This window comes from Streptomyces sp. NPDC046915, assembly GCF_040644935.1.
In the GTDB taxonomy this organism is placed as follows: Bacteria; Actinomycetota; Actinomycetes; order Streptomycetales; family Streptomycetaceae; genus Streptomyces.
Genome location: NZ_JBEYXB010000019.1, coordinates 57,366 through 172,708, shown reverse-complemented (window position 1 = coordinate 172,708; position 115,343 = coordinate 57,366). Strand labels below are relative to the sequence as shown.

Annotated in this window: 94 protein-coding genes, 3 pseudogenes and 1 riboswitch (2 of these 98 cut by a window edge); of the genes and pseudogenes, 64 read left to right on the top strand and 33 right to left on the bottom strand. The window is 71.2% G+C overall.

All coding sequences use genetic code 11. The annotated features are described in order from the left end of the window. From ABZ915_RS37555 to ABZ915_RS37540, 4 genes are all read left to right on the top strand, one after another. A protein-coding gene (locus ABZ915_RS37555) for a glycosyltransferase family 1 protein (RefSeq protein WP_361812790.1) crosses the window boundary here: on the top strand, window positions 1-1,252 show its 3' portion. Its footprint begins 1,367 nt before the window's first position; the window shows 1,252 of its 2,619 coding nt (coding positions 1,368-2,619); the start codon falls outside the window, past its left edge; it ends in the stop codon at window positions 1,250-1,252. 286 nt (window positions 1,253-1,538) lie between these two features. Further along, the gene (locus ABZ915_RS37550; protein ID WP_361812788.1) at window positions 1,539-2,747 is read left to right on the top strand and encodes an argininosuccinate synthase-related protein; all 1,209 of its coding nucleotides are present in this window, start codon (window positions 1,539-1,541) and stop codon (window positions 2,745-2,747) included. Between the two features lie 53 nt (window positions 2,748-2,800). Then, on the top strand, window positions 2,801-3,532 hold the full coding sequence (locus ABZ915_RS37545; protein WP_361812786.1) for a 2OG-Fe dioxygenase family protein: 732 nt from the start codon (window positions 2,801-2,803) through the stop codon (window positions 3,530-3,532). Between the two features lie 44 nt (window positions 3,533-3,576). Further along, window positions 3,577-4,545: a DMT family transporter gene (locus ABZ915_RS37540; protein WP_361812784.1), complete on the top strand. Its 969-nt coding sequence runs from the start codon at window positions 3,577-3,579 to the stop codon at window positions 4,543-4,545. On the opposite strand, the gene ABZ915_RS37535 is transcribed toward ABZ915_RS37540, so the two are convergent. Continuing rightward, on the bottom strand, window positions 4,480-5,472 hold the full coding sequence (locus ABZ915_RS37535) for a LuxR C-terminal-related transcriptional regulator (protein WP_361812782.1): 993 nt from the start codon (window positions 5,470-5,472) through the stop codon (window positions 4,480-4,482). The two genes, ABZ915_RS37540 and ABZ915_RS37535, sit on opposite strands and share 66 nt — an antisense overlap. Window positions 5,473-5,755: 283 nt before the next feature. Here ABZ915_RS37535 and ABZ915_RS37530 point away from each other — a divergent pair, with 283 nt between their 5' ends. Both ABZ915_RS37530 and ABZ915_RS37525 read left to right on the top strand, forming a co-directional pair. Further along, on the top strand, window positions 5,756-5,896 hold the full coding sequence (locus ABZ915_RS37530) for a hypothetical protein (RefSeq protein ID WP_361812780.1): 141 nt from the start codon (window positions 5,756-5,758) through the stop codon (window positions 5,894-5,896). Window positions 5,897-5,901: 5 nt separating this feature from the next. After that, a complete protein-coding gene (locus ABZ915_RS37525) occupies window positions 5,902-6,714 on the top strand; it encodes a hypothetical protein (protein ID WP_361812778.1) in 813 nt (270 codons plus the stop codon). A 363-nt stretch (window positions 6,715-7,077) separates the two neighbouring features. Here the strand turns inward: ABZ915_RS37525 and ABZ915_RS37520 are convergent, their stop codons facing one another. The 6 genes from ABZ915_RS37520 to ABZ915_RS37495 form a co-directional block, all read right to left on the bottom strand. Beyond that, window positions 7,078-8,046: a glycosyltransferase family A protein gene (locus ABZ915_RS37520; protein ID WP_361812776.1), complete on the bottom strand. Its 969-nt coding sequence runs from the start codon at window positions 8,044-8,046 to the stop codon at window positions 7,078-7,080. Window positions 8,047-8,209: 163 nt separating this feature from the next. Beyond that, the gene (locus ABZ915_RS37515) at window positions 8,210-8,560 is read right to left on the bottom strand and encodes a hypothetical protein (RefSeq protein WP_361812774.1); all 351 of its coding nucleotides are present in this window, start codon (window positions 8,558-8,560) and stop codon (window positions 8,210-8,212) included. A 131-nt stretch (window positions 8,561-8,691) separates the two neighbouring features. Beyond that, entirely contained in the window at window positions 8,692-11,094 is a 2,403-nt protein-coding gene (locus ABZ915_RS37510; protein ID WP_361812772.1) for a glycosyltransferase, read from the bottom strand. Between the two features lie 213 nt (window positions 11,095-11,307). Next, window positions 11,308-11,829: a DUF1990 domain-containing protein gene (locus tag ABZ915_RS37505; protein WP_361812770.1), complete on the bottom strand. Its 522-nt coding sequence runs from the start codon at window positions 11,827-11,829 to the stop codon at window positions 11,308-11,310. A gap of 71 nt (window positions 11,830-11,900) precedes the next feature. Continuing rightward, window positions 11,901-13,556: a M4 family metallopeptidase gene (locus ABZ915_RS37500; protein WP_361812768.1), complete on the bottom strand. Its 1,656-nt coding sequence runs from the start codon at window positions 13,554-13,556 to the stop codon at window positions 11,901-11,903. Window positions 13,557-13,805: 249 nt separating this feature from the next. Then, window positions 13,806-15,860 carry a M4 family metallopeptidase gene (locus tag ABZ915_RS37495; protein ID WP_361812766.1) on the bottom strand — a complete coding sequence of 685 codons (2,055 nt, stop codon included), beginning with the start codon at window positions 15,858-15,860 and terminating at the stop codon, window positions 13,806-13,808. A 502-nt stretch (window positions 15,861-16,362) separates the two neighbouring features. Here ABZ915_RS37495 and ABZ915_RS37490 point away from each other — a divergent pair. Continuing rightward, window positions 16,363-17,607: an RNA-guided endonuclease TnpB family protein gene (locus ABZ915_RS37490; protein WP_361812794.1), complete on the top strand. Its 1,245-nt coding sequence runs from the start codon at window positions 16,363-16,365 to the stop codon at window positions 17,605-17,607. Window positions 17,608-17,620: 13 nt separating this feature from the next. Here the strand turns inward: ABZ915_RS37490 and ABZ915_RS37485 are convergent, their stop codons facing one another. From ABZ915_RS37485 to ABZ915_RS37470, 4 genes are read right to left on the bottom strand one after another with little or no spacing between them, the layout of a single operon-like run. Then, window positions 17,621-19,378: an ABC transporter ATP-binding protein gene (locus ABZ915_RS37485; RefSeq protein WP_361812764.1), complete on the bottom strand. Its 1,758-nt coding sequence runs from the start codon at window positions 19,376-19,378 to the stop codon at window positions 17,621-17,623. Beyond that, entirely contained in the window at window positions 19,375-21,093 is a 1,719-nt protein-coding gene (locus ABZ915_RS37480) for an ABC transporter ATP-binding protein (protein WP_361812762.1), read from the bottom strand. The genes ABZ915_RS37485 and ABZ915_RS37480 overlap by 4 nt, the downstream gene beginning before the upstream one ends. Window positions 21,094-21,130: 37 nt before the next feature. Continuing rightward, complete coding sequence (locus ABZ915_RS37475) at window positions 21,131-22,996, bottom strand: ABC transporter ATP-binding protein (RefSeq protein WP_361812760.1); 1,866 nt, start codon at window positions 22,994-22,996, stop codon at window positions 21,131-21,133. Beyond that, entirely contained in the window at window positions 22,993-24,843 is a 1,851-nt protein-coding gene (locus ABZ915_RS37470) for an ABC transporter ATP-binding protein (protein WP_361812758.1), read from the bottom strand. The genes ABZ915_RS37475 and ABZ915_RS37470 overlap by 4 nt, the downstream gene beginning before the upstream one ends. A 200-nt stretch (window positions 24,844-25,043) precedes the next feature. On the opposite strand from ABZ915_RS37470, the gene ABZ915_RS37465 reads away from it, so the two are divergent. The 4 genes from ABZ915_RS37465 to ABZ915_RS37450 are packed head-to-tail and all read left to right on the top strand — an operon-like array spanning window position 25,044 to window position 28,617. Further along, window positions 25,044-25,964: an ABC transporter ATP-binding protein gene (locus ABZ915_RS37465; protein ID WP_361812756.1), complete on the top strand. Its 921-nt coding sequence runs from the start codon at window positions 25,044-25,046 to the stop codon at window positions 25,962-25,964. Further along, window positions 25,961-26,695 (top strand): ABC transporter permease, encoded by a 735-nt coding sequence (locus tag ABZ915_RS37460; RefSeq protein ID WP_361812754.1) that lies wholly within the window; start codon window positions 25,961-25,963, stop codon window positions 26,693-26,695. Before ABZ915_RS37465 ends, ABZ915_RS37460 begins: the two co-directional genes overlap by 4 nt. A 25-nt stretch (window positions 26,696-26,720) precedes the next feature. Continuing rightward, entirely contained in the window at window positions 26,721-27,971 is a 1,251-nt protein-coding gene (locus ABZ915_RS37455) for a sensor histidine kinase (protein WP_361812752.1), read from the top strand. After that, window positions 27,961-28,617: a response regulator transcription factor gene (locus tag ABZ915_RS37450; protein WP_361812750.1), complete on the top strand. Its 657-nt coding sequence runs from the start codon at window positions 27,961-27,963 to the stop codon at window positions 28,615-28,617. The genes ABZ915_RS37455 and ABZ915_RS37450 overlap by 11 nt, the downstream gene beginning before the upstream one ends. A 7-nt stretch (window positions 28,618-28,624) precedes the next feature. On the opposite strand, the gene glgX is transcribed toward ABZ915_RS37450, so the two are convergent. Beyond that, a complete protein-coding gene (gene glgX / locus ABZ915_RS37445) occupies window positions 28,625-30,853 on the bottom strand; it encodes a glycogen debranching protein GlgX (protein ID WP_361812748.1) in 2,229 nt (742 codons plus the stop codon). 150 nt (window positions 30,854-31,003) lie between these two features. On the opposite strand from glgX, the gene ABZ915_RS37440 reads away from it, so the two are divergent. The 9 genes from ABZ915_RS37440 (at window position 31,004) to ABZ915_RS37400 (ending at window position 39,186) form a co-directional block, all read left to right on the top strand. Next, on the top strand, window positions 31,004-32,236 hold the full coding sequence (locus tag ABZ915_RS37440; RefSeq protein WP_361812746.1) for an Ig-like domain-containing protein: 1,233 nt from the start codon (window positions 31,004-31,006) through the stop codon (window positions 32,234-32,236). A gap of 142 nt (window positions 32,237-32,378) precedes the next feature. Next, window positions 32,379-33,617 (top strand): Ig-like domain-containing protein, encoded by a 1,239-nt coding sequence (locus ABZ915_RS37435; protein ID WP_361812744.1) that lies wholly within the window; start codon window positions 32,379-32,381, stop codon window positions 33,615-33,617. An 84-nt stretch (window positions 33,618-33,701) separates the two neighbouring features. Then, the gene (locus ABZ915_RS37430; protein ID WP_361812742.1) at window positions 33,702-34,469 is read left to right on the top strand and encodes an enoyl-CoA hydratase-related protein; all 768 of its coding nucleotides are present in this window, start codon (window positions 33,702-33,704) and stop codon (window positions 34,467-34,469) included. A 61-nt stretch (window positions 34,470-34,530) separates the two neighbouring features. Continuing rightward, entirely contained in the window at window positions 34,531-34,965 is a 435-nt protein-coding gene (locus tag ABZ915_RS37425) for a VOC family protein (protein WP_361812740.1), read from the top strand. Between the two features lie 271 nt (window positions 34,966-35,236). Continuing rightward, window positions 35,237-35,740, top strand: coding sequence for an ATP-binding protein (locus tag ABZ915_RS37420; RefSeq protein WP_361812738.1), 504 nt, complete (start codon window positions 35,237-35,239; stop codon window positions 35,738-35,740). A 221-nt stretch (window positions 35,741-35,961) separates the two neighbouring features. After that, window positions 35,962-36,759 carry a polysaccharide deacetylase family protein gene (locus tag ABZ915_RS37415; protein ID WP_361812736.1) on the top strand — a complete coding sequence of 266 codons (798 nt, stop codon included), beginning with the start codon at window positions 35,962-35,964 and terminating at the stop codon, window positions 36,757-36,759. Next, on the top strand, window positions 36,759-37,946 hold the full coding sequence (locus tag ABZ915_RS37410; RefSeq protein WP_361812734.1) for a hypothetical protein: 1,188 nt from the start codon (window positions 36,759-36,761) through the stop codon (window positions 37,944-37,946). Before ABZ915_RS37415 ends, ABZ915_RS37410 begins: the two co-directional genes overlap by 1 nt. A gap of 55 nt (window positions 37,947-38,001) precedes the next feature. Continuing rightward, the gene (locus ABZ915_RS37405; protein WP_361812732.1) at window positions 38,002-38,913 is read left to right on the top strand and encodes a MerR family transcriptional regulator; all 912 of its coding nucleotides are present in this window, start codon (window positions 38,002-38,004) and stop codon (window positions 38,911-38,913) included. Between the two features lie 60 nt (window positions 38,914-38,973). Continuing rightward, window positions 38,974-39,186, top strand: coding sequence for an EF-hand domain-containing protein (locus tag ABZ915_RS37400; RefSeq protein ID WP_355938530.1), 213 nt, complete (start codon window positions 38,974-38,976; stop codon window positions 39,184-39,186). Between the two features lie 43 nt (window positions 39,187-39,229). Here the strand turns inward: ABZ915_RS37400 and ABZ915_RS37395 are convergent, their stop codons facing one another. Continuing rightward, window positions 39,230-40,891: a 2-isopropylmalate synthase gene (locus tag ABZ915_RS37395; protein ID WP_361812730.1), complete on the bottom strand. Its 1,662-nt coding sequence runs from the start codon at window positions 40,889-40,891 to the stop codon at window positions 39,230-39,232. 211 nt (window positions 40,892-41,102) lie between these two features. On the opposite strand from ABZ915_RS37395, the gene ABZ915_RS37390 reads away from it, so the two are divergent. After that, on the top strand, window positions 41,103-41,780 hold the full coding sequence (locus ABZ915_RS37390) for an FCD domain-containing protein (protein WP_361812728.1): 678 nt from the start codon (window positions 41,103-41,105) through the stop codon (window positions 41,778-41,780). A 127-nt stretch (window positions 41,781-41,907) separates the two neighbouring features. After that, window positions 41,908-42,566 (top strand): annotated as a pseudogene (locus ABZ915_RS37385) (NAD(P)-binding domain-containing protein). A 23-nt stretch (window positions 42,567-42,589) separates the two neighbouring features. On the opposite strand, the gene ABZ915_RS37380 reads toward ABZ915_RS37385, so the two are convergent. Continuing rightward, on the bottom strand, window positions 42,590-44,548 hold the full coding sequence (locus tag ABZ915_RS37380; protein ID WP_361812726.1) for a beta-N-acetylglucosaminidase domain-containing protein: 1,959 nt from the start codon (window positions 44,546-44,548) through the stop codon (window positions 42,590-42,592). Between the two features lie 244 nt (window positions 44,549-44,792). Here ABZ915_RS37380 and ABZ915_RS37375 point away from each other — a divergent pair, with 244 nt between their 5' ends. The 6 genes from ABZ915_RS37375 to ABZ915_RS37350 are packed head-to-tail and all read left to right on the top strand — an operon-like array spanning window position 44,793 to window position 53,314. Next, the gene (locus ABZ915_RS37375; RefSeq protein ID WP_361812724.1) at window positions 44,793-45,692 is read left to right on the top strand and encodes a hypothetical protein; all 900 of its coding nucleotides are present in this window, start codon (window positions 44,793-44,795) and stop codon (window positions 45,690-45,692) included. Next, window positions 45,689-48,016, top strand: a complete 2,328-nt coding sequence (locus ABZ915_RS37370; RefSeq protein WP_361812722.1) for a hypothetical protein — start codon at window positions 45,689-45,691, stop codon at window positions 48,014-48,016. Before ABZ915_RS37375 ends, ABZ915_RS37370 begins: the two co-directional genes overlap by 4 nt. Further along, complete coding sequence (locus ABZ915_RS37365) at window positions 48,013-49,863, top strand: hypothetical protein (protein ID WP_361812720.1); 1,851 nt, start codon at window positions 48,013-48,015, stop codon at window positions 49,861-49,863. Before ABZ915_RS37370 ends, ABZ915_RS37365 begins: the two co-directional genes overlap by 4 nt. Window positions 49,864-49,921: 58 nt before the next feature. Next, window positions 49,922-50,602 (top strand): hypothetical protein, encoded by a 681-nt coding sequence (locus ABZ915_RS37360; RefSeq protein WP_361812718.1) that lies wholly within the window; start codon window positions 49,922-49,924, stop codon window positions 50,600-50,602. A gap of 1 nt (window position 50,603) precedes the next feature. Beyond that, entirely contained in the window at window positions 50,604-51,662 is a 1,059-nt protein-coding gene (locus ABZ915_RS37355) for a protein phosphatase 2C domain-containing protein (protein ID WP_361812716.1), read from the top strand. After that, window positions 51,659-53,314 (top strand): lipopolysaccharide kinase InaA family protein, encoded by a 1,656-nt coding sequence (locus ABZ915_RS37350; RefSeq protein WP_361812714.1) that lies wholly within the window; start codon window positions 51,659-51,661, stop codon window positions 53,312-53,314. The genes ABZ915_RS37355 and ABZ915_RS37350 overlap by 4 nt, the downstream gene beginning before the upstream one ends. An 18-nt stretch (window positions 53,315-53,332) precedes the next feature. On the opposite strand, the gene ABZ915_RS37345 is transcribed toward ABZ915_RS37350, so the two are convergent. Continuing rightward, entirely contained in the window at window positions 53,333-54,010 is a 678-nt protein-coding gene (locus ABZ915_RS37345; protein WP_361812712.1) for a Crp/Fnr family transcriptional regulator, read from the bottom strand. 209 nt (window positions 54,011-54,219) lie between these two features. Between ABZ915_RS37345 and ABZ915_RS37340 the strand changes: the two genes are divergently transcribed. The 4 genes from ABZ915_RS37340 to ABZ915_RS37325 all read left to right on the top strand — a co-directional run bounded on the left by ABZ915_RS37340 (window position 54,220) and on the right by ABZ915_RS37325 (window position 59,742). Beyond that, the gene (locus ABZ915_RS37340; protein ID WP_361812710.1) at window positions 54,220-55,251 is read left to right on the top strand and encodes a phosphatidylinositol-specific phospholipase C domain-containing protein; all 1,032 of its coding nucleotides are present in this window, start codon (window positions 54,220-54,222) and stop codon (window positions 55,249-55,251) included. Between the two features lie 106 nt (window positions 55,252-55,357). Continuing rightward, complete coding sequence (locus ABZ915_RS37335; protein ID WP_361812708.1) at window positions 55,358-55,915, top strand: glycoside hydrolase family 25 protein; 558 nt, start codon at window positions 55,358-55,360, stop codon at window positions 55,913-55,915. A gap of 42 nt (window positions 55,916-55,957) precedes the next feature. Next, complete coding sequence (locus tag ABZ915_RS37330) at window positions 55,958-56,965, top strand: YihY/virulence factor BrkB family protein (RefSeq protein WP_361812706.1); 1,008 nt, start codon at window positions 55,958-55,960, stop codon at window positions 56,963-56,965. Window positions 56,966-57,105: 140 nt separating this feature from the next. Next, window positions 57,106-59,742: an ABC transporter substrate-binding protein gene (locus ABZ915_RS37325; RefSeq protein WP_361812704.1), complete on the top strand. Its 2,637-nt coding sequence runs from the start codon at window positions 57,106-57,108 to the stop codon at window positions 59,740-59,742. Window positions 59,743-59,745: 3 nt separating this feature from the next. On the opposite strand, the gene ABZ915_RS37320 is transcribed toward ABZ915_RS37325, so the two are convergent. Genes ABZ915_RS37320 through ABZ915_RS37305 form a run of 4 tightly spaced genes read right to left on the bottom strand, consistent with a single transcriptional unit; the run spans window position 59,746 to window position 67,076 of the window. After that, on the bottom strand, window positions 59,746-62,880 hold the full coding sequence (locus tag ABZ915_RS37320; RefSeq protein ID WP_361812702.1) for an SAV_2336 N-terminal domain-related protein: 3,135 nt from the start codon (window positions 62,878-62,880) through the stop codon (window positions 59,746-59,748). Continuing rightward, a complete protein-coding gene (locus ABZ915_RS37315) occupies window positions 62,873-63,865 on the bottom strand; it encodes an ATPase (RefSeq protein WP_361812700.1) in 993 nt (330 codons plus the stop codon). Before ABZ915_RS37315 ends, ABZ915_RS37320 begins: the two co-directional genes overlap by 8 nt. After that, entirely contained in the window at window positions 63,865-65,997 is a 2,133-nt protein-coding gene (locus ABZ915_RS37310; RefSeq protein WP_361812698.1) for a hypothetical protein, read from the bottom strand. The genes ABZ915_RS37315 and ABZ915_RS37310 overlap by 1 nt, the downstream gene beginning before the upstream one ends. After that, complete coding sequence (locus tag ABZ915_RS37305) at window positions 65,994-67,076, bottom strand: alpha/beta hydrolase (protein ID WP_361812696.1); 1,083 nt, start codon at window positions 67,074-67,076, stop codon at window positions 65,994-65,996. The genes ABZ915_RS37310 and ABZ915_RS37305 overlap by 4 nt, the downstream gene beginning before the upstream one ends. Window positions 67,077-67,329: 253 nt before the next feature. On the opposite strand from ABZ915_RS37305, the gene ABZ915_RS37300 reads away from it, so the two are divergent. The 5 genes from ABZ915_RS37300 to ABZ915_RS37280 all read left to right on the top strand — a co-directional run bounded on the left by ABZ915_RS37300 (window position 67,330) and on the right by ABZ915_RS37280 (window position 75,735). Next, entirely contained in the window at window positions 67,330-71,571 is a 4,242-nt protein-coding gene (locus ABZ915_RS37300; protein WP_361812694.1) for an FtsK/SpoIIIE domain-containing protein, read from the top strand. A 164-nt stretch (window positions 71,572-71,735) separates the two neighbouring features. Continuing rightward, window positions 71,736-72,026 carry a WXG100 family type VII secretion target gene (locus ABZ915_RS37295; protein WP_361812692.1) on the top strand — a complete coding sequence of 97 codons (291 nt, stop codon included), beginning with the start codon at window positions 71,736-71,738 and terminating at the stop codon, window positions 72,024-72,026. 42 nt (window positions 72,027-72,068) lie between these two features. Then, window positions 72,069-73,742: a protein kinase gene (locus ABZ915_RS37290; protein ID WP_361812690.1), complete on the top strand. Its 1,674-nt coding sequence runs from the start codon at window positions 72,069-72,071 to the stop codon at window positions 73,740-73,742. Between the two features lie 22 nt (window positions 73,743-73,764). Then, window positions 73,765-74,070, top strand: coding sequence for a hypothetical protein (locus tag ABZ915_RS37285; RefSeq protein WP_361812688.1), 306 nt, complete (start codon window positions 73,765-73,767; stop codon window positions 74,068-74,070). Window positions 74,071-74,091: 21 nt separating this feature from the next. Beyond that, complete coding sequence (locus tag ABZ915_RS37280) at window positions 74,092-75,735, top strand: hypothetical protein (protein ID WP_361812686.1); 1,644 nt, start codon at window positions 74,092-74,094, stop codon at window positions 75,733-75,735. Here ABZ915_RS37280 and ABZ915_RS37275 read toward each other — a convergent pair. Next, on the bottom strand, window positions 75,725-76,552 hold the full coding sequence (locus ABZ915_RS37275; RefSeq protein ID WP_361812684.1) for a helix-turn-helix domain-containing protein: 828 nt from the start codon (window positions 76,550-76,552) through the stop codon (window positions 75,725-75,727). The genes ABZ915_RS37280 and ABZ915_RS37275 overlap by 11 nt on opposite strands. A gap of 243 nt (window positions 76,553-76,795) precedes the next feature. Here ABZ915_RS37275 and ABZ915_RS37270 point away from each other — a divergent pair. After that, window positions 76,796-77,113, top strand: a pseudogene (locus ABZ915_RS37270) (hypothetical protein); the annotation flags it as partial. Between the two features lie 48 nt (window positions 77,114-77,161). Here the strand turns inward: ABZ915_RS37270 and ABZ915_RS37265 are convergent. The 4 genes from ABZ915_RS37265 to gcvT form a co-directional block, all read right to left on the bottom strand. Continuing rightward, window positions 77,162-78,529, bottom strand: a complete 1,368-nt coding sequence (locus ABZ915_RS37265) for an L-serine ammonia-lyase (protein ID WP_361812682.1) — start codon at window positions 78,527-78,529, stop codon at window positions 77,162-77,164. 56 nt (window positions 78,530-78,585) lie between these two features. Next, a complete protein-coding gene (gene glyA, locus ABZ915_RS37260; protein WP_361812681.1) occupies window positions 78,586-79,863 on the bottom strand; it encodes a serine hydroxymethyltransferase in 1,278 nt (425 codons plus the stop codon). A 14-nt stretch (window positions 79,864-79,877) separates the two neighbouring features. Further along, complete coding sequence (gene gcvH, locus ABZ915_RS37255) at window positions 79,878-80,255, bottom strand: glycine cleavage system protein GcvH (RefSeq protein ID WP_361812680.1); 378 nt, start codon at window positions 80,253-80,255, stop codon at window positions 79,878-79,880. Window positions 80,256-80,373: 118 nt separating this feature from the next. Continuing rightward, entirely contained in the window at window positions 80,374-81,492 is a 1,119-nt protein-coding gene (gcvT, locus tag ABZ915_RS37250; RefSeq protein WP_361812679.1) for a glycine cleavage system aminomethyltransferase GcvT, read from the bottom strand. Window positions 81,493-81,640: 148 nt separating this feature from the next. Beyond that, window positions 81,641-81,739, bottom strand: a riboswitch (glycine riboswitch). Between the two features lie 177 nt (window positions 81,740-81,916). Here gcvT and ABZ915_RS37245 point away from each other — a divergent pair. The 10 genes from ABZ915_RS37245 (at window position 81,917) to ABZ915_RS37200 (ending at window position 93,371) form a co-directional block, all read left to right on the top strand. Then, entirely contained in the window at window positions 81,917-82,621 is a 705-nt protein-coding gene (locus tag ABZ915_RS37245) for an AAA family ATPase (protein ID WP_361812677.1), read from the top strand. 73 nt (window positions 82,622-82,694) lie between these two features. Further along, window positions 82,695-83,486, top strand: a complete 792-nt coding sequence (locus ABZ915_RS37240) for an enhanced serine sensitivity protein SseB (RefSeq protein ID WP_361812675.1) — start codon at window positions 82,695-82,697, stop codon at window positions 83,484-83,486. Between the two features lie 153 nt (window positions 83,487-83,639). Further along, window positions 83,640-84,440, top strand: a complete 801-nt coding sequence (locus ABZ915_RS37235) for an enhanced serine sensitivity protein SseB C-terminal domain-containing protein (RefSeq protein WP_361812673.1) — start codon at window positions 83,640-83,642, stop codon at window positions 84,438-84,440. Between the two features lie 341 nt (window positions 84,441-84,781). After that, window positions 84,782-85,780: an ABC transporter permease gene (locus tag ABZ915_RS37230; RefSeq protein WP_361812671.1), complete on the top strand. Its 999-nt coding sequence runs from the start codon at window positions 84,782-84,784 to the stop codon at window positions 85,778-85,780. A gap of 32 nt (window positions 85,781-85,812) precedes the next feature. Next, the gene (locus tag ABZ915_RS37225) at window positions 85,813-87,588 is read left to right on the top strand and encodes an ABC transporter substrate-binding protein (RefSeq protein ID WP_361812669.1); all 1,776 of its coding nucleotides are present in this window, start codon (window positions 85,813-85,815) and stop codon (window positions 87,586-87,588) included. Window positions 87,589-87,660: 72 nt separating this feature from the next. Then, complete coding sequence (locus ABZ915_RS37220) at window positions 87,661-88,668, top strand: ABC transporter permease (protein ID WP_361812667.1); 1,008 nt, start codon at window positions 87,661-87,663, stop codon at window positions 88,666-88,668. Further along, on the top strand, window positions 88,665-89,756 hold the full coding sequence (locus tag ABZ915_RS37215) for an ABC transporter ATP-binding protein (protein WP_361812665.1): 1,092 nt from the start codon (window positions 88,665-88,667) through the stop codon (window positions 89,754-89,756). The genes ABZ915_RS37220 and ABZ915_RS37215 overlap by 4 nt, the downstream gene beginning before the upstream one ends. Further along, window positions 89,753-91,177 carry a dipeptide ABC transporter ATP-binding protein gene (locus ABZ915_RS37210; RefSeq protein ID WP_361812663.1) on the top strand — a complete coding sequence of 475 codons (1,425 nt, stop codon included), beginning with the start codon at window positions 89,753-89,755 and terminating at the stop codon, window positions 91,175-91,177. Before ABZ915_RS37215 ends, ABZ915_RS37210 begins: the two co-directional genes overlap by 4 nt. 98 nt (window positions 91,178-91,275) lie before the next feature. Further along, on the top strand, window positions 91,276-92,667 hold the full coding sequence (locus ABZ915_RS37205; RefSeq protein WP_361812661.1) for a M1 family metallopeptidase: 1,392 nt from the start codon (window positions 91,276-91,278) through the stop codon (window positions 92,665-92,667). Between the two features lie 47 nt (window positions 92,668-92,714). Then, window positions 92,715-93,371 carry a trimeric intracellular cation channel family protein gene (locus ABZ915_RS37200; RefSeq protein WP_361812659.1) on the top strand — a complete coding sequence of 219 codons (657 nt, stop codon included), beginning with the start codon at window positions 92,715-92,717 and terminating at the stop codon, window positions 93,369-93,371. Here ABZ915_RS37200 and ABZ915_RS37195 read toward each other — a convergent pair. Further along, a complete protein-coding gene (locus tag ABZ915_RS37195; protein WP_361812657.1) occupies window positions 93,280-94,521 on the bottom strand; it encodes an alpha/beta hydrolase-fold protein in 1,242 nt (413 codons plus the stop codon). The two genes, ABZ915_RS37200 and ABZ915_RS37195, sit on opposite strands and share 92 nt — an antisense overlap. Before the next feature lie 182 nt (window positions 94,522-94,703). Between ABZ915_RS37195 and ABZ915_RS37190 the strand changes: the two genes are divergently transcribed. Further along, the gene (locus ABZ915_RS37190; protein WP_361812655.1) at window positions 94,704-95,567 is read left to right on the top strand and encodes a thioesterase family protein; all 864 of its coding nucleotides are present in this window, start codon (window positions 94,704-94,706) and stop codon (window positions 95,565-95,567) included. Here ABZ915_RS37190 and ABZ915_RS37185 read toward each other — a convergent pair. Together ABZ915_RS37185 and ABZ915_RS37180 are read right to left on the bottom strand one after the other, a co-directional pair. Further along, a pseudogene (locus tag ABZ915_RS37185) lies at window positions 95,564-95,809 on the bottom strand (TIGR03086 family protein); the annotation flags it as partial. The gene ABZ915_RS37190 and the pseudogene ABZ915_RS37185 overlap by 4 nt on opposite strands. Before the next feature lie 76 nt (window positions 95,810-95,885). Then, window positions 95,886-96,473, bottom strand: a complete 588-nt coding sequence (locus ABZ915_RS37180) for a TIGR03086 family metal-binding protein (protein ID WP_361812653.1) — start codon at window positions 96,471-96,473, stop codon at window positions 95,886-95,888. Window positions 96,474-96,574: 101 nt separating this feature from the next. Here ABZ915_RS37180 and ABZ915_RS37175 point away from each other — a divergent pair, with 101 nt between their 5' ends. Further along, window positions 96,575-97,531, top strand: coding sequence for a YafY family protein (locus ABZ915_RS37175; protein ID WP_361812651.1), 957 nt, complete (start codon window positions 96,575-96,577; stop codon window positions 97,529-97,531). A 161-nt stretch (window positions 97,532-97,692) separates the two neighbouring features. Beyond that, entirely contained in the window at window positions 97,693-98,064 is a 372-nt protein-coding gene (locus tag ABZ915_RS37170) for a hypothetical protein (protein WP_361812649.1), read from the top strand. 69 nt (window positions 98,065-98,133) lie between these two features. Here ABZ915_RS37170 and ABZ915_RS37165 read toward each other — a convergent pair whose 3' ends face one another. Next, complete coding sequence (locus ABZ915_RS37165; RefSeq protein ID WP_361812647.1) at window positions 98,134-98,769, bottom strand: TetR family transcriptional regulator; 636 nt, start codon at window positions 98,767-98,769, stop codon at window positions 98,134-98,136. Window positions 98,770-98,931: 162 nt separating this feature from the next. Here ABZ915_RS37165 and ABZ915_RS37160 point away from each other — a divergent pair, with 162 nt between their 5' ends. The 3 genes from ABZ915_RS37160 (at window position 98,932) to ABZ915_RS37150 (ending at window position 100,727) form a co-directional block, all read left to right on the top strand. Further along, a complete protein-coding gene (locus ABZ915_RS37160; protein ID WP_361812645.1) occupies window positions 98,932-99,099 on the top strand; it encodes a hypothetical protein in 168 nt (55 codons plus the stop codon). Window positions 99,100-99,188: 89 nt separating this feature from the next. Beyond that, the gene (locus ABZ915_RS37155) at window positions 99,189-99,455 is read left to right on the top strand and encodes a DUF4190 domain-containing protein (RefSeq protein WP_361812643.1); all 267 of its coding nucleotides are present in this window, start codon (window positions 99,189-99,191) and stop codon (window positions 99,453-99,455) included. Between the two features lie 108 nt (window positions 99,456-99,563). Further along, complete coding sequence (locus ABZ915_RS37150) at window positions 99,564-100,727, top strand: cysteine desulfurase family protein (protein WP_361812641.1); 1,164 nt, start codon at window positions 99,564-99,566, stop codon at window positions 100,725-100,727. Window positions 100,728-100,752: 25 nt separating this feature from the next. On the opposite strand, the gene ABZ915_RS37145 is transcribed toward ABZ915_RS37150, so the two are convergent. Together ABZ915_RS37145 and ABZ915_RS37140 are read right to left on the bottom strand one after the other, a co-directional pair. Then, a complete protein-coding gene (locus tag ABZ915_RS37145) occupies window positions 100,753-102,465 on the bottom strand; it encodes a multicopper oxidase domain-containing protein (RefSeq protein ID WP_361812639.1) in 1,713 nt (570 codons plus the stop codon). Window positions 102,466-102,678: 213 nt separating this feature from the next. Then, window positions 102,679-103,341, bottom strand: coding sequence for an N-acetylmuramoyl-L-alanine amidase (locus ABZ915_RS37140; protein ID WP_361812637.1), 663 nt, complete (start codon window positions 103,339-103,341; stop codon window positions 102,679-102,681). A 60-nt stretch (window positions 103,342-103,401) separates the two neighbouring features. Between ABZ915_RS37140 and mnmA the strand changes: the two genes are divergently transcribed. Then, entirely contained in the window at window positions 103,402-104,532 is a 1,131-nt protein-coding gene (gene mnmA / locus ABZ915_RS37135; protein ID WP_361812635.1) for a tRNA 2-thiouridine(34) synthase MnmA, read from the top strand. Between the two features lie 9 nt (window positions 104,533-104,541). On the opposite strand, the gene ABZ915_RS37130 is transcribed toward mnmA, so the two are convergent. Next, window positions 104,542-105,321 (bottom strand): alpha/beta hydrolase, encoded by a 780-nt coding sequence (locus tag ABZ915_RS37130; protein ID WP_361812633.1) that lies wholly within the window; start codon window positions 105,319-105,321, stop codon window positions 104,542-104,544. A 37-nt stretch (window positions 105,322-105,358) separates the two neighbouring features. After that, window positions 105,359-105,682: a DUF427 domain-containing protein gene (locus ABZ915_RS37125; RefSeq protein ID WP_361812631.1), complete on the bottom strand. Its 324-nt coding sequence runs from the start codon at window positions 105,680-105,682 to the stop codon at window positions 105,359-105,361. Window positions 105,683-105,733: 51 nt separating this feature from the next. Here ABZ915_RS37125 and ABZ915_RS37120 point away from each other — a divergent pair, with 51 nt between their 5' ends. From ABZ915_RS37120 to ABZ915_RS37100, 5 genes are all read left to right on the top strand, one after another. Next, a complete protein-coding gene (locus tag ABZ915_RS37120) occupies window positions 105,734-106,273 on the top strand; it encodes a TIGR00730 family Rossman fold protein (protein WP_361812629.1) in 540 nt (179 codons plus the stop codon). A 26-nt stretch (window positions 106,274-106,299) separates the two neighbouring features. Next, complete coding sequence (locus tag ABZ915_RS37115; protein ID WP_361812627.1) at window positions 106,300-106,989, top strand: SDR family oxidoreductase; 690 nt, start codon at window positions 106,300-106,302, stop codon at window positions 106,987-106,989. A gap of 122 nt (window positions 106,990-107,111) precedes the next feature. After that, window positions 107,112-108,113 carry a methionine synthase gene (locus ABZ915_RS37110; RefSeq protein ID WP_361812625.1) on the top strand — a complete coding sequence of 334 codons (1,002 nt, stop codon included), beginning with the start codon at window positions 107,112-107,114 and terminating at the stop codon, window positions 108,111-108,113. A 15-nt stretch (window positions 108,114-108,128) separates the two neighbouring features. Beyond that, window positions 108,129-110,324, top strand: a complete 2,196-nt coding sequence (gene ligA / locus ABZ915_RS37105) for an NAD-dependent DNA ligase LigA (protein WP_361812623.1) — start codon at window positions 108,129-108,131, stop codon at window positions 110,322-110,324. A gap of 260 nt (window positions 110,325-110,584) precedes the next feature. Next, complete coding sequence (locus ABZ915_RS37100; protein ID WP_361812621.1) at window positions 110,585-112,822, top strand: bifunctional diguanylate cyclase/phosphodiesterase; 2,238 nt, start codon at window positions 110,585-110,587, stop codon at window positions 112,820-112,822. Between the two features lie 18 nt (window positions 112,823-112,840). Here the strand turns inward: ABZ915_RS37100 and ABZ915_RS37095 are convergent, their stop codons facing one another. Beyond that, window positions 112,841-113,425, bottom strand: a complete 585-nt coding sequence (locus ABZ915_RS37095; protein WP_361812619.1) for a TetR/AcrR family transcriptional regulator — start codon at window positions 113,423-113,425, stop codon at window positions 112,841-112,843. A gap of 87 nt (window positions 113,426-113,512) precedes the next feature. Between ABZ915_RS37095 and ABZ915_RS37090 the strand changes: the two genes are divergently transcribed. From ABZ915_RS37090 to gatA, 4 genes are all read left to right on the top strand, one after another. After that, window positions 113,513-113,884, top strand: coding sequence for a DUF4267 domain-containing protein (locus tag ABZ915_RS37090; RefSeq protein ID WP_361812617.1), 372 nt, complete (start codon window positions 113,513-113,515; stop codon window positions 113,882-113,884). Between the two features lie 49 nt (window positions 113,885-113,933). Continuing rightward, window positions 113,934-114,425 (top strand): cupin domain-containing protein, encoded by a 492-nt coding sequence (locus tag ABZ915_RS37085; protein WP_361812615.1) that lies wholly within the window; start codon window positions 113,934-113,936, stop codon window positions 114,423-114,425. A 260-nt stretch (window positions 114,426-114,685) separates the two neighbouring features. Then, a complete protein-coding gene (gene gatC / locus ABZ915_RS37080) occupies window positions 114,686-114,982 on the top strand; it encodes an Asp-tRNA(Asn)/Glu-tRNA(Gln) amidotransferase subunit GatC (RefSeq protein WP_031117542.1) in 297 nt (98 codons plus the stop codon). Between the two features lie 6 nt (window positions 114,983-114,988). Next, a protein-coding gene (gene gatA, locus ABZ915_RS37075) for an Asp-tRNA(Asn)/Glu-tRNA(Gln) amidotransferase subunit GatA (RefSeq protein WP_361812613.1) crosses the window boundary here: on the top strand, window positions 114,989-115,343 show its 5' end (the start). The gene runs 1,139 nt beyond the window's last position; only the first 355 of its 1,494 coding nucleotides appear in the window; the start codon lies at window positions 114,989-114,991; its stop codon lies beyond the right edge, outside the window.

The window sequence follows — 115,343 nt, the reverse complement described above, 5'->3', positions numbered from 1 at the left end:
CATCGCGGACCAGGACATCTGGGAACTGCGGCGCACCCTGCGCGAGCAGCTGGTGGTGGAGGTGCGGGAGCGGCTGCGGGCCTCCTGGCGGCAGCGCGGCGCGGGCACGGCCGAACTCGGCTGGATCGACGGTGTCCTCGACCCCGACGTCCTGACCATCGGCTTCGCCCGCCGGGTCCCGTCCTACAAGCGCCTCACCCTCATGCTCCGCGACCCCGACCGTCTGATGGAACTGCTGCTGCATCCGGAACACCCGGTGCAGATCGTGGTGGCGGGCAAGGCCCACCCCGCGGACGACGGCGGCAAGCGCCTGGTCCAGGAACTGGTCCGCTTCGCCGACGACCCGCGCGTCCGCCACCGCATCGTCTTCCTCCCCGACTACGGCATGGCGATGGCGCAGAAGCTCTACCCCGGCTGCGACATCTGGCTGAACAACCCCCTGCGGCCCCTGGAGGCCTGCGGCACGTCCGGTATGAAGGCGGCCCTCAACGGCTGCCTCAACCTCTCCGTCCTCGACGGCTGGTGGGACGAGTGGTTCAAGCCCGACTTCGGCTGGGCCATCCCCACGGCGGACGGCGCGGGCACCGACCCCGACCGCCGCGACGACATCGAGGCCGCCGCCCTCTACGACCTCCTCGAACAGCGCGTGACGCCCCGCTTCTACGAACGCGGCCAGTCCGGTCTGCCCGACCGCTGGATCGAGATGGTCCGCCAGACCCTGACCCTGCTCGGCCCGAAGGTGCTGGCCGGCCGCATGGTCCGCGAGTACGTGGAGCGCCTCTACACCCCGGCCGCGCAGGCGAGCCGTGCCCTCCCCCCGTCCGCGGCGGAGGAGCTGGCCGCCTGGAAGGCCCGGGTGCGTACCGCCTGGCACGGCGTGACCGTCGACCACGTCGAGACGACGGCCACCACGGCCACCGCCGAACTCGGCACCACCCTCGGCCTCCGCGTCCGCGTGGGCCTCGGCGCGCTCTCCCCCGACGACGTGGAGGTCCAGGTCGTCTCCGGCCGCGTCGACTCCGAGGACCGCATCACGGACGCCGGCACGATCGCCCTGAAGGCGGCGGGCGGCCAGGACCCGGACGGCCGCTGGCTCTACGAGGGCCCCCTCTCCCTCGACCGCACCGGCCCCTACGGCTACACGGTCCGCGTCCTCCCCACCCACCGCCTGCTGGCATCCGGCGCGGAACTGGGCCTGGTGGCGGGGCCTTCGGAGGAGGGGGTGGAGGAGGCGGGGGTGTTGATGCGCTGACGCCGGTGGGGTGGCAGGGGCGGTCTTTGCCCGCCCCTGCCACCCCGGTGCCGCACCCGGAGCACCGTCCTCTCAGGCCAGGAGGTCGTCCGCGGCGCTCGGACGTCCGGTGAAGGGGAGCATGCGCAGGCTGTCGCGGTCGTGCCGGAGTGGGCCGAGGACCAGGGCGCGGTGATCCGTTTCCGGGTCAGGCCATGGCCGGGCGCGGACATCCGCAGTCCATTGTCGGCAGCTCCTCCGTACGGAAATCTCCTTCTCCGTGATCAGTGCAGAGGTTGGAGAGGCCATGCGTCCCCCGCTCATTCGTTCCTTCTCGCAACTCGGATCCCTGGACCCGGACCGCCCCGTCGTGACCCTGTTCAGCGGCGGCCTCGACAGCTCGTACCTGCTGCTGCGGTTGCGCCGGATGGGCATTCGTGAGGTGCACGCCGTGAGCGTCGACATCGGCGAGGACGAGTCCAGTACGTACAAACGCCAGGTGGCCGAGGCGCTCGGAGCGACGATCCACATCCTCGATCGGCGTGCGGAGTTCGCCGGTCGGTACGTCGCTCCCGCGATCGCCGCCCAGGCCGTCTACCTCGGCATCCACCCCGTCAGCTCCACGCTCAGCCGTCCACTGATCGCCCACAGCGCGGTCGAGCTGGCCCGCGGACTCGGCGCGCAGGCCGTGCTGCACACCGCCAACCGCTCGCAGAACACCCTGCGCCGCCTCAACGGGGCGCTGCGGCTGCTCGGTTACGAGGGTGCGTTCGGCAGCCCGTACGACCTCGATCCCGTCACCCGTGACAACAAGCTCGTCGAACTGCGGGCCGCCGGCATCGACCTGCTCGCCGGGCGCATCGTCAGCGGCGACTCCAATCTGTGGTGCCGGGAGTTCGAGTCGGGCATCCTGGACGACCCCGAACAACACGAGGTCCCCGAGGAGATGTACGCCTGGAGCCGGCCGACCGCCGCCCCCGGCGACACCGACACCCTGACCGTCACCTTCGACCAAGGGCTTCCCGTCGCCGTCGACGGCGAACCGCTGCCGCTGACCGCACTGATCGACCGGCTCAACCGACGGGTGGGCGCGTACGGACTTGGCCGCTACTCCGGCCTGGAGCACCTCGACCACGGCGAGAAGGTCCTCGAGATCCGTGAGATGCCCGCCGCCTGGCTGCTGCTCAGCAGCTACCGGCACATCGAGAGTGCCTGCCTGGAGGCCGAACTCATCCGCGAGAAGCGGCACCTGGAACAGGTCTGGACCCGGGAGGCCCTCGAAGGCCGCTGGTTCGGCGAACTGCGGCTCGCCACCCAGGTGTTCATCGACACCTGCGCATCCCGTACCACCGGCTCAGTGACCTGGCGGCTGCGCACCGGCGGAGCCGACACACGGTCCATCACTGCCGGAGCGCCGCTGTACCTGCGCGACCGTGAGGCGTGGGAGGAGCGGTCGATCGACGCGGAGTCGGCGCCGTTCGCAGCCGGGGTCGAGGCATTCCTCGCCACCGTCTGACCTCCCTTCCCTCCTCCGCTTCCTGTTCGCTTCTCTTCCTACGGAGTACCGCCATGACCACCGCCGCCACCCACCACCCCGTCGCCGTCGATGCCGTCAACGCCCTCGCCGGTTCCGGCGGTCATCTGATCCCCGCCACCGCGCTCTCCGCGCTCGCCGGGATCGAAGCCGCCGACTGGACGCGCTTCGCCGCTCACTGGGACGAACTGACCCTCGACACGTACATGGCCGACGGCGGCACGTACCGCTTCCGCCGCTACGGCCAGTTCGAGCTCGACCCGGCTGCGGGCGAGCTCACCCTGCTCCCGCATGCCCCGTACCGCCAGGAACCGGACATCAACCCGCTCAACGGCGGTATCGAGCGGGTCTTCGACCCGCTGACCGAGTCCTTCGTCGGTGACCCGCTGCTGCGCTCCTTGCTCATCGAGCTCGGCCGGATCTTCACCGCCGTCGACGGTACGACGTCGTGGAACGTGAAGCTGCACCCGTACCGCATCAGCGCCTCCGCGGACCAGCAGGGACAGCCCGCGCCCGAGGGCCGGCACCGTGACGGCGTCACCTTCATCACCTCGCTGATGATCGGCCGCACCAATGTCACCGGCGGCGAGAGCGGCGTCTACACCGACGAGGGCGAGCACCTGCTCACCGCTACGCTGTCCGAGCCCGGTGACCTGCTGCTGGGCGACGACCGTCGCACGCTGCACTCGGTGACCCCGGTACGGCCTGTGGACCCCGAACTCGCCGCGCACCGCGACGTCCTGGTGATTGCCTACACCGCGCGCTGAGCCGCGGCCCCGCCCCCGCCTGTCTCTTGCCGAGGAGTCCCCACATGCCCGTCACTGCGGCCCGCCGCGCCTGGCTGACCGATCTACCCGTCCTGCTGGTGGCGGTGGTGTGGGGCTCCAGCTATCTCGCCGCCAAGGGCGTCACCACGACGCAGACCGTCGTGGCCGTGCTCGTGCTGCGGTTCGCCGTGGTGCTGCCGGTCCTGGTCGTGGCCGGATGGCGCAAGCTGCGGGCTCTGAAGGGGGCACAGATACGGGGCGCCGGCGCCCTCGGGCTGATCCTGTCCGGCATCTTCCTCCTTGAGACGTACGGCGTCGTGCACACTTCGGCGACCAACGCCGGGCTCATCATCAGCCTCACCATGATCTTCACGCCCGTCGCGGAGAGCCGGCTCACGGGCACTCGGCCCTCGCTGTCGTTCGTCGCGGCCGCGGGGCTCTCGGTGCTCGGTGTGCTGCTTCTCACGCAGGGTGCCGGCTTCAGTGCGCCGTCCCTCGGTGATCTGCTGATGCTGGGCGCGGCCGTCGCCCGTACCGTGCACGTCCTGGCGATGTCGCGCATGCGGTCGGTACAGGGCGCGGACGCGCTGTCGATGACCACGGTCCAACTGGGCAGCGCGGTCGTGGTGTTCGCGCTGCTCTCCGGGGCGCCCGGCACCGGCAGCACCCCGTGGGCGACCGCGGCGGACTTCGGGACCAGGGACTGGTTCGGGCTGCTCTACCTCTCCGCGTTCTGCACTCTGTTCGCGTTCTTCGTGCAGATGTGGGCGGTGCGCCGGACATCCCCGTCGCGGGTCAGCCTGCTGCTCGGCACCGAGCCGGTGTGGGCCGCCGTCGTCGGGATCACACTCGCCGGGGACCGGCCCGGGTGGCTGGGCCTGCTGGGCGCGCTCTTCGTGCTCGCGGGCACGGCATGGGGACGCAGCGCGGCCGCACCGCGGCAGGCGTCAGTCGTCGAGCCAGCCCAGCCGGACGGCGCAGACACCGGCCTGGAAACGGCTGGCCGTGCCTAGCCGTTCGGTCAGCTCACCGACGAGGCGGCGGACCGTACGCTCGGAGACCCCGAGCTTGCGGGCCATCGCCTCGTCGGTGAGTCCGCCGGCGAGCATCCGCACCAGCTCACGGTGCCGGCCGGTCGGGTGCCAGTCGCCCTCGGGGCTCGCGGTCGCGGACTCGGTCAGTACGGCGGCGCTGGCCCAGCAGTGCTCGAAGATCCCCTGGAAGACACTGACCAGTGTCTCGCCGCGCAGTACGACGGCGGCGATCTCCCCGTCCGCGGTCTGGGACGCCGGCACGATCGCCAGCGAATGGTCCACCACGATCAGCCGTAGTGGCAGGGTGTGCGCGGTGCGGACCTGGGCGCCCGCGCCGTTCAGCCGGCGCAGATAGGCCGTCATGTGCGGCACGGCGGCTGCCGAACCCAGATGGATCGTACGGATGTGTACGCCGCGGCCGAGCACGAGCCGGTCGCGCTCGAGACCCGCCTCGACCATCTCGGAGGGCAGCGCACGCCCCGGGTGCATCGAGAGCACCTCCTCCTCCGCTCGCTGCGAGGCGTCCTCCAGGGCGGCCGACACATTGGCGGCACCGGTCACCACCTCCATCTGGACTGAGGACAACGCGCGGGCGTGCACCGGCTGGAAGTCCGCGACGACCTGGGTGAGCGCGGAGCGGGTCTGCTGTATGGCGGTCAGCAGGGCGCTCGTGTGCTGCTCCTCGTCGAGGAGCAGATTGCGCAGCGCGGTGTCCGGGGCGAGAGCCGTCCAGCCGTTGCGGTTGCTCGACGACGGTACGAACAGGCCGAGCCGGCCGAGCAGCCGCAGTGCCTCGGCGAGTTCCGTCCCGCTCCAGCCACGGTCCTCGGTGAGGGTCTCCGAGCGCCAGGCGGCGTTGTCGAGAGCGAGGCGATAGAGCTCCTGGGCCCTTGCGCGTGCGTCCACCTGGAATCGTCCCCCAACTGATCCACCGGCACCGCACCCCCGGCCGTGCTCCGTTCGGGATCTTAGGAATGCGCCGAGCAGCGGAACAGTCACGGTCCGAAGTACGGACAGGTCGAAGGCCTGGTCGGTGTCCGGGTGGAGTCCGCCCCTGGCCATGGCCGGTCCCGGAACTCCCCTGGGCATGGCAGCGGACGCCCGCGCCGGGACATGCTGATCACACATCGAGAACCCGCTGAGCACTCACTCATCACTCACTGAACGACGAACTTCCAGGGGGACACCCATGTCTGCTTCTCACCTGTTCCGTGGCCTGTTCGCGACCCTCGCCGCAGTACTGGTCCTCGGTGGCGCGGCGAGCCCCGCGACTGTCGACACCCACCTCCAGGTCGTCGCCGCGGGCAGCGACTCGCTCATCTGGGGCTGATCCCGGTGCCCCGACCCAGCGTTGCCGTCGTCGCGCCGTTGACCGGCCCGCACACGGCCTGGGGGGCGGTCCTTCTCAGCCAACTGGAGCGGGTCAGGGCCGTCCACCCGGATGCCGCCGAGTGGCACGTGCACGACGAGACACCACAGGTCGCCCATACCGTCGTCGGCGCCGGATACGCGGCGGTCGTCGGCCACACCGACACAGAGGCTGCCAGGCGGGCGCTGCCGGTGTACCAGGCCGCCGGCCTGGCGTGTCTGCTGCCCTTCGTACGAGCCGACGGGCCCGCACTGAGCTGGGGGCCGGACACGGACGCGCTGGCCCGCACGATCGTCGAGGGCGCGATGGCGCTGGGGACCATGGCGCTTGCGGTTGCCCAGGACGAGGGACCCGACTGGACGAGGCTGGCGCTCGGAGTCGCGGAGGAGGCAGGGGCGGCGGGGCTCGCGCTGGGCGCTGGGGGCGGGCTGGCGGTGCTGGCATCCCAGGACCGGTTCACGCACTTCGTACGGGGTACCGGTCCCGTCCTCACGCCGGTGGAGTGCGGGCTGGTCTCCTTCGCCGCACTGTGCCGGGCGGCGCGGGAGCGTGAGGTGTGGGCCGTCCATCCCCAGATGTGCGCCCTGCGCGGAGCCAAAACCGCCGTCACAGCGCTCGCCCAGACCCTGGCCGAGGCCCCCGGCCTGCGCGGGCCGGCCCTGACAGCCGCGGTACGCGCCCACTCGGGAACCCTGCTCACGGCTGACGGAGCGCTCCTGGGCGGTGGTTGGCTGATTTCCCGGCTGCCCTGGGTGTGCCCGACGAGGGAATCGCTTTGAATCGTGGGGCAAGGACGTCCCGCTCCGGCAGATCACCAACTAGCCGGAAGGGCTCCACCGACCATGGCGCTTCTCGCCGAGCACCACGAACCCGACATGCCCGTCCAGGTCACCATCCGCATCCGGGACACGCCACCCAGCCGGTCGCTCTCATAATCTCGGAGTCTTCAGCCTGGTCGCAGGCCTGGCGCCCAGACGACAACGCCCGAGGTCGCCGTCGTCGCCGGGCTCGGCTTCACCCCGACGCTCACCGTGGCGCTCCGTATGGCCAAGGGAATGGAGGTGAGTGACCAGCAGGACGACATGCTGCGGCTGGTCATGCCCCTGCTGGCTCAGGTCGACGGGGATGCGGTGCTGCACGTCTCACACGGCGGATGCCGTCGGTGTCTCTTCCCTTCCCTGGCTGGGCGGGCCGGCGGTTCCGTTGTGAGCGGCCAGCGCTTGCTCCAGGCGCCGGATATGGTAGTACTGCACCCGCGTGGTCCTCTGCAGGGCCATGACCGCGGCGAGGAACTGGTCCATCTCGGCGGCCCGGGTGAGGATGTCGTCGGGCACGTTCTCGTCCCGCAGGCAGGCTTCCGCGTCCTGGTTCAGCACGGCGTGTGCCCAGCCGCGGGTGATCGGCTTGAACAGGTCCGGGTGGTTGGCCACGATCCGGGCCCGGATCGCCAGGTCGTTCTCGGCGGCTTCCACGTGCAGTCCGGTGTCCTTGTTGCGCGCCCCGAACAGCGGCTCATGGATGTGGTACGCATCGAAGCCGTGCTCGGCACAGCCGATCCAGAAGTCCCAGTCCTCTCCGGCCCGCATGTTCTCGTCGTACCCGCCCACGGTCTGCCACGCTTCACGGCGGTACAGCGAGCAGTAGAACATGATCAGGCGCTGGAGCAGCAGCTCTCTGCTGTAGGCGGGGAGAGGCATCACCTGTGGGGGAAGATCGTCGTCGGTGAAGGTGAACACGTCGGTCGAGGCGATGGCGACCTCGGGATCGCTGTCGAGCACCGCGACGGTCTTCTCCAGCATCGTGGGCGCGATCGTGTCGTCGGCGTCCAGGGGAAGGATGTAGCGGCCGGCGGCGGCCTCGATTCCGGTGTTGCGTGCGGCGGAGACCCCGGCATTGGTCTGTTGGAGCAATCTGATGCGCCGTTCGGGGTAACGGGTGATCAGGCCCTCGGTCACTTCGACGGTGTTGTCGGTACTGCCGTCGTCGACGATGACGAGTTCCCAGTCCTCGAACGTCTGGGCAAGGACGCTGGACACCGCCTCGGGCAGATAGCGGGCGTAGTTGTGGCACGGGATGACCACCGAAACCACGGGGTCGGACCTCTGGGGCATGCGCCGTCTTTCGCTTCGGAACGAGAAGGGGAACGGGAAGGGGCAGGGCGGGGCAGGATTCCGCCTCGCCGGGTGCCGGTGGCCCCCCTCGGGCCCTGTTGGAGGCCGTGTCGCGGTAGACCCGCCGGATCGCCCACTCGTGGCGGAGCGCCGTCGACAGGCCCTAGCCCTCGAAGGGCCACAGGTGCCCGTGGTGTCCGTAGTCGCAGAACGTGAGGTTGGCGACGGGTGCGCAGCAGTGGTGGTGGTAGCCGGTGATGGTCATGTTGCCGATGGGCGTGCAGCAGTGGATGTAGTCGGTGATCGTCATGTTGCCCATGGGCGTGCACGGGTGCTCGTACCCGGAGGTGACGGTGACGCCGCCCATCGCCTGCTCCGGGTGCCCGTATGCCGCCGTCGTGGGGAGCGAGTCCGAAGCGACGGCTGCGGCATAGGCCGCCTCTGCGCCGTTCAGTAGTCCGGCGGTTGCCAGCGCAGCGGGGAGGGCCAGCGAGGATACGACACGGGCTTTCACGGTGGGGCCTCTCTGTCGAGGGTGGGGGAGCTGCCCTGCAAGGCCGGTGCGTTCCGCGACCAGTGCAGTGGCGCCACCGTAGGATTTGCTTACTTTTCGTGTCAAAATGATTACTCCAAGTGCTGGAGTCGTCAGGACGGGGACACGGCCCCGACGCCCGCCGGGTCCGGGACGTGGTGCGGATGCAGCACTTCGAGGTCGGGCAGGGCCCAGCACGCGGTGCCCATGTCCCGGGCCATCGCGGCCAGGCCCTCGGTCTCGATGAGGTGCTGGTACGGGAAGCAGGGGAAGGTCAGGCCGTCACGGTGCAGGTCGGCGCGAACGAGCAGTGCCGTGCCCCCCACGGAGTCGACGCGGACCAGCCCCTGTCCCCGCAACTCGTCGAGGTAGGTCCGGCCGAACCCTTTGGGGGGCTGCAGGATGCCGTCGCGAAGCCATTGGGACCAGTTGAGCGTGCCGGCCCTGCGGTGAAGGACGAACGTGTTGAGGTCGTACGTGGGTCCGCCCGCCGTGGTGGCACAGTGTGGGACGACGATGTCCTTGCGCGCTCCGAGGAGACGCTGCATCAGGTCGGCCGGATAGTCGGTGACGTCGACGTCGAGCCACAGCACCCACTCCTCGTCGGCAAGGGCCCGGGAGAGCAGATGATTGCGGGCCCTGGCCAGCACGGACCGGCGTCGGCGCTGAACACCCGGCTCCCAACGGGGGCCCTCCAGCTGGAGGCCGAAGTCGCGGTGCACCAGGGTGACCCGCCGGTACTCCCCCTCGAGGTCGGGCAGGACCTGTTGGATCAGTTCTCTCGTCGTGTCCCTGCTGTCGCCCTCCAGCATGCCCAGGGAGACCGCCTCGCGCGGGTAGTCCAGGGCGCGGAGGCTCTCCAGATAGCGGGGCAGGAATGTGGCCGCGTCCTTGACGGGGGTGAGCACCAGCACCCGTGGCCGCTCGCTTGCCGGGCCCGGGGCCGGCTCCACGGCCGTCTGCGGTCCTTGGACGCAGGCCAGGGCGGCGGCGTGGACCGTCTCGGCGTGGGCGATGTCCTTCGGCTCGATCGGCATCCGGGTCGCCATGGCCTGCAACCGCTCGGCGTAGGCGCCGGGTTCGGCCCAGACCTCGGTCGCCACGTCGAAGTGCTCCGCGAAATGGGACTCGTCGAACGTATTGCTGCCGTGACATACATAGGTGTACAGCTCGGGTGCGTCCACCGACACCACCCGGCAGCTGCGGACCACCCCTTCCGCCACCGGCGTGTCCTCGCCCCGGCGCAGTGCCGGGTAGCGCGGCAGCCGATCCTTGGCGCATACCATCGACCCCTCCCAGACGCGCACGCAGGAGACCGCGAGCTTGCGCCGAGCGGGCCACCACAGCCGTTCACGGGCGAGGAAGCAGGCGTCGACTCCCAGCGCAAGGATCGCCGCCATCTGTGTCTCGACCCGCTCCGGGTCATACAGGTCGTCGTCGTCCCACTGGCATACGTAGGGCCCGGTCGCCCGGTCCGCCGCCTCGTTGCGCAGATCGCCCAACGGCCGTCCCTCCGGGGGGAGTCGGTGATGGCGGATCCGCGGGTCGCCCTGCTCGCGGATGTGCCGTTCGAGGGCGTCGTCCGTACCGTCCTCGACGACGACCAGTTCCAGGTTCGGGTAGGTCTGCGCGCGGAAGCACCTGATCGCGCGACGGGCCGTCGACGAGCGGTCCTTGGTCACCATCAGGCATGACACCGTCGGCGCGGGCGTGCCCGAGGCCCAGCGGCGGCGTTGCGCGTCAAGACTGAGCATGCCGTCGGCGAGGGGGTGCAGCTCCTGGCTCGCCCAGAACGGGATCCGTTTGCCGACGGAGGTCCGTGGGCCGGCGGGGGTGTCTGCCACCCAACTGCCGGACCAGTGGTGCACGGCGTAGGCACGTTCGTGATCGGCATTCTGAGGGCCGAACAGTTCTGCCGCGTACGGGCTCACCTCGGGGTAGAGGACCTCCGGACCGAGGACCGTGATCGAGGCAGGATCCGGGACGCTGTCGATCGCTCTGGTGAGGAAGAAAGGGCCTGTGGCGTCCAGCGCACTGGACGACTTGTGGGAGCCCACCAACTGCTGGTGCACGTGTGCCCAGAAGGGGTGGCCCGGCCGTGACGCGATGAAAGCGTTGCCGACGATGCGGCCGAATCCGCGCCGGCGGGCCAGCAGCAGCCGTGTGTGCGCCTCCGGTTCGCAGCCGAGGACGAGTTCGTGCCCGTCAAGGATGTCATCGACGGGGCGGAGGCACTCGAAGTCCAGATCGACGTAGAGCCCGCCGAAATGGTCGAGCAGGAAATAGCGAATTGCGTCGGCCCGCATGATTGCTTCTGGATAGCCGTCGTAGACGGGCAGGAACCACGGATAGTGCTCCTGGAGGAATGCGCGATTGTCCGCGTCGGTCCACAGACGGTAACCCCAGCCAGGATGGCGCTGACGCCAGGAGTCGGCCCACGCCTCCCATTCGGGGGGTACGTCGGTGTCTTTCCAGGTTTGGTGGATCAGGTCGGGAATCTTCTGCTGCGTCCGCATTGGGGCAGTATGCCGATTCGCTGGGACGGGGGGTTTTCCGGTGGGCCGGTCGTCAGAACAATCACCCGCGCGGCCCTCGGCGTGGCCGCCGATGCGCCGGCCGACCCGAGCGGGCAGGCAGCACTCAGGCGACGGGCCCTGTCATTCGTCGCCACGAGACGAGCAGTTGCGGGGTTGCCTCGTATCTCCCTCCTGGGCAGGACAGCCCTTGGGTCAGTCCTCGGCCAGCTCCGCGCACAGCCTCCTGAGCGCCGCCCCGCACCGCCGCGCGTAAGCATGCTGCAACCCCCGCGTAGCCGCCCCGCCCGCCCTCGCGTACCACTTCGCCGCGCGGCTGAAGGCGGCCACCGTCAGCCAGACCGTGCCGTCCCCCGTGCGGTCGACGACGAAGGCCTCCTCGCCGCACTCCGGGTGGCCGGGAAGCGTGCCGTAGGCCCAGCCGGCGCGGCGGGGTTCATCGACGGTCCAGATGATGCGGCAGGGGGCCTTGATGAGGCCGGCCAGGGTGACCGTGACGTCGACCTCGGGGGCGGCGCGGTCGGCCGTGGTGGCGAGGCCGACGCCTATCGCGCGGTGCATCTCCCAGGTGAGGACCGCCTCGGCGGCGCGGCGGAAGACCGGCTCGCCCTCGCCGATCCGGGTGCGCACGTGCAGGGGGTGGAAGCCGGGCGGGCAGGCGGAGAGGTCCTCGCGGGTCGCACCGACCGGCTCGTACGTGAAGGACGCCGATGACATGGGACCCAAGAGTAAGGCGGCCCCCGGGAGCGAGTTCGTCCCGGGGGCCGCCATAGTCACATCGCCGGGCGTCAGCTGACGTTGACCGCCGACCAGGCCGCCGCCACCGTCTTGTACTCGGTGCTGGTGGAGCCGTACAGGGCGGACGCCGCGCTCAGGGTCGCCGTGCGGGCGGCCTTGTAGTTCGTCGTCGACGTCATGTACGTCGTCAGCGCCTTGTACCAGATCTGGAGCGCCTTGGCGCGGCCGATGCCGGTGACCGTGGAGCCGTTGGACGTCGGGGAGTTGTAGGACACCCCGTTGATCGTCTTGGCGCCGCTGCCCTCCGAGAGGAGGTAGAAGAAGTGGTTCGCGACGCCGGACGAGTAGTGCACGTCCTTGTTGCCGACGGAGGAGGACCAGTTGTCCGCCGAGCCGCCGTCCTTGCTGGGCTTGTCCATGTAGCGCAGCGGCGAGCCGTCGCCGTTGATGTCGATCTCCTCGCCGATGAGGTAGTCACCGGGGTCGGAGGCGTTGTTGGCGTAGAACTCGACGCCCGTGCCGAAGATGTCGGAGGTCGCCTCGTTCAGGCCGCCGGACTCGCCGCTGTAGTCCAGGCCGGCGGTGTTGGCGGTGACGCCGTGGCTCATCTCGTGGCCGGCCACGTCCAGCGAGGTGAGCGGGTGGGTGTTGCCGTCACCGTCGCCGTAGGTCATGCAGAAGCAGCTGTCGTCCCAGAAGGCGTTGACGTACGAGCTGCCGTAGTGGACGCGGGAGTAGGCGCCGACACCGTTGTTCTTGATGCCGCTGCGGCCGAAGGTGGACTTGTAGAAGTCCCAGGTCTCCTGCGCGCCGTAGGCGGCGTCGGCGGCCGCCGTCACGTCGGTGGAGGAGCTGGACGCGGTGCCGGTGCCCCACGTGTTGGTGGTGTTGGTGAAGAGCGTGCCGGTGCCCGAGCTGGTGCCGTGCTTCAGGTTGTACGTCTTGTGGTTGCCGCGCGAGGCGTCGGTCAGCGAGTACGTCGAGCCCGACAGCGAGGTGGTGAGGCTGACGGTGCCCGAGTACAGCGTCTTGCCGGTGCCGGTCGCGTTCTCGATGCCCTGGTACTCGAAGAGCTTCTTGCCGGAGGCGGCGTCGGTGATGACGTGCAGCTGGTTCGGGGTGCCGTCGTCCTGGAGGCCGCCGACGACCGTCTCGTAGGCGAGGACGGGCTTGCCGGAGCCGGCCCAGATCACCTTGCGCGCGCCGTCGGCCGCGGTCTTGGCGGAGCCCAGGGTCTTGGCGGCGGTCACCGCCTGCTTCTCCGCCTTGGAGGCGGCGATCTGCGGCTTGAGCGAGGCCACCTTGATGGCCGCCTTGGTCGCCTTGGTGACGCCTTCGGTCTTGCCCGCCTTCGAGGTGTGGACGACCAGGTCGCCGCCGAGCACCGGCAGGCCCGCGTAGGTGCGCTCGTAGCGGGTGTGGACGGTGCCGTCGACGTCCTTGACGACGTCCTTGACGACCAGCTTCTCCTTGGCGCCGATGCCTATGTGCTGGGCGGTCTCGGCGGCGCCGGCCTGCGCCTTCTGGACCAGGGTGGTGCGGGCGGCCGCGGACAGCGAGGTCGGGGCGGCGGCCAGGGGCTTGGCGGCGCCGGCCGGCTGGGCGGAGGCGCTGGTGGTCAGACCGGTGGTGAGCAGGGCTCCGGCCGCGACAGCGGTGGCGATGGCCAGAGTGGTGCGCTTGTGACGCGCGTAGAGGGGGCTCACTCAAGCTCCTTCTCGTGGGGGAGTCCGGGTCAGCGTGGGGTTACTGACCGGAGTGTGGCGTTGTGAAGTTGCTGTGTTGTGCGGCGGGTGAAGGAAGAGTGACACCAGGGCCGCGTACATGTCATGACCCTGAAGTGATGTTGGCTGAAAACCAGTTTTCTGGGCGGTGTTACACGCTTGTGAACGGGCGCCGCCCGGGGGATTCGAACCTCCCGGACGGCGCCCTGCGCGTGGTGCCCTGTGCTGGGCTTACGGGAAGGTCAGCTTCCAGCTGTTGATCGTTCCGACGTCCTGCGCGGCCTGGTCCTGGACCTTCAACTTCCAAGTACCATTGGCCGATTCGGAGGAAGCGTTCACCGTGTAGGTGGCGTTCACGTTGTCCGCCGAATCGGAGGAGCTGAAGTTCTTCAGGCGGTACGAGGTGCCGGACGGGCCGACCAGGTCGACCACCAGGTCACCCCGCCAGGTGTGGCTGATATCGACCGTCACCTGGAGGTTGCTTGGCGCGTTTCCGCTCCTGCCGGAGACGGTGATGTTCGAGGTGACAGCGGGCCCGTTGTCCGGAATCGACACCGGTGTGGTGTTCTCGTACGAGCTGCCGCCACCGCCGCCGCCACCGGAGCGCGAGCCGACCGCGATGGCCGCCCAGGCGTCCTGCACCGCCTTGTACTCGGTGCTCGTGGTGCCGTACAGCTCACCGGCCGCCGCGAGGGTGCCGGTGCGGGCGCTCGCGTAGTTGGTGGTGGAGGTGAACTTGGTGGTCAGCGCCCGGTACCAGATCTGAAGCGCCTTGTCCCGGCCGATGCCGGTGACCGGAAGCCCGTCCGCCGTGGGCGAGTTGTAGCTGACGCCGTTGATGACCTTGGCGCCGCTGCCCTCGCTCAGCAGGTAGAAGAAGTGGTTCGCGGGGCCCGAGGAGTAGTGCACGTCGAGGCCGCCGAGACCCGAGTACCAGCTGTCCTTGGACGCGCCGTCCTTGCTGGGCTTGTCCATGTAGCGCAGCGGGGTGCCGTCGCCGTTGATGTCGATCTTCTCGCCGACGAGGTAGTCGCCGACGTCGGAGGAGTTGTTCGCGTAGAACTCGACGCCCGCGCCGAAGATGTCGGAGGTCGCCTCGTTCAGGCCGCCGGACTCGCCGCTGTAGTTCAGGCCCGCGGTGTTGGACGTGACGCCGTGGCTCATCTCGTGGCCGGCGACGTCGAGCGCGGTCAGCGGGTCGGCGTTGCCGGAGCCGTCGCCGTAGGTCATGCAGAAGCAGCTGTCGTCCCAGAACGCGTTGACGTACGAGTTGCCGTAGTGGACGCGGGAGTAGGCGCCGACGCCGTTGTTCTTGATGCCGTTGCGGCCGAAGGTGCTCTTGTAGAAGTCCCAGGTCTCCGCGGCGCCGTAGTGCGCGTCCGCGCCCGCGGTGGCGGCGTTCGACGTGGTGCCGTTGCCCCAGGTGTCGCTGGTCTGGGAGAACAGCGTGCCGGTGCCGGAGCTGCCGTGGTTGAGGTTGTACGTCTTGTGGCCGCCGCGCGCCCCGTCGGTGAGGGTGTAGTTCGACCCCGACTGGGTGGTGGTCAGCGTGACCTGGCCGCTGTACTGGGTGTTGCCGACGCCGGTCTCGATGCCCTGGTACTCGTAGAGCTTCTTGCCGGTGGTCGCGTCGGTGACGACGTGCAGCTGGTTCGGGGTGCCGTCGTCCTGGAGGCCGCCGACGACCGTCTCGTAGGCGAGGACGGGCTTGCCGCTCGCCGCCCAGATCACCTTGCGGGGGGTGTCGGCGGCGGCCGGCTTGACGGCGCCGAGGGCCTTGGCGCGCTGGACGGCCTGCTTCTCTGCGCTGGTGGCGCTCACGGCCGGGGTGAGGCCGGCGAACTTGAGGGTGGCGTTCGTCGCCTTGACGACGGACTCGGTGGCGCCGGACTTCGCGGTCTCGACGACGAGGTCGCCGCCGAGGACGGGCAGGCCGGCGTAGGTGCGCTCGTAGCGGGTGTGCAGCGTGCCGTCGCCGTCCTTGACGACGTCCTTGACGATCAGCTTCTCCTTGGCGCCGAGGCCTATCGCCCGGGCCGTGCCGGCCTTGGCGGAACTGGCGTCACGGAGCAGCTCGGCGCGCTGCGAGGGGCTGAGTCTGACCGTCACGTGGGACGAATTCGCCTTGCCCGAGGAGGACTTGGCCGGGGCGGCGCTGGCTGCGCCGGACTGGACGGCCGCGGCGATCAGCGCGGTGACGCCGGCGAGGGCGACGGCGGCGGTGCGGCGCGCGGTGGTCCGGGAGGGGGTGTGGGAGGTGCGTCTGCGCGAGGTATTGCTTCTCAACACGGACTCCTTCTGCGTGGCCGCGGGTCACGCGGCCAGGGGAGATCACAGCGGTGAAACTGTGGGGTTGCTGTGAAGCGACTGTTGGGAAGGGTGGCAGCGGTACGCGTGTCTGTCAGGAGCGCGTCAGGAATTTGGCCGGAATTAGTTCGTTGTCCGGATATTCACGTTCGATATACGGACTTTTTTACAGGGGGCTCTTGCAGAAAGCTCCGGCGTTCACGCCGGGGATGCGAGGGAGACCCCAGGTGCCTGCTGCATGAAGGGCGGTTGATCCGGCCGGTGGACTCCTGCCGTATGCGGCGGGCGTAGACGCCCGTGAGGCTGTTGGCCGACATTCGGGACGGTGGCCTTGGTCGGGTGGTGCACCGAGAGGCGGGTGTGATCGCGTTCGCCGTTGAACTCTTTCAGCTCCGCTGCGAAGCCGCCGTAGATTCCGAATACAATCTACCTTTTGCTCTTTTGGTCATTCATGAGACCAATCGTGAGTAACGTCCCGGTCGTGCAGCTCCGCTACAACTACCGGGCCTACCCGGACGCCGCCCAGCGCCGTGCGCTGGCTAGTGCGTTCGGGTGTGCCCGGGTGGTGTGGAACGACTGCCTGCGCGACCGGAAGGAAGCGCACGCGGCTGGGCTGCCGTATGTGAAGTCGGCCGAGCTGTCCCGGCTGCGTATCACCCAGGCCAAGCGCACCGGGGAACGCGCCTGGCTCGCGGATGTCTCGGCGGTCGTCCTACAGCAGTCCCTGCGGGACCTGGATGCCGCCTACAAGAACTTCTTCGACTCGGTCAACGGCAAGCGGCCCGGCCGCAAGATCGGGCCTGCCCGGTACAAGTCGAAGAAGGACACCCGGCAGTCGATCCGCCTCAACACCAACGCCTTCTCCCTCCAGGAAGACGGCACGGTGTACGTGGCCAAGGTCGGCAACCTCAAAATCAAGTGGTCGCGCCGGCTTCCGGCCGCCCCGACGTCCCTGACCGTCACCAAGGACAGCTCCGGCCGGTACTTCCTCAGCTTCGTCGTGGACACCGCACCCGACATCCTCCCGCAGGTGGAGTCGGAGTGCGGTATCGACCTCGGCCTGTCCGCCTTCGCCGTCCTGTCCGACGGCCAAAAGATCGACAGCCCCCGCTTCCTGCGCCGGGCGGAGAAGGAACTCAAGCGCCTTCAGCGGGAGCTGTCCCGCAAGGTCAAGGGATCGAAGAACCGGGCCAAGGCCCGCATCAAGGTCGCACGCCAGCACGCCAAGGTCACCGATCGGCGCCGGGACTTCCACCACAAGGCATCCACACAGATCATCCGCGACAACCAAGCGGTGTACGTGGAAGACCTCGCGGTGTCCGGTCTCGGCCGCACCCGGCTCGCCAAGTCCGTGCACGACGCGGGATGGTCCGCGTTCGTACGGATGCTGGAGTACAAGGCGACTCTGCATGGCCGTACCTTCACCAAGGTGGGCCGGGCCTTTCCGTCCTCCCAGGTCTGCTCGGCCTGCGGATACCGGGACGGCCCCAAGCCCCTGCACGTCCGCCAGTGGACGTGCGGCGAGTGCCACACCGTTCACGACCGCGACCACAACGCAGCCCGTAACGTCCTCTGCGAAGGACGCCGCATCGTCGCCGCCGGACGGGCGGAGACGCTAAACGCCTGTGGAGCGCCGGTAAGACGGGCGCACGTGCCCGCACAGCGCGGTGAAGCAGGAAGCCCCCGGAAGGGTCACACGACCCAGGCCGGAATCCCTGGACTTTAAGCCAGGGAGCACGTCAAGCCTGTCCCCCGTGCCACGTGCGCCACAGCGCCGCGTACGCGCCGTCGGCCGCCACCAGCTCCTCGTGCGTACCGAGTTCGGTGAGGCGGCCGTCCTCCATCACCGCCACCCGGTCGGCGTCGTGCGCGGTGTGCAGACGGTGCGCGATGGCGATGACCGTACGGTCCTGGAGTACGGCGGCCAGGGCGCGCTCGGTGTGCCGGGCGGTGGCCGGATCCAGCAGGGCGGTGGCCTCGTCCAGGATCAGCGTGTGCGGGTCGGCCAGCACCACCCGGGCGAGCGCGAGCTGCTGGGCCTGCGAGCCGTCCGTGGCGCGGACGCCCGCGCCCAGGCGCGCGTCCAGGCCGTCCGGCAGCTCACGCACCCAGCCGTCGGCGCCGACCGCGCTGAGCGCCGACCACAACTGCTCGTCGCTCGCGGCCGGTTCGGCGATGAGCAGGTTCTCCCGGACCGTGCCGAGGAAGACATGGTGCTCCTGGGTGACCAGCACGACCTGCCGGCGCAGCCGTTCCGGCTCCAGCCCGGCGACCGGCACCCCGCCCACCGTCACCGTGCCCGAGCCCGGCGCGTCGACGCCCGCGAGCAGCCTGCTCAGCGTCGTCTTGCCCGCGCCGGACGGACCGACCACCGCCAGCCGCTCCCCGGGCCGCACGGTCAGGTCGACCCCGCGCAGCACCTCGCCGCCGCGCTCGTACGCGTACCGCACCCCGCGCACGTCGATCCGGTCGTCAGCCGGTTCCGGGCAGGCACCCTCCGGCTCCGCCCGGGGAGCCCGCGCCAGCCCCTCCACCCGGGCGAACGAGGCGCCGCTGCTCTGGAGTTGCTCCACCCGCATGAGGATCTGGTCCAGCGGTTCGGTGAACTGCCGCAGGTACAGCGCGGCGGCCACCACCGCGCCCAGGCCCACCATGCCGCGCTCGTGCAGCCACCCGCCGACCAGCAGCACCCCCGCCACCGGGACGGTGTACGTCACCTCGACCGCCGGGAAGAACACGGTCCGCAGGCGGAGCGTGTAGAAGCGGGTGCGGCGGGACTTCTCCAGGGCGTCCCGGCTCGCCGCGATCCGCCGCTTCCGCAGCCGGAACGCCTCGACCGTCCTGGCCCCGGCCGCGGTCGACGCCACGATCTCGGCCACCTCGGAGGTGGCCGCCCCCTCGGCGAGATAACCGTCCCGGGCCCGGCGCAGGTACCAGCGCAGCGCCAGCCAGACCGGGGTCAGGCCGAGCACCCCGAACAGGCCCAGCAGCGGGTCGAGGGCGAACACCGCGCCGAGCACGAACAGCGCCTGCGCGGTGCACACCAGCAGCTCCGGACCGATGTCCCGCAGCGTGCTGCCGACGGTCGCCACATCGGCCGTGCCGCGCGCGGTCAGGTCACCGGTACCGGCCCGCTCCACCGTCGACGCGGGCAGCCCCAGCACCCGGTCGACGTACTCCTCGCGCACCCGGGCCAGCGTCCGCTCGCCGAAGCGGTGCCCCACGTACCGCGCCCAGCGGGCCAGCAGCAGCTGGGCCAGCGAGCAGAGCAGGATCCACAGCGCCAGCCGGTCCACCGCCCCGGCTCCGTGTCCCGCCCGCACCTCGTCGACGATCCGCCCGACCAGCCACGGCCCGGCGAGCCCCGCGACGGCCGCCAGCGCGTTGAGCACCAGCGTGGCGGCGAACGCCCGCCCGTCGGCCCGCACCAGCCGCACGGTCGCCCGCCGCACCCCGGCCCGGTCCGCGACCGGCAGCAGTCCCTCGCCCGTCGTCACCGTACGGCCTCCTCGGCGTTCTCCTCGACGTCCCGGGCCACCAGCGCCCGGTACTCCGGCTCCTCGGCGAGCAGCCGCCGGTGCGGCCCGCTCGCCGCCACCTTGCCGTCCACCAGGAACAGCACCTCGTCCACCCGGTCCAGTACCAGCGGCGAGGTGCTCGTCAGGACCGTCGTACGGCCCTGCCTCGCCTCCCGCAGCCGCTCGGCGACGGTGGCCTCCGTGTGCGCGTCCAGCGCCGAGGTCGGCTCGACGGCGAGCAGCACCTCCGGGTCGGCCAGCAGCGCCCGTACCAGCCGGACCCGCTGCCGCTGCCCGCCGGAGAGACTGCGGCCCTGCCCGGCGACGGCCGAGTCCACCCCGTCCGGCAGCCCGCGTACGACGTCCTCGGCGGCGGCCGCGTACACCGCCCGGCGCAGCGCGGCCTCGTCGGCCGTGCGCTCGACGGCGACGACCTCCCTGAGCGGTCCGGCGAACAGATCGGCCTCGTTGTCGGCGACCAGGATCCGGGCCCGTACGTCGGCCAGCGGAACCGCGTCGAGCGGTGTCCCGCCCCAGGTGACACCGGTGGGGCCGTACCGGCCGAGGCGGTCGACGACGGCGGCGGCCTCGGCGGGCCGGACGGCGACCAGCGCGACGAGCCGGCCCGGCGCCACCCGTACCCCGGACGCCGGGTCGTGCAGCTCCGCCGGCCCGTCCGGCGCGGGCCGTGTGCCCTCGTCCGGCTCCGGCTCCAGCCGCAGCAGCCGTACGACCCGGCGCGCGGCCACCACGGCCCGGTTCAGGTCGTAGGCCATCTGCACGAAGAACGCCACCGGCCCTATCAGCACCGCCACATAGCCGTACACGGCCACCAACTCACCGATGGTCAGCTCCCCTTGGGCCGCCAGCCGGGCCGCGAGCCAGGTCACCACGGCCAGGAACAGCGTGGGCAGGCCCACCCCGAGCGCCTGCACCCAGCTGGCCACGGCGCCCACCCGATAGCCCTGCGCGCGCAGCCGCTGGGAGTCCTTGCGGAAGGCGTCCGCGAACAGCCCCTTGCCACCGAGGCCGTTGAGCACGCGTAGCCCGCCCGCGAGGTCGCCGATGCGCGCCGCCAGCACACCCTGACGCTCCCGGTACTCGCTCTCCGCGCCCTGGAGCCGCAGCGTCAGCGGCCCGGTGAGCAGCGCGATCACCGGCACCCCGAGCAGCACCACCGCGGCCAGCGGCGCGGAGATCGACAGCAGCAGCCCGGCCACCACCAGGTAGACCACGATCGAGCCCGCGCCGGGCCCGACCACGGTCAGCGCCTGCGAGATCGTCTGGACGTCACCCACACCGATCGTGACGACCTCCCCGGCCCCGGCCCGGCGCGGCAGCGCGGCCCCCAGCCGGACCGCGTGCCCCACGACGACCTTGACCGTGCGGAAGTTCGCGTCCATCCGCACCCGCGTCATCGTCCGGTGCCGCATGATGCTCAGCCAGGAGTTGACCGCCCCGACCACGAACAGCACCACCGTCCACCGGGCGAGCGTGCCCAGATCGCCCGCCACCAGCCCGTCGTCGATCGCCCGGGACATCAGATAGGGCGCCGCGGCCAGCAGCGTCATCCAGACGCTGCCGAGGAGCGCCCCCGCGAGCGACCGGCCGGGCTGGCACCGCACCAGCCACCACAGGTACCACCAGCCGCCACGACAGTCGGGCGTCCCGGGATCCTCATGGGCGTCGATCATCCGTCCCCCGTTCCCTCGGCTCCGTAACCGGGCTCCGCTAGGCCAGGCTGTCCCGCCACGCCCGGTGCAGATCCGCGAACCTGCCGGTGCCCGCGATCAGTTCGGCCGGTTCGCCGTCCTCGACGATCCGGCCGTGCTCCATGACCAGTACCCGGTCGGCGATCTCCACCGTGGACAGCCGGTGCGCGATCACCACCGCCGTACGGCCCCTGAGCACCGTCGACATGGCGCGCTGCACCGCCCGTTCGCCCGGGACGTCCAGCGAGCTGGTCGCCTCGTCCAGGATCAGGACCGCCGGGTCGGCGAGCAACGCGCGGGCGAACGCCACCAGTTGGCGCTGTCCGGCCGAAATGCGCCCGCCTCTCTTGCGGACGTCCGTGTCGTACCCGTCGGGCAGCGCGCTGATGAACTCGTGCGCGCCGATCGCCTTCGCCGCCCGCTCGATCTCCTCCCGGGTCGCGTCCGGGCGCCCGATGGCGATGTTCTCGGCGACCGTGCCGGAGAACAGGAACGCCTCCTGCGTCACCATGACCACCCCGCGCCGCAGTTCCGGCACGGCCAGCTCGCGCAGGTCCACGCCGTCCAGCAGGACCCGCCCGTCGGTGGGGTCGTAGAACCGGGCCAGCAGCTTGGCCAGCGTCGACTTGCCCGCGCCGGTGGAGCCGACGACCGCGGCCGTCTGCCCGGCGGGGATCGTCAGGTCGAAGCGGGGCAGCACCTCACCGCCGGTGCGGTAGGCGAACCGGACGCCGTCGAAGACGACCTCGCGGCCGGGGTGCTCGCCCTCCAGGACCGGAAGCTCCGTGGGCCGCGACGGCTCCGGCACGGACGGCGTCTGCGCCAGCAGGCCCGCGATCTTCTCCAGGGAGGCCGCCGCCGACTGGTAGGAGTTCAGGAACATGCCCAGCCGGTCGATGGGGTCGTACAGCCGCCGCAGGTACAGCACCGCCGCCGCCAGCACACCCAGCGCCAGCGAGCCCGAGGCCACCCGGTAGGCGCCCCACAGCACGATCCCCGCGACGGCCGTGTTGGCCACCAGCCGGGAGCCGACCACATAGCGGGCCATCTCCAGGAGGGCGTCGCCGTTGGTCCGCTCGTGCCGCCGGTTCAGCACGCCGAAGCCGGCGTCGTTCACGGCCTCGCGGCGGAACGCGCGCACCGGCCGGATGCCGTTCATCGTCTCCACGAACTTCACGATCACCGCCGCGATCGCCGTGGACCGGGCCCGGAACACCCGCCCGGCGCGCCGCTGGTACAGCCGCACCAGCAGGTACAGCGGCACGAAGGAGGCCACCGCGACCGCGCCCAGGCCCAGGTCCAGCCAGAGCAGCATCGCCGAGATGTACACGAAGGACAGGACGACCGTGACGAGTTCCTGGAGGCCCTCGCTGAGCAGCTCCCGCAGCGACTCGACGTCCGTCGTGGAACGGGAGATGAGCCGCCCGGAGGTGTACCGCTCGTGGAAGTCGATGCTCAGCGCCTGCGCGTGCCGGAAGATACGGCCGCGCAGATCCAGCAGCACGTCCTGGTTGAGCCGGGCGGAGGCCTCGATGAACGCGAACTGGAGCACCCCGGAGACCAGCGAGCACAGCAGATAGCCGGCGCCCACCGCGATCAGCGGCCCGTGGTCACCGTTCGCGCGCAGCGCCGGTACGGCCCTGTCGAGGGCGTACGCCACGAGCAGCGGGCCGGCCTGCACCGCCGCCTGCTGGAACAGCAGCAACAGCGTGGTGACCGCCACCCGGGCCCGCATCGGGGCGAGCAGCGACCGCAGCAGGGCGGCCGTGGCGCCGGGCGGGGTGGGCAGGACGTCGTGGTCGAAGGGGTCGGCGGCGGCGGGCGGGCGGGGGAGTTCCGCCTCCTCGTCGGGGGCGGGGGCCGACGTGGTGGGGGCGGCGGTCATCGTTCGTCCTCCTCTTGCCCGGACACTTCCCCGGAAATTTCCCCTGACATCTCCCCGGTCTCTTCCTCGGATTCTTCCCCGGGCTCCGCGCCGGACATCAGGTGGGCGTACTCGGCGTTGGAGCGCAGGAGTTCCTGGTGGGTGCCGACGGCGGCGATACGGCCGTCCGAGAGCAGGGCGACCCGGTCGGCGAGCAGCACCGTGGAGGGGCGGTGGGCCACGATCAGCGCGGTGGTGTCGGCGAGGACCCGGCGCAGCGCGGCCTCCACGGCGGCCTCGGTGTGCACGTCGAGCGCGGACAGCGGGTCGTCCAGGACCAGGAACCGGGGGCTGCCCACCACGGCCCGGGCCAGCGCCAGCCGCTGCCGCTGCCCGCCGGACAGGCTCAGGCCCTGCTCGCCGACCTGGGTGCCGGTGCCCTGCGGCAGCGCGTGCGCGAACTCGGCCTGGGCGACGGCGAGCGCCCGCTCCAGCTCCGGGGCACCGGCCTCGTCACCCGCTCCCATGAGAACGTTGTCGCCCACACTGGCCGAGAACAGCGTGGGCTCCTCGAAGGCGACGGCGACCTGGGAGCGCAGCCGGGCGCGGGACATCGCGGTGATGTCCGCGCCGTCCAGCGTGATCCGGCCGGACGTGACCTCGTGCAGCCGGGGGATCAGCGCGGTGAGGGTGGTCTTCCCGCTGCCGGTCGCGCCGACCAGGGCCATCGACTCGCCGGGGCGGATGTGCAGGTCGATCCGGTCCAGGACGGGAGGGGAGCCGGGTGGGGCGTCGGGGTAGCGGAAGCGGACGTCGTGGAACCGGATGCCCTCGTCCCCGTCGGGCCGCGCGGTCACGTCGGCGTGCTCGGACTCCGGCTCCTCGTCCAGCACCTCGAAGTACCGCTCCGTCGCGGTCGCCGCCTCCTGGCTCATCGCCAGCAGGAAGCCGATGGAGTCCACGGGCCAGCGAAGAGCGAGGGCCGTCGACAGGAACGCCACCAGCGTCCCGGCCGACAGCTGACCGTCCGCCACCCGCATGGTCCCCCAGACCAGCGTCACCCCGATCGCCAGCTCCGGAAGGGTGACGATCACACCCAGGATCGTCGCCAGCAGCCGGGCCTTGCGCAGCTCCGTCCCGCGCAGCGTGCCCGACAGCTCCCGGAACACCCGCGCCTGGCTGCGGTGCCGTCCGAAGCCCTTGATGATCCGGATCCCGAGGACGCTCTCCTCCACGACCGTCGTCAGGTCCCCGACCTGGTCCTGGGCGCGCCGCGCCACCTGGGCGTACCGCCGTTCGAAGACGAAGCAGGCCACCATCACGGGCACGGCCGGGCCCAGGACCACCAGTCCCAGCACCCGGTCCTGCATCAGCATGATGACCACGCCGACGAGGATCGTCACCGAGTTGACCAGCAGGAAGGTCAGCGGGAAGGCCAGGAACTGGCGCAGCAGCATCAGGTCGGTGGTGGCCCGCGAGAGCAGCTGGCCGGAGGCCCAGCGGTCGTGGAAGGCCACCGGCAGCCGTTGCAGATGCCGGTACAGTCCCGCCCGCAGCTCCGCCTCGACGTGCGACAACGGCCGCGCCACCAGCCACCGCCGCAGCCCGAACAGCAACGCCTCCGCGAGGCCGAGCAGCAGCAGGTACAGCGCGCCCAGCCACACCCCCCGCGGGTCCCGGTCGGCCACCGGCCCGTCCACCAGCCACTTCAGGACGAGCGGGATCACCAGCCCCGTACAGGAGGCCACGACCGCGACGAACGCCGCGGCGGACCACCGTGCCCGCGCGGGCCGCACGTACGGCCACAGGCGGAGGAGGACACGGACGGCGGAACGGTCTCGGGCGGTGGTTGCACGTGTCGTGGGCATCACCGCGAGCCTACGGACCGGCACTGACAACGCCCACCGAGTTTTGGCCGGGCCGGCGTCGTCCGATAGTCCTACTACCTGCATGTTCGATGGGTCGTACCGGCAGGGTTGGTCGTACCGCCGCATCAACCGATCGGCTGATGCGGGGTCGAGCGGGACGGCCGATGCGCTCCGGTGCCCCCTCCCGGGACGCTCGGTACATGCCATCCGTCATCGAAGTCAGCGACCTGCGCAAGTCCTACGGCGGCCGGCCCGTCGTCGACGGAGTGTCCTTCGCCGTCGAGGAGGGCGAGATCTTCGGGATCCTCGGCCCGAACGGCGCCGGCAAGACCACCACCGTCGAGTGCGTGGAGGGCCTGCGCGTCCCGGACGGCGGCCGGGTCCGGGTCACCGGCCTCGACCCCGTCGCCGACCACGCGCGCGTGGCCCGCCTGCTCGGCGCCCAGCTCCAGCAGAGCGAGCTCCAGCCCAAGCTCACCGTCCGCGAGGCGCTGGAGCTGTACGCCTCCTTCTATCCGAGCCCGCTGGACTGGGCGCCGCTCGCCGAGCGGCTCGGGCTGGCCCCGAAGCTCACCACGCGGTTCGCCAAGCTGTCCGGCGGTCAGAAGCAGCGCCTGTTCATCGCGCTGGCGCTGATCGGCGATCCCCGGATCGTCGTCCTGGACGAGCTGACGACCGGTCTGGACCCGCGCGCCCGCCGGGACACCTGGCAGCTCATCGAGGATGTGCGGGCCGGCGGCGTCACCGTCCTCCTCGTCACCCACTTCATGGAGGAGGCCCAGCGCCTCTGCGACCGTATCGCCGTGATCGACAAGGGACGGGTGTCCGCCCTGGACACCCCGGCCGGCCTCATCCGGCGCTCGGCGGGCGCCACCGTCATCAGCTTCACCCCGTCCGCCCCGCTGGACGACCGTGACCTCGACGCCCTCCCGGCGCTCGCCACGACCGAGCGCAAAGACGGCCGGATCACGCTCTCCGGCACCGACGAGACCGTGAACGCGGTCATCACCCTGCTCGCCCGGCGCCGTGTCACCGCCCATCAACTGCGCGTCACGGACGCAACGCTCGACGACGCGTTCCTCGACCTGACCGCCAAGAACACCGAGGAGGCCACGGCATGAACACCGCCGTCCTGCGCACCGAGTTCCGGCTGTTCCGCCGCGAGCCCGGGGCCATTTTCTGGATCTTCCTGTTCCCGACGCTGCTGCTGGTGATCCTCGGGTCGATCCCGTCGTTCCGGGAGGCCGACAAGTCCCTGGGCGGGCTGCGGCCGGTCGACGCCTACGTGCCCATCGCCGTGCTGATCGCCCTGATCATGTCCGGTGTGCAGTCGCTCCCCCAGGCACTGACCGGTCACCGGGAGCGGGGCGTGCTGCGCCGGATGCGGCTCACTCCCGTACGGCCCTCCGCGTTGCTGACCGCGCAGATGGCCGTGCAGGGCACGGTGGCGCTGGGCTCCGCGCTGCTCGCGCTCGCCGTCGGCCGGCTCGCCTTCGACGTGACGCTGCCCGAGCAGCCGGCCGGCTATCTGCTGGCCCTGCTCCTCGCGACCGCGGCGGCCCTCGCGCTCGGTTCCGTGGTCTCCGCGGTGTCCCGCACCACGAAGATCGCCGGTGCGGTCGGCTCGGCGGTGTTCTTCCCGATGATGTTCTGCGCGGGGGTGTGGCTGCCGGTGCAGGAGATGCCGCACACGCTGGCCCGGGTGGTCGGCCTGACTCCCTTCGGCGCTGCGGCCCGCGCCCTGAACGAGGCGGCCGCCGGCGACTGGCCCGGCTGGGGCCACCTGGGCGTGCTCGCGGGCTGGACGGTCCTGCTGACGGCGGGGGCGGCCCGCTGGTTCCGCTGGGAGTGAGCGGACCGTGCCGGACACTGGGGCCATGACGGACACCGCGCCACAGGAGCCCCGGGCCTCCTTCTACCGGTGGGGGCCCTACGGGCTGCTGGTCGCCGGCGTCGCCGCGGCGGCCCTCTCCGCCCACCTGGTCGGCATGGGCAGGCCCGCGGTCGTCGCCTCGGTGGCACTCGTCGCCGCGGGTGCCGTCCTCCAGGTGTGGTGGGCCAGGACGAGGCGGCGGCGGACGGGCCCGAGCCGGACCGATGCGTGCCTCTACTTCCTGCGCTGGGCCCTCGGGTTCGTACTCACCTGGCTCAACCCGTTCTTCGCCCTCTACGCCGTGACCGGGTACTACACCGCCAACCGGGACCTGCCCCGCCGGCTGGTGATGCCCGGTCTCTTCCTGACCGCGATCACCATGGCCGGCAGCGAGGTGGGCGGCATGCCGCCGCACGGGCTGGTCCTGTGGACCGGCTTCTTCCTCATCCTCGGCTTCAACATGGGCATGGTCACCGTGTTCACCCGGTTCAACGAACAGGAACAGGACCGCGCCCGCGTCCAGGCGGACACCATCACCGAACTGGGCCGCACCAACGCGGCGTTGCAGCAGGCCCTCGACGAGAACGCCGCCCTGCACGCCCAACTCCTCGTCCAGGCAAGGGAAGCCGGGGTCGCCGACGAACGCCGGCGCCTGGCCGCCGAGATCCACGACACCCTCGCCCAGGGCCTGACCGGCATCATCGCCCAGCTCCAGGTCGTCGCGAACGCGCCGGACCTCGACATCGCCCGCACCCACCTCCAGCGCGCCTCCGACCTGGCCCGGCACAGCCTCGGCGAGGCCCGCCGCTCCGTGCACAACCTGGTGCCGGTGGCGCTGGAGCACGACGGGCTGCCCGAAGCCCTGAAGAAGACGGTCGCCGAATGGGGCGAACGCACCCGTGTCTGCGCCGAGTTCACCGTCACCGGCACCGCGGAACAGCTGCACGAGGAGGTCGCGGCGACCCTCCTGCGGATCGTCCAGGAAGCACTGTCGAACGCCGCCCGCCACGCCCACGCCTCCCGCGTCGGCGTCACCCTCTCCTACCTGGGCGACGAGGTGATCCTCGACATCCGCGACGACGGCACCGGCTTCGACCCGCTCGCCCTCCCCGAACGCACCCGGACCGGCGGGTTCGGCCTCGACGGCATGCGCGCCCGCGCCGAACGCATCGCGGGCTCGCTGACCGTCGAGACCGAGCCGGGCCACGGCACGGCGCTGTCGGCTCGCGTACCGTTGGTCCGCCATGACCAGTGACGCGCCGCACCAGAAGGCGATCTCCCTGCTGATCGTCGACGACCACCCCGTCGTACGCGACGGTCTGCGCGGCATGTTCGAGTCCGCGCCCGGCTTCACCGTGCTGGGTGAGGCCGCGAACGGCGGCGAGGCGATCGAGCGGGCCGCCGCCCTCGACCCGGACGTGATCCTGATGGACCTGCGCATGCCGGGCGGCGGCGGGGTGGACGCCATCCGCGAACTGGCCCGGCGCGGCGCCCGTGCCAAGGTCCTCGTGCTGACCACGTACGACACCGACTCCGACACCCTGCCCGCGATCGAGGCCGGCGCCACCGGCTACCTGCTCAAGGACGCCCCGCGCGACGAGCTGTTCACCGCCGTCCGGGCCGCCGCCGAGGGCCGTACGGTGCTGTCCCCGGCCGTCGCCACCCGTCTGGTCTCCGCGGTCCGTTCCCCCGGGACTCCCGGCAACGAGCCGCTCTCCGCACGCGAACGCGAAGTGCTGGCCCTGGTCGCCAGGGGCACGTCGAACCGTGAGATCGCCCGCGAGCTGTTCATCAGCGAGGCGACGGTCAAGACCCACCTCACCCACCTGTACGCCAAACTCGGCGTCAACGACCGGGCGGCGGCGGTGGCGACGGCCTACGACCGGGGCATCCTGGGCTGACGGGCGCTCAACCGGCCACCCTCAGCAGCAGCACCGCCCGTCCCGGCACCGTGATCTCCGTGCCCGCCTCGTGCACCACCGCCGGGGCCTCGTCCTGGTCCTCCCGTGAGGTGTCGACGACCACCTCGTACCGCTCCGCCCACGGCGGGCCGGGCAGGACGAAGGGGGTGGGGGCGTCGCCCGCGTGGAGGACGGCGAGGAAGCTGTCGTCGAGGACCGGGACGCCCCGCTCGTCCCGGCCGGGTATGTCGCGCCCGGAGAGGTACATGGCGAGGGTGGCGGCGGGCGCGTACCAGTCGCCCTCCGTCATCTCCGTGCCCCGGGAGGTGAACCAGGCCAGGTCCCGCAGACCGTCCGCCGAATGGGCGCGGCCGGAGAAGAAGGCGCGGCGGCGCAGCACCGGATGGCGGTGGCGCAGGGTGATCAGACGGGAGGTCAGATCGAACAGGGGGCGCCAGGCGGGGTCGTCCAGGAGGGACCAGTCGAGCCAGCTGATCTCGTTGTCCTGGCAGTAGGCGTTGTTGCTGCCGCCCTGGCTGCGGCCCAGTTCGTCGCCCGCCACCAGCATGGGGACCCCGGTGGAGAGCAGGAGGGTGGTCAGCAGGTTCCTCAGCTGGCGGCGGCGCAGGGCCCGTACGCCCTCGTCGTCCGTCTCTCCCTCCGCCCCGCAGTTCCAGGCACGGTTGTCGTTCGTGCCGTCCCGGTTCCCCTCGCCGTTCGCCTCGTTGTGCTTGCGCTCGTAGGAGACGAGGTCGCGCAGGGTGAAACCGTCGTGCGCGGTGATGAAGTTGACCGAGGCGTAGGGGCGCCGGCCGCCCCAGGCATACAGGTCGCTGGAGCCCGACAGGCGGTAGCCGAGGTCGCGTACGTCGGGCAGGGCGCCGCGCCAGTAGTCGCGGACGGCGTCGCGGTAGCGGTCGTTCCACTCCGTCCACAGCGGTGGGAAGGCGCCCACCTGGTAGCCGCCGGAGCCGATGTCCCACGGCTCGGCGATCAGCTTCACCCGGCGCAGCACCGGGTCCTGGGAGATCACGGCGAGGAACGGGGAGAGCATGTCGACGTCGTGCATGGAGCGGGCCAGCGCGGCGGCCAGGTCGAAGCGGAAGCCGTCCACGCCCATCTCCGTCACCCAGTAGCGCAGGGAATCGGTGATCAGGCGGAGGACCTGGGGCTGGACGACGTGCAGGGTGTTGCCGCAGCCCGTGTAGTCGGCGTAGCGGCGGGCGTCGTCCTGGAGGCGGTAGTAGCCACGGTTGTCTATGCCCTTGAGGGAGAGCGTCGGGCCCAGCTCGCCCGCCTCGGCCGTGTGGTTGTAGACCACGTCGAGGATGACCTCGATGCCGGCCGCGTGCAGCGCCCGGACCATGCGCTTGAACTCGCCGACCTGCTGGCCCGTCGTACCGGAGGCCGCGTAGGCGGCGTGCGGGGCGAAGTAGCCGATGGAGTTGTAGCCCCAGTAGTTCTTGAGGCCGCGGCGCAGCAGGTGGTCCTCGTGCGCGAACTGGTGGACGGGCAGCAGCTCGACGGCGGTGACGCCCAGCTTCACCAGGTGCTCGATCGCGGCGGGGTGCGCCAGACCGGCGTACGTGCCGCGCAGTTCCTCCGGGATGCCCGGGTGCAGCTTGGTGAAGCCGCGTACGTGCAGTTCGTAGATGACCGAGTCCGCCCACGGGGTCTTGGGGCGGCGGTCGTCGGCCCAGTCCTCGTCGTCGTGCACCACGACGCCCTTGGGGACGTGCGGCGCCGAGTCCCGGTCGTCGCGCACGGTGTCCGCGACATGCTGCTCCGGCCAGTCGCGTACGTGCCCGTACACCTCCGCCGGCAGGCTGAACTCCCCGTCCACCGCACGCGCGTACGGGTCGAGGAGCAGTTTCGCCGGGTTCCAGCGGGCGCCGATCCACGGGTCCCAGCGGCCGTCCACCCGATAGCCGTAACGCTGACCGGGCATCACGCCGGGCACGAAGCCGTGCCAGATCTCGTGCGTCAGTTCGGTCAGACGGACGCGCGTCTCCCGTCCGCCCTCGTCGAACAGGCACAGCTGGACCGCCTCCGCACCGGCCGCCCACAGCGCGAAGTTGGTGCCGGCCACACCGTCCGGACCGATACGGAAGCGCGCGCCCAGCGGAGTGGACGCGCCCGGCCAGACCGGAACGGTGGGTGGCGCGGCGCGCCGGGTGCCGTCGACCACTGCGGCGCGCTGTTCCGCCACTACCTGCTGCTCGGCCGAGCTGGTCACGGGTCAGCCTCCTGCGGCTCGTGGAACGACGTGGAAACGGGCACGCGGGGTCCCGCCGTGTGCCCCGTCGCGTCGTCCTCCCCACTGTTCTGCCCAGCGCTAGCGTCGCACTCACGTTTCCCAAGGGCGGGGACGATCGTTGAGTCCCCCGTGAGGCATGCACAAGGACGCGCACGGCGCGCGGGCGTCGCGCTGGCCGCGCTAATGACATGGGCCGGACTGCTGGCCGGAGCCACCGGCTGCGGCCCGGACATCACGGACGACATCGGCATCGACCGGGTCCTGGGCAAACCCCCGGCCCCCAAGGACACCATCCGCGTCTCCCCGGACGACGGCAGCAAGGAGGTGCACCAGAACCAGCCGCTGCGGGTCCGGGTGCCCGGCGGGCGTCTGGAGTCGGTGACCGTACGCCGCTCCCAGGACGCCCAGGAGACCCCGGTGCCCGGCCATCTGACGGCCGACGGCACGACCTGGGAACCGGACGAGCCCAAGCTGGCGCTCGCCGCCAGGTACACCGTCGACGCGGTGGCGCTGGACGGCGACGGGCACCGCTCGGCCCGGCACACCACGTTCACGACGTACGTCCCCGACCAGCGGTTCATCGGATACGTCACCCCCGAGAACCGCGCCACCGTCGGCACCGGGATGATCGTCTCCCTGGCCTTCAACCGGGAGATCGAGAACCGGGCCGCCGTCGAACGGGCCGTCCGCGTCACCGCCCGGCCCCCGGTGGAGATCCGCCCGCACTGGTTCGGCAAGGACCGTCTGGACTTCCGCCCCGAGCACTACTGGAAGCCCGGCACCCGGGTCACCGTCGACCTGCGGCTGCGCGACGTGGAGGGGGCGCGCGGGGCGTACGGGTTGCAGTACAAGACGGTCGAGTTCACCGTCGGCCGCAGCCAGGTCTCCGTGGTGGACGCGGCCGAGCACACCATGCAGGTGCGCAGGGACGGCGCACTGCTCGCCACCGTGCCCATCACGGCCGGCGCCCCCGAGCACACCACCTACAACGGGAAGATGGTGGTGATGGAGATGCTCGACGTCACCCGCATGAACAGCCGCACGGTCGGCTTCGGCGGCGAGTACGACATCCCCGACGTCCCGCACGCCATGCGGCTCACCGACTCCGGCACCTTCCTGCACGGCAACTACTGGGCCCCGGACGCCCCCGGGAACGTCAACGTCAGCCACGGCTGCGTGGGCCTGAGGGACGTCAAGGGCGGCAGCTCGGACACGCCCGCGGGCTGGTTCTACGACCGCAGCCTGGTCGGGGACGTCATCGAAGTCGTGCACAGCAATGACAAAAAGGTCGCTCCCGACAATGGCCTCGGAGGATGGAACATGGGGTGGAAGGAGTGGAAGGCGGGCGGTGCGGCCGGTTGACGTCCCGTTCAGTTGATGTTGCTACGAAACGGTGACCTTCGGCTGACACCATCCCCAAAACCGTGCGGTTAATATGCGCCGATGCGTGCGTGGGGCGCGCGCCGGGGTGCGGGTCCGACCAGGCCCGGGGAGGGGAGAAGAATTGAACGTGCGGCCGATATCGGGGGCGTCGGTTGGGGGCCGACGGGGCCGGAGGGGATGGCCGGTGCTCATAGCCGGCGTCCTGCTGATGTCCGTCACCGCGTGCGGTGGGGGCGACTCCGACGCGGGGTCCGGCTCCGGTGGCGGGAAGGGCAAGGGCTCCTCCGAGCAGAGCAAGCAGTCCGAGGCCGTGGTGACCATCTCGCCCAAGTCCGGTGCCACCGAGGTCGACACCAGCGGCGCCCTCAAGGTCAGCGCCGGCAAGGGCAAGCTGACCGAGGTCGAGGTCAAGGACGACAAGGGTGCCACGGTCTCGGGCGCCATCACCGGTGGGGGCACCGGCTGGAAGCCCTCCACCCACCTGGCCGCCGCCACCAAGTACACGGTGCACGCGGTCGCCAAGGACTCCGCGGGCCGTGCGGCGGCCGAGGACTCCAGCTTCACCACGCTGACCCCGAAGAACACCTTCGTCGGTTACTTCACTCCCGAGGACGGCTCCACGGTCGGCGTCGGCATGCCGTTCTCCGTACGCTTCACCCGGGGCATCACCAACCCCGGGGACGTGCGGAAGGCCGTCCAGATCAAGACCGAGCCGGCCGTCGACGTCGAGGGCCACTGGTTCGGCAACGACCGTCTGGACTTCCGGCCCGAGAAGTACTGGAAGTCCGGCACCAAGGTCACCGTCAAGCTGAACCTCGACGGTGTCGAGGGACGCGACGGCGTCTACGGCAAGCAGTCCAAGACGGTGAAGTTCACGATAGGCCGCAACCAGGTCTCCGTCGTGGACGCCAAGAAGCACACGATGAAGGTCACCCAGGACGGCAAGGTCGTCAAGACCATCCCGGTCACCACCGGCAAGCCGGGCTACGACACCTGGAACGGCCAGATGGTCATGAGCGAGAAGCTCACCGTGACCCGGATGAACGGCGAGACGGTCGGCTACGGCGGCGAGTACGACATCAAGGACGTCCCGCACGCCATCCGCCTGACCAACTCCGGCACCTTCATCCACGGCAACTACTGGGGCGGCGGCGCCTTCGGCAACTACAACGCCAGCCATGGCTGCGTGGGCCTGCGCGACGTCAAGGGCGGCTACGACAGCGGGGTTCCGGCGGCCTGGTTCTTCAACCACTCGATGCTCGGTGACGTGGTGGTCGTCAAGCACTCCAACGACCGCACCGTGGACCCGGACAACGGGCTCAACGGCTGGAACATGTCGTGGGACAAGTGGAAGGCGTGAGCCCCCGCTGACCGACGTACGGGCCCGGTGCTGTGACGGACAGCACCGGGCCCACTCGCGTTAGTCCCCGTTAACCTGCTGCCCATGACCGTGAATCTCGAAGTCGCCGAAGGCGTCGGCACCCTCCGTCTCGACCGTCCGCCCATGAACGCCCTGGACGTCGCCACGCAGGACCGGCTCAAGGAACTCGCCGAGGAGGCCACGCGCCGCGACGACGTGCGCGCCGTGGTGATCTACGGCGGGGAGAAGGTGTTCGCGGCGGGCGCGGACATCAAGGAGATGCAGGCGATGGACCACACCGCGATGGTCCTGCGCGCCCGCGCCCTCCAGGACTCCTTCACCGCCGTGGCCCGCATCCCCAAGCCGGTGGTCGCGGCCGTCACCGGATACGCGCTGGGCGGCGGCTGCGAACTGGCCCTGTGCGCCGACTACCGCATCGCCGCCGACAACGCCAAGCTCGGCCAGCCGGAGATCCTGCTCGGTCTGATCCCGGGCGCGGGCGGCACCCAGCGGCTGCCCCGGCTGGTCGGCCCGTCCAAGGCCAAGGACCTCATCTTCACCGGCCGCATGGTGAAGGCCGACGAGGCGCTGACGATCGGCCTGGTGGACCGGGTGGTCCCGGCCGCCGAGGTGTACGCCGAGGCGCACGCCTGGGCCGCGAAGCTGGCGCAGGGCCCGGCGATCGCGCTGCGCGCGGCGAAGGAGTCGATCGACACCGGCGTGGAGACCGACCTCGAGACCGGGCTCGCCGTCGAGCGGAACTGGTTCGCGGGGCTGTTCGCCACCGAGGACCGCGAGCGGGGCATGCGCAGCTTCGTGGAGGAGGGGCCGGGCAAGGCCAAGTTCCTCTGACCGCCAACAGGCGGGTCCACACCGGGAATGAGCGAGACAGACCCCCTGCTATGGTGCGCCGATGTCATCGATCAAGCAGTTCCAGGTCACCTTCGACTGCGCGGAACCCGAGCGCGTTGCTCGCTTCTGGTGCGAGGTGTTGGGGTACGTCGTACCGCCGCCGCCGGAGGGGTTCACCACTTGGGACGCATTCGATCGCTCGCTGCCGCCCGAGCGGCAGGGTGCGGCGTTCGCCTGCGGCGATCCCTCGGGCGTGGGCCCGCGACTGTATTTCCAGCGCGTTCCCGAAGGCAAGGTCGTCAAGAACCGGGTGCATCTCGACGTGCGGGTCGGCACCGGGCTCGTGGGTGAAGAGCGCCTCGCCAAGCTCGAGGCCGAGTGCGCACGACTGGTCGAGCTCGGCGCGGTGTGCGTGCAGGTGCTGCTCGCCGATGACCACAACGAGTCGTGCATCTCGATGCAGGACGTCGAGGGCAACGAGTTCTGTCTCGACTGAGGGTCCTTGGGGACTTGCAATTGACACGGCGTCTGATCCGGGTCCCCCGATGGGGCGGTTTACGGGAACCTTAAAGCAACCTTAAGTCTGTCTTGTCGGGGGTTCCGGGCGCTTGCCCGGGAGGGAGCCGTCGCCGCAGGTCGGGCCGGATGGCGGTGGTTCCGTAATGCCCCTGGCATATGCCGACCGGATCCCGTGCGACGGTGGCGCGCGGGGGGCGTATTCCGCGGGAACGGCCCCGGAGGGCGGTCCGGACGGCCATGATGGGGGCATGGCGGGGCTGGAGGGCATCGAACAGCCGCGGGGACAGGGCCGTGCGACCGCGGCGCGCTGGTCGCCTGCGGTCGAGGACGAACGGGCGCTCAAAGCACTGGAGTTGTTCGGCAACCCGACGGAGGCCGAGGTTCCGCTCCCGTCCCGCCCGGAGTCGGCGGCCACCGCCCGCCGGCTCGCCCAGGTCGTCGTCCTGCGCCAGTGGGCGCTCACCCCGAAGACGGCGGAGGACGTCGTCCTGCTCGTCTCCGAACTCGTGGGCAACGCCGTACGGCACACCGGCGCCCGCGTCTTCGGCCTCCGTATGCGCCGCCGCCGGGGCTGGCTCCGCGTCGAGGTCCGCGACCCCTCCCGAGGGCTGCCCTGTCTGATGCCGGTTCAGGAGATGGACGTCAGCGGCCGGGGCCTGTTCCTGGTCGAAAAACTGTCCGACCGCTGGGGCGTGGACCTCCTGCCGCGCGGCAAGACCACCTGGTTCGAGATGCGGGTCGCCGACCGCTAGACCACGGGGGGGCCACGCCGACCCGAAAAAGCTCCCCTGTCGGGCTAATGTGCGCATTTCTTACCATTCGCCTCCTGGTGCGAGACGCTCCGGGTGGGCGCTGGGCCCGACGTTCGGGCGGACGAGGGGACTTTCGCACCCGGCTCCGGCCCCGGCCCGCGACCCGGAAACACCCCCTCCGACGGGGCCAATGTGCGCATTTCTTACCATGCGCCCCTTAAATGGTGAGGGTGACCACCACCAACCGACGCGGGGCGCTCCGGGCGGGCGCCGGGCTCGTCGCCGGGGGCGCGTTCGCCGTCGGCTGTGCGGAGACCGGCGCCCCCGCACACCCCGACGCGTCCGCCACGCGGCCGCACCCTTCCGGTCGTTCGGCGGCCACACCCCGGCCGGCCCCGTCCCCGCGCGCCTTCCCCCGGCACCCGGTCCAGATCACCCATGGCCCGCGCACGGACGCCGCCGTCGCCCTCACCTTCCACGGCCAGGGCGAGCCCGCCCTCGCCCGCCGCCTGCTCACCGAGGCCGAGCGGGAGGGCGCCCGGATCACCGTCCTCGCCGTCGGCAGCTGGCTCGACGAGCACCCCGACCTGGCCCGCCGGATCCTGGACGGCGGCCACGACCTGGGCAACCACACCCAGCGCCACCTCGCGATCAACGCGATGTCCGAGCCCGGCGCCCGCGCCGAGATCACCGCCTGCGCGGACCGCCTGAGGCGGCTCACCGGATCCATCGGCACCTGGTTCCGGCCCTCACGCGCGCCCACCGCCTCCGCGCTGGTCACCCGGCTGGCCCAGGAGGCCGGCTACCCGCACGTGCTGTCGTACGACGTCGACTCGCTGGACTACACCCGGCCCGGCGCCCCCGCCATCACCCGCACGGTCCTGGACCAGGTCCGCGCGGGCTCCGTGGTGAGCCTGCACTTCGGTTATCCCGACACGGTCGTCGCCCTCCCCGCCGTACTCCAAGAACTCGGCCGCCGCGGGCTGCGCGCGGTCACCACCACGGAGCTGCTGAGCTGATGCATCCCACCCATGCCGCCCGCGCCCTGGCCGCCGGTTGCGCCCTCGCCGCCCTGACGCTGCTGTCCGCGTGCGGCGGCGGAACCGGGCAACACAAGGAAGAGATCCCCGGCAGCACGGCGCCCGTCCGGCCGTCCGTGCAGAAGGCGCAGGCCGACGGGCTGCCCGGGATGCCGCCCGTGCTCGACCCGGCCGATGTGTACGCCGCCGACCGCCCGAACCAGCTCTCGCCGGTGGTCCGGGACTTCCCGTCCCGGGTCTACGTGCCCAACACCAACTCCGACACCGTCTCCGTGATCGACCCGAAGACGTACCGGGTCATCGACACGATCCCGGTGGGCCGGCAGCCCCAGCACGTGGTGCCCTCCTGGGATCTGAAGACGCTCTGGGTCAACGACGACAAGGGCAACACCCTCACCCCCGTCGACCCCCGGACGGGGAAGGCGGGCAAGCGGGTCGACGTCCACGACCCCTACAACCTGTACTTCACGCCGAACGGCAGATACGCCATCGTGATGGCCTCCCTCGACCGCGAGCTGGTCTTCCGCGACGCCCACACCATGAAGAAGGTGAAGACCGTCCCGGTCGCCTGCGCCGGCGTCAACCATGCCGACTTCTCCCTCGACGGCCGGTACTTCATCGTCTCCTGCGAGTTCAGCGGCGACCTGCTCAAGGTGGACACCGAGCGGATGGAGGTGATCGACAAGCAGAAGCTGCCGCTCGCCGGTGCCATGCCGCAGGACGTCAAGGTCTCGCCCGACGGCAAGCGGTTCTACGTGGCCGACATGATGGCGGACGGCGTGTGGATCCTGGACGGCGACACCTTCGCCAAGCCCGGCTTCCTCGCCACCGGCAAGGGCGCCCACGGGCTGTACGTCAGCCGCGACTCCCGCGAGATGTACATCTCCAACCGGGGTGAGGGCACCATCTCCGTCTTCGACTTCGCCCAGGACAGGCTGACGAAGAAGTGGCGCCTGCCCGGCGGCGGCAGCCCCGACATGGGCGGGGTCTCCGCGGACGGCAAGGTCCTGTGGCTGTCCGGCCGCTACGACTCCGAGGTGTACGCCATCGACACCGGCACCGGCAGCCTGCTGGCCCGCATCCCGGTCGGCAGCGGCCCGCACGGCCTGGCCGTCTACCCCCAGCCGGGCCGCTACTCGCTCGGCCACACCGGCATCTTCCGCTAGAGGTACGCCGGGACCGCTTGAGTCTCCACCCGCTGGAAGGTCCAGACTCGCCGGTGTGAGCGCAGACCGCACCCCCCTGTTCACCATCGGCGAACTGGCCCGGGCCACCGGCCTCACCGTGCGGACCATCCGTTACTGGTCCGACGAGGGCGCCCTGCCCCCGGTGGCCCGTTCCTCCGGCGGATACCGGCTGTACGACGCCGGGTCCGTCGCCCGTCTGGAACTGATCCGCACCCTGCGTGAGCTGGGCCTCGGCCTCGGCCATGTGCGGCAGGTGCTGGCCGGCGAGACGACGGTCGCGGAGGTGGCGGCCGCGCACGTGGCCGCCCTCGACGCACAGATCAGCTCCCTGAAGGTGACCCGGGCGGTGCTGTCGACGGTGGCGCGACGCGGATCGAGCGCGGAGGAGACGACCCTGATGAACAGACTGGCACGGCTGTCGGCGGCCGAGCGGCAGCGGATCGTGGACGAGTTCGTGGACGACGTCTTCCGTGGGCTCGACACGGCGGACCCGTGGATCCGGGAGCGGACGCGGAGCCTCGGTGTGAGCCTGCCGGACGATCCCAGCCCCGAGCAGGTCGACGCGTGGGTGGAGCTGGCGGAACTGCTACAGGATCCGGACTTCCGGGCCGCGATGCGCAGGATGATCGAGTACAACGCCGCCGACCGCGGACCCGACGCTCCGGCAGGCTCCTCGATGCGGTTCTTCCAGCGGCTGATCGAGCTGGTCGGCGACGCGCGTGCACGGGGCGTGGCGCCCGGCGACCCCGGGGCGGACGCCGTGCTGGCCGAGCTGCTGGGCGCGGACACCGACCGGGCGGCCGTCCTGCGCCGCATCGATCTGGGCAACGAGGTCGCCCGCTACCGGGAGTTGGCGGCCGTCATCAAAGGACAGACGGAGCCCCCGGCGTACCGGGCGGAGTTCGCCTGGGTGGTCGCCGCACTGGAGGCCTGGCCGGGCCGTTAGTCTGACCTGCGTCAGTACGACGGCAAGACCGAAGCAACGCGACACAAAAGGGGCGGATCGGTGGCGGACATCGAGGAAGCACGCAAGCAGTTCCAGCGGATCGATGCGGACGGTGACGGTTTCATCACCGCCGCCGAGTTCAAGTCCGCCCTCGCCCAGGGAGGCGACTGGAACGTCACCGACACGGTGGCCGAGGCCGTCATCAGGACCCGTGACCTCAACGGCGACAAGGTCCTGTCCTTCGACGAGTTCTGGGCCTACCTGAACAAGTGACGCGAGCCTGAGGGGGGCGCCCGGCCGGGCGCCCCCCTCTCGGCTACCGAACCGCCCGGCTCACCGCGGACAGCACCGCGCGCACCGAGGCCGCGCCGGACGACGGGCCCTCGCCCGCGCCCCAGGCCGTGGCGCCGTTCACCCGGCACTCGGCGTAGGCGACCGTCATCTCCGCGACTGCCCCCTCCGCGACCGTCATCTCCGCGGCCGGGTGCCCGGCCCGCTCCAGCACCTCCACGTCGAACCCGGCGCCGGCGAGCGCGTCGAGGACACCGGACAGCGAGGCCGTCTCCGCGCGGTCCCCGAGTTCCCGCGGGCCTTCCACCATGTACGTCGCCCGGAAGAGGTCGTACAGCTCCTTCGGCGCCACCTCCCGTCCGGTGTCGTCCGTGACCTCCTGGACGCCCCGCGAGAAGTCCCGCCGCATGCGCTCGGGCAGGTCCAGTCCGTGGTGCGTGCGCAGCAGATAGGCCATGCCGCCCTTGCCCGACTGGGAGTTGACGCGGATCACGGCCTCGTACGAACGGCCCACGTCGGCCGGGTCGATCGGCAGGTACGGCACCGCCCAGGGGGCCGACTCCTCCGTCAGCCCCGCCTGCGCCGCCCGCACGGCATGGTGGGCCAGGCCCTTGCTGATCGCGTCCTGGTGGGTGCCGGAGAACGCCGTGTACACCAGGTCGCCCGCGTACGGGTGCCGTGGGTGCACCGGCAGCCGGTTGCAGTGCTCGACCGTCTCCCGGACGGCGTCGATGTCCCGGAAGTCGACCATGGGATCCATCCCTTGGGCGTGGAGGTTGAGCGCGAGGGTCACCAGGTCGACGTTGCCGGTGCGCTCCCCGTTGCCGAACAGGCAGCCCTCCACGCGCTGCGCCCCGGCCAGGACGGCGAGTTCGGCGCAGGCGACGCCGGTGCCGCGGTCGTTGTGCGGGTGGACCGAGAGGATCACCGAGTCCCGGCGGGACAGATTGCGGTGGGCGTACTCGATCTGGTCGGCGTAGACGTTCGGGGTGGCGATCTCGACCGTCGCCGGGAGGTTGTGCGTCACCGGGCGGTCCGGGCTCGCGTCCCACAACCCGGTCAGCCCGTCGCAGAGTTCCAGGACGAAGTCGGGCTCGGTGAGGTTGAAGGTCTCCGGGGAGAACTGGAAGCGGAGGCCGGCCCTGTCCCCGGCCCGGCGGGCCATGTGCTCCGCCGCCTCGCGCACGGTGTGCCACACCTGGCCCCGGTCCCGCCCGAGGACCACCTCGCGCCACACCGGGGACGTCGCCACGTACAGGTGCACGACGGCCCTCGGCAGCCCCTCGATCGCCTCGAAGGTCCGGTCGATCAGATCCCGCCGGGCCGGGGTGAACACCACGGGCGTCACGTCGTCCGGCACGGTGCCCGAGGTCACCAGGTGCCGTACGAAGTCGAAGTCGGTACGGCTGGCGGACGGATAGCCGACCTCGATCTCCTTGAAGCCGACGGAGACCAGCAGGTCGAACAGGCGGCGCTTGCGCGGGGTGTCCATCGGCTCGGCCAGGGCCTGGTTGCCGTCGCGCAGGTCGACGGGGACCCAGAGCGGGGCGCGCTCGAAGCGGGCGGACGGCCAACTCCGGCCTTGGACGGGGACGTTCACCCGCTTCTGGAAGGGGCGGTAGCGGTGGTGGGGCATCGGGCTCGGACGCTGGGGGTTCCAGGGCGGGAGAGGGGCGGTCGTGGTCATCGTCTGCTGCTGCCTTCGGCTCGGTCGGACGGTGACCGGCAGCACGGCGACCCGCGGCGGGGTGCCGGTCGCGTCAGGCCCCGCCGCGGCAGCCGAGGAGAAGGAGACCGCGAAGCGTCATGCCGGGTACGCTAGCGACTCCTCAGCTCCTCAGACAAGTGCGAATCCGCTCGCGACCCTCCCACCGATCGGACAAGTTGGTGCATCGCCGATGACGCTAGGTCCCGTCCGCCCCAGCCCGTTGGTCGAACAGGCGGCCCAGCGGCTGCGCGCGCAGATCACCGGCGGCCACTGGCCGGTCGGCACCCGGCTGCCCGGCGAGACCACCCTCGCGAAGGAACTCGGCGTCGGCCGCTCCACCGTCCGCGAGGCGCTGCGCGCACTGGCCGGGGCGGGACTGGTGCGGGCCCGGCACGGCGCCGGGGTCTTCGTCATCGCGACCGAACCCGCCGAGGACTGGCCCACCAGGCTGCGCCGGGCCCAGGTGAGCGACGTCTACGAGGTCCGGACGGCGGTCGAGGTGCAGGCCGCCCGGCTGGCCGCGCGCCGCCGCACCCCGCAGGACGTCACCGCGATCGAGGCGGCGCTGGCGGGCCGCCGCGCCGCCGCCGCGGCGGACGACACGGCCTTCGTCGACGCCGACATCGCCTTCCACGCGGCCGTGGTCGCCGCCGCCCACAACCCCGTCCTCACCGACCTGTTCACCGAGTTCACCCCCGTCCTGCGCGCGGGCCTGGTGGACCTCCTGGCCCTGACCGGCGTCCGCGCCGAGGACCCGAACACCGGCGACGACGCCCACGAAGCCCTGCTCAGGGCCGTGGCGGACGGCGACGCGGACACGGCCGCGCGGGTGCTCCACGCGGAACTGGAGGACCCGTTCGCGCACTGACGGGCCGGCCGGTGCCCCGGCGCCGCCGATCCCACGGTTGGCGTAACCCGTGGAATAGCCCACGCACCCCCGGGGTTGTCGCCGCACGACAAGCGCATGCGCGTGCATCAACCCGGAAGGGTCTGTCATGAAGATCGGCATCATCGGCGCGGGCAACATCGGCGGCAACCTCACCCGGCGGCTCACCGCCCTCGGCCACGACGTCTCCGTCGCCAACTCGCGCGGTCCGCACACGCTCACCGAACTGGCCGAGGAGACGGGCGCGACCCCCGTACCGGCCGAGGAGGCGGCACACGGCGCGCAGGTCGTGGTCGTCACGGTCCCCCTGAAGGCGGTCCCGGCCCTGCCGAAGGGCCTGCTCGACGGGGCGGCCGAGGGCGTGGCCGTGATCGACACCGGCAACTACTACCCGCGGGAGCGGGACGGCCGTATCGCCGGGATCGAGGACGACGGCCTCACCGAGAGCCGCTGGAACGCCAGATCGAGCACCCCGTGATCAAGGCCTTCAACGGCACCTACGCCCAGGACATCCTCGACCGCCCGCGCCCGGCCGGCGACCCCGACCGCATGGCCCTGCCGGTGGCCGGCGACGACGCGGCGGCCAAGGCGAAGGTCCGCGCGCTGATCGACGAACTCGGCTTCGACACGGTCGACACGGGCGGCCTCGACGAGTCCTGGCGCCAGCAGCCCGGCACCCCGGTGTACGGCCTGCGGGCGGGCGTGGACGGCGTGCGGAAGGCCCTGGCGGAGGCGTCCGAGGAGCGCCCGGCGGACTTCCGGGGGTAGGGCTCCGCGGTCTCGGCCGGGTTCTACTGGCCCACCACCCGGGCCACGAACGCGTCCAGCACTCCGGTTCCCACCTCCACCGGACGGGTCCGGCCCTGCCAGTCCACGATCGTGTGGGAGCGGGCCGCCGTCCGCAGGGACAGCACCCGGGCCCGGGACCCCTTGCCGCCGCGGACGTCCAGCGCGGCGAGGGCGGACCGGGCCCAGTCCCTGGCGGAGGCCAGCCAGGGGGCGGCCGGAGCGCGCAGCGCGGCCGGGACCGCGTCCGGGGCCGAGGCGAGGACGCTGAGCCGCTCGCGCAGGGCCCGCTCGGCCTTCCCGCCGCCCCGCCAGTACGCCGCCGTCAGCGCCGCCAGCTGCGGTGCCTGCCCGGAGTCCAGTCGTGAGGCCCGGTTGACGTCGGCGAAGGCGCGCAGCGCCGTGAGGGCCCGCCCGTCCCCGCCGGCCAGCACCGCCAGGCCCGCGTCGAGCGCGTCGGCGGGCCGGTACCCGGTGGGGTTCCAGGCGTACGCGGCCATCGAGAACAGCGCCGGGTCGGAGGCGGCGGCCTGGGGCATCGGGTTGGCCAGGAGGCCCGCGACCGCGCCGGGCAGGCCCTCGTCACGACCGGTGTACGGGCCCAGCAGCAGGTGCTGCGCGGTGTAGTCGTTGACCGGGTAGTTGTCCCACACCAGCACCGCGTGCCCGTACCGCTGCCCGGCCTCGCGGGCCTGGTCGGCGCGGATGCTCGGCGAGACGATCAGCGGCCCGGTCCACATCACCGAGACGCCCCGGTCCAGCCGGTCCGCCAGCGCGGACTTGTACGGACTGGCGGCCGACCCGTCGTACTCGGTGGGCACCGTGAGCAGCGGGGCGGGGCCCGGACGGGCGTCGAGGAACTCGCGCCGGACCCGGTTCAGCAGATCCGCCTGCGCCCGCCCGACCGCGCCCCGCCCGCTGCCGTACACGGTCGCGTCGCGCGCGCAGTTCCAGCGGTCGATGTCGATGTCGTCCAGCGGCACGGCGAAGGCACGCACCCCCGCGTCCCACAGCTGCCGGAACTTGCCGACCAGCGCGGCGGTGTCCGCGGCGGAGGAGTAGCAGACCGACTGGCCGGGGGAGAGGGCGTACACGAAGGAGACGTGGTCGGCCTCCGCCCGCCGGGCCAGGGTGCGCAGCCCGGCCAGCCGCGTCTCGGGGTAGCGCTCGCGCCAGCGGGCGCGCAGGTAGGGATCGTCCTTGGGGCCGTACACGTAGGTGTCGAGCTTGAAGCGGGCGGCGAAGTCCAGCTGCTCCAGACGCTCGCGCTGGGACCAGGGCTTGCCGTAGAAGCCCTCGACGATCCCGCGGGCCGGGGTGGCGGGCCAGTCGCGGACGCGCAGGGCGGGCAGCTCGGTGCGGGCCGCCGCCGAGCCGACCGGGCGGACCAGCTGGGCGAGGGTCTGGGCGGCGTGGAAGGCGCCGGCCGCGTCCGCCCCGGCGAGGACGGCGCGGGGCCGGCCGTGGTCGGTGCCGACGGCGAGGACGTACCCGCCGGCGGTCAGCTCACCGGGCCCGTCCGCCCCCAGCGCCGACAGCTCCTTCGGCGTACCGCCCGTCGCCACCGTGACCAGCAGCTCCCCGGACCTGGGCGCGTCCCCGAGGCGGACCTCCCGGGCTCCGCCCGCGCGCAGCGCCCGGGTGACGGCGTCCAGCGTGGCGGTGTCGGTGCCGGCGTCGGAGCGCACCGCCACGCCGCGGCCGATCCGCACGGAACCGGTGTCGCGGCGCACCCTCCGCGGGGCGGGCCACAGGGCGGGCAGGCCCGCCGGGGCGGCGCCCGCGCGCGTCACGGCCGAGCCGCCGTCCGCCGAGGCCGCCGCCGGGGTGCCTCCGGGACCGTCCGGGCCGCCGCAGGCACGGGCGGACACCACGATCACCAGACCGAGCACGAAGCCCAGCAGCAGTTGCGGCGGGACGCGGAACTGACGCACCCGGGCCCCCTCCACCGTCTGTCTGCGCATTGCCATTGACAGTGAACTACCACTCGGCGCACGAATTATGACGGAACGACAGTTTCCGTTCGGGCGGTTTCCGTTTTGTCGGTGCGAGATCGTACGCGTCCGTGTGACGTTGTGTCGGAATCATTGGCGAACACATCGGCAAGAGGGCATTGTGCGCCAAATGGCGTAGACACTGCCGCCAGCAGGTTCTATCCAGATATGCGCGGGGCGCACGCGAGCCCTGCTCCGGCACGGGAGGTCGCACATGCTGGTTCCGGACGATCCGCTCACCCACTGGATCGTGCTCCTCGACATCGAGGACTTCAGTCTGCGCCCGGAGACCACGCAGGCGACACTGCACCAGAGCATGCACCAGGTGGTCGCGTTCGCGCTGCGCCGCGCCGGACTGGACCTGGACACGTGTCCCTGGCAGGACCGCGGGGACGGCATGCTGCTGCTGATCCCCGTCGGCACCAGCCCCACCCGGCTGCTGCGTGAGCTGGTGCGCGGCCTGGAGGACGCCCTGGTGGCGCACAGCGGCCAGTACAACCACGACCACCGGATGCGGCTGCGGGTCGGACTCAACCAGGGGCTGGTGATCCAGCAGGGGCAGCTGTGGACCGGCAACGCCATCAACGACCTGGCCCGGCTCGTGGACGCGGGCCCCGTCAAGCAGGTGCTCGCCCGAGCCGGCCGGGCCCACCTGGTGGTGGTCGTCTCGGAGGACGTCCACCAGAAGGTGGTGCTGGGCGGCTACCCGGGCATCGACCCGGCGGCCTACCTGCCCGCCGACTTCGTCACCAAGCACGGCGAGCCGCGCCGGGGCTGGGTCACCGTACCCGGCTACCCGGCGCCGCCCGGACTTCCCGCGGATTCGGGGGAGCCGCCACGTGACAGCAGACCCGGGGACACCCCCGGCACGGGCGGCCGCGCGGGAGCGGCGGGCGGCGGGACCGAACCGGGGAGCCCGGTCCCGCCGCCGGCGCCGTACATCAGCGGCGTGACGAACAGCCAGATAGCCGTGGGGGACGGGGCGACGGCCGTCAACGGGCCCTACGTGAACGGGCCCTACGTCCACGGTGACTACGTGAACGGCGACAAGACCGTGTACCACTACGGACACCCGGCCCCGCCGCACCGCGCCGGCCCCGCGGACGGCGCATGAGCACCCCCTCCGCACCCCCGCCCACCACCGCACAGCCCACGACCACCGCACCCACCGCGAGCACGGGAGCCCCGCAGCCACAGAGCGGGGGCGCGCCCCCGCCGGGCGGCGGCAGCGGGGCGCCCCCACCCGGTCCGGGCACCGGCGGCGGCGACGGCGGCACCCCCCAGCCGGGCGGCGCCCAGCAGGGCGACACCCAGCAGCCCGCGTCCGCCGACAACACCGCCGGCACCAGCGACACCGCCCGCCAGGCCACCGCCCGCCCCGGTCAGGGAAGCCTGCGCGCCGGGCTGCTGCGCACCGCCTGGACCCACATCGGCGGCGACCGCGTCGAGGGCGACAAGATCGTCATCCACGCCGACGGGGAACGCGGCGTCGTCCTGCGCGCCCTGGCCGCCGGCAACGTGGACACCGTCCGGCGCACCTTCCAGGCGCCGCCCCGCTGGGACGACGTCGTCGCCGACGCCTGGCGGCGCCGCTCGGTCGTGCTGCGCGGCCCCGGCGGTGCCGGCAAGACCGCCGCGGCCGTACGACTGCTGATCTCCGCCCAGGCCAAAGCCTTCTACCTGCTGGACTCGGTCGCCGAACTCACCCGGCTGACCGAACTCAAGCAGCTCGGCCGCGGCGCGGGCCTGCTGCTCGACCGGCCCGTCGACCTCGGCGAGTTACGCGGCTCCCAGCTGGCCGGCCTCGAGGACCTGCTGTCACAGGCCGAGGCCCACCTGGTGCTGATCGCCGGCCCGGAGGCCGAACTCGGCCACGGCGTCGGCGAGTACGTCCAGCGCATAGGCCGCCCCGACATCCTGCACGACGTGCTGCTGGCCCATCTGACGCACCGGCTCGGCGAGGACGACGCCGAACGGGCCCTCGCCGCGGTGGGCGTACAGGACCTGTGCGAGGAACTCCTCGACGTGGCCGCCGCCTGCCGCGACGCCGCCCGGCTGGCCGAGGTCATCGGGCACGAGCACGGCGCCGGCCTCATCGACGCGGAGCGGGTCCGCGCCCGGATGGACCAGACCGGCGGCGAGGGCCCCGAGGAGTGGTTCGAGGGGCTCGGCGACACCGGGCTGCGCACCCACGCCGTCGCCCTCGCCGTCCTCGGCGGACTTCCCCAGGAGTACGTCGCCATGGCGGCGAGCACCCTCCTGGACCGCTTCCGCAGCGACCGGGGCGTCCTGCGGGCCAGCGTCGAGCAGGGCCCCGTACCACTGCGCCAGGACCCCTTCAGCCAGTCCCGCCGGATGCTCGACGAGAAGCTGCGCGCCCGCACCGTCACCGCCGTCACCCGGGGCGACAACGGCTGGCTGCCGTGCACCGTCGCCGAGTACCGCAACCCCGACTACCCGGCGCGGATCATCCGGCACGCCTGGGCGCAGTACACCATCCAGGGCGAACTCCTCGACTGGCTGGCAGAGCTGGTCGACAAGCCCTCGCAGCAGGTGCGCAGCTTCGCCGGGACCGCGCTCGGCCTGATCGCCACCGAGTCCTTCGACGCCGTCAGCACCCTGGTCCTCCCCGGCTGGATCCGCGACGAGGCAAGCGGTGAACAGCGCCGCGAGGCCATCGCCTACGCCCTGCGCGTCTGCGCCCGCGACCCCGACCTGCGGCCCGGGGTACGCGCCCTCGTCGAAGGCTGGTACCTCGGCGGGCCCTGGCAGTTCCAGGCCGCCGCCGCCCGCGCCTACGGCCTGTGCCTGGGCGGCGCCGACCTGCCCACCGCCCTCCAGGCCCTCACCCGGCTCGGCACCGTCGACTCCGTCCAGATCGCCATCGCGATCGGGGACGCCGTCGCCGACCTGATGGAGGAGGACGTCCGGGCCAACGCCCCCGCGGTGCTGCGCGCCCTCGCCGAGATGGCGCACGAACCCAAGAGCCGGCACACGGGACACCTCGCCTTCCTGATCCTCGCCAACGCCCTGGTCACCGACGAGCCCCCGGCCGGCGGCCTGCCCGGACGCAGCCGCCCCACCCTGCTCAGACTGGCCGCCGACAGCCCGCCCGGCGGCGAACTGCGCCGCCTCATCGGCTACCTGTGGGCCGAGGCCATCAGCGGCGAGGTCTACTCCGAACCGGCCGGGACCGTCCTGGAGGCCTGGGCCACCCAGGCGGAGACCGACCCCGAGCTGCTGGCCGACCTCGTCCGCATCCTGGTCGACGAGGTCGCCGCCCGCTCACCGCGCGCCGGCCTGCTCCTCCAGCGCTACGCCGCCCACTGGACCGACCGCGACCGCTTCCGTCCCCTGCCCCGCTCGGCGGCCGTCCTCGGCGCCGCCCTGCGGACCGCGCCGTCCGCTCGACCCACCCAGCCAGGAGGTGACCGGTGAACGACCCGGTCTCGTTGATCGTCAGCCGGACGGCGGTGCCCCGTATGGGTGTCGGCCCCACCAAGGCGACCGAACCGCACCTCGCGGTCGTGTACGCCACCGCGTCCGGCGAGGTGGAGTGCTTTGAAGGCCGTCCGATGACCCCCTCGCAGCAGGTGTTCTCCAAGTACCGCATGCGCTACGAGGTCGATCTGCGCCCCCGGCAGCGCAGCGCCGTCCTCGGCCGCAACCCGCTGGTCTCCCGCGACGGCGTGCACGCCTTCGAGGTGAAGGTCGACTTCGCCTTCCGCGTCGACAGCTGGGACGGCGCCAAGGCAGTGGTCCGCTCCGGCATCGACAACCCGCTGCCCCTGGTGCACAACTACCTCACCAGCCTCTTCCACGGCGCCGGACAGCGCTTCGCCATCGAGGACTCCTTCGGCCTCCAGCACCACCTCAACCAGAGGTGCGCCCAGCAGGTCACCCTCGCGGAGGGCCTGATCGTATACGGCTGCCAGGTGACCGTACGGCCCGACGACAAGTCCAAGCTCTACCTGGAGACCCTGATCGAGGCCGGCCGGCGCGAGACCGTCGGCCAGGCCGAGCACGTACCCAACCTGGGTGAGGTCCTGCGCCAGGGCCAGCTCGACTCCAAGAGGCAGGAACTGGAGATAGCCGCCACCGCCCGGCAGGCGGACGCGCTCCAGAGCACCCTCACCACCAGCGAGGGCCTGATCCGGCACTACCTGATCACGCACCCGGAGGACGCCGCCGGCGCCTTCGAGATGATGCGCAAACTGGAGGAGGCCCGTTTCGCCACCACGGAGCTCCAGAACCAGCGCGCCCTCGGCCTGCTCCAGCTGATGGCGGAGAAGAACCTCGTGCAGGCCGGCGACCTGGACGCGACGCGGCAGCTGCTGACCGACGCGGTCGGCCGCGCCACCGGCGGCGAGGCCCAGCTGCCGCCCGCCACCACCCCGCAGCTGACCGGAGCCCGGCCCTGGGACGCCCCGCCGGCCCAGCTGTCCGCCGCACCCGCCGCCGCATCCGCTGCCGGGCCCGCCGGGCAGACCCAGGCCCCGCCGGCGTACACCCCCACGCAGACCCCGCCCACGGGCCCGGCCGCCGCCGCCCCCTACGACGCGGGCCCCGGCTCCACCCTGACCGGCGATCCCGTCCCGCCCCACGCCGGACGGCCCGCCACCCCCGCCTACACCGCCCTGATCTACCTGGTCCTCGACGAGTCCCTGGACCGCACCTGCCTGGAGGAGCTCAACCGGGGCCTGAGCGACCTGCACTCCGCGCTCTCCACCGCCCCGGAACTCTCCACCGCGCTCAGGCTGTCCGTCCTCGGCATGGCCGCCACCACCGAACCCCGGCTCCAGCTCGAGACGGTCACCCCCGGCACCCGCACCCCCATCCTCACCGGGCGGCCGGGACTGTCGTACGGGCACGCCTTCCAGCTGCTGACGACCGTCCTCGGACAGGACGTCGGCGTGGTCAAGGGCGAGGGCGTGCAGGTGCTGCGGCCCATCGTCCACTTCGTCACCGGCGGCGCGCCCGAGGAGGGCGGCGGCTGGCGTGACGCCCACCGCACGCTGACCGACAGCACCGGCAACCTCGCCGCCCCGCACGTCATCGCGCTGGGCCTGGGCCGCGCCGACACGTTCGCGATCCGCGCCGTGGCCACCCGGCCCGAGTTCGCCTTCATGGCGCCGCCCCACCAGGACGCCGTGTCCGCCGCGCACAGCTGCGCCGCCTTCCTGCGCGACAGCGTCGTCGGCTACGCCCGCCGGATCGCGGCCGGCGACCCCCAGTTCGCGGTCGGCCCGCCCGACGGCTTCCGGCGGGCCGAGGACGCGTTCTGACCCGCCCGGCCCGTTCCCACGAACCACGCAGTCCCCAACACGCAAGAACGGAAAGACGATGATGGAAAGCAACCGGGGGCACTTGCTCCCCATCTACGTCCTCGCCGACGAGTCGGGCTCGATGAGCCATTACATAGACGAGCTCAACGACGGTCTGCGCTCGCTGCACCAGGCGCTGCTCGGCGAACCGATGGCCGCCGCCAAGGTGCGCTTCTCGGTGCTCGGCTTCTCCGACGACGTGGTCGAGCGGGTCCACCTGGTCGACCTGCGCGGCGCCAACGAGTTCCCGCGGCTGCGCACCCGCGGCATGACCAGCTACCGCAACGCCTTCGAGGACCTGATCGTGCGTATCCCGGGCGATGTGAACGCCCTCAAGCGCGAGGGCTACCAGGTGCACCGGCCGGCCGTGTTCTTCTTCAGCGACGGACTGCCCAACCACAACGAGGACTGGCAGGACGCGCACCGCCGCCTCACCGACCGCAACACCACCCTCGGCGCGCCGAACATCATCGCCTGCGGAATCCAGGACGCCGACGCGCAGATCATCAACCAGGTCGCCACCCAGCCGCAGTTCGGCTTCATCGTCAACAAGGGCGTCGAGGTCGGCAGCGCCATCGCCAAGTTCTGCACGGCCCTCACGCAGAGCGTGATCCGCTCCGGGCGGTCACTGAGTTCGCCGTCCCCGGAACTGATGGTGGACAAGCCGGAAGGCTTCACCGTCGCGATCGATGTGATCTGACGTGGCCCTGTTTCCGCACCGCCGGTCCGAGGACGGCCCGAAGGAGCGGCGGCGGGTCCCGCCGCCCGCCCCGGCTCCGGACCTGTATCGCAAGGAACCCGCCGGACCCGGTCCGGCCGACGGGACACCGGCGGCCGTGACCGCGCCCGCACCTCCTCGGGGCGAGCTCGCCGACGACTGGCGGCCGATCTCCGTGGACGGCGCCGTCCCCGCCTTCGACCCCAGGCCGCCCACCGGCGGGCTGTCGTACCGCCCCGACACCGTCTGCGACGGCTGGTCGACGGGTGAGCTGGACCTGCGGCTGGCCTCGGTGCGCGGCTACGCCCACCGGGCCGAGGGCCGGCCCCGCGAGGACGACGCGGCGGCGGCCTGGGACGAACTCACCGGCGCCGTCGTGTTCGCCGTCGCCGACGGCGTGTCCGACGCGCGCGAGCCGCACATCGGCTCCCAGCTGGCCTGCCGCAGCGCGGTCGACGAACTGCTCGCCCAGGTGCGGGCGAGCGGCGGCTTCGTCACCGACTGGCACAAGCTGCTCGGCACGGTCCACTGGCAGCTGGTCGAGCAGGCCCGCCGCATCCTGCACACGCCGGACAACCCGAGCGTGGACGACACCGCCGCGCTGCTGGCCACCACCCTGGTCGCCGGGGCGGCCACCCCCACCCCGGAGGGGGTGCGGGTGACCCTGGTGTCGGTCGGCGACTCCGGGGTCTGGGTGATCAAGAACCAGGAGGTCTACCCGCTCAAGGGCGGGAAGTCCTTCGGCGCGGACGGGCTGCTCTCCTCGGCGGTCCGGCCGATGCCGTACGTGCCGGCCGACCTCGGCCCGTTCGAGTACCTCCTGGACCCGGGCAGCGTCCTGCTGGTCGGCACGGACGGCTTCGGCGATCCCGTCGGTGACGGACGGGGTGCCGTGGCCCGGCTGTGCGTCCAGGAACTGTCCCGGCCGCTGCCGCCGCTGGCCTTCGCGTACACGCTCGACTTCTACCGCGAGACCTTCGACGACGACCGCACGCTGGTGGCCCTGTGGCCGCGCGGAGGGGCGTCGGGAGCGGTGCGATGACCGACGTCAGGGTGCCCTGGACGCCCGCCGGGCAACTGGGCGACTATCCCTCGCAACGGCTGGGCGGCGGCGGCCAGGGCATCGTGTACGGGGTGCCGGATCCGCACGGGAAGTTCCCCGGGCAGTCCCTGGTCTACAAGGAGTACCTGCCGAACGTCCCGTACGACGACGACGTGCTGTACGACATGGTCTGCTTCCGCCAGCTCCTCGACCCGGCCGCCCGCGCCTTCCTGGACGACCGCCTGACCTGGCCGACGGTGCTGGTGTACCGGGACGACACGCCCACCGACCCGCGGCCCTCGCGGAACCCGCGGACCACGCTGACCGGCTTCCTCATGCGGCGCGTGGGCCCGGAGCACGAGCTGCACAGCCCCGTCCTGAACGGGGTCAAGCAGCAGGCGATGGAGTTCCTGCTCAACGACGACTCCTACAGCGCCCACATCGGGCTGCCCGTCGACGACGCCCAGCGCCTGGAGCTGCTGCTCGATCTCGCCCGCACCGTCGACCGGCTGCACGGGCACGGTGTGGCGGTGGGCGACCTGTCACCCAAGAACGTCCTGTTCACCCTGCGCGGGCAGGCCCGATGCCTGCTCATCGACTGCGACTCCATGCGCTACCGGGGCAAGGACGTGCTGACGCAGGTGGACACCCCGGACTACGAGGTGCCGGCCCGGGAGAAGGCCACCGCCACGGTCGCCACGGACTCCTACAAGTTCGGGCTGCTGGCCGCGCGGGTCTTCAACCGCAGCCAGGACAGCAGGGACCTCACCGCGCTCAGGTCCGTCTCCACCCAGCTCGCGAACCTCGCGGCGCGCGCCCAGAACCAGGACCCGCAGCGGCGGCCGAGGCTCGCCGAGTGGATACCCGTGCTGGAACTGGAACACGACCGCGTCAAGCGCATCCCGCCGCCGGCCGCCGTCGCCCCGGATCCGAATCCGTGGCAGCCGCCGACCCAGACCGCGCAGACCCCCGTCCTCGCCCCCCCTTCCCGCCCGCGGCAGACCGCCTCGACGGGCAGCCGGTGGTTCGGCGGGCTGCTCACCGCGGTGCTGATCGGGGTGGCCGGCGGCTACGTGGCGACACAGGTGGCGGATTCGGCGGCCTCGGGCGACTCCTCGTCCTCGTCGGCCACGGGGACGCCCAGCGGGAACACGTACGTCGGCGGTGACCCGGCGACCGACCTGGCCTCCCCGGACTCCGGCGACGGGACCACCCCCTCCGGCGTGGCCGTGGCCTCCGGGGCCACCATCGACTACTCCCAGGTCGCCGGTGACGACGCCGCCGATGACGTGGCCGAGATGTTCGCCCGTTTCTTCGGCGCGATCAACCAACACCGCTACGACACGGCGCTGAAGTACTACGACCCCGGCACCGGCGTGGTCGATCTCGGCTCCTCGGCCGGCCGCGGCAAGTGGAAGGAGGTCATGTCCACCACCAAGGACAGCGACTTCGTGCTCAGTGACCTGTCCTCGGACGGCCGGTACACCCTGGCCACGCTCAACTTCACCAGCCACCAGGACGCGGGCTACGGACCCAAGGGCAGCCCCGACGACACCTGCGACCAGTGGAGGATCACCTACCAGCTGACCGAGTCGGACGGCTACCGGATCTACCAGGCGTCCAAGGACGGGGTGAGCTACACGACCTGCTGAGCAATCCCCTGCCGGGGCTCACCCGCCGAACGCCTGCCGCTTCAGCTGGTCCACCGACCGCACCAGCAGCGCCTGACGTCCCGTCATGATCCAGCCCTGGGACCGCCACTGCTCCAGGACACGGCTCACCGTCCGCCGTGAGGTCAGCAGCAGTCCGGCCAGGTCGTCCTGGGAGAGGGCCAGGCCGATGCGGTGGCCGGTGCCGTCGGGGTCCGGGTGGCCGCAGCGCTCGACCAGGTCCAGGAGGAGGACGGCGAGCCGGGCCGGCACCGGCTCGGTGATGCCGGCGCGCTGGAGGTCGGCCTCGCGCAGGCGCTGCGAGAGGGTCTGCTCCAGGGCCGCGGCGACGCCCGGACGGGACCGGGCGAGCACCTGGAAGCGGGTGGCGGGCAGGTTCAGCAGGTCGGCCGAGGTGGCCGTGACCAGGGAGGCCGAGCGGCGCCCGCGCTCCACCGCGGCCTGCTCGCCGAGGAGTTCGCCGGGGCCGCGCAGCGCGAGCAGGGCGCGGTAGCCGGCGTGCGACTGGGCGACCACCTTCACCCAGCCGTGCAGCAGGACCACCAGGTGGTCCGAGTCCTCGCCCTGGGTCAGGAACTGCCGGTCCGCCGGCAGGGGCAGCCGCGTCGCCGCACGCAGCAGCGCGGCCCGGTCACCCGGATCGAGGGCCTCCCAGAAGGGGGCGGGACGGATCGTCACGGCGCCTCGCCTCCCGTCGACGTACACCGGTGCACCGGAACGGCATCAGTGTGGCCCCGCCGCATCCTTGTGAAACCTGCCCCGGCCGACGAATTCGGGCCCGGCGACCGCACGGCACCCGCGTGCTTCCTGTTCCTCCAGGGGCTACCGCGCAGTAACCGGTTGCCCCTACGCTGCCGCCAACTCCGTGACTACGAAGGGGACTTCACGTGCGTACGGTCAGACGGCTGGCGGCGCTGCTCGGTGCGGCCGCGATGGTGCTGATGGGACCCGGCAACGCCCACGCGGCGTCGGGGAAGGTGTCCGAGACGACGACGATCGGTACGCACAACGCGTACGACAAGTCCAAGTACACCTATTTCGCCCAGGCGTTGGACTCGGGAGCCTCGCTGCTCGAACTCGACGTCTACGTCGACAGCCTGAGCCACCGCTGGCGGGTCAGCCACAGCAATCCGCTGGGCAACGACAACAACTGCGAATACGCCAGCACCCCGAGCGACCTGTACAGCAAGCAGCGCAACCAGGACCTCGGCAGCTGCCTGGACAACATCGCCGCCTGGAACCAGCTCCACCCCGACCACGCGCCGATCGTCTTCAAGGTCGAGATGAAGGTCGGCTTCAACAACAACGCCGGCCTCGGCCCCGACGAGTTCGACTCGCTCGTCGCCTCGAAGCTGGGCAGCAGCGTGTACAAGCCCTCCGACCTCCTGGGCTCCTCGTACTCCACACTGGACGCGGCGGCCAAGGCGAACGCCTGGCCCAGCCGGGACGCCCTGAAGGGCAAGTTCCTCTTCGAGCTGATCCCCGGCACGGTCGAGCAGGCCAACCCCTTCGACCACTACTGGACGGACCAGGAGTACGGCGACCACCTGCGGGACCTGTACGCGGCCGGGAACATCTCCGCGGCCCAGGCCTTCCCCGCGGTCCTCGGCGCGGCGAACGGCGACCCGCGCACCAGCCGCTACGACGCCTCGATCCAGCCGTGGTTCGTGTTCTTCGACGGTGACGCGGCGTCGTACGTCAACAACGGCTACGCCACGTCCTTCTACTCCACGAACCACTACATCCTGATCATGACGGACGCCGCCGGCGTGTCCCCGGCCATCTCCTCGACCGCTCCGACGGACGCCGAGGTCGCGGCCAGACTGTCCCTGCTGGCGGCGGACCACGCCAGCATCATCACCTCGGACTGGTCGGCGAAGTCGGCGTCCGTGCTCGGGTCGGTGACTGCCCGGGGTTGACCGGGCACATGCCGGAATTCCGGGGGCGGCGCCGGATCGGGCGTGCCAGGGTGGGGCATACACCAGTCAACTCGTGTCACCCCACTGGCACTTCAGGAGTCCCCCCATGTTGCACGGCATCGACGTGAGCGCGTACCAGTCCTCCTCGTACGACACCAGCGGCCTCTCCTTCGTCTTCATCAAGGCGACGGAGGGCCGTTCGTACGTCAACCCGAGGCTCTCCGCCCAGACGAAGCACGCCCGGGACGCCGGGCTGGTCGTCGGCTTCTACCACTTCCTGTGGCCCGGTGATCTCACCGCCCAGGCCGAGTACTTCCTCAGCCACGCCCCCGAGAAGGCGGGCGACATCCTCGCCGTCGACTGGGAGACGACCAGCTCGGGGACGCACGCGAGCAACGCGGACAAGGACCGCTTCATCCGGAAGCTGAAGCAGCTGCGGCCGCACAACCGGGTCGTGCTGTACGCGAACCGGAACTACTGGCTGAACGTGGACATCACCTCGTACACCGGTGACGGTCTGTGGATCGCCGACTACGTCACCGCGGGCAAGCCCCGCATCAAGGCCAAGTGGCGTTTCCACCAGTACAGCAGCGAACCCCGGGACAAGGACGTGGCCGGCTTCGCGAGCAAGGCCGCCCTGGTGGAGTGGGCCAAGAACGGGTGACCCGACCGCGCTGACGGGGGCGTGCCGGGGTACCCGGTGAGTATGAAGCTGCATCTTCCGGGGCGGCAGGATTCCCACGGCCCCGAGGTCGAGCGGCGGGCGCCGGACGCGCCGACGAAACTGCCGGGGCACGCGTGGAAAGCGGTGCTCAAGGCAAGCCTGCGGGAATTCCAGGACGACGAGCTGACCGACCGGGCCGCGGCGCTGACCTACTACGGCGTGCTCTCGCTCTTCCCCGCCCTGCTGGTGCTCGTCTCCCTGCTCGGGATCACCGGCAGGTCGGTCACCGACAAGGTGCTGGCCAACCTCAGGCAGCTCACTCCCGGGTCGGCCCGTGACATCATCACCCGGGCCGTCGAGCAGCTTCAGAACAACTCCGGCACCGGCTCGATCGTGGCCGTCGTCGGCATCCTGCTGGCGGTCTGGTCGGCGTCCGGGTACGTCGGGGCGTTCATCCGCACGGCCAACCGGGTCTACGACATGCCCGAGGGCCGGCCGATGTGGAAGATCCTTCCGGTGCGCGTCGGGCTGACGGTCGTGCTGATGCTGCTCGCGGTGGCCAGTGCGCTGATCGTGGTCTTCACCGGCGGGCTGGCCCGCCAGGCCGGCACGGCCCTCGGGATCGGCGACACCGCGATGACGGTGTGGTCGATCGCCAAGTGGCCCGTCCTGGTGCTCCTGGTCACCATCATGATCGCGATCCTGTACTGGGCGGCCCCGAACGCCAAGGTGAAGGGCTTCCGGTTGGTCACCCCGGGCAGCTTCCTCGCCCTGCTGATCTGGATGATCGCCTCCGCCGGGTTCGCGTTCTACGTCGCGAACTTCGGCTCGTACAACAAGACCTACGGCACCATGGCCGGGGTCATCGTCTTCCTCGTCTGGCTGTGGATCAGCAACCTCGCCATCCTGCTCGGCCTGGAGTTCGACGCCGAGACGGTCCGGCAGCGGGCGATCACCGGCGGCCTGCCCCCGGACAAGGAGCCCTACACCGAGCCCCGCGACACCCGGAAGTGGGACGAGGAGGACCTGCGCCGGCTGGAGGGCCCCTGAGGAGGGCAGGTCCTGCCGCCATCCGATCCAACAGCGGCAAGAATCACCTATCAGGAGCCATTAGTCGAAATACCAGGATGTTGCGGTCGCCTGCTCTGGCACGTTACGCCTCTGCCCTTATCTCTCCGTGGAGGCGACGCGTGCCAGAGGCTCTCTATCCCAGGTGGTCGGATCGGCTGATACGCCAGATCGACGCCTTCGTGGCCCGCAGGTCCAAGGCGAGCAGGGTGCCGGCCCTGGTGCTGGTCAGACCGGTCGGCGGGGACGTGGCGGCGGCGGGCCGGCTGGTCCGGGAGTACAAACGCCGGCTCGCGCACGGGGACGGGCACCCGCACAGCCAGGTGCCGCACGCCGTCGTCGACGAGGCGGTACGCGGGGGCGGGTTCGTCGAGGCGATGGACGGCGTGGCGCGGCAGCTCCAGCTGACCATGCCCTCGGGGCGCCTCAGGCTGCCGCACTTCCACACCTGCCGGGCCGTGCTGGACCAGGAGAGCGGTGCCGGGGACGTCCGGGCCCAGCAGCAGCCGATCCTCGACGGACTGCACACCGCGCTGCTGGGGCGGCGGGCCGTACTCGGCGCCGGCGACAAGATCGCGGGTCTCTTCGGGCAGCACGTCCTGACCGGCTGGCTCCAGGGCTTCGTGGCGGCGTTGATCGTCGGCTTCCCCCGGTTCTGCTACCGGTTCCATCTGCGGCACTGGGGCCTGCGCTGGGTCGCCGAGGAACTCGACGCGGCCTGTTTCCTGGACGCCGCGCTCTCGTTCTGCCGGGACGGCCGACTGGACCGGGACCACCCGCGGGTGCGCCGGATCCTGCTGCGTGCGCTGCTCACCGATCTGCGCCGGGCCACCCGGTGGAGGTCTCCCCTGAGCCATCTGTGGGCCCGGCGCCGGTGGGCCGTCGTCGTCATGATCCCCGAGATCCACGACGTGAACGGGCCCGGCCGCACGCTGCTCGGAACGTTCGAGGAACTCGCCCGCGACCAGCCGTCCCAGCCCCTGCTCGTGCTGGCTGCCTGCGCGGGACCGCCGCCGGAGTACGCCATTCCGCTCGACGCCGACCCGACCCGGCCGAACGGCATCGCCGACAGGGTCTTCACCGTCCTCACCGAGGGCAGCGACGAACCCGTACGCCTCGTCACACTGCCCGCCGAGGACGACGACGTGGAACGCGCGGCGGAGACCTGGGTGCTCACCCACCCGGGCGTCACCGCCCGCCGGGACAGGTCCGTCGACTGGCTCCGCCCGGCCGCGCTGCCGTTCCTGGCCACGGCCACCGCCGGTGCCCTCCTGGCCCAGCACTTCCTCTGGTCGGATCCACCGCGCCCGCACGCGGCGCCGTCCTCCTGCGTCACGGTCCGGACCGGTGAGCGCGTCGGCGTGACCGACGGGAGCCAGTGCGACCTGGCGGTCCCGGGAGAGCGCGGGAAGGAGCTCAGGGAGCTGGAACAGCAGGTCGCGAAGGAGAACGCGAAGATCACCGGTGGGCGGTTCCGCACGCTCGTGTTCCTCGCGCCCCTGAGCCTCCAGGACAGCGTGTACGACGACCCGCCGATCGGTCTCCAGATCCTGCGCGGAGCGATCGCCCAGCAGCACCAACTCAACAGCGAGAACCGGCAGAACAAGATGCCGATCCGGCTGCTGATCGCCAACACCGGCCAGTACTTCCGGTACGGCTCACGCACCAGGACCCCGGACGTCACCCGGATGATCACCGATCGCCGGGACAAGGACCACATCGCCGCGGTCATCGGCATCACCCAGAGCCGGCCCGAGTCCCTGGAGGCGGCCCGGGAGCTCGACGACGCCGGGATCCCGGTGATCGCCAACGGAGTGACCGGCAGCGACATGGTCGGCCCCGGCTCTCCGCAGCGCTACTTCCAGATCACCACACCCAACGCACGGGTCGCGTCGATCCTGGCCGACTTCGTCCGCCACTCACCGACGATCCGTACCGTCACCAGCGGCAGGCCGCACGCCGTGGTGGTGTACGACTCGACCGACACCTACTTCAGCACGGATCTGCGGAACCTGTTCGTCGACGCCTACCGCAGGTACGGAAAGATCGACGAGTTCACCTTCAGCGAGAAGCCGGGGGCGAGAACGCCGGACGACATCGCGACCGAGGTGTGCGACAAGGTCACGGCCGTCCGCGGCGTCATCGTCTACCTGGGCCGTTCCGGAGTCCTGCCGAGCCTCCTCAACGCCATGCAGCGGGCCGGCGGCCAGTGCCAGCCGCCGCAGGGCACCACGATCCCGCTGATCGCCGAGAGCGCCCCGATCGGCTTCCAGGTCGATCCGGTGGGCACGGCGCAGGCGTACCCGTACATGACGATCTTCTACGAAACCGCGAACGCGCCCACACAGGACCCCCGGGACCCCTACTCCCAGTTCGCCCGCGACTTCGCCACCGTCTTCGGTGACCGCGGCGCCGACGCCGACGCCGCCGGAGGCTTCGACACCGTGGGCATCGTCACCAAGGTCGTCGAGAACCTGCTCCCTGCCTCCCGCGACGGCGACGTCAGGTCCGACGACATCTATCTCTGGCTGACCGCCCACGGCGTGTCCGACTATCCCGGAGCGTCCGGCGTACTCCGGCTGGACGGCCAGAACAAGTTCCCACCCGACAAAGCCGAGTTCATCCGAGAGATCCTGCAACCGAGCGGTACGGCCGTCACGTTGCTCAGCTGCGGAATCCTCCCCGACCGGCAGAACCCCGCGAACTGGGGCACACCACCGGACACCTTCCGTTGCCCACGGGACGGGGACCCCGCGTAGTCGTCACATGGGTTCGTGCGGGTGGGGTTCCTGGGGATTCGTTCCGCGGAACTCCAGCTCGATGTCCGCCGATTCGCGCCGGGCGTCGAAGGTCAGCTGCACCTCCAGCTCCACACTGACCTCCTCCATGTGGGCGTCGACGCCTACGAGGACGAGCTCGGCGTTCACCGTCACGTGCCCGAGTGCCAGGCCGTGGTCGTATTCCTCCACGGTGTCCCAGACGATCGAGTCGGGGTCCGGGGTGACGCCCTGGATGGTCACGTCGGTGAGGCCGGGCAGTTCCACACCGTTCAGGTCTCCGCCGGGCTCACCGAGGAGTTGCCCGCAGGCCGACTCCACCGCGGCGGCCAAGGGGTCCTGTTCGAAGTAGGGAGTGGGCAGGCGCATCGTCACGAGGCAGGATCCCGCGCCGTCGTGGGTGTCCTCGATGGCGATCGTCGAGACGCGGGTGGCGAGATCGGACGTGGTGGACCGTCCCTCTCGCTCCAGAACGAGTTCGAAGTCCACTCTGGAAATGGCATTCCAGCTGCGAGCGGCTTCGTCGCTCGCGATGTGGACCCCGAACGTACCGGCCTGCGAAGGCCAGAGCAGGTCCACGCGTTGACTGTCGCCGGGCGTCTCCCGCTCCGTGGAGAGTCCCCGTCGGCCGAGAAAGAACTGAACCGCGTCGGCCAGCGCTGTCTCACTGCCGGCCTGTTCGGACCCGTCGATGAAGTCCTCCGCGAAAGCGAGCAGCGCGAGCAGAAGCTGGTCTGCCTCATGCCGGTATGCGCCTCGGTAGGTACGGGGAAGCGCCGACTGGAGGCGCCGTCGGACCTGCTCGTACACCGCCTGGACCGGATCCTGTGGTTCCCAGGCCCGATTGCGTGCGAAGGCACGTGAAGGATCCCCGACGATGAACCTGGCCTGGGGACGTGTGGCACCTTTGGGGCCGTGCATGTGTTCGGCGATCGCGGGCAGGTCCAGGAACTCCGGGCCGCCTCGCACGCCGGCGGCCGCGATTCTCAGGAGCTCCTGTGTCAGCAGCGGCTCCCCGTTCGGGTTGTTCCGCGCCCTGTCGACGAACAACACCTGCATCCCTCGGGCTCTTTGCCCGGTCCGTCCGTGCAGATCCCAGTTCTCCAGAGCCCGGGAAGCGGCCGTACCGTTGTCCTGGTCGAGGACCACCATGACGTGACGAGACCGTGACTCGGCGAGGATGGGTGCGATGCGGTCGAACTCCAGACGGGGCCTCAGGTCGTCCCGCTCTTCCCCGGCGAGCAGCCAGCTCGTCTGTCCGCCGCTGTCGACCGTCGTACCCCCGCCGAAATAGAGCAGCACGGTGTCTGCCGCGTCGCATGCCCGTGTCACCGCTGCCAGGACCTCGCTCACCGTGGCGGGGTTGACGAGCGAGGTGCAGTGTTCATCGGGCAGGTTCCAGCCATGGGACGAGGTGAGATAGGACCGCATTGCCGCGAGCCCTCTCTCCACGCCAGGCAGTGAGTAGCGGTTCGGGTAGTAGGAAACGCCGATGAGCAGAGCGGCGCTGCGCGCCGGATCCGGCAGCCCCCGGCTGGGGGCCGGCGTGGTGAACGCCTCCGGCAGGTCCGGCCACGGAGCGGGCCGCACCGGCTCGCTCTCCCGTAGCAGTGTCAGCAACTCGTCGGACGCGCGGGCGAACGGGTACAGCGAGGGCGGAACCGAGTCCGGTCCGGACGCGGCGATCGCCTGGATGTCCTGCGCGCCGCCCGGGCTCCTGGCGGCGATGTGACGGCTGAGCGCGTCGTACGTCAGCCAGGCGTCCCGGCGGCTGAGGCGGGACGCGAGCCGCTCGCGGGTCACGTCGTCGAAGCGGACGACCGGTGGCGCCTCCTCGTACGTCTGGATGGTCACGACGGGACTCGTCAGCAGTTCGGCCAGGTCGCCGACGCTCGCCTCGGGCAGGAGCCGCTGGCGGATCAGGTGCATGAGCGGGAGGCTCAGCCGGCCGAACGGACTGCACAGCACGGCCAGCCGTACCGCCGAGGGGGAGGCCGTGCGGAGGAACGCCTCGGTGGGGTCGGGACCGCTGCGTGGCCCGGCGTTCGGCGTGCGGGAGAGGCTGGGCATGATGCCGGTGCGCGGGACCAGGACCGCGTCGTACCCGTGGGGCGCCCCGCGCATGAAGGTCTCCGCCCAGCGGGCCAGGGAGTACGGGGAGAACGTGAGCGTGGGCAGCGCCTGCCAGTCCGCGTCCTCGGCGTCGGGCAGCGTCCGCAGCAGCAGGGGGACTTGGAAGGTCAGGTCGGTGTTCCTTAGCGTCGGCCCGCGCTGTCTGACGCGGATCGCGGGGAGATCCAGGCCGGTGCGGTGCCACAGGCGGTCCGGCAGCGGGTTGAGCAGTGCGACGGGGCCTTTCGCTCCCCAGCCGCGCAGCAGCTGCCATGTCTCCGGTCGCCGCCAGCCGGGTGCCACACAGTCGGAGAGCACCAGCACCAGACGTCGGCCGTCCGAGGAGACGGCCTGGCCCGGGGCGACGCGCCTGCCCTGGTGGTCGGTGACCACCGGGTCTGCGCCCGGCCGCAGGCTCCATGTCCGCACGCCGCGGAAGGCGCCCAGTCCGGCCAGGAGTGCGGTGAACTCCGCGTTGGTGTTCTTCCAGACGGCCATGGAGGGCGAGGCGTCGATGACGAGCAGCAGCTCGAACCACGGCTCGGGGGCGGGAGTGAGCACCGGGGTCAGCTCACCGGTGCGGCGGAAGTCGCGGACGGTCGCGTCCAGGTTCAGTGCCGAGCGCCGGCCCTGGGGGTGGCGGCGTTTGAAGGGCCGCAGCGCCCGGCGCACCTCCATGGCCCGGGGCAGATCCCGGCCCCCCGGAACCGATACCGGCGCGCCCGGCGCCGGCCGGGCCTGCGGCAGGCTCTCGTAGAGAACGTTCGCGTCGGCATCCTCGGCGGGGAGCGGCGGGGCGGGTGTGTCGGTGCCGGGGGCCGACGGTGACTCCGGGGCGTCCCCCGCGGTGTCGGACGGTGCCGGTTCGGGCAGGTCGCCGCGGGACGCGGCCGGGCCGGCCGCGGGTGCCGCGGCCAGCCACAGGGCATCGGCGATCGCTGTGGCGTCCGCGTCTTCGCCCAGGGCCGCCGCGAGCGCGCGGACCAGCGCTTCGACGGCGTCAGCCACCGGAGAGCTCGCGCAGGAGCAGTTCGTCGAGGATCCGCTTGAGCTGGGGGCCACTGGGCGCCTGCTCGTCGGTCATCAGCCGTACGGCGTTGAGGAGTTGGTCGACGGCCAGGACTTCCTTCCTGGCGATGCGGTCGGCGAACTCCTTGATGAGTTCCCACACCGGGCCGCTTTCGGGCACTTCGAGATCCAGGTGGGCGGCCACCGCGTCGCGGAGCGTGTCAGCCGTCGGCGCGGGCATGGTGTACCGGACGCAACGGCGCAGGAAGGGTGCGGGGAAGTCACGTTCGCCGTTGCTGGTCATCACGATGAACGGGAACCGCGTGCACTGCACATGGCCCTCCCGCACGAGATGGGTCCGTGTCTTCTCGCCCCACTCCCGGACCCGCACCTGCCGCAGGGGGTGACGTACCAGCTCGGGGATCTCGAACTCCCCGCGCTCCAGCACGTCGAGAAGGTCGCTGGGCAGGTCGAGGTCGCTCTTGTCGATCTCGTCGATGAGCAGCGCCCGGGGCCGGTCGCCGGGCAGCAACGCCGTGCCCAGCGGCCCCAGCTTGAGGAACGGCGCGATGTCGTCGGCCGGCCGGGCACGGTCGGTCCGCCCGCGCCCGCCGCCCCGCCCCGTGCGGCGTCCCTCGTACGACGTCTGGCGCAGGCGCAGGGAGTGGATGTGGCCGAGCGCGTCGTACTGGTACAGCGCGTCCGGCAGCGTACTGCGCGAAGTGATGTGCCAGCGCAGCACGGTTCCGAGTTCCAGCTCCGCGGCGACCTGCTCGATGACGGTGGACTTCCCCGTCCCCGCGGAGCCGGTGATCAGCAGGGGGCGGTGCAGGTAGAGAGCCGCGTTGACGGCGTCGGTCAGACCCTCGGGAGGCTTGAAGGCATGCTGGTCCGGGACCCGGGGGAAGGTGCGCCACGGGGGAGGACCGTCAAGGCTGACGTCGCGCGGTTCGCCGTCTCCGACGTAGTACGTTTTCCAGGACATCACGCGCTCCACTGACGGGTCGGGTGGTGGTGCTCGAACCAGCGGCAGAAGTCGAGCCAGTCGAGGTCGTGCCAGGCGGCCCGGAGTCCGGCGAGACCCGCGAGGTGGTCGTCGTCCGGTCGCCCCGGACGGACCGGGCCGCCCGCCTCGGCCTGCCAGCGACGCCGGTACGCCTCGATGAACTGGCCGGGCAACCTCTCCCAGTACACGTCCACGCAACCGCGCTCCCGGGCGTCCCCGTCGGCGTCCGTGCGCGGCCACAGCAGGATCGGGGTGTGGGCCAGCAGGATCTCCACCAGCTCCGCGACGTGCGGCGGACGGTGGTCGAGGCCGATGGCCCGGTCGTAGAGCCCCAGGCTCAGACGCTGCGCCAGCTGTCCCGTGTCGCGGGTGTCGGAGTCGGCCAGCCAATCGACGGGTGCGCCGCCGTCGCCGGGGTGCTGTTCCTCCAGCCGCTTCAGCCGGTCCCGGTCCGCCTCGTTCATCCCCGCGAGATGGCCCGGAACCGCGAGGCGTCCGGTCCAGCGCAGTACCACCGTGCGGTCGTCCGCCCCCAGCACGGACCGGCCGGCCTGCGCCTTCTCCGGCTCCCAGGTCACCAGCAGCGGAGCGGGGACCACGACGTCGATGTTCTTGATCCGCGCGCCTCCCGGAACCTTCTGCCACGCCCACTCGATGATCTTCGGGAACTGACGCTCGACCCCGGCACGGCTGGGTTCGCAGGGGAAGTCCTCGTGGTGCTCGCCGCTCGCGCCGTCGCGCAGCCACACCGACAGCGATTCCGGCCAGTCGACCCGCGCCGCATGGAGGCTGATGACCAGTCGCCACGTCCGGTCCCGACGCAGGCCGGCCTGCCGCGCCACGGCGTCACTGAGCTCGGCGAGCCCGTCGACGCGCCGCGCCCAGGCCCCGACCCGCTCGTCCTCGGGGTCGAGACCGCACCGGTCGGCGACGGCGGCCACGGCCTGCGCCAGGCGCCCGACCGGGTCTCCCCTGAGGGGGGTGCGGAGCGCCGCGTGTTCGAGTATGTACTGCAACAGGGCCGTGCCCTGGACCCACTTCGGCGGACGCAGTGGGTCGCAGGAGGGATTGGCCGCTTCGTAGGCGTGGTTCAGGTCGGCGGCCACGCTCCGTAGAGCCGGCGTGGTGAGCGCCCGGCCGGCCCATTCGTGGATCATGTCCCCGGTGAGACCGGCGTGCAGCAGTCCGTCGGCCACCGGCCGCACCCGCAGTGCCCCGGTCGATGCGGCGGCCTCCGCCCGGTCGCGGAGTTCACGCAGCGCCTGTCGGTTCCAGCCGCCGACCGGGGCGGGCTGCCCGGGCCACGCGGCCAGCGCCTCGCCGAGGTCCTGGCTCCCGAGGGGGCCGATCCGCCGGCTGGGTGTCCAGGCCGGCCGCCGCACGTTCAGCGCCACCCACAACTCCTCGACGGCGTTCGGGTCCCCGTCCCGGCCGAACGTCTCGCAGTTCTGCTTCAGGATTCGGTCCGTCAGCGCCAGTTTGAGGCTGCTCGCCGTCAGGAGCTCGCCGCCGCCCTGGACACCGTTGCGCAGCAGGGAGGCGAGTTCGCGGCTGAAGCCGAGGTCGTACGCCTTCTGGTGGGCCGCCGCCGCCATGAGTACGGAGTGTCTGTTGTTGCCGAGGGAGAAGCCGCCTGCCAGCGCCTGTGTGTCGGGGGCGCCGGCGCCGGCGTGGCAGGTGTCGATGAGGGTGATCACCCCTTTGACCCCGGGCAGGTCCCCGGCCTCGGCGACGAGCTTTCCGACAGGGACGGAGCCGGCCGCCTGCCCGGGCTCGGTGCCGTGCGCCATGTAGTAGAGCGTCGCGTCGCCCATGGGCGTCTGGCCGTGGCCGAGGAAGGCGAGAACCAGTTCGGCGCCCGCCTCGTTCGCCCGGCGCGCCGCGGCCTGGACCCCGTCCTCGATCTGCCGAGCGGTGACCTCGCCGGACCGCAGCGCGCCGCCGCCGTCGGGATCACTGGGCACGCAGGCACCGATCTCCGGATCGGTGAGGAGCCGGTGCAGTTCCTCGGCCCTGGTGAGCAGACCGCTGAGCTCCTGCCCGGCGGCCGGGCACTGGGTGGCGACGACCAGGGCGTGCCGGACCGTCGTCGTCGGCCGGGCCGCGCTCATGAACCGGCCGGCGGGGCTGTTTCAGCAGAGGCGTCCGTCTCGGCGGAGGCGTTGGAGGCGGCGGGGGAGACGGACGCGGTGGAGGAGACGGAGGCAGCGGAGGAGACGGAGGCGGCGGACAGGGCGGAGAGAGTCCGCACCACCGGTCCCGCCACCTCGGCGCGGCCCAGATACGAGGTCGCCCCGTGGGCCCACCACAACCGGGAATCGAGCCGCTCCGGCTCCGGCTTGACCCCCCGTTCGTTGGGCCGGACGAGATCGGCGAGCTTGCGGCGCGGCACGACCACGTCGTCGCCGTCCCAGAAGTCCAGCCAGCGATCGACACGGCGGGGGGTGGCGGGCGGTCGAGGGACGAGCAGCGGCCAGACGAATCCGCTGGTCGCGATCGGCGACCCGATGGTGACCAGCAGCGGTACGGGGCCGTCGTACGAGGCAAGAGCCTCGAACGCCACGACGCTGCCCAAGGAGTGTCCGACCACCACCGTGGGCCGTGCGGGATCCAGGCACCGCAGAACCCGGTCCCTGATCCGCGCGTCGAGCGTCGTGCCTTGAGCGTCCTCGCCCTTGCGCCGCAGGTATCGCGCGGGCTGGGACAACGTGCCGAGTACGTCCCTGGCGCTCGACCAGCGGGCCACCTGGGCCACCCCGGGCAACGCGGCCACCGCGGTCGCGATCGCCCAGGCGTGACGTGCGGCCCCGCCGGCACCCTGCGGCCGGCCGTCGGGGGCCAGCTGGGCGCGGACGCGCGCCAGTGCCCTGTTGTCCTGGTTCTCCGGCCGCCCCGCCTCTTCTTCGAGGAACTCGGCGAGCAGGCCGAGGACGATCGCCGCTTCCTCGTCGTCGAGGTCGTCCGGGCCGACGGCGCTCTGCGGCTCACCGTCGGCGAACAGGTCGCCGTAGTAGGCGAAGGAGCAGTCCGCCATCCAGTCCATGGTCAGCGCGGAGATGTCGGCGGCGAGATCCGCCGCCCGCGCCCCGCCGGCCAACGCCCGCTTCCACGTGCCCAGTTCTTCGCGCGGGTCCCGCGGCCCGCCGATGCCGTGTACGAAAAGCAGCTTCGGTTTCGCCGCGCCGTTCATTCGCGCCCCCCGACCCCCGACCGGCGCTCGGCCGGTCGCCTTCTCACTCAGGGCACGACGCTACCAAAAGCCGATCCCGAGATCGTCGGGGTTCGAGGTCGAAAGGGTCCCCGGGGCGCGCGAGGCCGCCATGTCGGCGGGCAGGAGTGCGCGCACTGTCAACGGGTTTGCGTGTGCTGCCAACGCCTTGCGCCGCCGCCCGCGCCAGACTCGACGAATCCGTCGTCCTGAACCGGGTTGGAGGCACTGCACGGTGCGGATCGTCTGTGTCGATGGTGACGACGAGCGTGACGTCGAGCTGCGGCTCGGCCGACCGGACGCCACCGTCGCCGACCTGGCGACAGCGCTACGCCTGCCTGTGGGGAACGGGCTTCGTGTCGACAGCCGGGTGGTGCGTTCCGACACCGCGCTGAGCGAGTCAGGTCTGGTCCACGGATCGCTCGTGGGCAGCGCCGGCCGGTTCGTCGCCGGCGATCCCGGCAGGCCGGTAGCCGTCCTGTACCTGGTGGGCGGACTGGAAGCCGGTCGCGGTCTGCCGCTCACGGCGGGCCGGACAGTGGTGGGGCGGGGGGCGGAGGCGGACGTGCGGGTCGTGGCGACGGGGACGTCACGACTCCACGCCGTCTTCGACGTATCGCCCGACGGCAGGGCTACCGTCACCGACCTGCGGACCGTCAACGGCACGGACGTCAACGGGGTCAGGATCAAAGCCCACGAGCCGGTCCCCGTCCGGCCGGACGACTTGATCTCGCTCGGCGGTGAGGTCCTGATCCGGGTACGGCCGCCAGACCGTCTCGGCCCCGTGCACCGGGTGAACCCGGTCCGTGAGGCGGGCCCCGGCGGAACCATGCCGTTCAACCGGCCCCCGCGCGGCGGGCGGACCGGCGAAGCACCGCCCATCAGCGTCCCGACGCCGCCGGCGCGCGCCGACAAAGCGCCTTTCAGCGTTTCCAGCATGCTCGGCCCGCTCGTGCTGGCCGGTGGCGCCGTCGCCTTCACCGGCGACCTGCGCTACGCCGCGCTGGCAGCGCTCACCCCACTGATGTTCCTGGGGAACTTCTTCGAGGAGCGGTTGCGCGGCAGATTCACCCTGCGCCGCGAAATGCGCGACTACACCGCCCGACTCGCGGAGTTCGACACGGCACTCGCCCGGCGGCACACCGCGGAGACCGCCGCGCGCCGCGCCGCCCATCCCGACTCCGCGGAGGTGGTCCATCGTGCGACCGCGCCGGGGACCAGGCTGTGGGAACGGCGGCCCGGCGCCGCGGACTTCCTCCGCGTCGTGGTCGGCGTGGCGGACCTGCCGTGGAGCCCGCCGCTGGCGGACCGTCCGGACAGCGAACCCGCGCCGGAGGCGGCGCAGATCCTGAGCGCGCGGGCCGTACTCCCGCTGGTGCCGGTGGAGGCCGGCGTCTCAGCGGGCGAGGCGGTCGGCTTTGAAGGCGACCGGCAGGCCTGCCTGGCCGTCGCCCGGTCGCTGCTGTGTCAGGCGGTGACGGGCAGCGGGCCCGCCGATGTGACGGTGGCGGTCTTCACCGACCCCGGCCGGCTCGCCGACTGGGACTGGACGAAGTGGCTGCCGCACGGCGCCGACGCCCGGTCCGGGACGGCCCGCCTGGTGGCCGTCGGCCCGCAGCAGGCGGAGGCACTGGCCCGGCATCTGCTCGACACCGCGCCCGGTGCGGCGCCGGAGGGCGGAAGAGGAAAGGAGCCCAACCCCCTACTGCTGGTGGTGGTGGACGGGGCGAGCCTGCTGGAGGGCCGCCCGTGCCTGTTGCGGGACCTGCTCGCCGGCACCTCCGTCCGCTGCGGAGGACTGGTGCTCACCACCCGGCTGCCCGCGTTGTGCACGACCGTCGTCATGGCGTCGGCCGAGGGGACGGGCCGGGTGCGCGACGTGGCCTCCGGCGGGATCACCGAGCATGTCCTGCTGGGCGGCATGCCGGTGCCCGAGGCGCGGGAGGCCGCCAGGGCTCTGGCCCGCTTCGAGGATCCCGAGATGCGCATCGAGGGGGCTGGGCTGCCCGACCGGGTCTCGTTGCTCCCGCTGCTCGACCTGGACGCGGTCGACGGCGCGACGGTCGGGGACCGCTGGAGGAAACGGGCCCCCGCCCTGCGTGTACGGGCCGTCCTCGGCGTCACCGAACGGGACGTGTTCGCCATCGACCTCGACGACGACGGGCCCCACGCCCTGATCGCCGGCACCACGGGCTCCGGCAAGAGCGAGTTGCTGCGCACGCTCGTCGCGAGCATGGCCGTCGACGCCGACCCTGAGCACCTGACCTTCGCCCTGGTGGACTACAAGGGCGGTGGGGCCCTCGACGAATGCGCCGCCCTGCCTCATACCGTGGGCCTCGTCACCGACCTGGACGAGCAGCTGAGTGAACGGGCCTTGCGCTGTTTGGAGGCCGAACTCCATCACCGCGAACGTCTGCTCCGTGAAACGGGCCTGAGCCACATACGCGACTACCAGCGACTGCGCGACACCGGACAGGCCGGACTCGAGCCGATGCCCCGACTGGCCGTGGTCATCGACGAGTTCGCCACCCTGGTCAAGGCGCTGCCGGACTTCGTCGACTCGCTGGTCAGCATCGCCCAGCGCGGGCGCAGCCTCGGCGTACACCTGGTCATGGCCACCCAGCGGCCCACCGGATCGGTCAGCGACGCCATCAAGAACAACGTCAAACTCCGCATAGCACTGCGCGTGGAGAGCACCGGTGACTCCCAGGACGTGATCGACAACCCCGCCGCGGCCGGTATCGGCACCCGCCAGTGGGGGCGGGCGTACTACCGGCTCAGCGCGCGGGACGTCCTGCCCGTGCAGACCGCCCTGTCCACCGGCGTCACCCCGGAAAGCGAGGTGACCGCCCCGGTGACCGCCGTGCCGTTCGCACTCGGTACGCCGGTCGCCGCACCGGCCGCACCGGCCGCCGCGGACCCGGCAGGCACCAGCGACCTGCGGCGCCTGGTGACGGCCGCCCGGGAGGCCGCCGAGCTGTGCGGTTTCGCCGCGCCGCGCCGGCCGTGGCCCGACCCGCTGCCCGCGACCGTGCCGGCCGCGGACCTGCCCGCCGTCGCGGAACGCGGTCTGCAGACCGAGACCGCCGTCCTGCCCGCCTACGCGCTCGCCGACGACCCCGACCGCCAGCGGCAGTACCCGGTCGGCTGGGACCCGTCCGCGGGCAACGTGCTGATCTACGGAAGCGGCGGCTCGGGAACGTCCACCGCCCTGGCCGCACTCGCTCTGGCCGTCGCCGTCGCCCAACCGCCCGAGCGGTGCCATGTCTTCGCCCTGGACCTCGGCGCGGGCGGCCTCGCGCCGCTGGCGGGCCTGCCGCACACCGGCGCCCACATCGGGGCGGCCGAACGGGAACGGCAGGTCCGGCTGATCAGACTGCTGCGCCGGGAACTCGACGAGCGCAAGTCACGCGGTGTCGCTGACGCCCCCAACTGGCTGGTCCTGGTCGACAACCTCGGGGCCCTGCTCGCCGACTTCGACAAGGACATGGCCGGGATGAACCTGATCGACGAGCTCGCCCGCGTCTATGCCGACGGCCCCGCCGTGGGCATCCGGTTCGCCGTCACCGCCGACCGCTCCGGCGCCGTCCCCGCGTCATGGGCCGCCCTGACCCTGCAGAAACTGCTGATGCGCATGGCCGACCCGGGGGAGTACGGGTACTTCGACGTACCGCGCGGCTCCGTCCCCGCATATGTGCCGGGCCGTGCGGTCGTGGCCGCCAACCGCCGGGTCGTCCAGATCGCCTGGCCCGGCGACGACCTCGACACGGCCGTCACCGCGACCGCCGCCCGCTGGCCGGGATCGCCCCGCACAGCTCCGCGCATCGGTCTGCTGCCCTCCGACGTACCGGTGACCGGCCTGACGACACCGGCCTCGACGGCCGTCGAACCGTGGCTGGTGCCCATGGGCGTGGACGCCGACAGCCTCGACCGCGCAGCCCTGCGGATGTACGAGCACGAACACGCGCTGATCGCTGGTCCCCAGCGTTCCGGCCGCAGCACGGCCCTGTGCACCATCGCCCGCGTCGTCATGGCCGCGGACACCCCGCCCGCCGTCGTCGCCTTCGCACCACGCCGCTCACCGCTGCGCGACCTGCCGGGCCTCACCGCCCTGGCCACCGCCTACGGTGACCTGGAGCAAGCCCTTCTGCGGCAGACCGGCCCCACCCTGCTGCTGGTCGACGACGCCGACACGGTGGACGACGACCGCGGCGTCCTGGACAACTGGCTCGCCACGGCGGCCCCCGGCAGTCACCTCATCGCCGCCGGCCGCGCCGAAGCCCTGCGCCGCCTCTACGGCCACTGGACCACCCGGACCCGCGACAGCCGCTGCGGTCTCCTGCTCTCCCCCGACCACGACCTCGACGGCGACCTCCTCGGCACCGCCCTGCCCCGCCACGACCAGATGGCGGCGATTCCGGGGCGGGGGTACCTGGTGATCGACGGGGTGGCCAGGGGGGTGCAGGTGGCGTGGTGAGGGGGGCGGCGCACGCTGCGCACAAGGTCAACGAGACGGCGCCGGCGGTCAATGACTTCCGTCCGCGTCGGCGGAAGACTTTTCACGGTCAGGCATTCCGAGGCGCTGCCGAACAGGTCCCGGCGAGTGCCTGATGAACATCCGGATATGAGGAGAGCCATCCCATGAGCCATGACGGACAGCACGTCGGGGTTGACGGAGAAGCACATGCCGCCAGCCGGAAGTTCCTGAGCATCATCCACGGAGGGCTCTCGGAGTCCATCAACCAGTTGGCGTCGGCCGGCAACACATTGAGCGACCGGTCCCACTGGAGCGGCCGGTACGCCGACGAGTTCCGGCAGGCCTGGCAGGGCGCGCAAACGGACCTCCAGAAGATCCGTCAGTCGCTTCAGGAGTTCCAGCACAGGTTCGACAAGGTGCTGAACGACATCTCCACGGCAGGCGGCAACCACTGAACGGGCCGACCGCCACCCGCTTCACCGTGCCTTGAGGAAGTCATGTCCCAGACAGAGCCGTCCCGGTCACCGGCCGAGGAACTGACACCAGCCGACCTCGACCGCCTCGGCGCGCGGCCGCCGCACCGGTCCGACCCGTCGCACATCGGGTCGTACCGGGTGCTGGCCCGGCTCGGTGGCGGGGGCATGGGGCGGCTTCATCTCGCGCGGCACGCGACCCAGGAAGGGGAGTACACAGCCGGATCGCTCGTCGCCGTCAAGGTGATCCGGCCGGAGTACGCCGAGGACGAGCGGTTCCGGCGGCGCTTCGACCGCGAGGTGGCGACGGTACGGCGGGTCCAGGGCATGTGCACCGCGGCGCTGCTCGACTCGGGCTTCGACGACGAGGAACGCCTGTGGATGGCCACCGCGTACATCCCGGGGCTGAGCCTCGCGGACGCCGTGAGCCGGTTCGGCCCGCTGCCGGCACCGGTGGTGTGGCGGCTCGCCCACGAGGTCGGGCAGGCACTGACCGCGATCTCCGCGGCCGGGATCGTCCACCGGGACCTGAAGCCGTCGAACGTGCTGCTGGGTGCCGACGGCGCGCGGGTCATCGACTTCGGAGTGGCACACACCGCCGACACCAGCGCGCTGACGATGACCGGCCAGCACGTGGGCACCCCCGCGTACATGTCCCCGGAGCAGGCCGACGGGCGTGCGGTGGCCACCGCATCGGACGTCTTCTCCCTCGGCTCGGTACTCGCGATGGCCGTCACCGGCACGGCGCCCTTCGGCGAGGGATCGACGGGCGACGTCATCCACCGCGTCATCTACTCGCCGCCGAGCGAGCAGGTGCTCGCCGAGGTGGCGGAGCGCGACGCGTCCCTCGCGGACCTCGTCAACCGCTGCCTGGACAAGGACGCCGAGCTACGGCCGAGCCCGCAGGACATCGTCGACGCCGCGCGGGAGCACACCCTCGCGAAGAGCTGGCCCGAGCCGGTCGCCGAGGTGATCGCCTCCCGTGACACCTGGAGCGGTCGGGCGCCGGTTGTGTCCCCCATGGACCAGCCGACGGTCCTGCGCCGCCCGGAGCCGAAACGGGGCGAGCGGCAGGCGACCGCGAAAAGCCGGCGTTCCTTGGTTCTCGCCGCGGCGGCCGTTGCGGGGGTTGCCGCCGTCATCGCCTTCGTCCTGCCGGGCCACGGGGCCGGCCCGCACGACGCGCTCGCCGGACAGCACGCCTCGGTCACGGCTTCACCGTCGTCGTCCCACCCGACACGGCCCCGCCCCGCATCGTCCGAACCGTCCCCGGCCACGACGGTCACGGTCGCGCCCCAGATGCCGGTTCCGCCGGGCGGAGAGGGGGGAGGCAGAGGAGGAGGGGAAGGCGGAGGAGAAGAAGGGGGAGGCGCGGCCCCCACCACAGCACCGAACCAGCAACCGCAGCCCCGCCCGACCAGGACGGTCACCGCCACAGCGAAGCCGCCCGCCACGAAGCCGCGGAAGTCGTGCACCGCCTACTCCGGTACGGCCCTCACGGTGTACGGGCAACGCAACAACCGGGTGGTGGAGGTCCAGTGCATCCTCAAGGCCCGCGGCTACGACATCGGGTCACTCGGGGTGGACGGCGACTTCGGCCCCGACACCCTCTCCGCGGTCAAGAAGTTCCAGAAGGACCACGGCCTGAGGGTCGACGGCGAGGTGGGGGTGAACACGTGGGGGGCACTGCGGGGATGACCAGTGATTCCGGAGAATTTCAATGACCAGCGCTGAAAAGGTCAACTACGATTTCGCCGCCGCGCAGCAACTGAGCCAGATGCTCACGCAATTGTCCACTAAGCTCAATGATCTCAACAGCCTGCGCCAAAAACTGGGCACTTCCCATCTCGACGCCAGAGGCCAGGAATGGACAGGTAAGAGGCGGGACGAATTCAACCGTGCGATCACGAAGCAGCGCCAAGCCCTGGTGGTGCTGGCCGGGCAGGCACGGCGTCTTCAGGGGGCGGTCGACCACGCCACGACGGAGGCGAGTGCCAGGGTGCGGGACATGCACCGACGTCAATGAACGATGACGAGTGGAGGGCCTGTGCCGACCTCGAAGTCCGACGGCTCAGCATCTGCGACACCGCAGCATCTCTACACCTACTCACAGGTCGCGACACAGGCGGTGAGGAATCTTCAGGAGTGGGTCAGAGGGCCGCTCGCCAACGCAATTGCTGATTACCGAGCCACCGCGGTCGATTTCGGCGGAAACATCCATGGCCTCACGACTGGACTCGACGGTAATATTGACACCGAAGTCATCGGCCGGCTCACAGCGGTGCTGGACACCGACGCCGGAGTCCGGACCACTGGTAAGGATTTCGAATTGGCCGACGCCCACCGGAGTCCGTTGCGGAACGGGTGGGGGCCGACTCCTCCGACGTCGTATCTGACAGTCAGCGACGCGGACCTCGACAGGGCCGCGGCGGCCTCGGGCGCTGCCCTGGCGAAGCGCGTACGCCAGGGACTCGCGCTCCAGGGTGACGGCTTCCTGGCGAACTTCAACCCGTTCAACGTCCTGCTGAACGTCAACGACCCCGTCTACACCGAGTCGTTCCTGCGCAACCTGCCCCAATACGACCTCGTATGGCTGCTGGCGGCGCTCGGTCACAGACCAGAGGAACCGGGAAAAACGGACACGTCGAACACCGTTGTGCAGTTCCTCTTGCAGTTGTACGGCTCCGACATCGACCCAAAACTGCGGAACGCGGCCACCTCTGCGCTGTTCCGGCGCCAGATCGAGGCGGGTTACACGGAGAATTCGTACGACGACGGATCACTGGCCCATGCGCTCCTCGTCGCCCTCCAGGGAGCACCTCCGCAGACACAGGTGCACTTCGCCCAGAGTTTGGTCAGTAATCCGACGCAACTGCGCATGTACCTCGCTGGCATCCAGCACTGGGGAAGCGACAGGGCGGCCTCCCAGCGGTTGTTTTTGTCGGTGCTCACCCCGGCGCTCGGTGCCATGAGCTCCGTCGAGGCCCGAGAACTCGGCACCCTCGTAGGCCAGAACCTTCCGAAGCTGAACACAACGGAGTTCACTGCGATTCTTCCCCAGCTGACGGAGTTCTACTCTGCGGCCGTGGCACGCGGCATCGAACCAGCCCCGGCGGGCGTCGACCTTTCTCATTGGGCCGGCACCGAACCGGGCGAACGGACGTGGGCGCTGCTCGAGCCTTTCTTCAAGGCACTCAGGACAGCCGATCCCGACGTCAGGCATGTCAACATGGTGATCAAGAGCACCCTTCAGAACCTCTATCTGGGCGAAGTCACCCAGGACATGCCCAAGCCCAGTGGAGAACTCCTGCAGGGGCTCATCTCGACGGAGAATCTGGATCCCATCAAGTCCCTGATTCTGGACAGGCTCCTGAAGGATCAAAAGGGGCCGGATCATCTCGAGGTCGTCGGCCTCAACGCCTCTCTGCTCGCCATCGGCGAGAAGCGTCTGGTCACCCAGCTGCTGCTGCAGCGGAAGATCTACAGGCCGGGAGCGCGTCATGCGCTGGAGCTGACCGGAAGCGACAGTGACTACTGGCTCCTCAACGACATTCTGAGGAATCCGGCCCAGTACAAGCTGGGCCGCTCGAAGGACCCTAATATGAGCACTGTCGAGAATCTGATCACACAGTTCGAGGGCAGAGACAAAACCGGCCTGCTGAGCCTGCTCGAAAAGGTGGTCAAGAAGTAGGGGGACGCCGACCGGCCCGACGGTACCGGGCAGGCGAGACCCCGTAAGCCCTCTTGAAGGCCCGGCAGAACACCGCCGCGTCCTGGAAGCCCCACCGGGCCCGGATCTCGCCCACGCTGAGGTCGGCGTACGCCGGGTCGGCCAGGTCGGCGCGGCAGCGTTCCAGGCGTTCTGTCCGCAGGAAGCCGCTGACGGTCTGCTTGTCCTGCTGGAAGAGGCGTTGAAGGTAGCGCACCGAGATGTGGTGGGCGCGGGCGATCCTCGCCGGCGACAGGGACGGGTCGTCGATGTGGCGGAGGATGTATGCCTTGACGGCGTCCACGAGTTCGGCCTGCCGGGATCGCACCGGGCTCGCCGCGCTCGTGACGAAAGCGGCGGCGAGGTCGAGCGCCGCGTCCCCGACCCGGCCCGCCGACCGGCACTGGAACATCTCCGCCTGTGCGGTGACCTCCTCCATGAAGCGCGCGAGCACGGCCGCCGGCCCGCGGTCCGCGGGCATCGGCTGCCGCACGAGATCCCGCAGCTGGCGGTCGGAGACTGCCAGCGCCTGCCGCGGCAGATGCAGCGTCAGCAGGCGGAACGGCTCCGCCCCGGCCGGAACGGCGGCGTGCAGTGCCTCGGAGGGCGGCCAGACCACCAGGTCGCCCGGGTGCAGCAGGACGGCGTCCGGCGCCCGGCCCAGGGCCAGCGGACCGTCGCAGGCCAGGCCCAGCACACACTCCGGCCGGGCGTTGTCGCCGGCCGACGGGGCCGCTCCCGGTAGCGTCACCGTCATCCGTACCGACCCGAGCTCGATGTCCCCGTCGGCGTAACCCATCGCGCAGCCCACTGCTGCCCCCGTTCCCCGTGAGGCCCGTGCCGGGCCGCTGTTCCGGTGTCGATTCCAGCGGCCCGCGAATTGTTCGGCACCCCGTTCCGGTACCTGAATCAATGGCTGAGCTCAATGGCTGAGCTGCTGGGCCCGAGAGTCGACCAAGGGGGCATGCCATGAGGGGCGTCCTGAGCAGCCGGTCGATCCCGAGGCGGGGCCGGTGCAGCGGCGGGCGTACGAACCGCGCGCGTGACGCGAGGCGGCGGACAGCGCGGCCTATCGGGCGACGGCGGCGTGCACCGAGGCCGGGGCCGGCAAGGAGGAGGCCGCGGTACCGCACCCGGACGACGACGCGACCTGGGCGTCGTAGCGGGGCCTGGCGCGGTTCGGACCGGGTGCCCGCGGCTCATCGCCGACCTGCTGCGCGTGGTGCGCGGGCACCGGTTCAGCGCCGTGGCCGGCGTCTCCGGCTGCGGCAGGTCCTCACTGCTGCGGGCCGGTCCGATCCCCGCCCTCCGGGAGCCGGACGACGACGGAGGGCTCCCCGCCGCTGTCCGGAGGCGGCACCGTCCCGCTCACCGGCGCCGCAGAACACGCTGGTCGGGGTCTGCTTCCCTAGCACTCGATGATGTTCACCGCGAGCCCGCCCCGGGCCGTCTCCTTGTACTTGACGGACATGTCGGCGCCGGTGTCCTTCATGGTCTTGATGACCTTGTCCAGGGACACCTTGTGGGAGCCGTCGCCGCGCATCGCCATGCGGGCGGCCGTGACCGCCTTGACCGCGGCCATGCCGTTGCGCTCGATGCACGGGATCTGGACCAGGCCGCCGACGGGATCGCAGGTCAGGCCGAGGTTGTGCTCCATGCCGATCTCGGCGGCGTTCTCCACCTGCTCGGGGCTGCCGCCGAGGACCTCGGCGAGGGCGCCGGCCGCCATGGAGCAGGCGGAGCCGACCTCGCCCTGGCAGCCGACCTCGGCGCCGGAGATGGAGGCGTTCTCCTTGAAGAGCATGCCGATGGCGCCCGCGGCGAGCAGGAAGCGGACCACGCCCTCCTCGTCGGCGCCGGGGACGAAGTTGACGTAGTAGTGCAGGACGGCCGGGATGATGCCGGCCGCGCCGTTCGTGGGGGCGGTGACCACACGGCCCCCGGCGGCGTTCTCCTCGTTCACGGCCATCGCGTAGAGCGTGATCCACTCCATCGCGCGGGCCAACGGGTCGCCCTCGGCGCGCAGTTGCCGGGCGGAGACGGCGGCCCGGCGCCGTACCTTCAGGCCGCCCGGCAGGATGCCCTCACGGGACATGCCGCGCGCCACGCAGGCCTGCATCACGCGCCATATGCCGAGCAGGCCCTCGCGGATCTCGTCCTCGGTGCGCCAGGCGCGCTCGTTCTCCAGCATCAGGGAGGAGATCGACAGACCGGTCTCGCTCGTCAGGCGGAGCAGTTCGTCGCCCGTGCGGAAGGGGTACTTCAGGACCGTGTCGTCGAGCTTGATGCGGTCCGCGCCGACCGCGTCCTCGTCGACCACGAACCCGCCGCCGACCGAGTAGTACGTCTTGGACAGCAGCTCGGCCCCGGACGCGTCGTACGCCCAGAGCGTCATGCCGTTCGCGTGGTACGGGAGCGCCTTGCGGCGGTGCAGCTTCAGGTCGTCGTCGAAGGAGAACGCGATCTCGTGCTCGCCCAGCAGCCGAAGACGCTTCGACGCCTTGATCGCCTCGACCCGGTCGTCCGCCGCCTCCACGTCCACCGTGCGCGGCGAGGCGCCCTCCAGACCCAGCAGCACCGCCTTCGGGGTGCCGTGGCCGTGGCCGGTCGCGCCCAGGGAGCCGTACAGCTCGGACCGTATCGACGCGACGGACTCCAGCACCCCCTCGTTGTGCAGACGCCGGGCGAACATACGGGCCGCGCGCATCGGGCCGACGGTGTGGGAGCTCGACGGGCCGATGCCGATCGAGAACAGGTCGAAGACCGATATGGCCACGGGAACTCCTTGGAAAAGGGTGGGGGCACACGCCGTCGGGTGCCCCCACCAGGGAACTACTTGTTCAGACCGGGGTAAAGCGGGTGCTTGGCGGCAAGTGCCTCGACCCGGGCCTTCAGGGACTGCGCGTCGGCCGCACCGAACGGAGAAGGCGCCTTGAGCGTCTGGGCGATCACGTCCGCGACCTCGGCGAAGTCCTCGGCCGTGAAGCCGCGGGTCGCCAGGGCCGGCGTACCGATCCGCAGACCGGAGGTGACCATAGGCGGACGCGGGTCATTCGGGATCGCGTTCCGGTTGACCGTGATGCCGACCTCGTGCAGCCGGTCCTCGGCCTGCTGTCCGTCCAGCTCCGAGTCGCGCAGGTCGACCAGGACCAGGTGGACGTCCGTACCGCCGGACAGGACGTTCACCCCGGTCTCGCGGACGTCCGCCGCGCTGAGCCGCTCGGCCAGCAGCCGCGCACCCTCCAGCGTACGACGCTGGCGCTCCTTGAAGTCCTCGGAGGCGGCGACCTTGAAGGAGACCGCCTTCGCCGCGATCACGTGCTCCAGGGGACCGCCCTGGAAGCCCGGGAAGACGGAGGAGTTCAGCTTCTTCGCGAAGGCCTTCTTCGCCAGGATGATGCCGCCGCGCGGACCGCCGAGGGTCTTGTGGGTGGTGGAGGTGACCACGTCCGCGTGCTCCACCGGGTTGGGGTGGAGACCGGCGGCGACCAGGCCCGCGAAGTGCGCCATGTCGACCCACAGGTACGCCCCGGCCTCGTCGGCGATCCGGCGGAACTCGGCGAAGTCCAGCTGCCGCGGGTACGCCGACCAGCCCGCGATGATCACCTTCGGCCGGTGCTCCTTGGCCAGCCGCTCCACCTCGGCCATGTCGACCAGGCCGGAGTCGTCGACGTGGTAGGCGACCACGTCGAACTGCTTGCCGGAGAAGTTCAGCCGCATGCCGTGGGTCAGGTGGCCGCCGTGCGCCAGGTCCAGGCCGAGGATCGTGTCGCCGGGTTGGGCCAGCGCGAACAGGGCGGCCTGGTTGGCGGAGGCACCGGAGTGGGGCTGCACGTTGGCGTACTCCGCGCCGAACAGCTCCTTGACTCGGTCGATGGCTATCTGCTCGGCGACGTCGACGTGCTCGCAGCCGCCGTAGTAGCGGCGGCCCGGGTAGCCCTCGGCGTACTTGTTGGTGAGGACCGAGCCCTGGGCCTCCATCACCGCGAGCGGCGCGAAGTTCTCCGAGGCGATCATCTCGAGGGTGGACTGCTGGCGGTCGAGCTCGGCGTCGACCGCGGCGGCGATCTCCGGGTCGAGTTCGTGCAGGGACGTGTTCAGGACGGTCATTCGGCTACGACTCCTCAGCCGGCGTTCTGGGCGGTGTACTCGTCGGCGGAGAGCAGGTCGGCCGGCTCCTCCGTGACGCGGACCTTGAACAGCCAGCCGCCCTCGAAGGGGGCGGAGTTCACCAGCGACGGGTCGTTGACGACGTCCTCGTTGGTCTCGGTGACCTCACCGGTGACCGGCGAGTACAGGTCGGACACCGACTTGGTCGACTCCAGCTCGCCGCAGGTCTCACCCGCGGTCACGGTGGAGCCGACCTCGGGGAGCTGGGCGTAGACGACGTCGCCGAGCGCGTTGGCCGCGAACTCGGTGATGCCGACCGTCGACACGCCGTCCTCGGCGGCCGACAGCCACTCGTGCTCCTTGCTGTAGCGCAGCTGCTGGGGGTTGCTCATGGCCTGAATTCTCCTGTACGCGCGGGAGCGCTGATGAAGGGGGGACTGCTGTGAACGCGTGTGATCAGCGGGAAGGTGCGCGGGGCCACGTCCGGACGCCGGGACCCGCGCTCAGTGTCTACTTCTGGCGCTTGTAGAACGGCAGCGCGACGACTTCGTACGGTTCGTGGCTGCCCCGGATGTCCACGCCGACACCCGGCGTACCCGGCGCCGCGTGCGCCGCGTCGACGTAGGCCATGGCGATGGGCTTGCCCAGCGTGGGGGAGGGCGCACCGGAGGTGACCTCGCCGATCACCGTGCCGCCGGCGACGACCGGGTACCCGGCGCGCGGCACCCGGCGGCCCTCGGCGACCAGGCCGACCAGGACGCGCGGCGGGTTCTGCTCGGCGCGCGCGGCGGCCTCGGCCAGCGCCTGGCGGCCCACGAAGTCGCCCTCCTTCTCGAACTTCACCACCCGGCCGAGCCCGGCGTCGAAGGGGGTGAGCGAGGTGGTGAGCTCGTGCCCGTACAGCGGCATGCCCGCCTCCAGGCGGAGCGTGTCCCGGCAGGACAGGCCGCAGGGCACCAGCCCGACGCTCTCGCCGGCCTCGCTCAGCGCCTGCCACAGCTCGACGGCGTGCTCGGGCTTCACGAAGAGCTCGAAGCCGTCCTCGCCGGTGTAGCCGGTGCGCGCGATCAGCGCCGGGACGCCGGCGACGGTGCCTGGCAGGCCCGCGTAGTACTTCAGGCCGTCGAGGTCGGCGTCGGTGAGGGACTTCAGGATGCCGGGGGACTCGGGGCCCTGGACGGCGATCAGGGCGTAGGCGTCCCGGTCGTCGCGGACCTCGGCGTCGAAGCCGGCGGACCGCTCGACGAGCGCGTCGAGGACCACCTGGGCGTTGGAGGCGTTGGCCACGACCATGTAGTCGGTCTCGGCCAGCCGGTAGACGATCAGGTCGTCCAGGATGCCGCCGTCGGCCCGGCAGATCATGGTGTAGCGGGCGCGGCCGACACCGACCGAGCCGATGTTCCCGACGAGGGCGTGGTTCAGCAGGTCGGCCGCCTGGGCGCCGGTCACGGTGATCTCGCCCATGTGGGAGAGGTCGAAGAGCCCGGCCCTGGTCCGCACCGCGACGTGCTCGTCGCGCTCGGAGCCGTAGCGCAGGGGCATGTCCCAGCCGGCGAAGTCGGTCATGGTCGCGCCGAGCGAGCGATGCAGGGCATCGAGCGCGGTACGGCGGGGTTCGGCACTGCTCATCGGACGGTCGTCTCCCAAAGGCGTGACGGGCGAGGTCGTTCCTCCCCATCTGTCATCGGAACCTGAGAGGTTCGCCTGACCACAGGAGTGATCACGGCTTGCACCTTGGGTGGAGCCACTGACACAGCGGCCCGCTTTTCAGATGTGCCTCGCCCGCGCGGTAACGGGGCCTGAGAGATTCAAGGGAGGGACTTGCTCCTTCGGCGCCCCGGTGAAGCTTTGCCGGGGACTCTCCCGCGCGGATTCAAACGGCCGGTATGCAGTTGGCGGGCTCATCATTGCACGCCCCGCCCCGGCCCTCCAGAGCGTGCCGTTTGTGACCGGGCTGTGGCAGTACGCGCACGGAAACCGGAGACGCCGTGTATTACCTTCTCTTTACATTTGGTGGGGAGAACCTTTCCTGACCACAGGGAGGACGATCACGGTGAACAGGACCTCGGCCTACGCCACGACCACGGGCGTCGCGTTGCCCCGGCAAACCGCCGCCCCGGCCCGCGAGCGGTGCGACGAGTTCCCCCACCCTCGGCTGCGCTCGCGCGGGGGAACCCCCATGGCACCGGTCGTCCGCGACCTGCGGGACCGCGCGGGACGCAGTCCGCACGGCCTGCTCTTCGGCCCCCGCGACCTGGTGGTGGTCACCGGCCTGCCCGGCAGCGGCAAGTCGACGCTGATGCACCGCGCGGTCCAGGGCCCGCGCATCGACTCCCAGGACGCCCGCGACCGCTGGGAGCGCCGCATGCCCGGCTTCCTGCCCTACGCGGTGTACCGCCCCCTGGTCCGCCTCGCCCACTACGCCGGACTGCGCCGCGCCCTGCGCTCCGGCGAGGGGGTCGTCGTGCACGACTGCGGCACGCAGGCCTGGGTGCGCGACTGGCTGGCCCGCGCGGCCCGCCGCCGGGGCGGCACGCTGCACCTGCTGATGCTCGACGTCCCGCCCGACACGGCCCGGGACGGCCAACGCGAGCGCGGCCGGGGCGTCTCCCGGTACGCCTTCCTGCGCCACCGCACGGCGGCCGCCCGGCTGCTGCGCACGGTGGAGCAGGGCGAACTGCCCCAGGGCTGCGGCTCGGCGGTCCTCCTCGACCGGGCCGCGGCGGACGTGCTGCGCAGAATCGGCTTCGCGGGCTGAGACCCTCCTGGCCGCGCACAGGTACCCGCTAGCCTTTCAGCCACAACAGTTGGTCCCAGCAGGCGGTAGGCAGATGGACTTCCCGGCGGACTTTCCCGCGGACTTCCCGGCACAGACACACCCCCATCCGCACAGCGGTTGGCCCGGCAACGAACTGGAGGAGGTGCTGTCGGCCTCGTTCGGCATCCCCGCGGCCGGGGGCCGGATCATCGAGGTGCTGAGCCGGAGCTACCTCTGGATCCCGCTGCCCAACGGCGGCGGACCCGGCAGCGGCCCGCTCGACCTGCCCACCATGGAGATCGACGGCCAGGCGTACGTGCCGGTGTTCAGCTCCGAGGAGCAGTTCCGCCAGGTCGTCGGCGCCCACATCGGGTACACCGTCGCCCCCGCCGTGGAGTTCGCCCGCGGCCTGCCCCCGCAGGTCGGCATCGTCGTCAACCCGGACGGCATGGTCGGCGTCCCGCTCCCGCCGGAGGCCGTGGCCGAGCTGTCCCGGGCCGGCCGTACCCCGCTCGACGGCCCCACGAGCGGTGGCCGCGTCCGCCTCTTCGAACCCGACTGGCAGGACGACCCGGTCGACTTCCTCGCCGCCGCCTCCGCCGAGTTCGAGCGGATCGGCGTCGTCCGCACGGCCCGCCGCTGCCTGGCCGCCGTCGAGACGGCCGACCCGGTCATGTTCATCGGCGTCGAACTCTCCCGTTGGGAGGGCGACCTGCGGGCCCTGCCCCTGGACGCCCTGGGCAGGGCTCTGGGCACGGTCCCGGTGCGGTGGCCGGTCAACCTGGTCCTGCTGGACGTGACCGACGACCCGGTGGCCGACTGGCTGAAGACGACCGTCCGGCCCTTCTACCAGCACGGCAACTGAAGCGCCCCCCGAGGGGCGCGGGGCCGTGTCGACACGCGGCCCGGAGCACAAGCCACACACAACCCGCACTCGCCGACGGACACTAAGCCGGGAGCTTCCAGGCGCTTAAGCTGTTTCCACACGCGGGGCGACTTCTCGAAGGGGCGGTAAAAGGTGAGCGCGAGCGGCACCGCTGCGACCGGACAGGTCGAGCACATGCTGCGCCAGGTGACGCCCGGGCGTTACGACGCCTACGAGGCACTCCTCAGGGCGCTCGCGACCCCCGCCTCCGGCCAGATCTGGATGCTCCTGTGGCACGGCCAGGCCGGTTCCCCCGACGCCCAGTACGGGAACATGGAGGTGGAGGGCTTCGGCTACGCGCCCTGTGTCACCTCCGCCCAGGAGCTGTCGGCCAGCGGCTGGAACCGCTCGTACGAGGTGATCGACGCGGTCGACGTGGCCCGCACCCTCTACCCCGACCACTTCGGCCTCTGGCTCAATCCGCACGCCCCGGGCGGCGGGGTCGGCATCCCCTGGCTCGACCTGCGCCGGATCGCCACCGGCCTGGACCGCCAGCCCGCCGGCCCGCTGCGGCTGTCGGAACCCGGCATCGAGGTCCCGCAGTTCTACGCCCTGCTCGCGCAGAACGCCCACCGCACCCAGGCCGTCCGCTCGCTGCGCCGCGCCTGGGTGCAGCCCGCGCTCGGGGCGCCGTACCTCGCCATCGGTCTGGACGTGTACGACACCTCGCCGCCCGCCGTGGACTCGGTGCGCGCGATGATGCAGCAGTCCGTCGGGGCGGTCCCGGACGGACTGCCGGTGTCGACCGTCGTGCTGTCGGACGAGTACGACCCCGTCGTCATGTGGATGCGGGCCAACGCCCGCCCCTTCTACGACCGTGAGGCGCACGCCCCCGCCCCGTCCACGGCACCCGCCGCCGGGTACGGTTATCCGCCGGCGCAGGGTGGTTACTGAGCGGATCGGGCCTTCGCGGTCTGCCCACGGGTTTCACAGGGCCTACATATTTCTCCGCGCGTAGATCACTGACGATGGTCCCGATCTGTCCGGTATAACACTTTTGGCCCAACTGGCATGCGTCCGGGGTGTGTTACCCACTGTTCGGATAACGGAATCCTCCGCACAGCATCACGGTTGCGCATACTTTCCCCGTCAGCTCTGGCGGGTGATCGCGACGAAGCTGAAGACTCGCGACTCAGACGCAAGGTCGAGGACCTCGTGTCCGAGAGCAAGTCGACAAAGCCGCAATCCGCGGCAGGCGCAGGCCGGTCACCACCGGCGAGAGGGGTCAGGTCACTGTGACCGCACCGATCGAGACCACCGGGGCGGCAGCCGAGGCACAGCCGGAAGCTGTGCTCGCGGGTGCCGGTAAGGGGCAGATCGAGGGCCGTTCCCTGGGGCAGATCGCCTGGACCCGGTTCAAGAAGGACAGAGTCGCCGTCGTCGGCGGCGTCATCGTGATCCTGCTGATCCTCATCGCGATCCTCTCGCGCCCGATCCAGGCGATGTTCGGCCTCGACCCCAACGCCTTCCACCAGGACCTCATCGACGCCAACACCTCGCTGCCCAAGGGCGGCATGGGCGGCATGAGCGCCGATCACCCGCTGGGCGTCGACCCGAAGTTCGGCCGCGACATCGCCACCCGCATCCTGGAGGGCTCCTGGGTGTCGCTGGTGGTCGCCTTCGGCGCCACGATCCTGTCGAACGTGATCGGCGCCATCATGGGTGTCGTCGCCGGCTTCTACGGCGGCCGGGTCGACTCGGTCATCAGCCGGCTGATGGACACCTTCCTCGCCTTCCCCCTCCTGCTCTTCGCCATCGCCATCTCCGCCACCCTCCAGGGCGGCGCGTTCGGCCTCAACGGACTGCCGCTCCACCTGAGCGTGCTCATCTTCGTCATCGGCTTCTTCAACTGGCCCTACCTGGGCCGGATCGTGCGAGGCCAGACCCTCGCGCTGCGCGAGCGGGAGTTCGTGGACGCCGCCCGCGGCATGGGCGCCAAGGGCCCGTACATCCTCTTCCGCGAGCTGATGCCGAACCTGGTCGGCCCGATCATCGTCTACTCGACGCTGCTCATCCCGACCAACATCCTCTTCGAGGCGTCCCTGAGCTTCCTCGGCGTCGGTATCCAGCCCCCGCAGGCGTCCTGGGGCGGCATGCTCCGGGAAGCCGTCACGTACTACCAGGTCGATCCCCAGTACATGATCGTGCCCGGACTCGCCATCTTCATCACCGTCCTCGCGTTCAATCTGCTCGGCGACGGTCTCCGCGACGCTCTCGACCCCCGCAGCCGCTAGGCAGCTCCCGAGAGCCCATCAAGTTTCCGATCATGGAGGGGAAGCAGACCATCATGCGAAGGTCAGCACTGGCCGCGGTTGCGGCCATCGGCTCCGCCAGCCTGCTCGTTGCAGGTTGCAGCAAGGCCGATGACAACAAGGACGGCGGCGCGCCGAAGGCGGCCGGTGCCAACAAGGCGACCACGGGTGTCGTCAACGCGTCCGACAAGAAGGGTGGCACGGTCACCTACGAAATGTCGGACGTGCCGGACTCGTTCGACCCGGGCAACACGTACTACGCGTACATGTACAACCTCAGCCGGCTCTGGGCGCGCCCGCTCATGACGTTCGAGCCCGGCCCCGGCGAGAAGGGCAACACCCTCGTCCCGGACCTCGCCGCGAGCAAGGGTGTCTCAAGCGACGGCGGCAAGACCTGGACGTACAAGCTGCGTTCGGGCCTGAAGTACCAGGACGGCACGCCGATCACCTCGAAGGACGTCAAGTACGCCGTCGAGCGGTCCAACTTCGCGCGTGACGTGCTCTCGCTCGGCCCGAACTACTTCCAGCAGTTCATGAAGGACGGCGACAAGTACAAGGGTCCGTACAAGGACAAGAGCGCCAAGGGCCTGTCCTCGATCGAGACGCCGGACGACACCACGATCGTCTTCCACCTGAACCGCTCCTTCCAGGAGTTCGACTACCTGGTGGCGGCCCCGCAGACGGCTCCGGTGCCGCAGGCCAAGGACGACGGCGTCGACTACGTCAAGCACATCGTGTCCTCCGGCTCCTACCAGTTCCAGAGCTACCAGGAGGGCAAGCAGGTCGTCCTGGTCCGCAACAAGAACTGGGACGCGAAGTCCGACCCGCTGCGCAAGCAGTACCCGGACAAGATCGTCGTCAACCTGAAGGTCAACGCGGAGACGATCGACAAGGACGTCCAGTCCGGCGACGCCACGGCGGAGCTCACCGGCATCGGTGTCGGCGCCTCCACCCAGGCCAGCCTGCTCAACTCCGCGGACGGCAAGGCCAGCACCGACAACGCCTACGGTGGCCGCCTCGTCTACGCGGCGCTGAACACCAAGGTCAAGCCGTTCGACAACGTCGAGTGCCGCAAGGCCGTCCAGTACGCCATCGACAAGGTCTCCGTGCAGACCGCCGAGGGCGGCCCGATCCGCGGTGACGTCGCCACCACCGTGCTCCCGCCGGACATCACCGGTTACCAGAAGGCCGACGTCTACGCGACGCCCGGCGACAAGGGCGACGTCGCCAAGGCCAAGGAGCACCTGAAGGCCTGCGGCAAGAAGACGATCACGACCAACATCACGGCCCGCTCCGACCGCCAGCAGGAAGTCGACGCGGCCACGGCGATCATCAGCTCGCTGAAGAAGGTCGGCATCAACGCCAGCCTGAAGCAGTTCCCGCAGGGCAAGTACTTCACCGACTACGCGGGTGTGCCGAAGTTCACCGAGAAGAACAACGTCGGCATCATGATGATGCAGTGGGGTGCCGACTGGCCGTCCGGCTACGGCTTCCTCCAGCAGATTCTGAACAGCAAGGCCATCAGCCAGTCCGGCAACACGAACCTGTCGCAGTTCGAGAACAAGGACGTCGACGCCAAGCTGGCCCAGGCGATCGCCAACCCGGACGTGGCAGCGCGCAACAAGCTGTACGCCGAGATCGACAAGACCACCATGGACCAGGCGGTCATCGTTCCGCTGACCTACTTCAAGGTCCTGCTGTACCGCTCGCCGTGGGCGACCAACGTGACCTCCACGTCGGCCTTCAGCGGTCAGTACGACTACCTCAACCTCGGCACCACGAAGAAGTAGCAGCCCCGGAAGGCAGGTGAAGGCATTGGTGCCCGCGGGCTCAGCGGCCCGCGGGCACCAGCGCCGGTCCCCGTGATCTCGTACATCCTCCGTCGGACGGCAGCCGCAGTGATCCTGCTGCTGGTCGTCTCCGCGGTCACCTTCGCCATCTTCTTCCTGCTGCCGAGACTGGCCGGTCAGACAGCGGACCAGCTGGCACAGCAGTACATCGGCAAGAGCCCGTCGAAGGCGGACATCGCCGCGGTCAAGCACAACCTCGGTCTGGACCAGCCCGTCTACGTCCAGTACTGGCACTTCATCAAGGGGATCCTGGCCGGCGCCGACTACAGCGTCGGACCCAGCACGGTGCACTGCAACGCGCCCTGCTTCGGCTACTCCTTCAAGACCCACGAGGCGGTCTGGCCGAAGCTCGTCGACCGCCTTCCGGTGACCCTGTCGCTGGCCGCGGGCGCCGCCGTGCTGTGGCTGGTCTCCGGTGTGCTGATCGGCGTCATCTCCGCCCTGAAGCCGCGCTCGGTCTTCGACCGCACCTTCATGGGCGTCGCGCTCGCCGGTGTCTCGCTGCCCATGTTCTTCACGGGCAACCTGGCGATCCTGCTCTTCACCTACCAGTGGCCGATCTTCGGCCGCACCTACGTCCCGCTCACCGAGAACCCGGCGCAGTGGGCCAACACCCTCTTCCCGGCGTGGTGCTCGCTCGCCCTGCTGTACTCCGCCATCTACGCGCGGCTGACCCGCTCGGGCATGCTGGAGACGATGAACGAGGACTTCATCCGCACGGCCCGCGCCAAGGGCCTGCGCGAGCGCAACGTCGTCGTCCGGCACGGACTGCGCGCCGCGCTCACCCCGATCATCACCGTCTTCGGCATGGACCTCGGTCTGCTGCTCGGCGGCGCGGTGATCACCGAGACCGTGTTCTCGCTGCACGGCATCGGTGAGTACGCGGTGGAGGGCATCACCGACAACGACCTGCCCCCCATCCTCGGCGTGACCCTGCTCGCCGCCTTCTTCGTCGTGATCGCAAATCTCCTGGTGGACCTGCTCTACGCGGCCGCCGACCCGCGGGTGAGGCTCTCGTGACCGAACTCTCCAAGACCGGTGCCGCAGTGGGGGAGCCCACCTCCGGCAAGGCACCCGAAGCCTTCCTCGAGGTCCGCGACCTCAAGGTGCACTTCCCGACCGACGACGGCGTGGTCAAGTCCGTCGACGGGCTCAGCTTCAAGCTGGAGAAGGGCAGAACGCTCGCCGTCGTCGGCGAGTCCGGATCCGGCAAGTCGGTCACCTCGCAGGCCATCATGGGCCTGCACCGGCTCGGCGCGCGCGGCAAGAACGTGCGGATGTCCGGCGAGATCTGGCTCGACGGCAAGGAACTGGTCTCCGCGTCCCCGGACGAGGTGCGCAAGCTCCGCGGCCGTGAGATGGCGATGATCTTCCAGGACCCGCTGTCCGCGATGCACCCGTACTACAAGGTCGGCGACCAGATCGTCGAGGCGTACCGGGTGCACCACGACGTCAGCAAGAAGGTGGCCCGCACGCGTGCCATCGAGATGCTCGACCGGGTCGGCATCCCCGAGCCCGCCAAGCGTGTCGACGGCTACCCGCACGAGTTCTCCGGCGGTATGCGCCAGCGCGCCATGATCGCCATGGCGCTGGTCAACAACCCCGAGCTGCTCATCGCGGACGAGCCGACCACCGCCCTCGACGTGACCGTCCAGGCGCAGATCCTCGACCTGATCCGCGACCTCCAGAAGGAGTTCGGCTCCGCGGTCATCATGATCACCCACGACCTCGGCGTGGTCGCCGAGATCGCCGACGACGTCCTGGTGATGTACGGCGGCCGGTGCGTGGAGCGCGGTCCGGCCGGCGAGGTCTTCGAGCAGCCGCAGCACCCGTACACCTGGGGTCTGCTCGGCTCGATGCCCCGTATCGACCGTGAGACCTCCGACCGGCTCATCCCGGTCAAGGGCCAGCCGCCGAGCCTCATCAACGTCCCCTCGGGCTGCGCCTTCCACCCGCGCTGCCCGTACGCGGACATCCCCAAGGGGAACGTCACCCGCACGGTGCGCCCCGAGCTCGAGCAGGTGAGCACCGGGCACTGGACCGCCTGCCACCTCTCGGCGGAGGACCGTACGCGGATCTGGACCGAAGAGATTGCGCCGAAGCTGTGAGTGAGACGACGAAGACCGGGGCGACGAGCGGGGCCGCCGATGGCGAGGTGCTGCTCAAGGTCGAGGGTCTGACCAAGCACTTCCCGATCAAGAAGGGCATTCTCCAGCGCCAGGTCGGCGCGGTGAAGGCCGTCGACGGCATCGACTTCGAGGTGCGCAAGGGCGAGACCCTGGGCGTGGTCGGCGAGTCGGGCTGCGGCAAGTCGACCATGGGCCGGGTCATCACCCGCCTCCAGGACCCGACCGGCGGCACGATCACCTTCGGCGGGCAGGACATCACCCGGCTGAGCACCGGGCAGATGCGTCCGCTGCGCCGCGACATCCAGATGATCTTCCAGGACCCGTACGGCTCACTGAACCCCCGTCACACCATCGGCTCGATCGTCTCGGCGCCCTTCCGGCTCCAGGGCGTGGAGCCCGAGGGCGGGGTGAAGAAGGAGGTCCAGCGGCTGCTGGAGCTCGTGGGCCTGAGCCCCGAGCACTACAACCGCTACCCGCACGAGTTCTCCGGCGGTCAGCGCCAGCGCATCGGCATCGCCCGTGCGCTCGCCCTGAAGCCGAAGCTGGTGGTGGCGGACGAGCCGGTGTCCGCGCTGGACGTGTCGATCCAGGCGCAGGTCGTGAACCTGATGGACGACCTCCAGCAGGAGCTCGGCCTCACCTACGTGATCATCGCGCACGACCTCTCGGTCGTCCGGCACGTCTCGGACCGCATCGCGGTGATGTACCTCGGCAAGATCGTGGAACTCGCCGACCGCACCGCGCTGTACGAGGCGCCGATGCACCCGTACACCAAGGCGCTGATGTCGGCCGTGCCGGTACCGGACCCGAAGCGCCGGGGCGCGAAGAGCGAGCGCATCCTGCTCCGCGGTGACGTGCCGTCCCCGATCGCCCCGCCGAGCGGCTGCCGCTTCCACACCCGCTGCTGGAAGGCCACGGAGATCTGCAGGACGACCGAGCCGCAGCTCGTGGAGCTGAGGACCGGTCAGCGGGTCGCCTGCCACCACCCGGAGAACTTCGCCGACCAGGCGCCGCAGGACACGGTGCTGCTCTCGGTGGCGAAGGCGGCGTCCGAGCTGGTTCCGGACGCGGTGCTGGAGGAGTCCGCGGAGACCTCGGCCGCGGTCGCCGCGGAGACCTCCGGCGGTCTCGCGAAGGAGCCCCTGGCTGACGCCGGGGCCGATGAGAAGCCGGCCGCCGAGGCCAAGGTTCCGGCCCCCCGGTCCGCCGAAGCCGACGCGGAGGCATCGACCGCCGAGGCGGCTGCGGACGCCGTGGCCTCGCCCGAGAAGACCGGTCCCGGTGCGAAGACGTCGACCGAGAAGGCCGCTGTCGAGGCCGACTCCGGCGAGCCGGCCGAAGAAGAGCCGGGCGAAGACGAGTCGGCGGACGCCGAGTCCCAGGAGTCAACCGACAAGTAGCGCATGACAACTCGGTAAAGTCATGTACATGCATGAACGGGAGAGCGCAGAGTCGTCCGTGTCCGTCTACTGACCGGCACATGCTCGAAGGGACGACCATGGCACTCTCCCGTTCGGCACGTTTAGGGGCTGTCGCCACCGCGGCGGCCTCTTTCTTCGCCGTCGCCGCCTCCTCCGCCCCCACCCCCGGCGCGCCCGGCATCGGCGACAGCTACTTCCCGCAGCTCGGCAACGGCGGCTTCGACGCCCGCCACTACGACCTGTCCGTGGCCTACGACCCGGGCACCGACCGCCTCGACGGCCGTACGACGCTCACGGCCCGCGCCACCCAGACCCTCTCCTCCTTCGACCTCGACCTTCAGAAACTGGACGTCACCCGGGTCGAAGTGGACGGCAGACGCGCCAAGTTCACCCGGGACGGCGACGAACTGCGGATCACCCCGCGCGGCCCCCTGCGCAAGGGCCGGACCTTCACCGCCACGGTCACCTACGGAGGCGTACCCGAACCCCTGGGCGGCCCCATCGTCTTCGGCTCGAACTACGGCTGGATGAAGACCGACGACGGCGTCTTCGTCGCCTGCGAACCGAACGCCGCCTCCACCTGGTTCCCGTCCAGCGACCACCCCTCCGACAAGGCCACCTACGACATCCGTATCAAGGCGCCGAAGGGCCTGACCGGCGTCTCCAACGGCCGGCTGGTCTCGACGTACGACAAGGGCGCCTCGACGTACACCCACTGGCGCGAGAACCGGCCCATGGCGACCTACCTCGCGACCGCCACCATCGGGAAGTTCGACGTGCGGACGGGGAAGACGCCCTCCGGCATTCCGATCTACGTCGCCATCGACCCGGTGCTGAAGGACAGCAACAGCGTCGACGTGTACGCCGTGACCGCCGCCGCCACCGACTACTGGTCCGAGGTCTTCGGGCCGTACCCCTTCGAGGAGACCGGCGCGATCGTCGACGACATGCCCGAGGCCGGGTTCTCGCTGGAGGTGCAGAGCAAGCCCGCCTACTCGGCCGTGCGCAACGAGACGACGATCGTGCACGAGCTGGCCCACCAGTGGTTCGGCGACTCGGTCAGCGTGGCGCGCTGGAAGGACATCTGGCTGAACGAGGGCTTCGCCACCTACGCCCAGTGGCTGTGGGCGGAGCACCAGGGCACCCGCTCGGCACACGACTCCTTCCTGGCCGGCTACGACTCACGCCCCGCCGACTCCGCCTTCTGGCAGATCAAGGTGGCCGACCCGCAGCACGACACCATGTTCGCCTCGGCCGTCTACCAGCGCGGCGCGATGACCTTGCAGGCCCTGCGGGAGCGGATCGGCGACAAGGCCTTCTTCAGGCTGCTGCCCGCCTGGACGAAGCTGCACCGGTACGGCAACGCCGACACCGCCGACTTCATCCGCCTCGCCGAGAAGGTGAGCGGACAGCAGCTCGACGATCTCTTCCAGACCTGGCTGTTCACCACAGGGAAACCGACCCTGTGAGCCGCGCTTTGTAAGGCTCATACCCTCTGACAGGTGAGAATGTCAGGGTGGTCGAGCAACTCTTCAGTCCCTCCGTCCAGCACACCCTCGATGTCGTCGGCATCTTCGTCTTCGCGATCTCCGGTGCGCTGCTGGCCGTCCGCAAGAACTTCGACGTCTTTGGCATAGCCGTCCTCGCCGAGGTCACGGCGCTGGGCGGAGGACTGTTCCGGGACATCGTGATCGGGGCCGTACCACCGGCCGCGTTCTCGGACCTGGGGTACTTCATCACCCCGCTGCTCGCCGCGGTCCTGGTGTTCTTCCTGCATCCGCACGTGGAGCGCATCCAGGTCGCGGTCAACGTCTTCGACGCGGCCGGCCTCGGCCTGTTCTGCGTGGCCGGCACGACCAAGGCGTACGACTACGGCCTCAACCTCACCGCCTCGGCGACCCTGGGCCTGGCCACCGCCGTCGGCGGCGGTGTGCTCCGGGACGTGCTGGCCAACGAGGTGCCGTCGCTGCTGCGCTGGGACCGTGACCTGTACGCGGTTCCGGCCATCGTGGGCGCCACCATGGTGGTGCTGTGCATCCACTACGACGTGCTGACCCCGTACACCACCGCGCTCGCCGTCGTCACCGCTTTCGTGTTGCGCCTGCTCGCGATGCGGTACCACTGGCGAGCGCCGCGCGCTTGGAACCGCCGGTCGACGGTGTCAGAGGAATAGAGCCGTCCGTGGCCGCCTTCCGCGGCCGGTTCTTGCCCATCTGGAGGGTCAGCCAGCGGAAGGAGGACACCACCTGAGGCCGCCACAGCGCCATGGTGTGACCGCCGGCGCTGCGCGGCAGGAACACGACGTGCACGGTGGTCGGCGCCTTGGCGATCGATTCCAGGGCGACGCCCGCCTGGTAGCCGTCGCCGGACTCGCCGGAGGCGTACAGCGCGATACGGGGCGGCACGGCCGCCTTCTTGAGAAGCAGGTAAGGATTGTTCGCCGCGCGCAGGGCCGGGGACTGCGCGGCGAGCGAGTTGCGTTCGCCGATCGGGTCGTTGTACCCGGACAGGCTCACGGCGGCCCGGTAGCGGTCGGGGTGGGCGACGGCCAGCTTGACCGCGCAGTGCGCGCCCGCCGAGTACCCGGCGACGGCCCAGCCGGACGGTGCGGGCTCGGCGCGGAAGTTGTCCATGACCATCTTGGGCACGTCGATGCTCAGCCAGCTGTCGGCGTTCACCGTGCCCGGGATGTTGGCGCAGCCCGTGTCCACCCCGGCCAGCAGGTTGGTGCGCGGCGCCACCAGGATGAACGGCGCCACCTGGCCGTCCTTCATCAGCGGCAGCAGCTGCTCGTGGGCCTTCATGGAACCGAACCAGGCCTTCGCCGAGCCGGGGTAGCCCGGCAGCAGCTCGACGACCGGGAACTTGTGGTGGCGGTAGGCGGGTTCACCGTACTGCGGCGGCAGCCAGACGTAGACCTCGGCGTTCACGCCCGACACCCGTCCCTTGAGCTGGGTGACGCGGACCCCGCCGGCCGCGTGCATACCGGGGCCGTCGGCGGACTGGAAGGCCTGTTTGACCTTGGGCAGCCGCTTGAATGCTATGCCGCCGGTGCCGTCCCGGCCGAGGTCGGCGGCCTGCTGGACGTGGTTGCCGGTGCCGAGCAGGTCGGCCCAGTTGTCGTAGAGGTTGTTGGAGTTGTTGACGAGGATGAACACCAGCGTGACCGCCGTGCCCTGGGCGAACAGCAGCATCAGCACCCGGGCCGCGACGCGCAGTGCCTTGGGCCCCCGCATCCTCGACCACAGAACGAGCGGCAGAACGAGGGCGACGACGGACAGCACGATCGTCGTGTAGAGAAACGCAGTCCCGGTGAGGCTCATGCCTTCATAGAGGGGGATCAAGGCCTCGGGGTTACGGACGTGTCCGGACACTTACCGAGAAATTGCCGGGATCTCACCCGGCAGGCGGGACCTTGCCCTCCACATCTTGCCATCCGCGTCGCGTCATCCGCGCGCACCGTCCAAAGCTACCGCTTAGTAATTTCCTGTTGTACGGTTCATCCATGCCAGAAGCAGCCTCCGCCCCCTCTCCTACGCGGGCCATGATCGGCGCCAGCGAGTTCGACCGCGACACCGCGGTCACCCGGCGCGAGCCCGGGGTCTACGACATCGACCTCTCCGCCGGCTGGACCATCATCAACGCCGTCAACGGCGGCTATCTGCTGGCCGTGCTCGGCCGTGCCCTCGCGGACGCCCTCCCGCACCCCGACCCCTTCACGATCTCGGCGCACTACCTCACCGCCTCCCAGCCGGGCCCGGCGGTCGTACGTACCGAGACCGTCCGCACCGGCCGCACCCTCTCCACCGGCCAGGCCTCCCTCTTCCAGTACGACGAGGCGGGAGGCGAGGTCGAGCGGATCCGCGTCCTCGCCTCCTACGGCGACCTCGACTCCCTCCCCGACGACGTCCGCACGACGGCCACGCCGCCCGCGATCCCGCCCATGGACCAGTGCTTCGGCACCGAGGACGGCCCTGCCCCCGTCGAGGGCAGCTCCGCCATCACCGACCGCCTGATGCTCAAGCTGGACCCGGCCACCCTGGGCTGGGCCCTCGGCGCCCCCTCCGGCAAGGGGGAGATGCGCTCCTGGTTCGGCCTGGCCGACGGCCGGGACGCGGACCCGTTCGCGCTGCTGCTCGCGGTGGACGCGCTGCCGCCGACCGCCTTCGAGATCGGCCTGTCCGGCTGGGTCCCGACGGTCGAACTGACCGTGCACGTACGCCACCGCCCGGCGCCGGGCCCGCTGCGGGTGGCGATCACCACCCGCAACCTGGCCGGCGGCTTCCTCGAGGAGGACGCCGAGGTCTGGGACAGCGCGGACCGCCTGGTCGCCCAGTCCCGCCAACTGGCCCGAGCCAGGCTCGGCTAGGACCGCTCCGCCGTTCGGACACCGAGCGACCGGCGCCCCAGCCAGGCCGCCAGCCGGCCGTAGGCGTCGGCTCCTTCGGGGGTCTCGACGGCGTCGCCGAAGGGGGTGTCCGCGTCGCGCTGGGGGTCCGGCAGGACGCGGCGGGCCGTGGCGAGGGCGAACTCGGCGAGTTCGGGGGCGAGTTCGTGCGGTTGGCCGAGGGGCTCGGCGAGGTCCCAGGTGTGCGTCACGAGTTCCATCACGCTGTGTCCGATGTGCGGCTGCCGCCGCGTGGCGGACAGGGCCGGCCTGCTTCCCCCTCTGTGTAGGTCGGCCGGATCAGGCTCGGCTGAGCGGGGTACGCCCCAGCCAGGCCGCCAGCCGGCCATAGGCGTCGGCTCCTTCGGGGGTCTCGACGGCGTCGCCGAAGGGGGTGTCCGCGTCGCGCTGGGGGTCCGGCAGGACGCGGCGGGCCGTGGCGAGGGCGAACTCGGCGAGTTCGGGGGCGAGTTCGTGCGGGTGGCCGAGGGACTCGGCCAGGTCCCAGGTGTGCGTCACGAGTTCCATCACGTAGCCGGAGAGGGCCGCGTGGCCGGGGACCTCGCCCCATGGCACGCGGACCGGTGCCGTCATCCGCTCGTCGTTCTCCCAGGCCTTGAGGGCCCGGGTGCGCGCCTCGTCGTACACCGCCACCCACTCGTCGTCCCCGACCCCGTCGGCGAACGGCCGGACCGCGAGCCCGTCACCGCCCTCGCCGACCACCGTGATCCGCCGGGTGCCGCCGACCATGTGGCTGAGCAGGGTGCGTACGTCGAACTCGGCACAGGGCGTCGGGCCGGACAGCTGCTCGGGCCGTACGGTCTTGATGAGCGCTGCCACCTGCTCCGTGGCGCGGGCGTAGCGGGGGCGGGGGTCGATGATGTCCATGGCGTGCCTCTCCTTGAGTCGTCGGAGCGAGCATCGCCGGATAACCTGACATCCGCCGTCAACATTTGCCGCGGGGCGCCGGGCGGCGCGATCCTGGCCGGGTGAAGTCCGACCGCCTGCTGTCCATCCTGCTGCTCCTCCAGACCCGGGGCCGGGTCCCGGCACACGAACTCGCCCAGCGGCTGGAGGTGTCGGTGCGCACCATCTACCGCGACGTCGAGGCGCTGTCCTCCTCCGGTGTCCCGGTGTACGCCGAACGCGGGCGGCACGGCGGCATCGAGCTCCTCGCCGGGTTCCGTACGGACGTCACCGGGCTCACCGCCGACGAGTCCCGCGCCCTGTTCATCCTGGCCGCCCAGGGCGCGCACGCCGCCCTCGGCCTGGACGCCGCCCTCGGCTCGGCGCTGCGCAAGGTGATGGCGGCCCTGCCCGCGCCGCACCGGCCGGCCGCCGAGGTGACCAGCCGCCGGATCCTGGTCGACGCCACCCGCTGGAAGAGCGGGCCGCAACGGGCCGTCGACCTGGAGACGCTCCAGGACGCGGTGTTCGCCGACCGGCGCCTGCGGCTGCGCTACCGGCACAGCGGGGAACGGGAGCCGAACACGTACACCGTGGACCCCTACGGCCTGGTCGCCAAGGCGGGCACCTGGTACCTGGTCGCCGACCGGCGGGGCAGGCCGCGGCTGTTCCGCGCCGACCGGGTGCACTCCGCCCGGGTCCTGGACGACCCCGTGCGCCGCCGGCCCGGCGCCGAACTCGCCGACGTCTGGGAGGTGCTGCGGCAGCAGGTCGAGGAGTCGCCGGGAGGCCTGGAGGTCACCGCACGGGTGCGCCGGGAGCGCCTCGACATGTTCGTCCGCATCACCGCCTCCTTGCTGGCCGAACTCCCGGACGACGACGCCGAAGGGGAGTGGGTGACCGCCCGGCTCACGTATCCGTCCGTCCGCGCGGCCCGCCAACTGCTCGCGTTCGCCGACGGGGTGGAGGTCCTCGCGCCGCCCGAGGTGCGCGCCGACCTGTCGGCCGCGGCGCGTTCTGTCACGGACCTGTACCAGTGAGTAGGACCGGCTCGTAGTCGAAAGGCCAGGTGGGAGCGGGTACTTGGGGCGCGCTTTACCCGGTGGACAGGGCGGTCACAGGAGGGACCCAAGAACGCCCTAAGCGCCGTTGATTGAGTGCCCGCCTCAGGACTTCCTCACTCTTTCTGGAGCTGGCTCTCATGAAGCGTGCACGCCTCGCCCCGGCCGTCGCCCTGCTCGCGCTCTCCCCGCTGCTGCTGACCGCGTGCGGCTCGGGCGACTCCTCGTCCTCCAGCGGTGGCTCCGCCCAGCAGAGCTGCCGGCCGCCGTCCGGCATGCCGACCGGGGGCGCGTCCGGGCGCCCGAGCGGTGCGCCGAGCGGTGCTCCGTCGGGGGCGCCGTCGGGCGCGGCCTCGGGCAAGCCGAGCGGAGCCCCTTCGGGCGCCCCCTCCGGCATGCCGAGCGGCGGGCCCGGCGGCGGTCAGGGAGGCCCCGGTGGCGGTCAGGGCGGCGGCTGCGGCGGTCCCGGCGGCGGGCAGCAGGGGCAGGGGCAGCAGGCTCAGCAGGGCTGACGGAGGTTTCGTACCGCAGGGGCGGCGGGTCCGGTCGACGGGCTCGCCGCCCCGCGCGTTTCGCGCGGGTCAGTCGTGCCAGTGATGGCGGCCGACGCTGATCAGCCGCAGCTGCCGGGTCGCGAGCCGGGCGACGCGATCCCGCTCCTCCTCGGAGGCGTCCGGTGCCTCCTGGGCCTCCAGGAAGAGGGAGGCGGTGATCAGCATCTGGTCGACGTAGAGATGCGCGAGCATCAGCAGATCGTCGTCGCTCCACCCCGCCGCCTCGGGGTCCTTGGCCAGCTCGGTCTTCACCTCCTGGGCGAACCGGGCCAGTTGGGCCCGGATGGCCTCCCGCACCGGCTGGACCCCGCCGTGGCGCTCGCGGGCGATGAACCGGACGTGCGCGGGGAACGCGTCGACGTGGTGGGCGATCAGCCCCACGGCGCGCGTGATGCGTTCCTCGCTGTCGCCCGCCGAGGACACCGTCGTCCGCACCATCGGGTGCAGGCTGCCCAGCGCCTCGTCGACCAGGGCCACGCCGAGGTCGGCCGTGGAGCGGAAGTGCCGGTAGAACGCGGTGGGCGCGACTCCGACGGCGCGGGTGACCTCGCGCAGGCCCAGGCTGCTCAGGCTCTGCTCCTCCAGCAGTCGCAACGCCGCGTCCAGGAGCGCCTGCCGGGTCTTCTGCTTCTGGGCCTGCCGGATCCCGAAGGTGTGACTCATGTCATCCAGTTAACAACTGTTCTCCGGAATTGAAAAGCCGCCGGGCGCGCTAGACTCAGAAGTCAGTGAACAAGTGTAACCACAACCGTTCACCGAAATTTCACGCGAGCACCTCGGAGCTCCTCGGAGTTCCTGGGGGCTCCTCGGAGGGGGATCCATCCCATGCTGTTCATCGTCGCGGCTCTCCTGCTGCTCGGCGTCGTCCTGGGCACCGTGGCCCACGCGCCGCTGACCTTCAGCGCCATCGCCGCCGTCGTCATCGCCATCTGGCTCGGCGTCTTCGCGCTCCGCGAACGCCACGGCCGCCGGCGCGGCACGTCCGCCAACTGACCCGCACCCCACCCGCCGTAAACGCGGCATCCATCCACCACCCATCCACCACCCATCCGTCCATCTGTTCCGTCGGGAGCTGACCCACCATGCAACTCACCGCACCGGCGACCCGCCGTACCGCCGTCCGCGACGCCGACGGCATGGCCGTCGCGTCCTTCATCCTCGGCCTCCTCGGCCTCCTCGTCCTGAACCTGTTCCTCGGCCCGATCGCCATCGTCCTGGCCGGTGTGGCCCTGTGGCGGGGCACCGCCCGCCGTGGCCGCGCCCTGCTCGGTCTGACCCTCGGCGTCGCCGACCTGCTGGTCCTGGTGGCCTTCATGCAGGTGGACAACACCGTGTCCTGGAGCTTCTAGGGAACTCCCGCAGAGCTCCAGGGAGCTTGGCGAGCCGTGAGCGCGTGTGGGAAGCGGCCTGGACGAGCCGCGACCACCGCCCGGGGGCCCCGTAGAATCGGGCTCACCATGGCTTACCTCGACCACGCCGCGACCACCCCGATGCTCCCGGAGGCGGCAGAGGCACTGACCGCCCAGCTGAGCATCACCGGCAACGCGTCCTCCCTGCACGCATCCGGCCGCAAGGCCCGCCGTACGGTCGAGGAATCCCGCGAGATCCTCGCGGACGCGCTGGGCGCCCGACCGAGCGAGGTGGTCTTCACCTCCGGCGGCACCGAGGCCGACAACCTCGCCGTCAAGGGCCTGTACTGGGCCCGCCGCGCCGCCGACCCGGCCCGCACCCGCGTACTGGCCAGCCCCGTCGAACACCACGCCGTCCTGGACGCCGTCCACTGGCTCGGCGAACACGAGGGCGCCACCGTCGAGTACCTCCCGGTCGACACCTACGGCCGCGTCCACCCCGAGGCCCTGCGCGAGGCCATCGCCCGCAGCCCCGAGGACGTCGCCCTGGCCACCGTCATGTGGGCCAACAACGAGATCGGCACGGTTCTGCCGGTCCGTGAACTGGCCGACGTCGCTGGCGAGTTCGGTATCCCCCTGCACGCCGACGCCGTCCAGGCCTTCGGCCAGGTCCCCGTCGACTTCGGCGCCTCCGGCCTCGCCGCGATGACCGTCTCCGGTCACAAGATCGGCGGCCCGTACGGCATCGGCGCCCTCGTCCTCGGCCGCGAGTGGACCCCCGTACCCGTCCTGCACGGCGGCGGCCAGGAGCGGCACGTCCGCTCCGGCACCCTGGACGTCCCGGCCGTCGCCTCCTTCGCGGTGGCCGGCCGCCTCGCCGCCGAGCAGCGCGAGTGGTTCGCCCGCGAGATCGGCGCCCTGCGCGACGCCCTGGTCGAGGCGGTCCGCACGGCGGTCCCCGACGCGATCCTGGGCGGCGACCCGGTGAACCGCCTCCCGGCCAACGCCCACTTCACCTTCCCCGGCTGCGAGGGCGACTCCCTGCTGCTCCTGCTCGACGCGCAGGGCATCGAGTGCTCCACCGGCTCCGCCTGCACGGCCGGTGTCGCCCAGCCCAGCCATGTCCTGCTGGCCACCGGCACCGATCCGGACCTGGCCCGCGGCACCCTGCGCTTCTCCCTCGGCCACACCTCCACCGAGGCGGACGTCGAAGCGGTCGCGAAGGCGATCGGCCCCGCGGTGGAGCGTGCGCGCGCCGCGGGGCTGACCTGACGTCCGGTCGAGGGTTCGACGTGACCTAACTGTCCGTCGCGCCGGCACTCGCACTCGCGCTCGCGGTCGCCGTCGCGCTCGCGCTCGCGGAAGCCGAGGCCGAGGCCGAAGCCGAAGCGCTCGGACTGGCCGAGGCAGTCGAGTCGCTGCTGTCCGTGCTGGTGGTGGACGAACCGTCATCCGTGATCATGAGGGACGCCATCATGCCCTCGTCCTCGTGCTGGAGCAGATGGCAGTGGAGCATGTACATGTACGTGTCGTCGGCGAAGTCGGTGAACTCCATGGCGATCTCGATGGACCCGCCGCCCACCACCTCGTAGGTGTCGTACCAGCCGAGTTCGACGCCGCTGGGGTCCTCGCCGTTGATGGAGACCAGCTGGTACGGCACGTCATGCAGGTGGAAGGAGTGCTCCAGCTGCGTGCTGTTCTTGATCGTCCAGATCTCCTTGGACCCGAGGGTCGTGCTGATCATGGCCATGGAGGACATGGTGGTCCCGGCCGAGCCGTTGATCAGCATCGTGGCCCCGCTCTGGCCGAGCGTGATCGTACGGGCGGTGAAGTCGCTGGTGTCGTACCGGTCGATGGTGTTCAGCGTGCTGGGCAGGTCGTCCGGGGTGTCGGTGCCGGAGGCGGTGACGGCGAGCACGTCGTAGGTGCCGCTGCCGCCGCGGACCCAGCCGGTGGTGACCACGGCCTGAAGGGTGACGTCGTCCGACAGGTCCATCACGAACTCGGCGCGGGCGCCCGCCACGAGCCGGATGGAGTCCACGGTGGTCGCCTCGGTCAGATAGCCCTGGTCGGTGGCGATCTGGGTCAGCGTGCCGCCGTCGCTGCGCTGGACGGTGATGATGTCCGACGGGGAGGCGTTCAGTACCCGGAACCGGGTGCGGGTCTTGGTGGCGGTGAAGGAGAGCGTGGTGTCATCCACGTTCGTCCCGTTGAGCAGCAGCGGGAAGCTGAGGTTGTTCGTCAGGTAGCCGGTCAGGTTGTACTTGATGTCCCCGGCGCTGTCCGCGGCCAGGCTCTGGAAGATGAGCGGGATGTCGTCGGTGCCGTAGTCGCTGGGCAGCGCGGCGGAGGCGTCCGAGTCGTCCTCGACGATGATCATGCCGGCCAGGCCGTGCACGGCCTGCTCGGCCGTGGTGCCCAGGGCGTGCGGGTGGTACCAGAGGGTCTTGGCCTCGTCCTTCACCTCGAAGGTGGGGGCCCAGGTCTCCCCGTCCGCGAAGGCCACCTGGGGGCCGCCGTCCATCTTGGCGGGGACGTGGGCGCCGTGGAAGTGAACCGTGGTGTCCGCGCCCAGGCTGTTGGTGATGTTGAGTAGTACGGTGTCGCCCTTGGTCCACTTCATGGTGGGGCCGAGGAAGGACTGGTTGTAGCCCATCGTGTCGCTGGTGACGCCGGACAGCACCTCGGCGGTGCCGGTCTTCGCCTCCAGCGTGAACGTGGTCGTGCCGTCCGAGGTGGTGCCCTCCAGGAGGTCCGGGACGGTGAGCGTGCCGGAGGCCGCGGACGCCTTGTCGCTTCCGTTGCTCAGGAACGCGAAGGTCGTACCGGCCGCCCCGACCGCCGCCAGGCCGAACCCGGCCATCCCGCCGAGGACCTTCCGCCGGTGCAGGCCCTTGCCGCCCTTGGCCCTGCTGTCCTTGGAGTGCTCCTGCTTGGCGCGCCCACGCTTGACGTGGGTGCCGTTGTCGCTTCTGCCCGCGGTGAGATCGGGCTCGGTGATGTCAGCCATGGCCCCGGATGTTTGACGTATGGACTATGTAAGGACTGAGCCCAAGCTGGGGGGAAGCCGCGCGGGCTGTGTGACCGCCGTGAGCGCTGGTCGCGCTCAACCTCCTTGAAAAAAAGCCAAGTTGACGTACGGCAGGTCACGTCGGCAGTGCGGGACATATCGGCCACATGCAGTGCGGCGCCGTCTCACAGCGACCTTCAGGTGTGATGTGCATCACATCTGTTGGCGTATGAGCCCCAGGTACCGGTCCCAGTCCCAGTGCCGGCCGGGATCCGTGTGGTCCGTCCCCGGCACCTCCACGTGCCCGATGATGTGCTCCCGGTCCACGGGTATGCCGTACCGCCCGCAGATCGCGGCCGTCAGCCGTGCCGAGGTCGCGTACATCGCGTCCGTGAAGGAGGACGCGTGCTCCACGAATCCCTCGTGCTCGATGCCGACGCTGCGCTCGTTGTACTCCCGGTTGCCCGCGTGGAAGGCCACGTCCAGCTCGCGGATCAACTGGGTCAACCGCCCGTCCTTCCGCACGATGTAGTGCGCCGCCGCCTGGTGCGCCGGGTCCTGGAAGGCCTTCACCGCGCTCGCGTAGTCGCCCTGCGTGACATGGATGACCACCCGGTCCACGGGATAGTCGTCCGGCCGGTCCGCCCGCCGGTAGTTCGCCGGGGACGCCGCCACCCAGCGCGCACCCCGGAAGTCCACCGCGCCCGCCACCCGCGGCTTCTCCACCCCCGGCAGCCGCCACCACAGGTGCGACAGCTCCTGCCGGGCCAGCGCGGCCGTGCCCACGGCGGCCGCGAGCCCGCCGACGAGCAGGGCCCGCCGCCCCAGCCGCCGATCGGAGTCGCCCCTCGCCGCGCTCACCTCTGTCACCCCCATGTGATCGTCAACGGATGTGCGGGGCCTCCGGTTCCCGCGCCCCCGTACCCTGGAGGGGCTATGACTGACACCCCGCAGCACACCCGCCCCCTCCGCGTCCTCGCCGCCATGTCGGGCGGCGTGGACTCCGCCGTCGCCGCCGCCCGCGCGGCCGAGGCGGGCCACGACGTGACCGGCGTCCACCTCGCGCTCTCCGCGAACCCGCAGTCGTTCCGCACCGGAGCGCGGGGCTGCTGCACCATCGAGGACTCCCGCGACGCCCGCCGCGCCGCCGACGTCATCGGTATCCCGTTCTACGTCTGGGACCTCGCCGACCGCTTCCGCGAGGACGTGGTCGAGGACTTCATCGCCGAGTACGAGGCCGGCCGCACCCCGAACCCCTGCCTGCGCTGCAACGAGAAGATCAAGTTCGCCGCGCTCCTGGACAAGGCCCTGGCCCTCGGCTTCGACGCGGTCTGCACCGGCCACTACGCCAAGGTCGTCGTGGGCGAGGACGGCACGCGCGAACTGCACCGCGCCTCCGACATGGCCAAGGACCAGTCGTACGTCCTCGGCGTCCTGGACGACCGGCAGCTGGCCCACGCCATGTTCCCGCTCGGCGACACCGTCACCACCAAGGACGAGATCCGCGCCGAGGCCGAGCGCCGGGGCCTGGCCGTGGCCAAGAAGCCCGACTCGCACGACATCTGCTTCATCGCCGACGGCGACACCCAGGGCTTCCTGGCCCGGCGCCTGGGCAAGGCCGAGGGCGACATCGTCGACGAGTCCGGCGCCAGGCTCGGCACGCACGAGGGCGCGTACGGCTTCACCATCGGCCAGCGCAAGGGGCTCAGGATCGGCACCCCGGCCCCCGACGGCAAGCCGCGCTACGTGCTGGACATCTCCCCGGTGGACAACACCGTGACGGTCGGCCCGGCCGCCGCCCTGGACGTGACCGGCCTGACGGCGATCAAGCCCCGCTGGTGCGGCGCCGCCCCCACCGGTCCGGGCACCTACACCGCCCAGCTCCGCGCCCACGGCGGCGAGACCGAGGTCACCGCCGCGCCGGTCGACGGCTCCCTCCAGGTGCGCTTCACCGAGCCGGTACGGGGCGTGGCCCCCGGCCAGGCGATCGTCCTGTACGACGGCACGCGCGTGGTGGGCTCGGCGACGATCTCGGAGACGGTACGGGCGACGGCCGGGGTGGTGTGAGCCCGCGCCCTACGAGGTGAAGAACTCCGCCAGCACCGGCGCGAGCACGTCCGGGTCGACCATGTGCGTCTGGTCCTCCAGGACGCGGTACGTGCCTGTCGGCGCCCCCTCCGCGACCGTCCGGGTCGCCTCGCGAAGCCAGTCCGGGCTCGCGCCGCCCGCGACCGCCAGGAGGGGAACGGCGAGCGACGCGAGCCGGTCCCTCGGGACCGTGCTGTCGCCCATCACGGCGTCGTCATAGGCCAGGGTCGGCGCGATGGCCTCCATGTCGGCCCACATGGGGGACTGGCGGGCACCCTGGATCACGGCCTCGGCCAGGCCCGTGAGCCTCAGGAACAGCTCGACCGCGTCGCCGCGCCGGCCCTGCGCGAGTGTCTCGCCGAGGTTCCGGGTGTACTCGGCGCGTTCCTTCGCCCCTTGCTCGTCCACGGCGAAGGGCGCCTCGTACACGGCCACCCGCCGCACCGACAGCCCGCTCTCCGCCGCCCGCAGCGCCAGCGCGCCGCCCGAGGACATGCCGTAGACCGCCGCCTCGCCGCCCACCGCGTCGATCAGCGCGGCGATGTCCTCGACCTCGCGCTCCACCGCGTACGGCGCCGTGTCGCCGCTCCCGCCGCGGCCCCGGCGGTCGTACACGACGGCCTGGAAATGGTCCCCGAGCCGCTGTGCCAGGGGCGCCAAGGTGTGGCCCGTGGACATCGCGCCGCTCACGAGGATCACCGCGGGACCCCGGCCGGTGGATTCGTAGGCGATACGGGTGCCGTCGCCGGAAAGCGTCTCCTTGTCCATACCAGTGCAGATTGCCGCACGGTACGGAACTAGTCGGTCATGACACGTCGACTTCGTAGAAGCAGAAATGGTCCTTGATCCGCGCCACGTCCGGCTTCGGATCGGGGTACGCCCACACCAGGTCGGGCGCGTCCGGCAGCGACCAGTAGGAGGCCGTCCCCTTGAAGGGGCACTGCGTGTGCGTGTCGGAGGGCGTGAGGAGGTCCTGCCGGACGTCCTCGGCGGGGATGTAGTACCGCACCGGAGAGCCGGTCTCCCGCAGCACCAGCGGCCGGTCGGTCTCGGCGAGGACCTGCTCCCCGTGCACCGCGCGGACGTGCTGCTCGCCCTGCTCGATCGTGATCGTGTGTCCATGGGTCATGTAAGGGGAAGCGCCGGCGGGCCCCGGCTTCTTCCCTCGTACCCTGACCGCATGCGAATCTGCGTCTTCCTCTCCGCCGCCGACCTCGACGACCGCTACACGCGCCCCGCGCGCGAGTTCGCCGAACTGATCGGCAAGGCGGGGCACGCGCTGGTGTGGGGCGGTTCGAACGTCGGCCTGATGAAGGTGGTCGCCGACGGGGTGCAGGAGGCGGGCGGCCGTCTCGTCGGCGTCTCCGTGGGCTTCCTGGCGAACAAGGCACGGCCCGGCGCCGACGAGATGGTGATCGCCCACGACCTCGCCGAGCGCAAGAAGCTGCTGCTGGAGAAGGCCGACGCCGTGGTGATCATGGTGGGCGGCACCGGGACGCTCGACGAGGCCACCGAGATCCTGGAGCTGAAGAAGCACGGCCGCACCGACAAGCCGGTGGTGCTGCTGAACACGGCGGGCTTCTACGACGGGCTGAAGGAGCAGTTCCACCGCATGGAGGACGAGGGCTTCCTGCCCCGTCCGCTGGCCGACCTGATGTTCTTCGCCGAGGAGCCGGCGGCGGCGCTGGCCTACCTGGAGGAGCACCGGGACGTCGCGTGAGCGGCGGTCGGTGCGAGCATGGCGGCATGGCTACTCATGTGATCACCGGGGCGGGTTCCGGCATCGGCGCCGCCGTGGCCCGCCTTCTGCACGCGCGCGGGGACGAACTGGTCCTGCACGCGCGCGACGCGGGCCGCGCGAAGGAACTGGCGGACGAGTTCCCCGGGGCGAGGACGCTCGTGGGCGACCTCGCCGACCCGGACCGGCTGTCCTGGGCCTTCTCCCACCAGACGCTCCCCGACCGGGTCGACTCCCTCCTGCACATCGCCGGAGTCGTCGACCTCGGAGAGGTGGGCGACCTGACCCCCAAGTCCTGGCGCCACCAGCTCAACGTCAACCTGATCGCCCCCGCCGAGCTGACCCGCCACTTCCTCCCGCAACTGCGCGCCGCCCGGGGCCACGTGGTGTTCGTCAACTCCGGCGCCGGCCTCGCCGCCCACGCCGGCTGGTCCGCGTACGCCGCCTCCAAGCACGGCCTCAAGGCCCTCGCCGACTCCCTCCGCCACGAGGAACACGGCAACGGCGTCCGCGTCACCTCGGTCTACCCCGGCCGCACGAGCAGCCCCATGCAGGCCAAGGTCCACCAGCAGGAGGGCAAGGAGTACGACTCCACCCAGTGGATCGCTCCCGAGTCCGTCGCCACCACGATCCTCACCGCCCTGGACCTCCCCCGGGACGCGGAGATCAACGACGTGACGGTACGACCGGGTCGCTGACCACGGCTGGGAGGCGCGGCCTGCTCTTGTCAGCCCGTCCGGCGTTTGAGGACGAGTCCGTTCAGGCCGAGGCCCGCCCCCAGCCTCCGCACCCCCGCCCCCCACCTACGTAGGCTTCACCCGTGACCGACACCCCGCCCTTCGGCCCCGCCACCGGCATCGGCTCCCTCCCCGGCGCCGACGCCCGAGAAGCCGCCAAGACAGCCACCGGCAGCTTCGAGGACTTCCCCTTCCTCCCCGAGCTGCCCGCCCGCGGCCCCGGCGCAGACATGATCGGCCGCACCGCCGGAATGCTCGTCGAGCTGTACGCGCGCGTGGAGCCCAGCGGCTGGCGGATCGGGGACCGGCCCGGCCGGGACACCAAGCGGGCCCGCTCCTGGCTGGGAGAGGACCTCGACGCGCTGGAGGAGTTCGCCCAGGGGTACGAGGGCCCGCTGAAGGTGCAGGCCGTCGGCCCGTGGACACTCGCCGCCGCCCTCGAACTGAAGAACGGCGAGGCCGTCCTCTCCGACCCCGGCGCCTGCCGCGACCTCGCCGCCTCCCTCGCCGAGGGCCTGCGGCAGCACCTCGCCGAGGTCCAGCGACGGATTCCCGGCGCCCACCTCGTGCTCCAGCTCGACGAGCCCTCCCTCACCGCCGTCCTGCGCGGCCAGGTGAAGTCCGCCAGCGGCTACCGCACCCACCGCGCCGTGGACCGGCAGATCGTCGAGGCCGCCCTCCGCGACCTGGTCGGCATGCACGCGCCCGGCCCGGTCGTGGTCCACTCCTGTGCCCCGGACGTGCCCTTCGCGCTGCTGCGCCGGGCGGGCGCCGCCGGGGTCTCCTTCGACTTCTCCCTCCTCACCGAGCGTGACGACGACGCGATCGGCGAGGCGGTGGAGGGCGGCACCCGTCTCCTGACCGGAGTCGTGCCCGGCACGGACGGTCCATTGTCAGACCCTGCCGGTAGCGTCATGGGTGTCAGGACGCTGTGGCGCAGGCTGGGGCTGCATCCGGGGCTGCTCGCCCGGGCGGTCACGGTCACCCCGGCGTGCGGACTCGCGGGCGCTTCCCCGGAGTACGCGCGCCGGGCGCTCGCCCACTGCGTCCGGGCGGCGAGATCCCTCGCGGACAACCCAGAGTAACGGGAGGACAACACGGTGGCCGGCGACAAGCAGCAGGCGGAGACGGCAGTGCCCGCCGAGGCTCGGGAGAAGCACGCGCGACTCGCTGAGCAGATCGAGGAGCACCGCTTCCGGTACTACGTGAAGGACGCTCCCGTCATCAGTGACGCCGAGTTCGACGGACTCCTGAAGACTCTGGAGGCGCTGGAGGAGGAGTACCCGGAACTGCGCACGCCGGACTCGCCGACCCAGAAGGTCGCCGGGTCGTACCAGACGGAGTTCACGTCGGTCGAGCACCGCCAGCGGATGCTCTCCCTCGACAACACCTTCAACGACGACGACCTCGCCACCTGGGCCGACCGCATCGCCCGCGAACTCGGCGACCAGGACTACCACTTCCTGTGCGAGCTGAAGGTCGACGGCCTCGCCGTCAACCTCACCTACGAGCGCGGGCGCCTCACCCGCGCCGCCACCCGGGGGGACGGCCGCACCGGCGAGGACATCACCCCCAACGTCCGCACGATCGCGGAGATCCCGGACCGTCTGAAGGGCGACCGCGTCCCCGACCTGGTGGAGATCCGCGGGGAGGTCTACTTCCCGATGGAGCGGTTCGAGGAGCTCAACCGCCGTCTGGTCGAGGCCGGTGACAAGCCCTTCGCCAACCCCCGCAACGCGGCGGCCGGTTCGCTGCGCCAGAAGGACCCGCGCGTCACCGCCACCCGCCCCCTGCACATGGTGGTCCACGGCATCGGCGCCCTGGAGGGCTACGAGGGCCTCACCCGTCTCTCCCAGGCCTACGACCTGCTGGGGACCTGGGGCCTGCCCACCTCCCGGCACAACCGGGTGGTCGACGACCTCGACGGCGTACGGGAGTTCATCGCGTACTACGGCGAGAACCGCCACTCCGTGGAACACGAGATCGACGGTGTGGTGGTCAAGCTCGACGAGATCCGCCTCCAGGGCCGGCTCGGTTCCACGGCCCGCGCCCCTCGCTGGGCGATCGCGTACAAGTACGCGCCGGAGGAGGTCAACACCAAGCTGATCGACATCAAGGTGGGCGTCGGCCGCACCGGGCGGGTCACGCCGTACGCCCAGGTCGAGCCGGTCACGGTCGCGGGCAGCGAGGTCGAGTTCGCCACCCTGCACAACCAGGACGTCGTCAAGGCCAAGGGCGTCCTCATCGGTGACACCGTGGTGATCCGCAAGGCCGGTGACGTCATCCCGGAGATCCTCGGCCCGGTCGTCGACCTGCGGGACGGCGGTGAGCGCGAGTTCGTGATGCCGGGCGAGTGCCCCGAGTGCGGTACGCCGCTGCGGGCCATGAAGGAGGGCGACATCGACCTCCGCTGCCCCAACGCCCGTACCTGCCCGGCGCAGTTGAGGGAGCGCGTCTCCTATCTCGCGGGCCGCGAGTGCCTGGACATCGAGCACTTCGGCGGGGTGGCCGCGGCGGCGCTGACCCGTCCGCTGGAGCCGGCCGACCCGCCGCTGGTGGACGAGGGCGACCTGTTCGACCTGACGGTGGAGAAGCTGCTCCCCATCAAGGCGTACGTGCTCGACCCGGACAGCGGTCTGCCCAAGCGGGACCCGAAGACGGGTGAGGAGAAGGTCGTCACGGTCTTCGCCAACCAGAAGGGCGAGCCCAAGAAGAACACCCTCGCGCTGCTCCAGAAGATCGAGGAGGCCAAGACCCGTCCGCTGGCCCGCTTCCTGAACGGGCTTTCCATCCGCCATGTGGGTCCCGTGGCGGCGCAGGCCCTCGCGCGCGAGTTCCGCTCCGTCGACCGCATCGAACAGGCCACCGAGGAGGAGTTGGCGACCACCGACGGCGTCGGCCCCATCATCGCCACGGCCCTGAAGGAGTGGTTCGCCGAGGACTGGCACCGCGAGATCGTCCGGAAGTGGAAGGCGGCTGGAGTCCCGCTGGAGGAGGCGGGCTCCGGCGAGGACGAGGGGCCGCGTCCGCTGGAAGGGCTCACGGTGGTCGTCACCGGCACGCTGGAGAACTTCACCCGCGACGGCGCCAAGGAGGCGCTACAGAGCCGAGGTGCGAAGGTGACCGGTTCCGTATCGAAGAAGACGTCATTCGTTGTCGTGGGTGACAACCCGGGATCGAAGTACGACAAGGCGATGCAGCTCAAAGTGCCGGTTCTGAACGAGGACGGTTTCGGCGTCCTTTTGGAACAGGGCCCCGATGCGGCGGCCGAAGTCGCGCTTCCGACCGGAGAGTAGCGGTTGAAGGCCCCCCGAACGGTGCATATCAGATGCATACGGGTGGCCGGGGTGCATTCGGGCAACCGTCGACGACCGCTGCCCGTGGAAGCGTTCCGCGGCCTACTGTTGAGGTGTGCACCTGCCGTGCCCAGCTGCGGTCGGGGCATCCCCCTGCCCGTGCGGAGCAAGGGGAAGGGCTTTCCAAACGCGGAGCCGCTGATGGTTGTCGGGCGTCGGGCCGCGTGGCGTGGGCACCGCCGGTTGTGAGAGGGACGGGAATGGAACCGACCGAGAGCGCCGCTCCGGACTCCCGGCTGCGCCTGCGCCGCATGGCGGACGCATGGCGGGCGAGCCGGTGGCCGGGGCGGACCGCGGAGCGCCCGGGTGCGCGGGGACGCGCCGCCGGGCCGCCCACCGCGACGGACGCGCGCACCACCCCCGTACCACTGGCCGTCGAGCCCGCCGCGCTGTCGGGCGCCGAACCCGAACGGCACCTGTCCTGGCCCGCGCTGCACGCGGCCGTCGTGGCGGCCGCGGCCTTCGCGCTGGGCGCCGGTTTCCTCCGCGCGTTCACCGACCACACCGCGCTCTTCCCGTCCGGCACGGTCGGCTGGTCCCTGGCCGTGCTGACCGGAGTCATCGTCGGCCATCTGGTCATGCTCGGCCGCTCCCGCTGGTGGGGCGGCACCGGTTCCGGCGCCGCCCTCACCATCGCCGTCCTGCTGCTGTACGGCTGGGTGCCCGCCGGCATGGTCAGCCTCACCGTCGTCGTCCTGGTCGGCATAGCCCGCCGCCACCGCTGGCGCCAGGGGGTGCTGCAAGGCGCGGTGGACATCCTCGGGATCGGCGCGGGCGCCCTGGTGCTGGGTGCCTTCGGCCGCGTGCCCACCGTCGAACGGCCCTGGAATCCCGAGACCTGGACCGTCACCACCGCCCCCGAGGTCGTCCTCGTCGCGGCCGCCTATCTCGGCGTCACCCGCATCCTGCTGTGGTACCTGCACGCCCCGCGCGGCGGTCTGCCCACCGTCGCCCGCACCGCCCTGGTCCGGCACGGCCTGGTCGCCGTGGCGCTGCTCGGTATCGCCCCGCTGGTCTGCGTGGTCGCCGTCGCCCAGCCGCTGCTGCTCCCGCTGTTCGCCATCCCGCTCATAGCTCTCGACTCCACCCTGTGGATAGCCCGGGCCCGGGCGGAGGAGCAGCTGCGCGATCCGCTGACCGGGCTGCCCAACCGGCAGTGGCTCCTGGAGCGGATCTGGACGGCCCTGGACGACGCCGAGCGCATCGGCGCCCGCGCCGCCCTCATGCTCATCGACCTGGACCGCTTCCGGTCGGTGAACGACACCCTCGGTCATCTCGCAGGTGACCGGCTGCTGTTGCAGATAGCGGACCGGCTGCGCCTGGCGCTGCCGCGCGGCGCGGAGGCCGCCCGGCTCGGCGGCGACGAGTTCGCCGTGTTACTGCCCGTCGCCGACTCCACCACGTCGGCGACCCGGGTCGCCCGCGGCCTCGTCACCGCCCTCAGCTCCCCGCTCGACCTCGACGGGCTCACCCTCGTCCTGGAGGCCAGTGCGGGCGTCGCCGTCTTCCCCGACCACGCCCTGGACGCCGAAGGGCTGCTGCGCCGCGCGGACGTGGCGATGTACCAGGCGAAGCGGGACCGCACGGGCGTGGAGGTCTACGAGTCCAAGCGGGACTCCAACACGCCCGACCGGCTGGGCCTGCTGGGCGATCTGCGCCGGGCGCTGGACGCGCACGAGGTCCAGCTGCACTACCAGCCTAAGGTCCGCTTCGACGGCCAGGTGGCCGGCCTGGAGGCGCTCGTCCGCTGGGTGCACCCGGAGCGCGGGAAGGTGCCGCCGGACGAGTTCATAGCGATCGCCGAGTCCTCGGGGCTGATGCCCCATCTGACGGAGTACGTGCTGGAGACCGCCCTCGCGCAGGTCGCCGTGTGGCGCGCGCAGGGCCTGTTCGTGCCGGTGGCCGTCAACGTCTCCCCGCGCGATGTGCACACCCCCGGTTTCGCGGGCTCGGTGGCCGCGCGGCTGGCCCGGCACGGAGTGCCCGCGGGAGCGCTCCAACTGGAGATAACGGAGCACGTGCTGCTGGAGGACCCGCAGCGGGCCGCCGACACCCTCGCCGGGCTGACCGGGCACGGCGTGAAGATGTCCCTGGACGATTTCGGCACCGGGTACTCCTCGCTGGTCCATCTGCGCCGGCTGCCGGTCAGCGAGCTGAAGATCGACCGCTCGTTCGTGGCGCGGCTGGCCGTCGACACGGAGGACGCGGAGATCGTCCGTTGCACGGTCGACCTCGCCCACTCGCTCGGCCTGCTCGTCGTCGCCGAGGGCGTCGAGGACGACGAGACCTGGGAACGCCTGCGGGACCTCGGCTGCGACGCCGTCCAGGGGTGGCTGGTGGCCGCGGCGATGCCACCCGAGGAGACGACCGCCTGGCTGCTGGCCCGCGGATCGCGGGGATGGCAGCGGCCACGGGCGGCTCTGCCGGCCGCGGAGTGATTTTCCCGCGGAGTCCGGTCAGTCCGCCCGCGCCGTGAAGTGACCGATCAGCAGCGCCAGTCGCGTCTCGTGGGTCTGCTCGGGCAGACGGCCGCCGCGCATCAGCGTCACCAGCCCGTGCAGGCAGGCCCAGTACGTCTCAGCGAGCAGGGCGGGGTCGTCGCCGTCCGCCGCGATCGGCTGCGTCGCCCGCACCAGTTCACGGAACGCCTCCCACAGCGCGGCCGGGGCCTCGGGTGTCGCGAACGGCAGGTCCACGGCGAGCGTGAAGACGGCGTCGTAGAGGGCCGGCCGGCGCCGGGCGAACGCGGTGTACGCCTCGCCCACCGCCGCCAGTGCGGCCGGGGCACCCTCGGCCGCCGTACGCGCCGCCCGTAGCTCGGTGGCCAGCTCCGCGCAGCCCTGCACCGCGACCGCGGCCATGATCGCGTCCTTGCCCTCGAAGTGGCTGTAGAGGACGGGCTGGCTGTACTCGATCTCGGCGGCCAGCCGCCGTGTCGTCACCGCGTCCCAGCCCTCGGCCTCGGCCAGTTCCCGCGCGGCCGTGACGATCAACCGCTCGCGCTCCGCTCGCTCGCGCTCTCGGCGCGCCTGGATGGACATGCTCTGGATTCTAGCGTCGCTAGCCAATCTGTCGACGCTCTGTTAGCGTTGCTCTTGTCCCTAGCGTTGCTAGTAAGGAGAAGAGACGTGACCGTCACCGCGTACACCCTGGCCGTCGTGCTCAACCTGTTCTGCCTGTTCCTCGGCTACCGGTTCCTGTTCCAGCCCGCCTCCGCCGCCGCCGGTTACGGAGTCGCGGCGGACCCCGCCGGCGACGCCGGCGCCTACCTGGCCGTCAAAGGCCTCAGAGACGGCACGTTCGGCGTGGTGGGCCTGGCGCTGCTGGCCTTCGCCGGGGCGCGTCCCGAGGCCTGGTTCATGCTCTGCGTGGCACTCGTGCCGCTCGGCGACACGCTGATAGTCCTGCGGCACGGTGGTACGAAAGCCGTCGCCTTCGGGATCCACTTCGCCACCGCCGTCGTTGTACTGATCAGCGCCGCCCTGCTCTTCCTCGTCTGACCACAGCACTCTTCCGAGCACGTCAACCGCATCGACCGGGGGCTTGGACATGTCGCTGTTCGTTCCGAAGTTCGACGAGTCCGTGATCGTCCGCGAGGCCGAGGCCGAAGTCGTCGGCCGCGCGCCCACCACCGTCCGCCTGCTGGCCGACAGCAGCGCGACCGGCGGCGCCCTGTCCACCCAGCGCGTCACCCTCACGGGCGGCGCCGACGGCGCCAAGCCGCACTGGCACGACAACTCCGCCGAGATGTTCTTCCTGCTCGACGGCGCCGCCGAGATCCTCTCCGGCGAGGACGTCGTCACCGCCGGTCCCGGTGACCTCGTCATCGTCCCGCCCGGCAGGCCGCACGCCTTCGCCGCCGTACCGGGAGCCGACGCCGATCTGCTGATCGTCCTCACCCCGGGCGTCGAGCGCTTCGAGTACTTCCGCCACCTCCAGCGCATAGCCCTCGGCGAGGCCACCCCGGAGAGCCTTCTCGAGGTGCAGGACCTGTACGACAACCACTTCCTGCGCAGCCCCGCCTGGGACTCCCGCCGGTGACAGGGCAAACCGTTTCACGGGCACACGCCCCCGCCCCATAGGATTGAGGGGCTGGCGTCACATTCCCGCCTGCCGCGCGACGCCTGGCACGCACGCTCGCCGCGTTGCCGAATCGCCCACGTGGCTCCGCCACGAGGGCGCTCCGGCGCCTTGCGATCGTACGCGCCAGATGCCGCGCGGCCCGCCCTTCGGGCGGACGGCGGGAATGCAACGCCGGCCCCGGCCCCAAACCACACACACTCACCCCAGAGGAACGCTGCATGCCTGGCATCACGCGCGAGGAGGTCGCCCACCTCGCCCGGCTGGCGCGTCTGGAGCTGAAGCCCGAAGAGCTCGACCACTTCGCGGGACAGCTGGACGACATCATCGGCGCGGTCGCCCGCGTCAGCGAGGTCGCCGACCAAGACGTACCGCCGACCTCGCACCCGCTCCCGCTGACGAACGTCATGCGCCCGGACGAGGTCCGTCCCTCGCTCACCCCCGAGCAGGCGCTCTCCGGCGCCCCGGCCCAGGAGCAGCAGCGTTTCAAGGTGCCGCAGATCCTGGGGGAGGACTAAGAAGTCATGACGGACATCATCAAGCTCACCGCGGCCCGGACCGCCGAGAAGATCGCTTCCGGCGAGCTCACGGCCGTCCAGGTCACCGAGGCCCACCTCGCGCGCATCGAGGCCGTCGACGAGAAGGTGCACGCCTTCCTGCACGTGGACCGCGAGGGCGCCCTCGCCCAGGCCCGCGCCGTGGACGAGAAGCGGGCGCGCGGCGAGAAGCTCGGCCCGCTGGCCGGCGTCCCGCTCGCGCTCAAGGACATCTTCACCACCGAGGGCGTGCCCACGACCGTCGGTTCGAAGATCCTCGAAGGCTGGATCCCGCCGTACGACGCGACGCTCACCAAGCGGCTGAAGGCCGCCGACGTCGTCA

What these genes read in the sequence shown, in the direction of transcription:
- ABZ915_RS37550 (WP_361812788.1), top strand. Translation starts at nt 1,539, where the DNA reads ATGCGTCCCCCGCTCATTCGTTCCTTCTCGCAACTCGGATCCCTGGAC.
- ABZ915_RS37545 (WP_361812786.1), top strand. Translation starts at nt 2,801, where the DNA reads ATGACCACCGCCGCCACCCACCACCCCGTCGCCGTCGATGCCGTCAAC.
- ABZ915_RS37540 (WP_361812784.1), top strand. Translation starts at nt 3,577, where the DNA reads ATGCCCGTCACTGCGGCCCGCCGCGCCTGGCTGACCGATCTACCCGTC.
- ABZ915_RS37530 (WP_361812780.1), top strand. Translation starts at nt 5,756, where the DNA reads ATGTCTGCTTCTCACCTGTTCCGTGGCCTGTTCGCGACCCTCGCCGCA.
- ABZ915_RS37520 (WP_361812776.1), bottom strand. Translation starts at nt 8,046, where the DNA reads ATGCCCCAGAGGTCCGACCCCGTGGTTTCGGTGGTCATCCCGTGCCAC.
- ABZ915_RS37510 (WP_361812772.1), bottom strand. Translation starts at nt 11,094, where the DNA reads ATGCGGACGCAGCAGAAGATTCCCGACCTGATCCACCAAACCTGGAAA.
- ABZ915_RS37505 (WP_361812770.1), bottom strand. Translation starts at nt 11,829, where the DNA reads ATGTCATCGGCGTCCTTCACGTACGAGCCGGTCGGTGCGACCCGCGAG.
- ABZ915_RS37480 (WP_361812762.1), bottom strand. Translation starts at nt 21,093, where the DNA reads ATGATCGACGCCCATGAGGATCCCGGGACGCCCGACTGTCGTGGCGGC.
- ABZ915_RS37475 (WP_361812760.1), bottom strand. Translation starts at nt 22,996, where the DNA reads ATGACCGCCGCCCCCACCACGTCGGCCCCCGCCCCCGACGAGGAGGCG.
- ABZ915_RS37470 (WP_361812758.1), bottom strand. Translation starts at nt 24,843, where the DNA reads ATGCCCACGACACGTGCAACCACCGCCCGAGACCGTTCCGCCGTCCGT.
- ABZ915_RS37465 (WP_361812756.1), top strand. Translation starts at nt 25,044, where the DNA reads ATGCCATCCGTCATCGAAGTCAGCGACCTGCGCAAGTCCTACGGCGGC.
- ABZ915_RS37460 (WP_361812754.1), top strand. Translation starts at nt 25,961, where the DNA reads ATGAACACCGCCGTCCTGCGCACCGAGTTCCGGCTGTTCCGCCGCGAG.
- ABZ915_RS37455 (WP_361812752.1), top strand. Translation starts at nt 26,721, where the DNA reads ATGACGGACACCGCGCCACAGGAGCCCCGGGCCTCCTTCTACCGGTGG.
- ABZ915_RS37450 (WP_361812750.1), top strand. Translation starts at nt 27,961, where the DNA reads ATGACCAGTGACGCGCCGCACCAGAAGGCGATCTCCCTGCTGATCGTC.
- ABZ915_RS37430 (WP_361812742.1), top strand. Translation starts at nt 33,702, where the DNA reads ATGACCGTGAATCTCGAAGTCGCCGAAGGCGTCGGCACCCTCCGTCTC.
- ABZ915_RS37425 (WP_361812740.1), top strand. Translation starts at nt 34,531, where the DNA reads ATGTCATCGATCAAGCAGTTCCAGGTCACCTTCGACTGCGCGGAACCC.
- ABZ915_RS37420 (WP_361812738.1), top strand. Translation starts at nt 35,237, where the DNA reads ATGGCGGGGCTGGAGGGCATCGAACAGCCGCGGGGACAGGGCCGTGCG.
- ABZ915_RS37415 (WP_361812736.1), top strand. Translation starts at nt 35,962, where the DNA reads ATGGTGAGGGTGACCACCACCAACCGACGCGGGGCGCTCCGGGCGGGC.
- ABZ915_RS37410 (WP_361812734.1), top strand. Translation starts at nt 36,759, where the DNA reads ATGCATCCCACCCATGCCGCCCGCGCCCTGGCCGCCGGTTGCGCCCTC.
- ABZ915_RS37395 (WP_361812730.1), bottom strand. Translation starts at nt 40,891, where the DNA reads ATGACCACGACCGCCCCTCTCCCGCCCTGGAACCCCCAGCGTCCGAGC.
- ABZ915_RS37390 (WP_361812728.1), top strand. Translation starts at nt 41,103, where the DNA reads ATGACGCTAGGTCCCGTCCGCCCCAGCCCGTTGGTCGAACAGGCGGCC.
- ABZ915_RS37380 (WP_361812726.1), bottom strand. Translation starts at nt 44,548, where the DNA reads ATGCGCAGACAGACGGTGGAGGGGGCCCGGGTGCGTCAGTTCCGCGTC.
- ABZ915_RS37375 (WP_361812724.1), top strand. Translation starts at nt 44,793, where the DNA reads ATGCTGGTTCCGGACGATCCGCTCACCCACTGGATCGTGCTCCTCGAC.
- ABZ915_RS37370 (WP_361812722.1), top strand. Translation starts at nt 45,689, where the DNA reads ATGAGCACCCCCTCCGCACCCCCGCCCACCACCGCACAGCCCACGACC.
- ABZ915_RS37360 (WP_361812718.1), top strand. Translation starts at nt 49,922, where the DNA reads ATGATGGAAAGCAACCGGGGGCACTTGCTCCCCATCTACGTCCTCGCC.
- ABZ915_RS37350 (WP_361812714.1), top strand. Translation starts at nt 51,659, where the DNA reads ATGACCGACGTCAGGGTGCCCTGGACGCCCGCCGGGCAACTGGGCGAC.
- ABZ915_RS37335 (WP_361812708.1), top strand. Translation starts at nt 55,358, where the DNA reads ATGTTGCACGGCATCGACGTGAGCGCGTACCAGTCCTCCTCGTACGAC.
- ABZ915_RS37330 (WP_361812706.1), top strand. Translation starts at nt 55,958, where the DNA reads ATGAAGCTGCATCTTCCGGGGCGGCAGGATTCCCACGGCCCCGAGGTC.
- ABZ915_RS37315 (WP_361812700.1), bottom strand. Translation starts at nt 63,865, where the DNA reads ATGTCCTGGAAAACGTACTACGTCGGAGACGGCGAACCGCGCGACGTC.
- ABZ915_RS37310 (WP_361812698.1), bottom strand. Translation starts at nt 65,997, where the DNA reads ATGAGCGCGGCCCGGCCGACGACGACGGTCCGGCACGCCCTGGTCGTC.
- ABZ915_RS37305 (WP_361812696.1), bottom strand. Translation starts at nt 67,076, where the DNA reads ATGAACGGCGCGGCGAAACCGAAGCTGCTTTTCGTACACGGCATCGGC.
- ABZ915_RS37295 (WP_361812692.1), top strand. Translation starts at nt 71,736, where the DNA reads ATGAGCCATGACGGACAGCACGTCGGGGTTGACGGAGAAGCACATGCC.
- ABZ915_RS37290 (WP_361812690.1), top strand. Translation starts at nt 72,069, where the DNA reads ATGTCCCAGACAGAGCCGTCCCGGTCACCGGCCGAGGAACTGACACCA.
- ABZ915_RS37285 (WP_361812688.1), top strand. Translation starts at nt 73,765, where the DNA reads ATGACCAGCGCTGAAAAGGTCAACTACGATTTCGCCGCCGCGCAGCAA.
- ABZ915_RS37275 (WP_361812684.1), bottom strand. Translation starts at nt 76,552, where the DNA reads ATGGGTTACGCCGACGGGGACATCGAGCTCGGGTCGGTACGGATGACG.
- glyA (WP_361812681.1), bottom strand. Translation starts at nt 79,863, where the DNA reads ATGACCGTCCTGAACACGTCCCTGCACGAACTCGACCCGGAGATCGCC.
- gcvH (WP_361812680.1), bottom strand. Translation starts at nt 80,255, where the DNA reads ATGAGCAACCCCCAGCAGCTGCGCTACAGCAAGGAGCACGAGTGGCTG.
- gcvT (WP_361812679.1), bottom strand. Translation starts at nt 81,492, where the DNA reads ATGAGCAGTGCCGAACCCCGCCGTACCGCGCTCGATGCCCTGCATCGC.
- ABZ915_RS37240 (WP_361812675.1), top strand. Translation starts at nt 82,695, where the DNA reads ATGGACTTCCCGGCGGACTTTCCCGCGGACTTCCCGGCACAGACACAC.
- ABZ915_RS37225 (WP_361812669.1), top strand. Translation starts at nt 85,813, where the DNA reads ATGGAGGGGAAGCAGACCATCATGCGAAGGTCAGCACTGGCCGCGGTT.
- ABZ915_RS37205 (WP_361812661.1), top strand. Translation starts at nt 91,276, where the DNA reads ATGGCACTCTCCCGTTCGGCACGTTTAGGGGCTGTCGCCACCGCGGCG.
- ABZ915_RS37195 (WP_361812657.1), bottom strand. Translation starts at nt 94,521, where the DNA reads ATGAGCCTCACCGGGACTGCGTTTCTCTACACGACGATCGTGCTGTCC.
- ABZ915_RS37190 (WP_361812655.1), top strand. Translation starts at nt 94,704, where the DNA reads ATGCCAGAAGCAGCCTCCGCCCCCTCTCCTACGCGGGCCATGATCGGC.
- ABZ915_RS37180 (WP_361812653.1), bottom strand. Translation starts at nt 96,473, where the DNA reads ATGGACATCATCGACCCCCGCCCCCGCTACGCCCGCGCCACGGAGCAG.
- ABZ915_RS37170 (WP_361812649.1), top strand. Translation starts at nt 97,693, where the DNA reads ATGAAGCGTGCACGCCTCGCCCCGGCCGTCGCCCTGCTCGCGCTCTCC.
- ABZ915_RS37165 (WP_361812647.1), bottom strand. Translation starts at nt 98,769, where the DNA reads ATGAGTCACACCTTCGGGATCCGGCAGGCCCAGAAGCAGAAGACCCGG.
- ABZ915_RS37160 (WP_361812645.1), top strand. Translation starts at nt 98,932, where the DNA reads ATGCTGTTCATCGTCGCGGCTCTCCTGCTGCTCGGCGTCGTCCTGGGC.
- ABZ915_RS37155 (WP_361812643.1), top strand. Translation starts at nt 99,189, where the DNA reads ATGCAACTCACCGCACCGGCGACCCGCCGTACCGCCGTCCGCGACGCC.
- ABZ915_RS37150 (WP_361812641.1), top strand. Translation starts at nt 99,564, where the DNA reads ATGGCTTACCTCGACCACGCCGCGACCACCCCGATGCTCCCGGAGGCG.
- ABZ915_RS37145 (WP_361812639.1), bottom strand. Translation starts at nt 102,465, where the DNA reads ATGGCTGACATCACCGAGCCCGATCTCACCGCGGGCAGAAGCGACAAC.
- ABZ915_RS37140 (WP_361812637.1), bottom strand. Translation starts at nt 103,341, where the DNA reads ATGGGGGTGACAGAGGTGAGCGCGGCGAGGGGCGACTCCGATCGGCGG.
- mnmA (WP_361812635.1), top strand. Translation starts at nt 103,402, where the DNA reads ATGACTGACACCCCGCAGCACACCCGCCCCCTCCGCGTCCTCGCCGCC.
- ABZ915_RS37130 (WP_361812633.1), bottom strand. Translation starts at nt 105,321, where the DNA reads ATGGACAAGGAGACGCTTTCCGGCGACGGCACCCGTATCGCCTACGAA.
- ABZ915_RS37125 (WP_361812631.1), bottom strand. Translation starts at nt 105,682, where the DNA reads ATGACCCATGGACACACGATCACGATCGAGCAGGGCGAGCAGCACGTC.
- ABZ915_RS37120 (WP_361812629.1), top strand. Translation starts at nt 105,734, where the DNA reads ATGCGAATCTGCGTCTTCCTCTCCGCCGCCGACCTCGACGACCGCTAC.
- ABZ915_RS37115 (WP_361812627.1), top strand. Translation starts at nt 106,300, where the DNA reads ATGGCTACTCATGTGATCACCGGGGCGGGTTCCGGCATCGGCGCCGCC.
- ABZ915_RS37100 (WP_361812621.1), top strand. Translation starts at nt 110,585, where the DNA reads ATGGAACCGACCGAGAGCGCCGCTCCGGACTCCCGGCTGCGCCTGCGC.
- ABZ915_RS37095 (WP_361812619.1), bottom strand. Translation starts at nt 113,425, where the DNA reads ATGTCCATCCAGGCGCGCCGAGAGCGCGAGCGAGCGGAGCGCGAGCGG.
- ABZ915_RS37085 (WP_361812615.1), top strand. Translation starts at nt 113,934, where the DNA reads ATGTCGCTGTTCGTTCCGAAGTTCGACGAGTCCGTGATCGTCCGCGAG.
- gatC (WP_031117542.1), top strand. Translation starts at nt 114,686, where the DNA reads ATGCCTGGCATCACGCGCGAGGAGGTCGCCCACCTCGCCCGGCTGGCG.